At 36.4% G+C, this 86,567-nt stretch carries 78 protein-coding genes, 1 tRNA gene, 1 pseudogene and 1 riboswitch; of the genes and pseudogenes, 50 read left to right on the top strand and 30 right to left on the bottom strand.

Annotated features, from left to right (window positions below; all coding sequences use genetic code 11):
- A partial coding sequence (locus DNJ77_RS05470) for a methylated-DNA--[protein]-cysteine S-methyltransferase (protein WP_157966608.1) occupies positions 1-151 on the top strand: 151 nt, incomplete at its 5' end.
- Positions 152-408: 257 nt separating this feature from the next.
- Here DNJ77_RS05470 and DNJ77_RS05465 read toward each other — a convergent pair.
- Together DNJ77_RS05465 and DNJ77_RS05460 are read right to left on the bottom strand one after the other, a co-directional pair.
- Entirely contained in the window at positions 409-1,449 is a 1,041-nt protein-coding gene (locus DNJ77_RS05465) for an MFS transporter (RefSeq protein ID WP_116963987.1), read from the bottom strand.
- Positions 1,446-2,729, bottom strand: a complete 1,284-nt coding sequence (locus tag DNJ77_RS05460; protein WP_116963986.1) for an ATP-grasp domain-containing protein — start codon at positions 2,727-2,729, stop codon at positions 1,446-1,448. Before DNJ77_RS05460 ends, DNJ77_RS05465 begins: the two co-directional genes overlap by 4 nt.
- Before the next feature lie 290 nt (positions 2,730-3,019).
- Here DNJ77_RS05460 and DNJ77_RS09930 point away from each other — a divergent pair, with 290 nt between their 5' ends.
- From DNJ77_RS09930 to DNJ77_RS05440, 5 genes are all read left to right on the top strand, one after another.
- Positions 3,020-3,157, top strand: coding sequence for a hypothetical protein (locus DNJ77_RS09930; RefSeq protein WP_157966607.1), 138 nt, complete (start codon positions 3,020-3,022; stop codon positions 3,155-3,157).
- Between the two features lie 123 nt (positions 3,158-3,280).
- Complete coding sequence (gene putP / locus DNJ77_RS05455; RefSeq protein ID WP_116963985.1) at positions 3,281-4,741, top strand: sodium/proline symporter PutP; 1,461 nt, start codon at positions 3,281-3,283, stop codon at positions 4,739-4,741.
- Positions 4,742-4,815: 74 nt separating this feature from the next.
- A complete protein-coding gene (locus tag DNJ77_RS05450) occupies positions 4,816-7,128 on the top strand; it encodes a multicopper oxidase domain-containing protein (protein WP_116963984.1) in 2,313 nt (770 codons plus the stop codon).
- Between the two features lie 207 nt (positions 7,129-7,335).
- Positions 7,336-8,451 carry a tRNA guanosine(34) transglycosylase Tgt gene (gene tgt, locus DNJ77_RS05445; RefSeq protein WP_116963983.1) on the top strand — a complete coding sequence of 372 codons (1,116 nt, stop codon included), beginning with the start codon at positions 7,336-7,338 and terminating at the stop codon, positions 8,449-8,451.
- Positions 8,452-8,652: 201 nt separating this feature from the next.
- A tRNA-Leu gene (locus DNJ77_RS05440) sits at positions 8,653-8,739 on the top strand.
- A 59-nt stretch (positions 8,740-8,798) separates the two neighbouring features.
- On the opposite strand, the gene fabV is transcribed toward DNJ77_RS05440, so the two are convergent.
- From fabV to DNJ77_RS05425, 3 genes are all read right to left on the bottom strand, one after another.
- The gene (fabV, locus tag DNJ77_RS05435; RefSeq protein ID WP_116963982.1) at positions 8,799-9,992 is read right to left on the bottom strand and encodes an enoyl-ACP reductase FabV; all 1,194 of its coding nucleotides are present in this window, start codon (positions 9,990-9,992) and stop codon (positions 8,799-8,801) included.
- Between the two features lie 100 nt (positions 9,993-10,092).
- Positions 10,093-10,464 carry an Mth938-like domain-containing protein gene (locus DNJ77_RS05430; RefSeq protein ID WP_116963981.1) on the bottom strand — a complete coding sequence of 124 codons (372 nt, stop codon included), beginning with the start codon at positions 10,462-10,464 and terminating at the stop codon, positions 10,093-10,095.
- Positions 10,465-10,488: 24 nt separating this feature from the next.
- Positions 10,489-11,133, bottom strand: a complete 645-nt coding sequence (locus DNJ77_RS05425; RefSeq protein ID WP_116963980.1) for a site-2 protease family protein — start codon at positions 11,131-11,133, stop codon at positions 10,489-10,491.
- A gap of 82 nt (positions 11,134-11,215) precedes the next feature.
- On the opposite strand from DNJ77_RS05425, the gene DNJ77_RS05420 reads away from it, so the two are divergent.
- The 3 genes from DNJ77_RS05420 to DNJ77_RS05410 all read left to right on the top strand — a co-directional run bounded on the left by DNJ77_RS05420 (position 11,216) and on the right by DNJ77_RS05410 (position 15,205).
- Positions 11,216-13,240, top strand: coding sequence for a M3 family metallopeptidase (locus DNJ77_RS05420; protein WP_116963979.1), 2,025 nt, complete (start codon positions 11,216-11,218; stop codon positions 13,238-13,240).
- Positions 13,241-13,579, top strand: coding sequence for a YraN family protein (locus DNJ77_RS05415; protein ID WP_116963978.1), 339 nt, complete (start codon positions 13,241-13,243; stop codon positions 13,577-13,579).
- A gap of 114 nt (positions 13,580-13,693) precedes the next feature.
- The gene (locus tag DNJ77_RS05410) at positions 13,694-15,205 is read left to right on the top strand and encodes a fumarate hydratase (RefSeq protein ID WP_116963977.1); all 1,512 of its coding nucleotides are present in this window, start codon (positions 13,694-13,696) and stop codon (positions 15,203-15,205) included.
- 11 nt (positions 15,206-15,216) lie between these two features.
- On the opposite strand, the gene DNJ77_RS05405 is transcribed toward DNJ77_RS05410, so the two are convergent.
- Both DNJ77_RS05405 and DNJ77_RS05400 read right to left on the bottom strand, forming a co-directional pair.
- Positions 15,217-16,461 (bottom strand): dicarboxylate/amino acid:cation symporter, encoded by a 1,245-nt coding sequence (locus DNJ77_RS05405; protein WP_116963976.1) that lies wholly within the window; start codon positions 16,459-16,461, stop codon positions 15,217-15,219.
- Between the two features lie 70 nt (positions 16,462-16,531).
- Positions 16,532-17,926 (bottom strand): APC family permease, encoded by a 1,395-nt coding sequence (locus DNJ77_RS05400; RefSeq protein WP_116963975.1) that lies wholly within the window; start codon positions 17,924-17,926, stop codon positions 16,532-16,534.
- Positions 17,927-18,069: 143 nt separating this feature from the next.
- On the opposite strand from DNJ77_RS05400, the gene DNJ77_RS05395 reads away from it, so the two are divergent.
- The gene (locus tag DNJ77_RS05395) at positions 18,070-19,035 is read left to right on the top strand and encodes a biotin--[acetyl-CoA-carboxylase] ligase (RefSeq protein WP_116963974.1); all 966 of its coding nucleotides are present in this window, start codon (positions 18,070-18,072) and stop codon (positions 19,033-19,035) included.
- Between the two features lie 9 nt (positions 19,036-19,044).
- Here the strand turns inward: DNJ77_RS05395 and ylqF are convergent, their stop codons facing one another.
- On the bottom strand, positions 19,045-19,875 hold the full coding sequence (ylqF, locus tag DNJ77_RS05390; RefSeq protein WP_116963973.1) for a ribosome biogenesis GTPase YlqF: 831 nt from the start codon (positions 19,873-19,875) through the stop codon (positions 19,045-19,047).
- 199 nt (positions 19,876-20,074) lie between these two features.
- Here ylqF and rpsU point away from each other — a divergent pair, with 199 nt between their 5' ends.
- The 8 genes from rpsU to DNJ77_RS05350 all read left to right on the top strand — a co-directional run bounded on the left by rpsU (position 20,075) and on the right by DNJ77_RS05350 (position 28,023).
- The gene (gene rpsU, locus DNJ77_RS05385) at positions 20,075-20,287 is read left to right on the top strand and encodes a 30S ribosomal protein S21 (protein ID WP_116963972.1); all 213 of its coding nucleotides are present in this window, start codon (positions 20,075-20,077) and stop codon (positions 20,285-20,287) included.
- A gap of 211 nt (positions 20,288-20,498) precedes the next feature.
- Positions 20,499-20,945, top strand: coding sequence for a GatB/YqeY domain-containing protein (locus DNJ77_RS05380; protein ID WP_116963971.1), 447 nt, complete (start codon positions 20,499-20,501; stop codon positions 20,943-20,945).
- Between the two features lie 9 nt (positions 20,946-20,954).
- A complete protein-coding gene (gene dnaG / locus DNJ77_RS05375) occupies positions 20,955-22,736 on the top strand; it encodes a DNA primase (protein WP_116963970.1) in 1,782 nt (593 codons plus the stop codon).
- A gap of 39 nt (positions 22,737-22,775) precedes the next feature.
- Positions 22,776-24,707 (top strand): RNA polymerase sigma factor RpoD, encoded by a 1,932-nt coding sequence (rpoD, locus tag DNJ77_RS05370; protein ID WP_275667769.1) that lies wholly within the window; start codon positions 22,776-22,778, stop codon positions 24,705-24,707.
- A 30-nt stretch (positions 24,708-24,737) separates the two neighbouring features.
- Positions 24,738-25,127 (top strand): YcfL family putative periplasmic lipoprotein, encoded by a 390-nt coding sequence (locus DNJ77_RS05365; protein WP_157966606.1) that lies wholly within the window; start codon positions 24,738-24,740, stop codon positions 25,125-25,127.
- Between the two features lie 320 nt (positions 25,128-25,447).
- Entirely contained in the window at positions 25,448-26,434 is a 987-nt protein-coding gene (locus DNJ77_RS05360; RefSeq protein WP_116963968.1) for an aminoglycoside phosphotransferase family protein, read from the top strand.
- 109 nt (positions 26,435-26,543) lie between these two features.
- On the top strand, positions 26,544-27,578 hold the full coding sequence (gene recA / locus DNJ77_RS05355; protein ID WP_116963967.1) for a recombinase RecA: 1,035 nt from the start codon (positions 26,544-26,546) through the stop codon (positions 27,576-27,578).
- Positions 27,559-28,023: a regulatory protein RecX gene (locus tag DNJ77_RS05350; protein WP_116963966.1), complete on the top strand. Its 465-nt coding sequence runs from the start codon at positions 27,559-27,561 to the stop codon at positions 28,021-28,023. The genes recA and DNJ77_RS05350 overlap by 20 nt, the downstream gene beginning before the upstream one ends.
- A 3-nt stretch (positions 28,024-28,026) precedes the next feature.
- Here DNJ77_RS05350 and grxB read toward each other — a convergent pair whose 3' ends face one another.
- The 5 genes from grxB to lepB all read right to left on the bottom strand — a co-directional run bounded on the left by grxB (position 28,027) and on the right by lepB (position 33,619).
- Positions 28,027-28,683, bottom strand: a complete 657-nt coding sequence (grxB, locus tag DNJ77_RS05345) for a glutaredoxin 2 (RefSeq protein WP_116963965.1) — start codon at positions 28,681-28,683, stop codon at positions 28,027-28,029.
- 76 nt (positions 28,684-28,759) lie between these two features.
- On the bottom strand, positions 28,760-31,189 hold the full coding sequence (gene rnr / locus DNJ77_RS05340) for a ribonuclease R (protein WP_192877939.1): 2,430 nt from the start codon (positions 31,187-31,189) through the stop codon (positions 28,760-28,762).
- Positions 31,167-32,099 (bottom strand): tRNA pseudouridine(55) synthase TruB, encoded by a 933-nt coding sequence (gene truB / locus DNJ77_RS05335; protein ID WP_116963963.1) that lies wholly within the window; start codon positions 32,097-32,099, stop codon positions 31,167-31,169. The genes rnr and truB overlap by 23 nt, the downstream gene beginning before the upstream one ends.
- Position 32,100: 1 nt before the next feature.
- A complete protein-coding gene (gene rnc / locus DNJ77_RS05330; RefSeq protein WP_116963962.1) occupies positions 32,101-32,784 on the bottom strand; it encodes a ribonuclease III in 684 nt (227 codons plus the stop codon).
- Position 32,785: 1 nt separating this feature from the next.
- On the bottom strand, positions 32,786-33,619 hold the full coding sequence (gene lepB, locus DNJ77_RS05325) for a signal peptidase I (RefSeq protein WP_116963961.1): 834 nt from the start codon (positions 33,617-33,619) through the stop codon (positions 32,786-32,788).
- Positions 33,620-33,971: 352 nt separating this feature from the next.
- Here lepB and cphA point away from each other — a divergent pair, with 352 nt between their 5' ends.
- Genes cphA through DNJ77_RS05305 form a run of 4 tightly spaced genes read left to right on the top strand, consistent with a single transcriptional unit; the run spans position 33,972 to position 40,199 of the window.
- Positions 33,972-36,785, top strand: coding sequence for a cyanophycin synthetase (gene cphA / locus DNJ77_RS05320; protein WP_116963960.1), 2,814 nt, complete (start codon positions 33,972-33,974; stop codon positions 36,783-36,785).
- 14 nt (positions 36,786-36,799) lie between these two features.
- Positions 36,800-38,500: a Mur ligase family protein gene (locus tag DNJ77_RS05315; RefSeq protein WP_116963959.1), complete on the top strand. Its 1,701-nt coding sequence runs from the start codon at positions 36,800-36,802 to the stop codon at positions 38,498-38,500.
- A gap of 29 nt (positions 38,501-38,529) precedes the next feature.
- Complete coding sequence (locus DNJ77_RS05310; RefSeq protein ID WP_116963958.1) at positions 38,530-39,348, top strand: cyanophycinase; 819 nt, start codon at positions 38,530-38,532, stop codon at positions 39,346-39,348.
- Positions 39,348-40,199 (top strand): isoaspartyl peptidase/L-asparaginase, encoded by an 852-nt coding sequence (locus DNJ77_RS05305; protein ID WP_116963957.1) that lies wholly within the window; start codon positions 39,348-39,350, stop codon positions 40,197-40,199. Before DNJ77_RS05310 ends, DNJ77_RS05305 begins: the two co-directional genes overlap by 1 nt.
- An 18-nt stretch (positions 40,200-40,217) precedes the next feature.
- Here DNJ77_RS05305 and rsmB read toward each other — a convergent pair whose 3' ends face one another.
- The gene (rsmB, locus tag DNJ77_RS05300) at positions 40,218-41,501 is read right to left on the bottom strand and encodes a 16S rRNA (cytosine(967)-C(5))-methyltransferase RsmB (protein ID WP_116963956.1); all 1,284 of its coding nucleotides are present in this window, start codon (positions 41,499-41,501) and stop codon (positions 40,218-40,220) included.
- A 14-nt stretch (positions 41,502-41,515) separates the two neighbouring features.
- Complete coding sequence (locus DNJ77_RS05295) at positions 41,516-42,355, bottom strand: inositol monophosphatase family protein (protein WP_116963955.1); 840 nt, start codon at positions 42,353-42,355, stop codon at positions 41,516-41,518.
- Positions 42,356-42,406: 51 nt separating this feature from the next.
- Between DNJ77_RS05295 and DNJ77_RS05290 the strand changes: the two genes are divergently transcribed.
- The 4 genes from DNJ77_RS05290 to DNJ77_RS05275 all read left to right on the top strand — a co-directional run bounded on the left by DNJ77_RS05290 (position 42,407) and on the right by DNJ77_RS05275 (position 46,965).
- Positions 42,407-43,147, top strand: a complete 741-nt coding sequence (locus DNJ77_RS05290) for an RNA methyltransferase (protein ID WP_204723368.1) — start codon at positions 42,407-42,409, stop codon at positions 43,145-43,147.
- On the top strand, positions 43,144-43,716 hold the full coding sequence (rnhB, locus tag DNJ77_RS05285; RefSeq protein ID WP_116963953.1) for a ribonuclease HII: 573 nt from the start codon (positions 43,144-43,146) through the stop codon (positions 43,714-43,716). Before DNJ77_RS05290 ends, rnhB begins: the two co-directional genes overlap by 4 nt.
- A gap of 239 nt (positions 43,717-43,955) precedes the next feature.
- The gene (gene gshB, locus DNJ77_RS05280; RefSeq protein WP_116963952.1) at positions 43,956-44,999 is read left to right on the top strand and encodes a glutathione synthase; all 1,044 of its coding nucleotides are present in this window, start codon (positions 43,956-43,958) and stop codon (positions 44,997-44,999) included.
- The gene (locus DNJ77_RS05275; protein WP_116963951.1) at positions 44,977-46,965 is read left to right on the top strand and encodes a flavohemoglobin expression-modulating QEGLA motif protein; all 1,989 of its coding nucleotides are present in this window, start codon (positions 44,977-44,979) and stop codon (positions 46,963-46,965) included. Before gshB ends, DNJ77_RS05275 begins: the two co-directional genes overlap by 23 nt.
- 98 nt (positions 46,966-47,063) lie before the next feature.
- Here the strand turns inward: DNJ77_RS05275 and DNJ77_RS05270 are convergent, their stop codons facing one another.
- Genes DNJ77_RS05270 through mutM form a run of 3 tightly spaced genes read right to left on the bottom strand, consistent with a single transcriptional unit; the run spans position 47,064 to position 48,895 of the window.
- Positions 47,064-47,834: an HAD-IIB family hydrolase gene (locus DNJ77_RS05270; RefSeq protein WP_116963950.1), complete on the bottom strand. Its 771-nt coding sequence runs from the start codon at positions 47,832-47,834 to the stop codon at positions 47,064-47,066.
- A gap of 4 nt (positions 47,835-47,838) precedes the next feature.
- The gene (locus DNJ77_RS05265; protein ID WP_116963949.1) at positions 47,839-48,054 is read right to left on the bottom strand and encodes a hypothetical protein; all 216 of its coding nucleotides are present in this window, start codon (positions 48,052-48,054) and stop codon (positions 47,839-47,841) included.
- A 22-nt stretch (positions 48,055-48,076) separates the two neighbouring features.
- A complete protein-coding gene (mutM, locus tag DNJ77_RS05260) occupies positions 48,077-48,895 on the bottom strand; it encodes a bifunctional DNA-formamidopyrimidine glycosylase/DNA-(apurinic or apyrimidinic site) lyase (protein ID WP_116963988.1) in 819 nt (272 codons plus the stop codon).
- 145 nt (positions 48,896-49,040) lie between these two features.
- Between mutM and DNJ77_RS05255 the strand changes: the two genes are divergently transcribed.
- Positions 49,041-50,213 carry a class I SAM-dependent rRNA methyltransferase gene (locus tag DNJ77_RS05255; RefSeq protein ID WP_116963948.1) on the top strand — a complete coding sequence of 391 codons (1,173 nt, stop codon included), beginning with the start codon at positions 49,041-49,043 and terminating at the stop codon, positions 50,211-50,213.
- Positions 50,214-50,277: 64 nt separating this feature from the next.
- Here DNJ77_RS05255 and bioA read toward each other — a convergent pair whose 3' ends face one another.
- Complete coding sequence (gene bioA, locus DNJ77_RS05250; RefSeq protein ID WP_116963947.1) at positions 50,278-51,567, bottom strand: adenosylmethionine--8-amino-7-oxononanoate transaminase; 1,290 nt, start codon at positions 51,565-51,567, stop codon at positions 50,278-50,280.
- 95 nt (positions 51,568-51,662) lie between these two features.
- Here bioA and bioB point away from each other — a divergent pair, with 95 nt between their 5' ends.
- The 5 genes from bioB to bioD are packed head-to-tail and all read left to right on the top strand — an operon-like array spanning position 51,663 to position 55,865.
- Positions 51,663-52,655, top strand: coding sequence for a biotin synthase BioB (gene bioB, locus DNJ77_RS05245; protein ID WP_420810616.1), 993 nt, complete (start codon positions 51,663-51,665; stop codon positions 52,653-52,655).
- On the top strand, positions 52,639-53,790 hold the full coding sequence (locus tag DNJ77_RS05240; protein WP_116963945.1) for an aminotransferase class I/II-fold pyridoxal phosphate-dependent enzyme: 1,152 nt from the start codon (positions 52,639-52,641) through the stop codon (positions 53,788-53,790). The genes bioB and DNJ77_RS05240 overlap by 17 nt, the downstream gene beginning before the upstream one ends.
- Before the next feature lie 2 nt (positions 53,791-53,792).
- Positions 53,793-54,458 (top strand): hypothetical protein, encoded by a 666-nt coding sequence (locus DNJ77_RS05235; protein WP_116963944.1) that lies wholly within the window; start codon positions 53,793-53,795, stop codon positions 54,456-54,458.
- The gene (locus DNJ77_RS05230) at positions 54,451-55,212 is read left to right on the top strand and encodes a methyltransferase domain-containing protein (RefSeq protein ID WP_157966605.1); all 762 of its coding nucleotides are present in this window, start codon (positions 54,451-54,453) and stop codon (positions 55,210-55,212) included. Before DNJ77_RS05235 ends, DNJ77_RS05230 begins: the two co-directional genes overlap by 8 nt.
- The gene (gene bioD, locus DNJ77_RS05225; protein ID WP_157966604.1) at positions 55,209-55,865 is read left to right on the top strand and encodes a dethiobiotin synthase; all 657 of its coding nucleotides are present in this window, start codon (positions 55,209-55,211) and stop codon (positions 55,863-55,865) included. Before DNJ77_RS05230 ends, bioD begins: the two co-directional genes overlap by 4 nt.
- Positions 55,866-55,923: 58 nt before the next feature.
- On the opposite strand, the gene glnE is transcribed toward bioD, so the two are convergent.
- Together glnE and DNJ77_RS05215 are read right to left on the bottom strand one after the other, a co-directional pair.
- Positions 55,924-58,653: a bifunctional [glutamate--ammonia ligase]-adenylyl-L-tyrosine phosphorylase/[glutamate--ammonia-ligase] adenylyltransferase gene (glnE, locus tag DNJ77_RS05220; protein ID WP_116963941.1), complete on the bottom strand. Its 2,730-nt coding sequence runs from the start codon at positions 58,651-58,653 to the stop codon at positions 55,924-55,926.
- 178 nt (positions 58,654-58,831) lie between these two features.
- Positions 58,832-59,476 (bottom strand): outer membrane beta-barrel protein, encoded by a 645-nt coding sequence (locus tag DNJ77_RS05215; protein WP_116963940.1) that lies wholly within the window; start codon positions 59,474-59,476, stop codon positions 58,832-58,834.
- Positions 59,477-59,794: 318 nt separating this feature from the next.
- Between DNJ77_RS05215 and purF the strand changes: the two genes are divergently transcribed.
- The 4 genes from purF to prfC all read left to right on the top strand — a co-directional run bounded on the left by purF (position 59,795) and on the right by prfC (position 63,981).
- On the top strand, positions 59,795-61,306 hold the full coding sequence (gene purF / locus DNJ77_RS05210) for an amidophosphoribosyltransferase (protein ID WP_116963939.1): 1,512 nt from the start codon (positions 59,795-59,797) through the stop codon (positions 61,304-61,306).
- Positions 61,307-61,309: 3 nt separating this feature from the next.
- The gene (locus DNJ77_RS05205; RefSeq protein ID WP_116963938.1) at positions 61,310-61,915 is read left to right on the top strand and encodes a MiaE family protein; all 606 of its coding nucleotides are present in this window, start codon (positions 61,310-61,312) and stop codon (positions 61,913-61,915) included.
- A 78-nt stretch (positions 61,916-61,993) separates the two neighbouring features.
- Positions 61,994-62,197 (top strand): hypothetical protein, encoded by a 204-nt coding sequence (locus tag DNJ77_RS05200; protein ID WP_116963937.1) that lies wholly within the window; start codon positions 61,994-61,996, stop codon positions 62,195-62,197.
- Positions 62,198-62,400: 203 nt separating this feature from the next.
- Positions 62,401-63,981, top strand: coding sequence for a peptide chain release factor 3 (gene prfC, locus DNJ77_RS05195; protein ID WP_116963936.1), 1,581 nt, complete (start codon positions 62,401-62,403; stop codon positions 63,979-63,981).
- Between the two features lies 1 nt (position 63,982).
- Here the strand turns inward: prfC and DNJ77_RS05190 are convergent, their stop codons facing one another.
- Positions 63,983-65,068, bottom strand: coding sequence for a carbohydrate kinase family protein (locus tag DNJ77_RS05190; protein ID WP_116963935.1), 1,086 nt, complete (start codon positions 65,066-65,068; stop codon positions 63,983-63,985).
- A gap of 13 nt (positions 65,069-65,081) precedes the next feature.
- Positions 65,082-67,226 carry an anthranilate synthase component I gene (locus tag DNJ77_RS05185; RefSeq protein ID WP_116963934.1) on the bottom strand — a complete coding sequence of 715 codons (2,145 nt, stop codon included), beginning with the start codon at positions 67,224-67,226 and terminating at the stop codon, positions 65,082-65,084.
- 205 nt (positions 67,227-67,431) lie between these two features.
- On the opposite strand from DNJ77_RS05185, the gene DNJ77_RS05180 reads away from it, so the two are divergent.
- Positions 67,432-68,160, top strand: coding sequence for a glutathione peroxidase (locus DNJ77_RS05180; RefSeq protein WP_116963933.1), 729 nt, complete (start codon positions 67,432-67,434; stop codon positions 68,158-68,160).
- 60 nt (positions 68,161-68,220) lie between these two features.
- Here DNJ77_RS05180 and DNJ77_RS05175 read toward each other — a convergent pair whose 3' ends face one another.
- The gene (locus tag DNJ77_RS05175; RefSeq protein ID WP_116963932.1) at positions 68,221-68,997 is read right to left on the bottom strand and encodes a sulfite exporter TauE/SafE family protein; all 777 of its coding nucleotides are present in this window, start codon (positions 68,995-68,997) and stop codon (positions 68,221-68,223) included.
- Between the two features lie 196 nt (positions 68,998-69,193).
- Positions 69,194-70,315, bottom strand: a complete 1,122-nt coding sequence (locus DNJ77_RS05170) for an NlpC/P60 family protein (RefSeq protein ID WP_116963931.1) — start codon at positions 70,313-70,315, stop codon at positions 69,194-69,196.
- 342 nt (positions 70,316-70,657) lie between these two features.
- Here DNJ77_RS05170 and glsA point away from each other — a divergent pair, with 342 nt between their 5' ends.
- Genes glsA through rimI form a run of 4 tightly spaced genes read left to right on the top strand, consistent with a single transcriptional unit; the run spans position 70,658 to position 73,153 of the window.
- The gene (gene glsA / locus DNJ77_RS05165) at positions 70,658-71,893 is read left to right on the top strand and encodes a glutaminase A (RefSeq protein ID WP_116963930.1); all 1,236 of its coding nucleotides are present in this window, start codon (positions 70,658-70,660) and stop codon (positions 71,891-71,893) included.
- Between the two features lie 48 nt (positions 71,894-71,941).
- Positions 71,942-72,262 (top strand): DUF4404 family protein, encoded by a 321-nt coding sequence (locus DNJ77_RS05160; protein WP_116963929.1) that lies wholly within the window; start codon positions 71,942-71,944, stop codon positions 72,260-72,262.
- Positions 72,263-72,270: 8 nt separating this feature from the next.
- Complete coding sequence (locus DNJ77_RS05155; RefSeq protein ID WP_116963928.1) at positions 72,271-72,702, top strand: hypothetical protein; 432 nt, start codon at positions 72,271-72,273, stop codon at positions 72,700-72,702.
- Positions 72,668-73,153 carry a ribosomal protein S18-alanine N-acetyltransferase gene (gene rimI, locus DNJ77_RS05150; protein ID WP_116963927.1) on the top strand — a complete coding sequence of 162 codons (486 nt, stop codon included), beginning with the start codon at positions 72,668-72,670 and terminating at the stop codon, positions 73,151-73,153. The genes DNJ77_RS05155 and rimI overlap by 35 nt, the downstream gene beginning before the upstream one ends.
- A gap of 20 nt (positions 73,154-73,173) precedes the next feature.
- Here rimI and DNJ77_RS05145 read toward each other — a convergent pair whose 3' ends face one another.
- Together DNJ77_RS05145 and DNJ77_RS05140 are read right to left on the bottom strand one after the other, a co-directional pair.
- On the bottom strand, positions 73,174-73,929 hold the full coding sequence (locus tag DNJ77_RS05145; RefSeq protein ID WP_116963926.1) for an HAD family hydrolase: 756 nt from the start codon (positions 73,927-73,929) through the stop codon (positions 73,174-73,176).
- The gene (locus DNJ77_RS05140) at positions 73,868-74,323 is read right to left on the bottom strand and encodes a hypothetical protein (protein ID WP_116963925.1); all 456 of its coding nucleotides are present in this window, start codon (positions 74,321-74,323) and stop codon (positions 73,868-73,870) included. The genes DNJ77_RS05145 and DNJ77_RS05140 overlap by 62 nt, the downstream gene beginning before the upstream one ends.
- 88 nt (positions 74,324-74,411) lie before the next feature.
- Here DNJ77_RS05140 and secA point away from each other — a divergent pair, with 88 nt between their 5' ends.
- The gene (gene secA / locus DNJ77_RS05135; protein ID WP_116963924.1) at positions 74,412-77,126 is read left to right on the top strand and encodes a preprotein translocase subunit SecA; all 2,715 of its coding nucleotides are present in this window, start codon (positions 74,412-74,414) and stop codon (positions 77,124-77,126) included.
- A gap of 169 nt (positions 77,127-77,295) precedes the next feature.
- Here the strand turns inward: secA and dctA are convergent, their stop codons facing one another.
- Positions 77,296-78,552 carry a C4-dicarboxylate transporter DctA gene (gene dctA, locus DNJ77_RS05130; RefSeq protein WP_116963923.1) on the bottom strand — a complete coding sequence of 419 codons (1,257 nt, stop codon included), beginning with the start codon at positions 78,550-78,552 and terminating at the stop codon, positions 77,296-77,298.
- Positions 78,553-78,821: 269 nt separating this feature from the next.
- Between dctA and queF the strand changes: the two genes are divergently transcribed.
- On the top strand, positions 78,822-79,646 hold the full coding sequence (gene queF / locus DNJ77_RS05125; RefSeq protein WP_116963922.1) for an NADPH-dependent 7-cyano-7-deazaguanine reductase QueF: 825 nt from the start codon (positions 78,822-78,824) through the stop codon (positions 79,644-79,646).
- A 1-nt stretch (position 79,647) separates the two neighbouring features.
- On the opposite strand, the gene DNJ77_RS05120 is transcribed toward queF, so the two are convergent.
- Complete coding sequence (locus DNJ77_RS05120; RefSeq protein WP_116963921.1) at positions 79,648-80,646, bottom strand: hypothetical protein; 999 nt, start codon at positions 80,644-80,646, stop codon at positions 79,648-79,650.
- A gap of 180 nt (positions 80,647-80,826) precedes the next feature.
- A riboswitch (cobalamin riboswitch) is annotated at positions 80,827-81,012 on the top strand.
- A gap of 27 nt (positions 81,013-81,039) precedes the next feature.
- Between DNJ77_RS05120 and DNJ77_RS05115 the strand changes: the two genes are divergently transcribed.
- On the top strand, positions 81,040-83,007 hold the full coding sequence (locus DNJ77_RS05115; protein WP_116963920.1) for a TonB-dependent receptor: 1,968 nt from the start codon (positions 81,040-81,042) through the stop codon (positions 83,005-83,007).
- A 6-nt stretch (positions 83,008-83,013) separates the two neighbouring features.
- A complete protein-coding gene (locus DNJ77_RS05110; RefSeq protein WP_116963919.1) occupies positions 83,014-83,655 on the top strand; it encodes a hypothetical protein in 642 nt (213 codons plus the stop codon).
- Position 83,656: 1 nt separating this feature from the next.
- On the opposite strand, the gene DNJ77_RS05105 is transcribed toward DNJ77_RS05110, so the two are convergent.
- Positions 83,657-84,517, bottom strand: coding sequence for a class I SAM-dependent methyltransferase (locus DNJ77_RS05105; protein WP_157966602.1), 861 nt, complete (start codon positions 84,515-84,517; stop codon positions 83,657-83,659).
- 182 nt (positions 84,518-84,699) lie between these two features.
- On the opposite strand from DNJ77_RS05105, the gene DNJ77_RS05100 reads away from it, so the two are divergent.
- From DNJ77_RS05100 to DNJ77_RS05090, 5 genes and pseudogenes are all read left to right on the top strand, one after another.
- Positions 84,700-85,134, top strand: coding sequence for a DNA polymerase III subunit chi (locus DNJ77_RS05100; RefSeq protein WP_157966601.1), 435 nt, complete (start codon positions 84,700-84,702; stop codon positions 85,132-85,134).
- Positions 85,135-85,233: 99 nt separating this feature from the next.
- Entirely contained in the window at positions 85,234-85,515 is a 282-nt protein-coding gene (locus DNJ77_RS05095; RefSeq protein ID WP_204723366.1) for a type II toxin-antitoxin system RelE/ParE family toxin, read from the top strand.
- Positions 85,516-85,554: 39 nt separating this feature from the next.
- Positions 85,555-85,734 (top strand): hypothetical protein, encoded by a 180-nt coding sequence (locus tag DNJ77_RS09925; protein ID WP_157966600.1) that lies wholly within the window; start codon positions 85,555-85,557, stop codon positions 85,732-85,734.
- Positions 85,670-85,870, top strand: coding sequence for a helix-turn-helix domain-containing transcriptional regulator (locus DNJ77_RS10210; RefSeq protein ID WP_420810615.1), 201 nt, complete (start codon positions 85,670-85,672; stop codon positions 85,868-85,870). The genes DNJ77_RS09925 and DNJ77_RS10210 overlap by 65 nt, the downstream gene beginning before the upstream one ends.
- Before the next feature lie 194 nt (positions 85,871-86,064).
- Positions 86,065-86,319: pseudogene (locus DNJ77_RS05090) on the top strand (type II toxin-antitoxin system PemK/MazF family toxin); the annotation flags it as partial.
- Between the last annotated feature and the right edge of the window lie 248 nt (positions 86,320-86,567).

Raw genomic sequence — 86,567 nt, 5'->3', positions numbered from 1 at the left:
AAAAGCTGTCCGTGCAGTAGGAACTGCAAATGCTAAAAACCCGATATGTATTATCGTGCCGTGTCACCGAGTGATTAAAGCAGACGGAAAAATTGGTGGTTATGCTGGCGGTATTGCTTGTAAGCAGAAACTACTGAGTTTGGAAAGGTAAAGTTGGCAGCGTTAGCATCGATTAAGTTGCTTTAGAATACCCCGAGAAACCAAAATAATTGGGTAGTGTTTTCTTTTGTCATGTATTTGGATTATTAACCAACTCGTGTCGTTGGAATAGCTGTGGCAAAGATAGGATAAACGTGACAATTGTGAGAATGCAAAACACTATAATAATGGCAAACGGTGAGAGTAGAGTTGCTAAGATTGACATAAGAAGCCCAGCTAATGGCACGCTTAATTGATTTAAAAATACGATCATCCCAATTGTTTTTCCAAGAACATCTTTAGGGATAAATTTAGCTCTTTCTGTACGAATGTAGACGTTAAAAACGCCATCAAAGACCATGATAAAAAGATAACCGATAAAGAAAAAGTGTAGGTTTGTCCTGCCCCGATAAGTAGTCCGCCTGTAATCATGCCGATGGTGGCAGAAAAACCTAAGATGGCAACACTACAGCGTTTGAGCACTATTGGGATAAGCATAAATATAGCAATGTTCACGATTCCTGTTACCGTTTGCACAAGACCAAAATAGCTGGCAGTTAATTGGAATGTTCCAGTAACTAAAGGGGCTCCCATTGATAGCATAAGTCCCCAAATAAGATTAATAAAGATTGTGAGGGTAACCATCCACCTTAATTTGTTACTATACCAGATGACGCCCAGTGCTACTTGTAAGTCTTTTACAATATTGGATTGGATAACGTTCTGTTTGTTTGTAGCTATAAAATAGCTTTTTGGCAGGCGCAAGATAAATAGGGATGACAGCACAAACATAACGGCAATAATGATGAGCTCAGATAGAATATTGAAATACACTGACAAAGCCACACCAATTGCAGGTCCCATGATTTGGCTTATTTGTTCAATATTCATAAGATAAGTCTGGACTTTGGCAAGTTTTTTGCCGCTGTAAACATGTGAGGTGTAATACTGTACAGTGACGAATGAGCGTGCATAGTAAAAGCCATTAATAACCATCATAAGGCAAAGCACAAGAAAAAGGGAAACTGAGGTAAGGCTTAGTGCCAAGAAAGCACATAAAATAACGACACCTCTTACAAAGTTGGCGTGGACAAACATATTCTGGCTGTCACATTTATCGAGTTTTCTGCCAGAAATGGGTAAAGAAATAACTCTTGGTAGCCACTCCATAAAAAAGGCGATTCCCGATAAAGAAAAACTATTTGTTAATTTAAATACAATAATCGGAATCGCGAAAAGGAGAATTTGATCAGCAAGCTTAGAAAGCAGTATAGAGAAAATTGCTAATAGGTGATATTTAGTATTAGTCATTGTAAAATCTCGGTTTCTTCTTTTGGGAGAGTGGGGACTATAACTAGTTTACTTTGTATTTGACAAGTTAATTCAATAAGTCCTTTCTCTAGCATGTCATAGTTCTCTGAGGTCAGAATAATATGACCAATAAAGGAAGCATTATCAGAGATTATATTATCTACATAGTCTCCAATTTTTTTATGCATCACAATCGATTCTATTTTGCAGTTATCAGGAGTAATAAATTCGGCTAAATCAGAGATGTTATTTAATATCCCGCGTAGAGGAGAAGCAATTTGTCGTATGCCAGCATAACGACGAAATTGGAGATGATGTTTCTTGGTCTTGCCACTTATACAAAAATCCAGCCAGTTTTCCCATGGGTTAAAATCAGCAAAAGCTAGCATAGCAAGATCCCATATGTGCATACCTGCAGGTCGCATATTTACTTCTACGGCAAAAGATTGATTGTTGATATGATTCAGGAAAATTTCATTGTGATAAGCGCCATGATTATTGCTGATCAATGACATCATGTGTTTACCTGTTTGGTTGATAATAGTTTCCTGATCTGTGCTCAGCCTAGCGGGGACGATTTGTTGAATTTCTGCTTTTACGGGTTGATCATGGGTAATTTTTTTATCGGTAATCCATGATGTTCCTGCTACATAATCCCAGCTGTATTCTTGAACATTTTCGATTAACGTTTCTATCAGAATACCCTGATTATGGTAGCATACTAATTCAGTCCATGTTTTATGTGCATCGGCCGTGGACTCAACTGCATAGCATCCACGGCTATTGCCTTCTGAACTTGGTTTGACAAATACATTAGACTTAAAACTCTTAATCACATTCATATAGTCGTTGTAATTGAAGACTTTTTTGGAAAAAATTGGCTGATAGTTTTGAGGATGTTGAGTAGTTTGCTGGTCTAGCTTGCGAAAAATTTCTTTATCTAAGGATGCTCTAGGATATTGGCATTTTATAGGCAAAGCTTTTAATTTGCTTTCTAAACGAAGAGCTAGTTCTACACCACGATCTGAAAAAGGTAATACCCCTAATATTTCGAATTTTTCCTGGGCAATGGTGCTGCATATTGCCATTAAACTATTTTCAATATCATTTACTAGGGGATAACGCCAGATAAAATCAGCAAATTCTTGATCTCCAGCAGCAGGATTTTCATGAATTAGGATGACTCCAGAATCATACTTCCTTTGTGCTATTTTACGAATTTTTGCAACGTCGTAAATCCTTGTGTTGTTATAACCAACGATGATAACGTATTTACTCATATTATTTCCTCAACCTTTACTTCTTTGACTGAAGTTTAGAATTCCGACGCTTTTTTTAGTGTTAGGTAGTTGTTTTTAAATCGACTTATGGCATGGTGATTGGCAGGCTATAAGTGCAAACAAAACAACCGAACCAATCACAAGGAAGATTATACCGATAAACCAACAAAATCTGTAAGCGAGTTTATTAGTTTTTTAACAAAAGCACTACCAGTTAGATCAACTCCAGCCATTGATGATCACCATGAGCTCTAACTCTCATCTTGTGTTTTAGGCTTAAGTAGGACACAATGCTGTTGCTAGGAGAACTAGCATGGTTTGGTTGTCAACAAGATATAGGGGAAAATTATGGGAACTCTAAGCTCATGGTCAATAGTATTTATTCCGCTGGTCGTAATCGTTGGTTTATCCTTGGTAAATTACCTTAAGAATCGATCGTAATTAAGCTTATTGTCTTCAACTTAAGTAATGGTTAATGTGTGTTTAGATTTTAAGTATTGCATGAATCTAAATGTATAAATCTACTGTAGAGAAATCGAAAGGTAAGGAAGATGTCAGCACTTGTTATCGTCTTTGTATTATATATTGTTATTATTTTTGGTTTAGCGGTGTGTTCATACTTTTACACCAAAAATTTACATGACTATATGCTTGGTGGTCGATCATTAAGTGGCCCAATTGCTGCGTTAGGTGCAGGTGCTTCGGATATGAGTTCCTGGCTGTTATTAGCATTACCAGGTACGGTGATGTTAAATGGATTAAACCAAATTTGGCTGCCGATTGGGTTAGCATTAGGTGCTTATTTAAATTGGCAGTTTGTTGCGAGGCGTTTACGTGTTTATACCGAAATGGCCAATGATTCGATTACGATTCCATCTTATTTTGAGAATCGCTTTGGTGATAAAACAGGACTTTTGCGCTTACTAAGTGCAATCGTTATTTTGATTTTTTTCACTTTTTACACAGCTTCAGGTTTTGTGGCAGGTGGGCTTTTATTTGGTTCTACATTTCAGATCGACTATTCAACTGGTTTATATATTACTGCGTTTATTATTTTAGTATATACCTGTATAGGTGGTTTTTTAGCGATTTCATGGGTCGATTTTTTCCAAGGGTCGTTAATGTTCATTGCACTTATCATAGTGCCAATTGCGGTATGGATGCATATTGGGAGTTTGAGTGATGCGTTAACAATGGTCTCTCAGCAATCATCTGTATATTTAAATGTATTTAAAGATACGACTTTAGTCGGTGTGATTTCTCTTTTTGCTTGGGGTTTAGGGTATTTTGGTCAACCACATATTTTGGTGCGATTCATGGCTACAAAAACCGCAAAGTCTGTTCCTCAGGCACAGTTTATTTGCATGACGTGGATGTGTATCGCACTTTTGGGTGCGGTATTTACAGGTTTATTAGGTATTGCTTATTTTGCCCCAAATATGCTTCAAAATCCTGAAACGGTATTTGTTTTACTTTCACAAATGTTGTTTGATCCGTGGGTGGCGGGTGCTTTATTGGCTGCCGTGCTATCTGCTACAATGAGTACAGCCTCAGCACAATTATTGGCATCATCAAGTGCGGTGGTAGAGGATTTTTACCATAAATTTATTCGTCCGTATGCTACGGTCAATGAGATGCTTATTGTTAGTCGTATAGTTGTGCTTATGATTGCTATTATTGCAATGCTATTTGCGCTTAATCCCAAAAACTCAATCCTAAATTTAGTTGGCTATGCCTGGGCAGGGTTAGGTGCGTCATTTGGTCCTATTATTATTTTATCGCTTTATTGGCGCAGGATGAATTTAGTTGGTGCGTTTGCAGGAATAGTTGTGGGTGCGCTAACTGTGATTATATGGCCTTACTTAAAATTCTTGGGTGGTTTTTTCGAGTTATATGAACTTTTACCTGGTTTTATTTTTGCTTGTGTTGCAATTGTTGTTGCAAGTTTAATGAGCAAAATACCAAATCAGTTAATCCTTGAGCAATATAGTCAAACAAAGGAAAGGCTGTAACTTGTTGGCGATTAAAGGTATGATGGAGTCGAAAATTCAAAAGTGTCCCAAATTCGTGAGGGAGGTCAAACACCATGAATACAGGATTAGTCAGTACTCTTTTAAGCAGTTTCGTCTTCAGTATAGTTACACTACCTACCGCATGGGCGGCGAACCGTATTGTGGATTTGACGATAGATTACAAAACTGTGAATTTTACCGGAAAGAACGTTCAAGCCTTGACCATTAACGGTCAGATACCAGGACCGACGTTACATTTCATCGAAGGCGATACGGTCACCATTAACGTATATAACCACTTGAATAAACCCACTTCCATTCATTGGCACGGTTTGATTTTACCCTGGCAAATGGATGGCGTCCCTCTTATTAGTCAACAGTCAATTCCACCTAGTGGTGTTTTTCAGTATCGTTTTACCTTAAAGCAATCAGGCACGTATTGGTATCATGCGCATGAGGGGCTACAAGAACAGCAAGGTTTATATGGAGCACTGATTATTCACCCTAAGCAAGAAACTATCAAGGTCACGAAAGACTACCCTATCGTACTTTCCGATTGGAGCAATACCCCGCCTGAACAAATTTATGCAAATCTGAAAAAAGAAGGTGATTATTACTCACCACGATTTCCTATGCAACCATCTTTACAGGATTTTATAAAGAGATACCGCAACGGTACAGCTAAAGGACGCCAAGAACTGGTTGACAATTATAAGATGATGCAGTCTATGCGCATGAGTCCGTATGATTTTAGTGATGTTGCCTATGATGCATTCTTACTAAACGGTCATACTACGCAAAACCCCTGGAAGGCTTTAGTCAACGTGGGTGATACAATCCGTTTACGTTTAATTAATGCTGGGGCCAATAGCCTTTTTCGGGTTAAAATACCTGGCAGCAAGCTGCATGTGGTGCATGTGCAGGGTAGTAACGTGCAACCCTATGATATAGATAGTCTTACCTTAGCTCCAGGTGAAACCTATGATGTGTTAGTCAACATCACCCAAAAGAGACCCTATATTATCTATGTGGAATCCACTGATAAAGTTGGTAAAGTTTATGGCGCACTGGTTACAGATTTACAGCAATCTCTAGATGTGAGTGGTATTTCACCCTTTCCTGAACCCAAACTCAAAATGAGTGATCACAATATGGCAGGTCATAATATGGCGGGAATGACATCACATACAGCCCATCCTGTTGATCTGAATGTACCGATGATCCATGAAGGTATGGATATGCCTGCTTCTCATACCAAGACGCAGCATGAGAGACCAGTTGTGTTTGAGCATAAATACCAGACACTCAAAGCAACTCATAAGACCAATGATCCTAATAAATCTGTCATTCCTATCAAAATGGAACTCTCAGGCTATATGGAGAGATACATGTGGTTTATTAACGGTGTTTCTGAGTATCATGCTAAGCCCATTCTCTTAGAAAAAGGCAAGCGTTACCGGATTATTTTTACCAATAACAGCATGATGCACCATCCCATGCACATTCATGGACACTGGTTTATTCTACGCAACGGTTATGGCGCCTATGATCCTTTACTTCATACGATTGATGTGCCGCCTGGCACAACTATTACCGCTGACTTTGAAGCTGATGCCAGTGGTCAATGGATTTTACATTGTCATAACCTCTATCACATGCAAGCGGGGATGAGTCGCATCTTGCGCTATGAGGATGCTCAAGAAAAAGCGCATAGAGGAAATAATGAAATAGCACAATTACTTCTTAGCAACAATATGGCGCACAAATCTACTTGGTATCACGATAGTCACTTAGATGTAGCCACTGATTTGAAAGGGAGTTACGAAACCACATTAAAAACTCGGATTGGTGGTGATTATCATAAACTTGAAATTTATGCAGAAGATATGGAAGTAAATAAGGATAAAATGGAACAAGCCAATGTTGATGTCTTTTATTGGCATCTTGTGAGCGAGTTTTGGGTCATTAAAGGCGGTGTGAACTATGTATATCGCCCTGCTAAAACACCGTATGTACAACCAGGTATTGGTATTGAAGGCTTAATGCCTTATTTTATTGATACGGACATCCGTGCATATGTCCATAAAGGCAGCACGAAGCTCGATATACAGCTTACTCGGGATAATCAGTTGACTGATAATTTATTTATCCGTACCGGCATCCATAGTATTGCGGCCACCAAAACCATCGCCGAAGATTACATTGGCAGCGGTCTAAATATCCTCAAGTGGACCATTCGTCCCTATTATCGCTTAAAGCCAGGGTTAAGTCTTTACATCGATTTTAGCCATACGGATTATTATGGAGCTTTAAAGAGCTTACGAAACAGTGCGGGAGAAGTTATACGGGATGACAGTGTGGCGGTTGGTATTTCTTGGTTATTTTAGTTGATGGCGTAAGACGTTTTAGCTTTTAAAACTCTGTTAGTTTGAGAGCTACTTGTACTTGGTTTTTCAGTCAGTGTTTTCCTAGGTTAAGCTTGGGTCAGTCTTAAAAATTTAATTAAGATAGACTGGTGTTAGATAAGCTTAAAATTGCTTTTTGAGAATGAATTGTCTACTATGAGCCATCTTTTTTAGAACCAGTAATAAAACATGAAATTCAAACTATTAAAAACGAGCGCTAAAGCACGTCGTGGTGAATTACACTTTGCACGTGGTGTGGTTGAAACGCCAGCTTTTATGCCAGTAGGAACTTATGGGGCAGTAAAGTCATTATCGCCTTGTGATGTAAAAGCAACAGGGACTCAGATTTTGTTAGGTAATACCTTTCACTTATGGTTAAGACCAGGAACAAGAATTATCAAAATGCACGGTGATTTGCATGACTTCATGCGATGGCAAGGTCCTATTTTAACAGATTCAGGGGGATTTCAAGTTTTTAGTTTAGGCGCACTTAGGAAACTTACAGAACAAGGGGTGACTTTTCGCTCGCCTTTAGATGGTGCCAAAGTATTTCTTGACCCTGAGATTTCGATGAAAATTCAACGTGATTTAGGGTCTGATATCGTGATGTGTTTTGATGAATGTACACCTTATCCTGCAACTGAGCTAGAAGCACAAAAATCTATGGAGTTATCAATGCGTTGGGCATTAAGAAGTAAGATTGCGCATAGTGATAACCCTTCAGCTTTATTTGGTATTATTCAAGGTGGCATGTATGAGCACTTACGAGATCAATCACTTGAAGCTTTAACAGATATAGGTTTTGATGGCTATGCTATTGGTGGGCTATCCGTTGGTGAGTCAAAAGCGGAAATGATTCGTGTTTTGGATCATATTGTACAGCAAATGCCACAAGATAAACCACGTTATTTAATGGGCGTTGGCAAACCTCAGGACTTAGTTGAGAGTGTGCGCAGAGGTGTAGATATGTTTGATTGCGTGATGCCATCGCGAAATGCAAGGAATGGACATTTATTCGTAAAAAATGGTGTAATTCGTATTCGCAATACTCAATATAAAACTGATATATCTGCCTTAGATGATCATTGTGATTGTTATACTTGTAAAAACTTCAGTCGCAGTTATTTACATCATTTAGATAAAACAAAGGAAAGTCTAGGCGCGCGTTTAAATACCATTCATAATATTACTTACTATCAAAGGTTAATGAAGAATATTCGTAAAGCACTAGATGAAGATCAATTTGATGTGTTTGTTGAAGCATTCTATCGTGATTTAGGGCAGAATGTTCCTCCACTTAAATAGTAAAATGCATGTATTTTAAGTTTTGTTGAATATGCTAAGGGCTTTTAGTTGAAATCTAGAAAATAATGTTTGACTTCACTTATGTTTTAGCTAGAATAAACCCTGTTTTAACCTGGTTGGAAAAGATTAGGATTAACAAACATGGTAGTTTCAAATTTTCTTGCTTAGGTCTTATGAATATGAAATTCAGCACAGATTTGTGCCAGAGTGGCGAAATTGGTAGACGCAGTGGACTCAAAATCCACCGGTGGCAACACTGTGCCGGTTCGAGTCCGGCCTCTGGCACCAAATAATCATTTCATAATATCTCATCAGCGGAATACAGAGGGTTACTTCTAAGGCATGAGTTAAGGTTGTTTAGTTTTTAATGCTTCGCTATCTATAGCGAGATTGTAATCAACTCCTTCTATATTAAAGCCATTCAGTTCTAAAAAGTCTTGGTAAAATCCATCGAAGTCACTGATTTTTTTAAAGTTTTCAGCAGTCATTTTTGCCATAATTTCGTTGGTAAGGCGTTGAGTGTTAACATCCATTTCCAAATTGTCAGAGCGCACACGCTGGGTCTCATCAATAATACGTTTATTACCATACATCATGTCACGCATGAAGCGATCTATTTGTTCAATAGTGTTTTCATGAGTGCCTTGTTGTTTCATGACTTTAAAGAGAGCACAACCATACAGTGGGAAAAGTGGAATAAAAGCGCTGGCCTTAGTTACAAGTGCTTTTAAAACAGTCACAAATGCCTCTCCATGAATACCCTGTAGCATGTAGTTTAACTCAAGTGCGGTTTTCTCTAAATGGCGTTTGGCAGCACCAATAGTCCCTTTTTTGTAGATGGCATCTGTTGCATCGGCACCATCATATGAATAAGCAGTCGTTTTGAAGTTTTGAGCCAATACATTCGCATCTTTTAATGCTTCAATCCATAATTGCCAATCTTCCCCGCCCATGACCTTAATTGTTTCATCAATGTCATGTTTTGTAGCTTCTAGCATTTTGCCTGACACAATCGTTTGTTTGTTTAAATCTAACGTTGGTGCTGAAATTTCACCAATAGTACTTTTGAGTACAGAGTTATGAGTGATTCCAGTTTTGGGATCTGTACGCCTAGGTGAGGCAAGGCTGTAAATAACAACATCTATTTTCCCATCAAATGTTTTCTTGATAAGGCTAATGGTTTGTTGTTTGACTTCATCTGAAAAAGCATCACCAATGATATTCTTAGCGATTAATCCATCTTTTTCGGCTTGCTCTTTAAACCAAATATTATTCCACCAACCAGCAGTCCCAATACGTTTGTCAGAAATGCCGGATTCAAAAGAAATACAAATTGTATCGGCATAAGCACCATAAGCCAGTGCAATGCGAGAGGCAAGTCCATAACCAGATGAGCCACCAATAATCAGAGCTCGTTTTTTATCGCTAAAGCAAGATTTTTTCTTCATATAGTTAATCTGTTTTTCAACGACAGCTTTGCAGCCTATTGGATGTGGGTTTTTAACAAGTCCACCACGCATGACTTCTGGTTTTATAATCATAATCTATCGATTGCTCATGTTCTAAAAGTAATGTGATAATACGTTTTGTCTAAGTGATAAGTCAAGCCTGCTCCAAGGTAAAGCAGGATCCTTGCTCACATTATGCAATAATGGCAGCAGCTACATTACGTGCTTCATTTGCAAGAATGTTAAAGGTGCGGCAAGCCGCCCCAGAGTCCATAAAATCAAGCGGTTTGCCTAAGCGGGCAAATGCGCCTAGGATTTCAGGGGCTGGAATAAGCGCATTTATTCCTGTTCCTAGAAGATAGATATCTACATTAAGTTCAAAAAGCAATTCGAGTGATTCAATAGTTAACATAGAAGCATGTGTAATTGACCAGCACTCACTGATTACGTTGGAGGGAGTAATAATAATGCTATTGGTATAAGTTTGATGTGGTAATATTATTTTTCCATTTTGGTAGTGTTTGACATAAACGTTAGTATCTGGTTTTTCAAGTTCAAGTTGCACAAGTAAACCTTTATGTTTAAGTAATTAGAAAATAAATTGTATCAGAAGAAGTAGCTTATTAATAACTGGAATTAAAATGCTCGCCAATAAGTTGCTATTGCCAAATGGAATGAATAGCAATAGTAAAACAATTAAGAAGCCCCAACGCTCAAGTCGATTATATTGTAAAGTTGCTTTGTATGGCAAAAGAGCACTGATAACGCGGCTACCATCTAAGGGTGGAATGGGTAATAGGTTGAAAACCATTAACATTAAGTTCAGTGCTACGCCATATTGTGCCATTTGATTAAAGCCAAAGTTTGGCACAAACTTCCATAAAATAAACCAAATAATTGCCATCGCAAAATTAGCAAAAGGACCTGCAATGGCAACAAGTATCATATCCTGTCTTGGTTTTTTTAGATTGTTGAAATTAATAGGAACAGGTTTTGCCCAGCCAAATAAAAAACCAGTTTGTAATAAAAACATTACAACAGGTAAGATGATAGTGCCTAATGGGTCAATATGTTTGATAGGGTTAAAAGTTACACGTCCCATCAAGTAAGCAGTCTGATCACCACAAAGTTTAGCAATGTAAGCATGTGCTGCTTCATGAAGTGTAATTGCAAAAAGCATAGGGATAATAAACATCACAAAGTGGGTTAAAATATTTGTTAAATTGCCAGACATCTGCTGTTGGTACTTTTCTTATGGTGGAGTAAGTGTATTATAAAGCGCTAATAGAATGAAGAAATTATGCAAAGGATTTAAAATGGAGAACGTTTTATTAACTGATTCAGCAATGCCTGAATTTTCTAAAGTTGATATTAGTAAAGCAAAAGAAGCGGTTGATTTTAGGTTAAAAAAATGTCTTGATTTAAAAGAAGTTTTATTACAGGAAAACCAATTTACGTGGGCTCAATTTATTTATCCATTAGAAGAGGCTGATGATCGTTTATCAAAAACATTTGGACTTATTGCGCATTTAAATGCTGTACAAAATACACAAGAACTTCGAGATATTTATCAGTATTGTGTTGAAAAAGTTTCGGAATATTCAACTCAAACGGCACAAGATGAGCGGTTGCTTAAGGCTTATCAGTATATTCTTAAAAATGATACTTCACTTGACAGAGCACAAATTAAAGCGATTCATGATGTTATTCGTGATTTTAAATTATCAGGAGTGGAGTTAGAAGGTCAAAAGCGTAAGGAATTTGAAGTAATTGCGACGAAGCTCTCTATACTACAAAGTCAGTTTGAAAATAATGTCTTAGATGCTACGATGGCGTGGCATTATGTAACTGCTGATCAAAATGAACTTCTGGGCTTGTCAGAGGATATGTTAGAACAGGCTTGGCTTCGTGCAGAATCGGTAGGTGAAAAAGGGTATTTTTTAGGGTTGGATGCACCAACCTATCTTGCAGTCATGCAGCAAGCAGATAACCGTGCGTTAAGACAAAAAATGTATCACGCATATGTTACGCGTGCTTCAAGCTTAGCGGAAAACCCAATATATGATAACGCTAAAATTATGCAAGAAATTATAGAATTACGTTATAAAGAGGCGAAGTTACTAGGGTTTAATAATTATGCAGAGTTATCATTAAAGAGCAAAATGGCGAGTTCAGTTGATAAAGTTATGGCATTTTTAGAAGACTTATTGCAAAGGGCTAAACATCAGGCGCAAAAAGAACTTCAAGCACTTCAAAGTTTTGCAAATAAGCATGGGTTAAGTGGCAAGTTACAAGTGTGGGATGTGCCTTATTACAGTGAAAAAATGAAAAAAACGCTTTATGATTTTACTGCAGAAGAATTAAGACCTTATTTCCCATTACCTTATGTTATACAAGGTTTATTTAAAATAATTGAGTCTCTTTATGGTGTGCATGCACAAGAAGTCAAAGAATGGGATCGTTACCATTTACAAACGGCATTATATGTTTTTTATGATCAAAAGAAAGACATAAGAGGAAAGATCCTAGTTGATTTATTTGCAAGAGATAATAAGCGAGATGGAGCATGGATGGATGATTGTCGTACGCGTTATAAAAGGCAGGATCAGAGTGTGCAAGTTCCTGTTGCCTACGTAACGTGTAATTTCATGCCACCCAAAAATAATGAGGATGCGCTTTTAACACATAATGATGTTTTGACTTTGTTTCATGAATTTGGGCATGCGCTTCATCATATCTTGACTAAAGTAGATTATCTGCCTGTATCAGGTATAAATGGCGTTGAATGGGATGCTGTTGAGCTACCTAGTCAATTCATGGAGAATTTTTGTTGGAGTAGGGAAGGCTTGTCATTAATTGCTAAACATGTCAAAACGGGTGAGTCACTACCAACAGCATTATTCAAGAAACTGGAGGCATCTCGGCAATATCAATCTGCTTTGGCAATGTTGCGTCAATTAGAATTTGCATTGTTTGATATGAAACTCCATCAAGTTCAGCCAGATGGGCTTGATATTCATGGTACTTTATTGAGTATCAGAAAGGAGACTTCATTATTTGAAGTGCCTGAATATAATCGTTTTGAAAATAGTTTTTCACATATTTTTGCAGGTGGTTATGCAGCAGGCTACTATAGTTACAAATGGGCAGAAGTATTATCAAGCGATGCATTTTCAGTCTTTGAATCATCTGCCGAAATCATTAATCCCAAGATTGGTCAGTCGTTTCTGCAAAATATTTTGGAAATGGGCGGCTCAAGACCAGCAGCAGAGTTATTTGAGGCTTTTCGAGGTCAACAACCCACTGTTGACGCACTATTAAAATATAATGGTATTTTGTGAATGAGTCGTGAAATTGGTGGTAGGGCAGAAGGTACAGCGTTGAAATACTTGGAGCAGCAAGGGTTTACATTGATTATTCAGAATTTTTTTACTCCGTTAGGTGAAATTGATCTTATTGGGTTAATGGATGAAACTTTGCTATTCATAGAAGTTAAAATCAGAAAGGGTGCTGGCTTTGGAGGTGCGCTTGAAATGGTTACGTATACAAAGCAAAACAAGATTCGTAAAACAGCAGAAGTTTTCTTGCAGCGTTATCAACAATATCAAAGCTATGAGTGTCGGTTTGATGTTATTGGTATTACAGCAGGGCAACTTGAGTGGATAAAAGGTGCTTTTTGATTATACCTCCAAATACCATTAAAATTACCTCGCCATTAAATTGTTAGATTCTCGCACTGAGTAGTAATAACTGTTAGAATATTTAACGAAGTTAAACAAGCAAGAGTCAAAGATATGGCAGTTATTAAAGTAGAGGATTTCATCCAAAGTGTTGCAGACGCGCTGCAATTTATCTCATATTATCATCCAAAGGATTTTGTGCAGGCAATGTATTGTGCTTATCAACATGAAGAATCAAAGCCAGCAAAAGATGCAATTGCACAAATCTTAATAAATTCACGTATGGCAGCTTATGGGCATAGACCAATTTGCCAGGATACAGGGATGGTATGTGCGTTCGTTAAAGTTGGTATGGATGCAAAGTTTGATTGTACGGATAGAACGATAACAGAACTTATCAATGAAGGTGTGCGTCGAGCATATTTAAACGAGGATAATCCGCTTCGCGCATCAATGGTAAGCCCACCACATGGTGCGCGCAAAAATACAAAAGATAATACTCCTGCAATTGTCCATATTGATATTGTGCATGGCTGTAAGGTTGAAATTGAGCTTGCTGCTAAAGGCGGTGGGTCTGAATTTAAGTCAAAATTTAAAGTATTAAATCCAAGTGATAGTATTGTTGATTGGGTCTTAGAAATGCTCCCAACTATGGGGGCTGGCTGGTGTCCACCTGGGATTATTGGAATTGGTATTGGTGGTACCGCAGAAAAAGCGATGTTATTGGCAAAAGAAGCGCTTGGTGAAGAGATCAATATGCTTGATATTCTTGCGCGTGGTCCACAAACAGAAATAGAAAAATTACGCGCTGAGTTATATCATCGAATTAATGAGCTAGGTATTGGTGCGCAAGGCTTAGGTGGTTTAACAACTGTTTTAGATGTAAAAATTCATGAATACCCAACGCATGCTGCGTGTAAACCTGTGGCGCTTATCCCTAACTGTGCAGCAACAAGACATGTACATTTTACTTTAGATGGTTCAGGGGTTGTAAAGCTCCCGGTGCCAAACTTAGATGATTGGCCTGAAATTACAGAAACGGATAACTCACAAGTAAAAAGAGTGAATTTAAATACGATAACGCAAGCCGAAATTGAAAATTTTCAACCAGGCGAAACTTTATTACTTAATGGTAAGTTATTAACAGGGCGTGATGCAGCGCATAAAAGAATTGTTGATATGGTAACAAGTGGTCAGACTCTGCCTGTAGATTTAAAAGGAAAATTTATTTATTATGTAGGACCTGTTGATCCAGTTGGTAATGAGGTAGTGGGACCTGCTGGACCCACAACTGCAACTCGAATGGATAAGTTTACGGATTTTATGCTAAGTAGACTTGGCATTGCTGGTATGGTTGGTAAGGCTGAGCGTGGTCAAGCAACGATTGACTCAATTAAAAAGCACAAAGCAGTCTATCTTATGGCAGTGGGGGGGGCTGCATATTTGATTTCTAAATCAATACGCAAAGCAAAAGTGGTTGGATTTGAAGATTTGGGAATGGAAGCAATTTATGAGTTTGAAGTTGAAGATATGCCCGTTATGGTGGCAGTGGATAGCAAAGGTACTTCCGTTCACGAAACAGGACCAAAAGAGTGGAAAATGAAGATTGTGGAAAGGATTCAATAACAGTGAAATATTTAACTGTTATATATAGATTCATCCAATTGTTTTTCGGTTTTAGCAACAACGGTAGTGACAGATACATCCCCTGTTACGTTTACCGCTGTTCTAACCATATCTAAAATACGATCAATTCCGATAATAAGTGCAATACCCTCTATAGGTAGACCAACCTGAGTGAGGACCAGAGTCAAAGTAATTAAACCAATTCCAGGCACACCTGCTGTACCAATTGAACTTAATGTTGCGGTGATAATTACAATAAGATAGGAAAAAAGGCTTAGCTCAATATTGTAAACATGGGCTATAAAAACGGTTGCAACGCCTTGCATTATAGCAGTTCCATCCATGTTAATGGTGGCTCCTAATGGAATAGTGAAACCTGCCACCTTATTATCAATACCAATGCTTTTTTCGGCTGTTTTAAGTGTAACAGGTAAAGTTGCATTACTGCTTGCAGTTGAAAATGCAAATAATTGTACAGGTAACATTTTTTTAAAAAAGGTGGCAGGATTTAACCGTGCAAAAACAGCTATAAGTATGCCATTTGTGATAAATAAATGAATAACTAAAACTAGTAAAACGGTAAGAAAATACCCTAGTACATATACAAATTTATTTAACTCCGTAGTGATAACAAGCTTTGCAATAAGTGCAAACACACCATATGGTGTAAGCATGATAATAATGCTCACCAAAGACAAGATCACATCGTTTAAATCATCAAACCAGTTTTTAATGCGTTGCCCTGACTCTCCCGCAAAATTAATTGCTATTCCCAATAGTAGTGCAAACACAATAATTTGCAGCATATGACCTTGAGCAAGCGAATCTACTGGGTTAGCAGTAAATAAACTTAAAATCGTTTGCATAAAGCTTTGAGGTGCAGCAACAGTGAAGCTTAAGTTTTCGGTTGAAATGTTAGCTCCTGAACCGATTTTGAATAAAAGCGAGATTGATATAGCTAATGTAACTGCAATCGCTGTAGTGATAATATAAATTATAATGGTCTTGCCACCAATTCTCCCTAAGCTTTTAGGTTCAGAAACATTGCTTGCACCACAGACAATAGAAACCAGTACTAAAGGCACAACAAGCATCTTCATCAAAGTGATAAAAATTGAACCAATAAGCTGTAATATTCCATTGGTCATATAAGTATCTAGCCAGTCCGTATTTGAAAATGGATGTAGAATTAAGCCAAAAATAGCACCTAAAAACATACCAATTAAAATGTTACGAGTTAATTTTTTACTAGTCATTCTCTCTCCTTTTTACAATATTTTGTATAAACAAAAAAACAATATATTAAAAGAAAAATAAAATGCAAGGTTAGAATTGTAATTGTGCTTTGCGAAAGTAGATCCAAATAAAGGGAATGAGAATAATCACAATATCAGCAAAAACAATAACCCCAGCATAAGCAAAAAGGTTTTCTATACGAGAGAAAGCAGGTGGAAAGATACCTAAGAATATGCCACAACAGCAAGCAACTATTCCTGATAGACAAACAACAATAAGTATTAAGTTATTGTTTTGTCTTCCAATCCGGAACATGCGTTGCGTGTTAGGTTCTTTGTAACGTAAGCGAATTGCAGCAGCAAAAATTAAAATCCACATAAAAGCCGTAAACTGTGAAGTCAAAGCAACAAGCATTGCAAAAGCAGCCTGGATAGTTGGCATAAATAAAAATACAAAAGAAAGTAGGCTGCTTATAACTCCTTGAGTTAGGAGCACATTGACCGGCATGTGATTGCTATTGAGTTTAGAGAATGCTGGTGGAAGTAAATTTTGTTGTGCTACCTCTTGCATAGCACGCGCAGGACCGAGCATCCAAGTGCTTAGAGCAGAGATCATCCCAACAACAATTAAAAATGCGATCAGCCCCCTAAATCTATCAAGTCCAACTAGATTTAGTACGTTTGTAATTCCTTGAATTAAACCATTCATCGGATTAATACTGTTATTTGGAATAGTAATAACAAGTGCTATAGTGGATATAGATGACAATAAAACAATAATAACGATAGAAAAAATCATTGCTTTAGGAATATTTTTTTTAGGGTTGACTACATTTCGAATATGAAAACAAGTAGCTTGAATACCAGAATAGCTTGCCAATGTTTTAACAAAAAGAGCAAAAGTTAAAAATGACATGCTAGGCAACCAATTTTCAAAATGAGTCAAATTAACCTGGTGCTCTCCAATTACGAGCATGTAAATTGCACCAGCTAAAAGTAGTATCCCAGGCAAAATCATACCAAAAAGTGCACCGACTACATTTAAAATGACAATCCTTTTTATGGGTAAAAAATTGAAAAAGGTAACAAGCCAGAAAATAGCAAGCATAGTGACAAAAAGTGTTAATTTATTGGTTTGCAGGCTATCAAACCCCATATAAGCAATAGTAGCTACAATTGCAGAAAGAGTTGCAGGGAAGCTGATCACATTGTTAAACCATCCCATCCAAATTGCAATGAGTCCTATTTTTGCTCCAAAAGCGCGCTTCACCCATGTGTATACTCCACCGTTGTCTTTGGTTAGCATCCCGCCTAACTCAGCAGAAACTAAAGCAGTTGGTACGAGAAAAAATATAGCTGCAATTGCATAAAAAAAGATGGAAGGTAAGCCAATAGTTGCCATGAAAGCAATTGAGCTTAAACTAATAATTGCAGTAATATTCATTAAGGTAAGTTTTGGCACGTTGAGTGCTTTGTTTTGTTGCATGATTTTTAATTTAGAAGGTCAGTTGAGCTTAAATTTGTTATCTTGAGCATAAAAAAATAAATAGCAAGTATAATCTGCAACAAAGGCTGTGTGGTCTGTAGTATACTAAAAAAATTATTTACTATAACCAGTAAAGCAGGATTGTGAATATCACTTTGTTAAATATTTTAAAGCAACTTAACTGTGAAAATTATACCGATGGAACAACCATCGGTAATAAGCTTAATATTACACGCGCAGCCGTGTGGAAAAATATTCAGAAATTACAAGATGAGTACCATATTGCAATTGAGTCAAACAAGGCGCATGGCTATAAGTTAATACAACCACTTATATTGCTAGATCAAAAACGTATTTTAGAACACATTCAACATAGTAATGTGCAATTAGACTGTTTGGTAAGCGTTGATTCAACGAATGATTATTTACAAAACAATGAATCAATATGTCCATATCACATTTGTCTGGCTGAGTATCAAAAAAAAGGTAAAGGTCGATTTAATCGAACGTGGATTTCACCTTTTGCAGAGAATTTATATTTTTCGTTAAAGACTACGCTTGCTAAAGAAATCGGAGAACTATCGGGACTTTCTTTAGCACTTGCGGTATGTGTAGCAAAAGTGTTAAGTTCACTTTTTACTGAGCTTGATATCAAAATCAAATGGCCGAATGATATATATCTGAATGAGAAGAAACTTTCTGGCATTTTAGTTGAAGTTAAAGCGGAATCAAACGCCCAAAGTCAGATCATTATTGGGATTGGCATTAATGTGAATATGTCTTTCAACCTAAACATTAGCCAGCCTTGGGTTTCTTTACAAGAAGTCTTGGGTCAATATGTTGATCGCAACATTTTAGCGATTAATCTTGCTAATGATGTCATTATCACACTCAAAAAATTTGAAGCATCAGGATTTATATCTTTCATAGAGAATTATCATCACTTTGATTATTTAACAGATAAGGAGATAACATTGAGCCTTCCCAATAACATGTTTGTTACCGGGATAGCACAAGGAGTAAATGAGCTGGGTCAATTACAGCTTTGCTGTGATCAAAAGCAAATAAAAACATTTGCATCAGGTGAAGCTTCGATTGTTAAGAAGTAGATTTTTGCTTCATTGTACTTCACTTCTATATTTTAAATAGTTTTCTGGGGTCTCTAATGAGATGCGTCCAATGCGTCCTTGACGAAAGTCTTGAATAATTTTCTCTGCAATATGGTGGTGGTTATTTTGTTGACCAATGAGCTTACCAATCTCTAATAAAAGCATCTCGCTATCTGCGTGAATCGTTTCAAGTTTGAATCTATCTGCAAGAAGCTTGGGATAATCTTCTTTTAAAAGCTCAAGTAAGAAATAAGCAGTTAACGGATAATCCATTGCAGTGTCACGAATAGAGCCAATGGCAGCAAGCTTATAACCACAACCTTCATCTTTAGGACTGGGAAACATAATGCCTGGAGTATCGTTTAAATAAAAATATTTTTCAATTTCAATTTTTTGCTGCTGTTTGGTTACTGCAGGTTCATTACCTGTTTTAGCAATTTTACGCTTAGCCAATGTGTTAATTAAAGTTGATTTACCAACGTTAGGGATTCCAAGGATAACTGCACGTATAGGTTTCAAAACTGTTCCACGATGAGGCAGCTCATGTTTACAGATTTCAATGATTCTTTGCGCGCTATTTTTATTATGAGCAATATCCAAGCTCAATGCCTTACCATTGTAAAATTTAAGCCATTGATTTGTAATAATCGGGTCAGCTAGGTCTTGCTTAGATAAAACTTTAACAATAGGTTTGCCTTTAGCAACTTCATGTAAAGCAGGATTAGCGCTTGCCTCTGGTGCGCGCGCATCGATAACTTCAATTGCGATGTCAATTTGCGGCATAAGCTTTTTAAGCTCTTTTGTGGCTTTGTGCATGTGCCCTGGAAACCAGTGGATCATAAAACTGGGGGATATTAATTTAAATTAGTAGCAACATTAGCGTATTTGGCTTTGGAAGTAAACGTTAGGAGGCATTATTTCCTTGCATCTTAAGAATGAGTATTGTAGAATTGTGCCGCTATAAATTCGTCTGATTTTATGATAAATAAAGAATTTTGGTCACATGAGTAATACATGGCATTTAAGTGAGGTGAGAAGTATGCCAGCAGTACGTGTTAGAGAAACTGAACCGTTTGATGTAGCATTACGCCGTTTTAAGCGTAGTTGTGAAAAAGCAGGAGTTGTTTCTGAACTCCGCCGTAGAGAGTTCTATGAAAAGCCAACATGGGAGCGCAAGCGCAAAAAAGCCGCTGCTGTTAAGCGCTCTATGAAGCAATCAATGCGTTCAAATCCAGCTGCACACCGTCGCTAGATAGTACGCAAAGAATACACAGCCATCTATGCTTTTGAGTATAGGTGGCTGATCCATTTATAGAGACTTTAATTTACTAAGAAAATGGGTAAATTTTAGTAAGTTTGTGCTGTGTGGTTGCAATGTGCAGGAATATAGTTGACAATACAAGCATAAAAATCAAAAGTTATTTTTTAACAAAATTTTCAAGCATAACCTTAGGATTTATTAAATGTCTGAGATACGAGCACGCTTAATTGAAGATATGAAAAGCTCCATGAAGAATAAAGATAAGAATCGCCTGGCAACAATTCGTATGGCACTAGCTGCATTTAAACAAAAAGAAATTGATGAGCGTGTGGAAATAATAGAAAGTGATATCATTAGTATTTTGAGTAAAATGATTAAGCAGCGCAAAGAATCTGCTGAGCAATTTAAAAGAGCGGGGCGTGATGAGCTTGCACAAAAGGAACTAGAAGAGATAGAAATCTTGCAAGACTATTTACCTAAAGCTTTGTCTGAGAATGAGATAATTGAGATTATTCAGCGTGCTATTTTAGAAGTAGGGGCATCATCTATCAAAGATATGGGTAAAATTATGAGTGCAATTAAGGCTGAGCTTAATGGTCGAGCAGATATGGGTAAAGTTGGCTCAATGATCAAATCACAATTATCCTAGTGAGTGCTAATGAAAGGGAACATTCCCGCTGATTTTGTACACCAAGTAGTAGCGGCAAATAATATTGTTGAACTCATTGCAAAATATACAACGCTAAAGAAAACAGGCAAAAGCTACATGGGCTGTTGTCCATTTCATCATGAAAAAACTCCCTCTTTTTCGGTCAGTCCTGATAAGCAAATTTACCATTGCTTTGGTTGTCATGCCTCAGGTGATGTGATCGATTTTTTATCTAACTATAATGGTTTGAGTTTTGTAGAAGCGATTGAGGAGCTTGCAGCTTTACAGAATTTGGAGGTGCCTTATGAAGCAACAAATAGACACGGACAAAAAACTGATGTAACCAACAAAATTTATGAAGCTTTGGTAGCGGCAAGTAAATATTATCGTTGGTGTTTGCGTTACGATAGAAATAAAACAGAAGTTATTGATTATATTAAATCTCGCGGGATTAATGCAAAAACAGCGCAACATTTTCAGATAGGCTATGCACCAGATAAGTGGCAAAGTCTTTATGATCTCCTAGTCAAACAGTATTCATTAGATGTGCTTTATCAAGCAGGGCTTATCGTAAGTAGGGAAAAAGGGGGGGCATATGATCGCTTTCGTGATCGAGTTATTTTTCCAATTCGTAATCGCAAAGGTCAAATAATTGGTTTTGGTGGACGCGTGTTACCCAATAAAGATGCAAAGCCCAAATACTTGAATTCACCAGAAACGCCAGTCTTTTTTAAAAACCAAGAGCTTTATGGTCTATATGAGTTGAAACTTCAATATAAAAATCCAGATCAAGTTGTAGTAGTTGAGGGTTATATGGACGTGGTAGGATTGTATCAGCATGGTTATCCATTTGCCGTAGCAACCTTAGGAACTGCACTTTCTCAGACCCACGTTAAGCTTTTGTTTCGTACCACAGAACAAATTATACTGTGTTTTGATGGTGATGCTGCTGGGCAAAATGCAGCACTACGTGCATTTGAGATGGTGTTACCATTTTTAAGTCAAAACAAAAAAGCGCGTTTTCTAACTTTGCCTCAAGAGCATGATCCTGATTCATATATTCAAGCCGTTGGACTAGAATTATTTAAACAAGAAGTGCTTGAAGCAACTCCAGCAGCAGATTTTTTTATTCAATACTTGCTTGCTAAATACACTTTGTCGAGTGCAGATAGTTTGGCAGAGTTGATCGAAGAGCTAAAGCAGATATTAAAAAATGTACCCGAAAGTGCGTACACTGAGATAATCATTCAACAGTTAGCAAAGGCGGTGGATACTTCAGTTCTTCAGCTTAAACGGATGATTGCACAAAAAAACAGTGATAAAAAAATGCTAAATAATGAGCGTATGAAGCGTTGGGTGCTCAATACTAACAAGCTAAGCTTGATCGAAAAAGCTTTAAGTTTCGTCATCAATATGCCAAGTGAAGTGCATATAGCATTTCAAGGCAAAGAAGAAATAGAGTTTGAATGTGTTACGGAGCAGCATTTTATTTTACTTGATGCTTTGAAAATAATCAGGCAAAATAACGGGCTGTCTTCTGCGCTGCTGGTACAAATGTTATCTGAAAAATATGAGCAATTTCGAGCTTATTTTTATCAGTTGCTGCAATTGCCGATTGAGCTTCAGGCACCACAGTTGATTGATGAGTTAGTGGCGATGTTAGATAAAATTATTAAGCAGGCATGTCAAAATGAATTAGAACACCTGATATTAAAAGCAAAGACTTCTATCTTAACAGCGACAGAAAAACAAAGAATGCAAAATATTTTGCACAAAATACGAAAAACATAGCTACCTTTAGATCGTGTTGTCATGACATGGTTAACTAAGATGGTGTATAAAATAGGTGAGATTTTAATGTCAGATCAAACAAAAGAACAGCAATTATCTCGAATAAAAGAATTATTGGCGCTTGGTCGTGAGCAAGGTTATTTGACTTATGCTGATGTGAACGACTATTTGCCGGATGAAATTACTGATCCTGAGCGCATTGAAGAAGTCATTCAGATGATTAATGATGTCGGTGTTAAGGTATTTGAATCAACACCGAATGCAGAGGATTTATTATTGCTTGAAGCGGAAGCTGAAAGCACATCTGATGAGGATGCCGTACAAGCACTGTCTTCTGATGGTGATTTTGGACGTACCACCGATCCAGTTAGGATGTATATGCGTGAGATGGGTTCGGTCGATCTTTTAACTCGCTCAGGGGAAATTGAAATTGCAAAACGCATCGAGCAAGGCACAAAAGAAGTGCTTAATGCACTTTCTGAGTATCCTTTTGTGATCAAGTCCTTATTGGGGCGTTATCAAGACTTAATGGATGTAGCGCGCGAAGAATACAATGCACTTGAAGATGAAGAAAAAAAAGAAACTCTACTTTATAAATTTGTCAAATTTTCTGATTTAATTTCAGGGTTTAACGAGGGTGAAGAGATTGATGCAACAGGGACAGATGTTGGCTCTATGCTTGATAATCCTGAAGAGACTTTGGAAGATGCGGCAACTGAGGAAGTTGCTGAAGATGAGGATGATTCAGGGAGCGCATCAGTTGCAGATACTTCGGAAGATACAGGTCCAGATCCTGATCTTGCTGCACAAAAATTTGCTGAGTTAGAAGCTAAGTTTAACTATCTGCTAGATCAGGATGCAGGCAGTCAGGTTTACAAAGATGCACTCAATCAAGTTTCAAGCTTATTTTTAAGTTTACGTTATACTAGTGCGCAATTAAACCGATTGATCAATGCGATCCGTGCTTTGGTGACTGAAGTTCGTGCGTATGATCGTAAGCTTATGCGTTTATGTGTTGAAAGAGGAAAAATGCCAAAGCAATATTTTGTTAATCAATTTCAAGGACATGAAACGGATATCGATTGGTTAGATAAAGCTGTTGCAAAATACCCTGATTTGGTCAACGTATTGGAAGAAGCAAAGTCAATTCAAATTAAGCTTGGTTTAATTGAAGATCGTGCTGATATGTCGATCTATGAATTAAGAGAAGCCAGTAAACGTATTTCAGTTGGTGAAGCTAAAGCCAGACGTGCTAAGAAAGAAATGATTGAAGCAAATTTACGTTTGGTGATTTCAATTGCTAAAAAATATACTAATCGCGGGTTACAGTTCTTGGACTTGATTCAAGAAGGTAACATTGGTTTGATGAAGGCAGTAGATAAATTTGAGTATCGGCGTGGTTATAAGTTTTCAACTTATGCAACTTGGTGGATTCGTCAAGCCATTACACGTTCAATTGCAGATCAGGCGCGTACAATTCGAATTCCAGTGCATATGATAGAGACAATTAATAAACTTAATCGCATCTCACGTCAAATTTTGCAAGAGACGGGTAAAGAAGCAACACCAGAGGAGTTAAGCCAGCACATCGATATGTCGGAAGATAAAATTCGTAGGATCATGAAAATTGCTAAAGAACCAATTTCAATGGAAACACCGATTGGTGACGATGAAGATTCAAATTTAGGTGATTTTATTGAGGATTCGATCTCTGATTCTCCCGTTGATAGTGCAACAGGTGAAAGTTTGCGTGAAGTTACCAAAGAAATTTTAAGCACATTGACAGAACGAGAGGCAAAGGTGCTTCGTATGCGCTTTGGAATTGATATGAATACCGATCACACTTTAGAGGAAGTAGGTAAGCAGTTTGACGTGACACGCGAGCGTATTCGTCAGATTGAAGCTAAGGCGTTACGTAAACTTAGACATCCATCACGTTCAGAAACGCTAAAGAGTTTCTTGTCTGAGTAGTAAAAGATGTCAATAAAACAGGAGACTAGCATGAATGTCAGAAGTTTGAAGAATGTGGGTTTTGTGGGAGTGATGGTAATGGTATTAACAGGATGTGCAAGTCGCTGTATTACCATGCCTGCAAATGCCAATACATCACAGAGCTTTGGCTCAGGTTTTGGTCAGTTAAAGGCTATTCAGTTAAGTACAAGAACTTCTGCTGGTGATACGCTGCAAGGGCAAGTGATCGTAGAGAATAAAAAATCGTCCAACCAGCAATTTCAATACCAGGTGCAATGGCTAGATAAAAATGGATTTAATGTGGGGCAGTTACAACCATGGACGCCAGTTGAACTGTATGGAGACTTGCAAAAAACCATAACATTTAGTGCTCCAACACCACAGGCAACAAGCTACAATATTTCTTTTTGTCGCGTTTAACTTTAGTTTGTATGAAGCTAATAGCTAGCTGAATGTAAATGGCTATAGATTAGTTGCAACCTCAATCATTTTAATTTATTTTGGCAGTAAATGAGACAAATATCTATTGATTTGTAGAGAAAAGGTAACAAGTGATAAGATTTTTGTATTTGTTAAATTATGAGTGATTTATTTGATAATTTCTAAAAGACAATATTACCCGTTTATCCTGACCAATAAATTACATGACTTCAAAACAGTTGGAAAATATGATGGAGTTGAAAATTCAAAAGTGTCTCAAATGCGCGGGGTAGGTTAGTGTTTAAAACGGAGTCTGTAATATGTTTAAAGCTAATTGGGAAAAAACAAGCATTACACATGAATTATCAGAAGGTGTTATAGAAAAAATGGTACGGCTTGCCTATCCCGACCAAAAGCTCAATTCTTTTCAGTTCACCGCTGGTGGTTGTGCTAACCTTAACATCAAGTTTCTACTTGAAGATAAAAAACAACCTTTAATTTTGCGTCTTTATTTGCGCGATAGGGACGCGGTTTACCGTGAGCAAAAATTAGCAACATTATTAAAACAAAATATACCAGTACCACTGACGTATTATACAGGCATACTTGAAAAGTATAGTTTTGCAATTACTGAGTTTATGCCAGGAATTTCTCTTCGAGATCTTTTGTTAAGGAGGGATGCTTCACATGAGATCAGCCTAATCATCTATAAGGTAGGCATAATTCTTTCAAAAATTGCATCTTATGAATTTCCACAAGCAGGATTCTTGGATAAAAAATTAAGAGTTATTCCTCATGAATCATCTAATGATTATTTGAGTTTTGCTCAAGATTGCTTAAAGCATGAAACCATTTTATCTGTGCTTACGCCAGCAATGATTTCAGTAATTAACGAAATTTTTAGTCAATACAGCTATATGTTCCCTAGGGAAAGCGAAAAAAATCTTGTTCATGGCGATTTCGATCCAGCAAATATTTTGGTAGACAAAATTAATGGTGTTTGGAAAGTGGTTGGTATTTTAGATTGGGAATTCGCTTTTTCAGGATCAGTTCTATGGGATGTTGCTAACATGCTTAGATACGCTCATAAAATGCCATCAGAGTTTCAAACTACTTTTCTAAATGGATTGAGGGATGGTGGGATTAAATTACTTGGGAATTGGCGTAGAACTTTAAACCTATTGAATTTATTATCTCTGCTTGATTGTCTTAAGAGATCAGACTTCAATAATCACCCTAATCGATGCGCTGACATTTTTGATTTAATCAACGATATTTTAATCGATTTTAATACTGTAAAGCTATGACATATAAAATCACACTGATTTCTTCTATATCTCTTTTGTTCGCCACGCATAATATGGTACATTAAGTCGATATTTTTATCTCGTCAGTTTCATTACATTAAGGGTAGTCATGAGCAATAAAGAACAGGCATTAAATTCCGCATTGACACAGATTGAAAGGCAATTTGGGAAAGGCTCCATTATGCGCATGGGGGACACAGATTTAGTCAAAGACATTGAAGTGATTTCAACTGGTTCGATTGGATTAGACGTTGCTCTTGGTGTTGGCGGTTTACCAAAAGGGCGCGTTGTTGAAATATATGGTTCGGAGTCTTCAGGTAAAACAACTTTAACTTTACAAGCGATTGCACAATGTCAAAAAAATGGTGGTACGGCCGCGTTTGTCGATGCGGAACATGCACTTGATCCTGTTTATGCCGAAGCATTAGGAGTTGATCTTAAAAATCTCATAGTTTCGCAACCAGATACAGGAGAGCAGGCGTTAGAGATTGTTGATATGTTGGTGCGTTCAGGTGCAGTTGATATCGTGGTAATTGATTCTGTTGCTGCGTTGACACCAAAAGCAGAAATCGAGGGCGAAATGGGTGATTCACACATGGGATTACAGGCACGTTTAATGTCACAAGCCTTACGTAAGCTTACGGCCAATATCAAGCGTTCTAATACACTGGTAGTGTTTATTAACCAAATTCGAATGAAAATTGGTGTAATGTTTGGTAATCCTGAAACAACGACAGGGGGTAATGCACTTAAGTTTTATGCTTCTGTTCGTTTAGAAATAAAACGTGGTAGTCCCATTAAAAAAGGGGAGGAAATTTTAGGTAATGAGACTAAGGTGAAAGTCGTTAAAAATAAGGTTTCTCCACCATTTAAGCAAGCGGATTTTGATATTTTGTATGGTGAAGGAACTTCGCTTGAAGGCGAGCTTATTGATTTAGGTGTTAAGTATAATATTATAGATAAAGCAGGTGCTTGGTATAGCTATAATGGAGAGCGTATTGGTCAAGGCAAGGATAATGTGCGGGCATATTTAAAAGAAAATCTGACAATAAAAGAGAGCTTACATAAAACCATCTTGGAACAACTATTGCCAAACGTAACTAAAAACCAATCTGTCGTTAACGATGCAAAAGACCAACTCTGAGCGAGTTTATCTTCTTTATCTTTTAGCAAAGCAAGATTATTCGTATGCACAACTTAAGCAAAAGCTTAAGCTTCGAGGAAATTTATCATTAGAGCAAATAGAGTCTTTACTAGATGAGTTTATTCAAAACGGTTGGCAGTCTGATTTGCGCTATGCTCATATGGTTGTATCAAGCTGTCTTAATAAGCATTATGGATTGCTACGGATTCAACAAAAACTTATATATGAAAAAGGTGTGGATCCTGCGACGTTAGGCAAGGTATTATCTTTACTTGAAATCGATTGGGTTAAAGAAGCTAGACTATGTTATCGGGAAAAATATCATGATCAACCCATCACTGATTTAAAAGATAAACAAAAGCGTATTCAATATTTATTGCGTCAAGGTTATGGATTGGACCTTGCAGTGCAGACTTGCAACAACTTACGACAGGATATTGGATAGCTTTCATTGATAGGGTTGAATACCCGTTAATTGGCAAATGTTCTTGATGTAATGCTTGACTTTACTAGGTATGGTAATTAAATCCTGAATAATGGTTAAGTTGCGTAAGACTGGAAAGAGCATAATATCATCCCAAGACAGTTGATCACCGCTGGCAAATGGATGAGTAAGGAATGTGTTGAGTACATCTAGCAATGGAGTTGTTTTATCGATAGACGCTTGTGGAAAGCGCAAATTTGCTTTGAAACAACCAATATATTTTTCTTTTTTATGTTCAAAATAGTCTTTGGCACTTTGCGTTGGAAAATCTTGGTGATTTTGTGGATGGTTAATAAAGCGTGGATAAACAACTGACTTACTGGCATTGTTTATATCGCTGATAAGTTTGATAAGTGTGTCTGTAGTGACTATTTCTTGGCTCAATATTGGCTTTCTATCAAAGTTATTCAGATATTGGCAAATATCCAGACTTTCGATTAAAAAATTACCATTTTCTTTTTGCAAAAAGGGAACTTGTTTTTTCCCAATTAAATCCAGATGTGCTTTCTCATCATCATTAGCAAGAAAAATAAGCTCAAGTGGAATTTTTTTAAAGCCTGCTACAATACGTGGGCGAATACAAAAGGGACAGTGTTGATAAAGATAGAGTTTCATCGTCATATTTTTATTCTCTATGATTAATAGACTCTCATTGTGTGTTATTTTAAAGCGCGTGTAAATATACAAAAAACCTTAATTAATCAATTATTGTTGGTTTTGAATTGGGCTTTTTACGGATGTTCTTGCCAATGTTAGTCTTTTTCTTTTTAGTTTTTTGAGAATTGGATGATTTTAAATCAATTAATTTTATAGGTTCAACCTTTCTATTGGTTGCTAGTTTTTTACGTGCGCACTTAGCTGCGGCTTTAATTTCACTCGATTTGATGCGTGCCTTACGTTTTAGGTGTGGATTGTGATTTTGTTCATGAATGTTGCTTCGACCTTTGCCATTTAATGTGAGTTCAAAATCAATTTGCATTTCATCTAAGTTAACACGAACGAGTTGCACTTGTACTTTTTGTCCTATGCTATAGCTAACTTTAGTACGTTGACCAATAAGACGATGTTGTGCTTCGTCAAAGATATAATAATCACTATGCATAGTAGAGATATGCACAAGCCCTTCGATGTAGTTGTCTATCAATTCAACATACATTCCGAATCCAGTGACATGAACAATTTTGCCAGCAAACAGTTCACCAATACGGTTGTGAAGAAAGTGACATTTTAGCCATTTTTCAACATCCGTGGATGCAGAATCTGCATTGCGTTCTTGGTTTGAAGCATGAGAGCAAAGCTCATTTAATTGAGTATGGGTATAACTTTTAGCACCAAATTTTTTCTCACTAATAATCGATTTAATAGTGCGATGAGTCAATAAGTCAGGATAGCGACGAATAGGTGATGTGAAATGAGTATAAGCAGGGTAGGCTAAACCAAAATGCCCTTGATTGTCAGGTGTGTAAATTGCCTGATTCATGCTTTTTAAGGTCATCAATTGGATATTGGCAAAGTCTTCTCGATCTTTAGCTTGTTCGAGCATGTGGCTATAGTCAGCAGAAGTAACTCCTTTCTTGTTAGGTTTAAAACTAATCCCTAAGGAGTGTAAATAGGCTCTCAGATCCTCAATTTTGCCACTCGGAGGTGCGCCATGTACACGAAATGGTGCATGTGCTTTGTGTTTTTCAATAAATTTGGCTGTTGCGACGTTAGCCATCAACATACATTCTTCAATTACTTTATGAGCTTGATTGCGTTGACGTGGAACAATAGCCTCGATATGGTTATGTTCATTAAGAATAATTTGAGTTTCAACCTTATCAAAATCAATCGCACCTCTTATTTTTCGTGCCTTGGCAAGTATTTGATATAAGTCATATAAGTCAAAAAGGTTTGGGACAAGTTCAGGTTGTTGGTAGTAAATATGTGACTCTTTATGATTTAAAAGTTTGCTAACTTCAGTATAAGTTAGGCGTGCCTTAGAGTTAATCACTCCAGAATAAAATTTATAACGTGACAGGCGAGCACTTTGACTGATGTTCATTTCACAGATCAATGCTAAACGATCAACGTTAGGCTTTAAAGAACAAAGTTCGTTAGAAATCTTTTCTGGCAACATCGGAATAACATAGCCAGGAAAATATACAGAAGTTGACCGACTTTGAGCATCTTTATCTAAGGTAGAATCAGCTCGAACATAGTAAGAGACATCTGCAATCGCAACGTATAATTTCCAACCATCAGTTGAGCTTTTATGTGCATAAACCGCGTCATCAAAGTCTTTTGCATCTTCACCGTCTATTGTGACAAACGGCAAGTGGCGTAAATCAACACGCTCAATGATTTCATCAGGCAGCACCTGTTGTGGTAGCGTAGTAACAAATTTTTCGGTTTTTTTAGACCATGCTTCAATTAGATTGTGCTTTCTACTTGCAATCGAAATAGCAGTGAGAATAGGGGATTGTTCTTCAAGCAATTCAGTAAATTCAGCTACTGCTGGAGATATGGGTGAAGGGTAAATAATCACTTTAGCCTTAATCAGGGCATCAGGTTCTAGCGCTTTTTTGGGAGGTAGTAATAAAATATGGCGTGACATAGTTTTGCTAACGGGCTGGATTAAATGGCTGTCTAGCTGCTGGCTGTAACGACCAATGATTTCCGTTGTATTGCGTTGAATAATACTGTCAATTCTGGCTTCTAATTTGTGTTTGCGATTTAAACCAAGGATAACAGCACAGACCTTATCACCATTGAACACCAGTTTTGCTTGGTGTTGTGGTAAGAAAGCACTGTACATTTTATCTTCTGTGGTAACAATGGCATTACCATCATTTTCAACGCGTACTATACCCGTAACAATATGTTGCTTTTGTTTAAACAATCTAAAATATTGTCCATCTTGTTCAAGTTGTTCATCTCGAGTCATTGCCCCTAAGCGATTAGCAAGCGCATCAAGTTGTCGATTGCGTTTAAGTGACAACGCTTCGGCAATGTTTTCAAAAACTGTAGGTTGATTTAAATCTTTAAGATAAGCCAAAATCACATCACGACTTGGAATTGGATCATCATATTTCTGTGCTTCATTTTCCCTGTTGGGATCATTTTTAATTGTGTATTTCGTGCCCATTATTGATGATGCCTTGTAAAAAGAGTTGTTTTTTAATCAAGTTACCTTGTTCAAAATAGCCGATTGCAACAAAGTGCCCTTGATCATAAATTCTTGCAATTCCACTAAAGTTCCTTTCTAATTGTAGTTTTCCTTTTGAGTAAAATAAACTATGTGCGTCGCAAGGTATAGTAAAAATTGGGGTATCTGTAAATACACATTCTGTATTAAGTACCCTACTATGGCGTTGGGTAATAGTTAGTTGCTCTAAATTATCAATTTCAAGCATGATTTGACTGCTAAGCAGACCACATTGTGTACGTGTAAGCTTAGTTAAATGACCATCAGTGCCAAGTGCTTGAGCGATATCCATGCCAAGTGTGCGAATATAGGTGCCTTTAGAGCAGTGAACATCAATATTTATCGTATGCTTATATGCGTCGTAGTCAATAAGTTTAAGTGCGAAAATAGTTATTACTCTTGGTTTTCGCTCTATTTCAATACCTTTACGCGCAAACTCATATAATGGCACACCTTGATGTTTAAGGGCTGAATACATAGGTGGTACTTGTTTAATTTGACCAATAAAGCGCTGAAGTGTGGTGTTGATTGTCTCTTCATCCAGCACTGGAATATCACTTGTACGAATTACTTGACCTTCTATATCACCACTGTCAGTGCTAATACCTAATTGGATGGTGGCTTCATAGCTTTTATTTGCATCTAATAAATATTGCGAAATGCGTGTGGCTTGCCCAAAGCAAATTGGGAGTACGCCTGTTGCCAATGGATCAAGGCTTCCTGTATGCCCTGCTTTTTGAGCATTAAACGCCTTTTTAATGCGCTGAAGAGCTTGATTAGAAGAAAGACCATAAGGCTTATTAATAATGATAATACCATTTAAAGCGATCCCCTTTCTTTTGCGTGCCATTTTAGTCTTCTTTTATATTGATTGCATTTAATGCGATTTTGGCTGCGGCATGTTCAGCCTGTTTGCGTGACTTCCCTTTAGCACAGTAAGTCTTCTCAAGGCTACCTAAAGATACTTCAACAGTAAAGGTTTGGTCATGATCCAAGCCTTCAGTAGCAATAACAGTATAAATAGGATGAGTTTGGATCTTAGCCTGTAAATATTCTTGTAGACGTGATTTTGGATCTTTAGTGTGTTCTTCTATATTGAGTGTTCTAAGTGCATCGTCATACCAGCTTAAGATTTGTTCTTTAACAGTGTTCATATCACTATCAAGATAAATTGCACCTATAATTGCCTCAAAAGCATCTTCTAATAAACGAGCACGCTTATATCCGCCAGATTTGAGTTCTCCAACACCAAAGGACATGTATTCACCTAGATCGAAACGCTTGGCTATATCAGTTAGCATTTTGCCTCGGACTAAATACATGCGCAGAAGAGACAAATTGCCTTCATCTTCGTGAGGAAACCTTTGGTAAAGTGCTTCAGCCATTACAAACCCAAGAATGGAGTCGCCCAAGAACTCTAAACGCTCATTATGTTCTTTTTGCTTGCTTCGATGTGTAAGCGCTTGTTGAACCAATGCTTCATTTTTAAAATGATAGCCAATACGACGATATAAAGAAGAATAATCAACTCTCATACTACAATACTCGCGCTATTTGGTTCCAGCGAATAGAGTTGTTTAAACTGTTCCAACTAAACCAGACAAAGCGTGCTTTACCAACCAAGTCTTTCTCTGATACGAATCCCCAATAGCGGCTATCCTCACTGTTGTCTCGGTTATCCCCCATTACAAAATACATCCCTTGTGGTACAACAAGATTGGTAAAATCTGCTGAAGGGGTATTTGCAATCATATCAATCTCGTGTGGTGTATTACCAAGGTGCTCCATACAAATCGTGTTTGCACCATTGCCATTGTAGCTATTAATTTGATCGTATTTACAATTGCTGTATTCAATAGACTTGCCATTAATTGTGAGCTTTTTATTTTGGTAAGAAATGACATCTCCTGGTACGCCAACAACACGCTTAATAAAATCGACATTAGGATTAACCGGAAAATGAAACACAACGATATCGCCACGTTGAGGGTCACCTGTTTTAATCCAGATAGCGTTGGTGATTGGATTTCGAATGCCATAAGCTGTTTTGTTGACAAGGATAAAGTTACCAACAGGAAGCGTTGGTGTCATTGATGCAGAGGGAATGAGAAAGTTCCCAATTAAAAAACCGCGTAGAATGAATACAATCAAAAACACACTAAAAAGCGAGCGCGCATAATCGGCTAAAAAAGGTGCTTTTAACGCTTTGTTTTTTTGGATAAACTTATGGCGTTCTTTTTTGCTCATGCCTTTTAGTTGGTCGATAACAGGCGCTAAACGCTTAGGTTCAAACTTAAATTTATCAATTATGGCGATAATCCCAGAGGCTATGGTTAACACCAACAACCAAAAGCTAAAATCTATATTCATAATAATATTTACTATCCTTAACTATTCTACGTTCGTTATTATACGTTGTAAGCAAAAAATCGCCATGCTTTTTTCCTACTTCAAAGCAATTAAAGAAGGCAAATGAAGTTAAACCTCCATGAGGATATATTTCCTTTAGCGTGCTGCGATCAGCGGGAGGTTGCAGTGAGCCCCGACTTACTTGTGGCGGAGATAGGAAGTTGAGCTCAAAGTTTATTAGAGAGCGATTATTGATCAACTTATGTTTTTATCTACCTTCAATGTAAAAAGCATTAAAGTTTGCTATACAATAGCATTTGGTTTGATTATTCTAAATAGACTATTTTTGGGAAAAAATACAAGGGAGCGCTTTATGCAAATTATTTCAAGTAATGTCTATATTGGTCCTAATTTATATGCCAATTTCCCAGTGATCCGACACGTAATTGATTTGGGTATTTTAGAGCATTGGCCATCTGCAAAATTAGGTGATGAGTTTATTGATAAGTTGGTGGAAGCCTTATCAGGGTTAAAAGAGCATGGTTGTTCATACCGAGAGCCAGGTGGTTTTATTCGTCGTATGAAAGAAGGTAAAGGGACTTGGATGGGACATATTTGGGAACATGTGGCCATTGAACTTCAAGATATTGCAGGTAGCCAAGTAAGTTTTGGTAAAACAAGAAGTACGGGACTGCCTGGGCAATATAATATGGTGTTTGAATACAAGCAAAAAGATGTTGGTTTACAGGCAAGCTATCTTGGGCGTGATTTACTATTATCCTTATTACCTAAACACTTACAACAAGAGCTCAATGTCAATTTGGAGACTTTTGATTTTGAAGAGCAAAAAGTGGGCTTCATTAAGTTTGCGCAAAGTAAGGAGTTTGGTCCAAGTACAGGGTCGTTAGTGGAAGCTGCAACAAAGCGTGATATTCCTTACATACGCCTAAATGAACACTCATTGGTGCAGTTTGGGCATGGTAAGTACCAAAAACGTATTCAAGCAACAATTACAAGCGAAACTAAGCATATTGCGGTTGAGATTTCATGTGATAAAGCGCAAACCAATACTATCTTAAATGGTTTGGGGTTACCCGTGCCCAAGCAAAGAACTATACGTTATGAAAGCGATACCATTTCAGTGGCAAAACATTTAGGTTACCCACTTGTGGTTAAGCCATTGGATGGTAATCATGGGAGAGGAATTACAATTAATATTCAGGATGAAGAAACTTTGAAAAAAGCTTACGCCGTTGCTAAAGAGCATGGTCGTTGGGTAATTGTGGAGCAGTATGTTGAGGGTTTTGACCATAGGATGTTAGTTGTTAATGGTAAGCTTGTAGCCGTGGCAAAACGTGTACCAGGACATATTGTTGGTGATGGTAAGCATAGCATTACTGAGCTTGTGGATATTGTAAATGAAGACCCAAGACGTGGTGTGGGACATGAAAAAGTATTAACACGTTTAGAACTTGATCATCAAGCATTGATGCTACTTGAAAAAGCAGGCTTAAATGTAGAGAGTGTTTTAGCAGAAGGGGAGACTTTCTATTTACGTAAAACGGCAAATCTATCAACAGGTGGTACAGCAATTGATATGACGGATGTTGTGCATCCAGACAACCGTGAAATGGCTGAGCGTGCAGTTACTGCTATTGGTTTGGATGTTGGTGGCGTTGACTTTTTATCACCTGATATTACTCAATCTTATCAAGAAGTAGGTGGAGCAATTTGTGAAGTTAATGCTGCTCCTGGTTTTAGAATGCATGTTTCTCCAAGTGAAGGTCAATCTAGAGATGTTGCTGGTGCTGTGATGGATATGCTGTTTCCTAATACAGAATGTGCACGAATTCCAATTGCTGCAATTACAGGTACCAATGGTAAAACAACAACAACGCGTATGGTAGCACACATGTGGAAAATTGCAGGCAAATCTGTTGGCTTTACAACAACAGATGGAGTTTACGTTAATGGCAAGCAAACAGTTGCAGGTGATATGACAGGGCCTAGATCAGCACAAATGATATTAAGGGATCCTGCCGTAGAGGTTGCAGTGTTTGAAACCGCGCGTGGTGGCTTATTAAGAAGTGGCTTAGGATATGATTATTGTAACGTTGGTGCTTGTATCAATATTTCTGAAGATCATATGGGGTTAAAGGGCGTTAATACACTAGAGGAGCTTGCTGATGTCAAGCGAATCGTTACCGATGCTGCTCATGATGTAGCTGTATTTAATGCAGATGACCCACATTGTTTACGATTATCTGCTTATACAAATGCACAGCACATCATGTATGTAACGATGAATCCAGAGCATGGTTTAGTGAAAGAACATATTCGCACAGGTGGGAAAGCGGTTGTCATAGAGAAAGGTGTCAATGGTGATATGATTACAATTTTTGATAATCACATTCATATGCCTGTATTATGGACACATTTGATTCCAGCAACAATGGAAGGTCGTGCTATTCATAACGTACAAAACGCGATGTTTGCAGTAGCAATTGCTTATAGCATGAATATGGGCTTAGATGACATTAAAAATGGCTTACGCACATTCACTACTTCATTTTACCAAGCACCAGGCAGAATGAATTGGTTTGATGAGCATCCATTTAAAGTATTGTTGGATTATGCACACAATCCTGTAGCAGTTGAAGCAATAGGTAAATTAGTTGAGAAAATTGAGGTAAAAGGTTTTAAAACTTGTGTAATTGCGGCACCTGGAGATAGGCGAGACCAGGATGTGTTGAATCTGGCAAAAGCAGCAGCAACTTATTTTGATCGTTTTATTTGTAAGCAAGATAATGGATTAAGAGGGCGAGAGTATGGTGAAATTCCGTGTTTATTAAAGCAAGGATTGTTAGAAGCAGGTGTAGCAAGTCAAAATATAGAAATTATTGAAGAAGAAGCTCAAGCAGTTGATACGGCACTTAATCATGCCAAAGCAGATGATCTAGTTGTGATTTTTGCCGATGACATTAAAAAAACCTGGAAACAGATCATTCACTTTAATAAGCTAGAGTCAGCATTAGGGGAGATCCCACAACAAGTAAACAAGCATGCCATTACGTTATCTCAAAGTCATGGGTTGGCAAAAGAGATCGTTGAAATGATGCAAGCAGGGATTATTGCCGATGAGCGCGGTGTGCGAATTGCTGTGCATGCTGATGAAGATGCAGACTAAAAAGGGTAAATGTTATGATTGATCTACCAGAAGGGTATTCTCGTCGCTTAGTGGGACCAAACCTTTTTTTCAGCGAAACAGGGACGGTGTTAGATATTCCATTAAAGTCACATCAGCAAGAGTTGGTTAACATCTGGCAGAATGTGTGTAAGCGTGTTTTAACTGAACTTAATTGGGGAGAGTATAAGCTTGCTTATAAAATCTATAATGGTGGTTTACGCCTAGCATTTACCGCACCTGTCGATATTCTTTTAGCTGCCTGCGATGTGATTGATTATACCTGGAAAGAAGCTTGTTATAGATTTTTGCATAAACAGGAATTCGTTGTTTGCAAAGAGGCTAAGGATGTTTTGCAAAAAATGATCAAAGCAGAACAAAATCCAGCCTATCGCGTACTTTATGCCAAAGCTAAAACACATGGAGTGAATGTTTTTCGAGATGGTGATGAAGCTTATGTTGGCTCTGGCGTCGGTAGATATAAAGTATCTTTATTAACGGATGATTATTTATCTATTCCTTGGCAAGATGTATATGATGTGCCAGCAGTGATTGTCACTGGAACAAATGGCAAAACAACAACGGTGAGGTTAACCTATTACATTTGCCAACAAGCAGGAAAGTTAACAGGTTATGCTTCAACAGATTGGGTAGTGATTAATGATCAGATCATAGGTAAAGGTGATTATTCAGGACCAACAGGACATCAATTTGTTTTAACCAATCCTCAAGTGGAGATAGCCGTGTTAGAATCAGCACGAGGTGGTCTATTAAAGCGTGGACTTATTGAAACTCAAGTTAAAGCTGCTACGATTACGAATGTATCACCTGATCATATGGGTGAAGATGGTGTTGAAACACTTCAGGACCTTATTGAAGCAAAATGTATCGTTTATCGAGGATTAGCAGGTGAAAACGCATATGCTGTGATCAATCTGGATGACGTTCATTTAGCAAGTTTAGTCAATGTGATTAAAAAACCTAATAAAATTCTGATTAGTAAAAACCCAATTGAAGTATCCCAATTAGGTACTTTATCGGATAAGGATAAAGCTTGTTACGTTAAAAATAACGTATTTATTTGGTGGGAAAACTATAAAGAGCATATACTTGTTAAGCTAACAGATGTTCCACTGACCATTAATGGTGCGGCTAAACACAACATTGAGAATACATTGCATGCGATTGCTTTAGCTTATGCACTGGGTATATCTTTAGATGATATTGGACATGCGCTTACAACTTATAAGAACGATATAAATCAAAATCAAGGCAGAGCAAATATCTATGAGCTTCAATCTGGAGCAACGGTTATTGTTGATTTTGCTCATAACCCAGCAGGTTTAGATGCAATTTTATCTCTTGCACGTCACTACTGTAACAAAGACTCAAGGCTTTCATTAATGCTTGGTACAACAGGAGATAGGATTAACTTAATTGATGATTGTTCAAGGGTAGTTGTGCAATATCAACCAAGCCAGATTTTTATTAAAGAGCTCAAAAAATATTTACGTGGTGCAAAGTTAGGAGAAATTCCTCAAAAAGTAGCAGTATCCTTAGCTCATTTTGGCATAAAACAAGATACAATCTTTTTTGTTGAAGATGAGCTATCTGGTGCAAAACAAGCATTACAAAATTTACAATCAGATGATGTATGTGTGCTTTGCTGTCATGATCAGATCACACCAGTAACAGATTTGGTAAAAACATTTTGCTAATAAACCCTAAGCAAATAGGAGGTATAAAGGTGCCAGCACCGACAGTTTCAGGTATTCATAGAGGTTATATTATTCCAATTGGTGGTCGAGAAGATAAATTTACTTCTTCTAAAGTGCTGACAAGGTTTATTGAGTTAAGTGGTGGTGAAGATGCGTATATTGTGATTATCCCAACAGCATCTAAGTTACTAGATACTGGGAGTGAATACGTTAAAATTTTTAATAACCTTGGGGTTAAAAATGCAATCAGTTTAGAAATTCAAAATCGTGCAGATACTTATAAAGAAGCGTATTTGGCTCATTTTGAAAAAGCAACAGGCATTTTTATGACAGGTGGTAATCAGCTCTTGTTATCTACGATTTTGGGTGGGACTAAAGTGGCGCAATTGATTCGTCGATGTAATGCCAAAGGAGTTCATGTTGCAGGCACCTCAGCAGGAGCGGCGTTTATTTCTGAGCATATGATTGTAGGAGGGGCAAATGGATTTATGCCACGTTATAATATGGTTAATATGGCACCAGGGCTAGGATTGACCAATAAGATTTTAGTAGATCAACACTTCTCACAACGTGATCGGTTAGGGCGTTTATTAACAGCGCTTTCCTATAATCCATTTGTGACCGGTGTTGGCATCGATGAGGATACAGGTGCGTTTTTGGCACATGATGGTGTGATTGAAGTTGTTGGTAGTGGGGCATTGACCATTATTGATATGTCCCATATTGAACACTCTTCTATGCCAGATGCACGTGATAATGATCCAATTAGTTTAGTTGGCATCCGCATGCACTTACTATTAGAAGGCAGTAAGTATGATGCCAACGTACATGAAGTAAGGGTGATATGATGCAAAGAATCATTATTCATGGAGGCTGTGGCGCAAGAGAAGATTACAACACAAGGTTTCAAGATTACCACAATCATTTATTAACAATTATCAAACAAGCCTATTCATTTTTACAAAAAAGTGATGATGCATTAAAAACTGCGGTATTTACAGCAAAGTGTTTAGAAGATGTTCCCATTTTCAATGCAGGAACTGGTTCAAGGTTACAGCAAGATGGTCAAGTGCGCATGTCAGCTTCGATTATGGATAGCTGCTTAGGCAAATTTGCAGCAGTCATCAATATTCAAGATATTCAATATCCAAGTGAAGTAGCAGCATCACTTTTGACTCATCAGCATAGTATTCTAGCAGCAAATGAAGCAACATATTATGCACGCCATCGTTTAAAAATGCCCAAGTATAATCCAATTACTGAGCATCGTTACCAAGAATATCTTGAGCTTAAAAAAGGATTAACTGGCACGATTGGTGTGGTGGTGCTTGATCATTCGAATAATATTGTTGCCTTAACTTCCACAGGAGGGGCTGGTTTTGAAGTTCCAGGGCGTGTTGGTGATAGCCCAACGATAGCAGGTAATTATGCTTCAAAAATAATGGGCATATCTTGTACAGGGATTGGTGAGCAAATCATCAATGAAGCGGTTGCTGCTAAAGTACATACCCGTGTAAGAGATGGGATGAGCTTGCAACAGGCAGTCGATAAAAGCATTAAGGAAAGTGATGCACTTGATGATTATGTTGGATTAATTGCACTGGATAATAAAGGGAATTTTGCAACAGGCTCAACTTCAGTTGCACAAACGCTGTACGCCTATCATGATAGTAGGTGTGCTTGTACTTTTTATCAATAGGGGACAAGACGTTAGCTTTCACTTTTTTTGTATTAAACAATAATAAAATCCATCTCCCGCTCGTGTTTTTGGGAAGAGTTGATAACCATGTTGTTGCTTTGCCTTAAAATTTAAAATTGGAATATCTAATATATAGGCATCTAAATGATTTTGTAAAAAGCTATTGATTTGTTTATCATTTTCTTCAGGTAAAATAGAGCAGGTTGCATAAAGCATAAGCCCATTGGGTTTTAAGTATTGCCATAGGTTATTTAAAATCGCTTTTTGTGTTTCAACGATGCTTTTGACTTCTTCTGGTGTACGTAAAACCTTAATATCAGGATGGCGACGAATAACACCTGTGGCACTGCATGGTGCGTCAATAAGTATCTTATCAAATTGCGAGTTTTGAGGGAGGGCTTGTGTTGCATTATGTAGTAGAAAGGTGATATTTAACTTCAGCTGTTGCAAGCGTTTAATATTTTCTTTTATACGTGGAAAGCGCTTTTGATTATTATCCATAATGGTCAGTTGGATATCTGGACAATATTCAAGTAGATGAGTGCTTTTCCCGCCAGGAGCTGCACAAGCATCCAATACTTTTTCATTTGGTTTGGGTTGTAGGATATGTGCGGCATATTGTGCTGATAAATCTTGAACGGTATAAAACCCTTCATCAAATAACGGTAATTCGTCTATATTACAGGCTTGTTGTAGATAAATACAATAAGGTAGATCGGTGATATGATATTCAATGCCTTGTTGTTTCAATGTGGTTAATAATTCTGTTTGGTTTTTTTGTTGATTTAGACGTAAAAACATAGGTGCTTGCTTATTACTCTCGTCAATAAGACATTTTATATCATAAGGGTAGTGTTTTTTAAGTTTCCCATATAACCAATCAGGGATCTCAGGAAAACCTATCATAGGTGGTAGAACTGTTGAATCAAGTGCAACCTTACGTAAAAGAGCATTGATAAAGCCTTTAGCGTTTTCAAGATTTAATTCTTGGCAAGCCTCAACCGTCTCATGAATAAGTGCATGTTTGGCTTTATTCATAAACAAAAGTTGATATAAGCCGACCATGCTAATTAAGCGTATTTTAGCTTTTGTTTTACTTTTTGCTAATCGATCAACACAAGCATCTAGGTAAAAGAAATGACGAAAAACGCCATAGCATAAAACATAAACTAAGCGTGTATTTTGTCGGTCTAGATTGTAAGCTTTAAGCAGTTGATCAAGATGAATAAGTGATTCTTTATGTTGTACGATTTGGTGAATAATATGACAGGCAATAGCACGCGGATTGTTAAGGGCTAACATATGAGTGAATGTCTTTAGGCTTCGCTATTAGCAGGCATTAAATGTGGCGCTAAGAATTTTGTCAATTTGGAGACAATTCGTGGATTTCCTGCAATTAAGCGACCATCATCTAAGAAGTTTACCCCACCATCTAAACCACAAAGCATTCCACCTGCTTCTTTGATAATTAAAGCTGCACCTGCTGTATCCCAGATCTTGGCATCACGTGAAGTCCAAACGGCATCTAAGTAGCCAGCTGCAACATAGCACATGTCAAGGGCAAGAGAGCCAGAATAACGAAGTCCTGAAATTTCTTTATGTAAATCTAATACTGCCTCAGGATAGCTAGGTGCGAACACTTTTTTACTAAACTTCAATGCACCTGAGAACAAGCAACCAGTGAAGTCTTTACGATTAGCAACTCGGATACGCTGACCGTTTAATTGTGCGCCAGAGCCTTTTGTTGCAGTAAACAGTTGATCCAAATAAGGATTGTAAACAACTGCAAGCTCAGTTTTGCCACGAAACTGCATGGCGATTGATACGCAATGGTGTGGGATCCGATGTATAAAGTTGTTGGTGCCATCAATTGGGTCAATAATCCACGTGTGATCGCTGTTTTTTTTCCCAAATTCTCCTGATTCTTCAGTAATGTAATATTGATCAGGAAAAGCTCTTTGCAAAATATCAACAATGGCTTTTTCTACTTCAACGTCGACATTAGTAACATAGTTGTTATGTGATTTAGTTTGTATTTGAACATTTTGCATATTTTCACTGGCATTTAGAATCATGCGACCTGCTTTGCGCGCAGCTTTTACTGCAACATTCATCATTGGATGCATTGGCAATACCTTTTGGTTTTTTGCTCTCATAAAAAATTAGTTGTGTATAATAGCTTATTTATGAATAAGGTGATAGGTTCAATTTTAAAGATGTTGAATAAAATACGGATTGTATTAATTGAGACCTCACATACTGGCAATATTGGTAGTAGTGCGCGAGCAATGTTGAATATGCAAATTAATGAACTTTATTTAGTTAAGCCAAAATATTTGCCAGATGAACAGGCATTGGCAAGTGCAGCACACGCAATGGATGTGGTTAACAATGCCAAAATTGTATCAACACTTATCGAAGCATTAGATGGAGTGGATTTAGTAATTGGTACCAGTGCCAGGACAAGACGTATGGATCTGCCAATGTTAAGCGCACAAGATGCCAGCAAAGAAGCACTCAGCTATGCCAAAAAAGGATTAAATGTAGCAATTTTATTTGGGCGAGAACGCACAGGACTTTTTAATAATGAATTATTGATGTGTCATTTGCATGCCTATATTCCCAGTAATGAACACTATACTTCGCTTAACCTGGCTCAAGCAGTACAAATTATTTGTTATGAATTGCATAAACAGTTTAAAGAACAGGATGAGGCACAACTTTTACCAAAGCAAAGTCACATTCAAGATAAAGCTTCCATAAAAGACGTACAAGCATTTTATACCCAGTTGGAGCAAAAGCTGATTGAAGTGGGATTTTTAAATCCAGACAAACCAGGACAAGTTGTTGATAGGTTAAAGCGCTTATTTCAACGTGCGCAGTTAGAGTCACAAGAAATCAAAATATTACGTGGGTTCTTGAGTCAAATTAAAGGGGGAAAAAAATGATCATCGTTGGTGTGGATGAAGCAGGTCGAGGTCCATTAGTTGGTTCGGTGGTGGCAGCTGCTGTAATATTAGATGAAAAAAGACCTATTCTTGGTTTGACAGATTCTAAGCAATTAACAGAAAAAAAGCGTAAAGCTTTATATGAAGAAATCATGACAAATGCAAAAGCCTATGCTATTGCTGAGTGTACCGCCAGCGAGATAGATAAGCTTAATATCTTACAAGCAAGTTTATTGGCGATGCATCGTGCGGTAGCAAAAATCGAAACAGATTTTCATAGAGTACTAGTGGATGGCAATCATTTACCCATTTGGTCGTTTGAGTCAGAGGCGATTGTCAAAGGAGATAGTAAAATTCAAGCAATCAGTGCTGCATCAATTTTGGCTAAGGTTTATCGTGACCAACAAATGATTGCGCTTGATCAACATTATCCTATGTATCAATTTGCTAAGCATAAGGGATATCCAACCAAGTTACATATGGAAATGCTCCAAAAGTATGGTGTGCTTTCTGAACATCGTAAAAGCTTCTCTCCTGTAGCAAAGCTAATGATAGGTCAAAGTAATTGATCTATGATATGCATTACAGTTTACAGATATATGCATTACAGTTTACAGATATAAGTTAGGTGACCAGAGAATAGAGTATTAATCTACCTGCCAAAATGGAAATCGAAGTTTAATCAATTGATGCTTACGCTTTACCAACTTAATGATAAAGGACTAATGACAGATTTTATGTTTGATTGTTTAGATCAGTGGTTAATAGAAATCATGAGCGAAAAAGAATAAAAATCAGGACACTAAAAATGAGAATATGTTTTATTATGTACCCTTGGGAGCGTGTTGAGGCTCAAATGGATTCAACTTTACGCTTGATTCATGAGTGTGTCAAAAGAGGGCACATGGTTGCATTGACAACTCCAAATAACCTTACAATTCGTAATAGCGTTGCTCAAGCCTACGTTGACGTTTTTACTAAAGAAACAAAGGTAACTAATAATTTTGTTTCCTTTTATAAAAACGCCAAATTTAAGCGCTGCCAATTGCCATTGTCAGGGTTTGATATGATTTTTATGCGCGATAATCCACCGCTGGACACTTTGGCTTTAAACTTCTTAGATTCGGTAGACTCACATACTTTTATCATGAATAGCCTAAATGGCTTAAGGATTGCTAATAACAAGCTTTATACATCATCCTTCAACGATCACGAAAACCGTTTTATTCCAGTGACACACGCTTCAAAAAACCGTGAGTATTTACAGCGTGTTTTAGCAGAGTCTCCTGGAGATAGAATGATTTTAAAACCTCTAAATGGTTTTGGTGGTGAAGGTGTGATCATCGTTGAGAAAAAAGCAGCATCTAACTTTAGATCATTGTTAGATTTTTATATAGGGAATAAAAATTCAAAAGGCAATTACGTTATTTTGCAAGAGTATGTAGAAGGAGCAGATCAAGGTGATGTGCGTATTTTGATGTTAAATGGTGAACCAATTGGTGCGATGCGGCGTATTCCCGCAAAAGGTGATATTCGCTCTAATGTCCATGCAGGTGGCTATGTTAAAAAGCATGTGCTAAGCAAAGACGAAAAAACGTTATGCAAATTTATTGGTCCTAAGCTTGTGGAAGATGGCTTATATTTTGTTGGTATTGATGTCATCAATGGTAAGCTTATTGAAGTTAATGTTCAAAGCCCAGGTGGAATTTCAAGGATTAATACGTTAAACAAAGTAAAACTACAAGAAAAAGTGATCGATTTTATAGAAAATATTGTTATTACACGTAGAAACTTAATTGAGCATAAGAAATTATTAACTAAGGTAATCGATGATGCAAACTCTATCAACTAAAGAGATTGTGGCTAAAATCAAAGCGCATGAATGTTTTAAAGCAAAAGTTGATCATGGTGGGTTTAGTATTGCAATTTGCAATTATGTGCCATTCGTTGCCACCGCCATTCATGCAGGAGAGCATTTAGATAAAACTTTAGAACAGAATTGTGCATTATCTAAAGTCGAGCGCTACTACGAGGAAGACCCTTTTACAGATTATTTTATTAGCGATTTACCCATTACATTGATTGGTCATGATTCTCGCTATGCTTATGATTTAAATCGTATCCCAGGGTCATGTATTTATGAGCGTGCTTGGGAAAAAGCTGTGTGGAAAAGACCATTAACAAACAAAGTGATCACTAAACTTCAAACACAACATCAAAGCTATTATCAAGTTTTAAATGCGCTTGTCGAAACCTTAGAACAGCAGTATAAAAAATGCTGTGTGTTTGATGTGCATAGCTACAATTATCAACGGATTTGTGACACGCTTTCGCCTGTATTTAATATTGGTACGCATTTTATTAATAAGGGTAAATGGCAAAAATGTTTAACTCAGTTTAATCAGCTGCTTATTTCAGAAATGAATATTCATAATATCGATGTTAATGTTGAGTGCGATTTAGTGTTTTATGGGCGTGGTTATCAAGCACAGTTTATTCGTGAACATTTTAGTGACACTTTACTGATTCCATTAGAGATTAAAAAAGTTTATATGGATGAGCTTACAGGTGAACCTTCCCCACTTATGATTGAGGCAATTGCTCAAGGTTTGCAAAGCGTTATTTATAGGTTTATAAGTACATTTAAGCAGGTAAAACTTAAAGCTAAAAGACAGCAAAGCATCGTCGATAAAACATTATTAGAGTTTGATCGCTGCTTGTTTCAGTTATCGCGTAAAATTGATATATTAAATTATGTCAATCCCATTAATTTTCATGCTGAAGAGAAGAAGTTTTTTCAAAAGCGTGGCAACTATGAACCTAAATTTCGTTATCGTCAACTTAAAATTAATCCGTTTGAATTTAGGGAAAAGCTTTATCATTTACCAATTAATCGAGTCAGCTCGCCTACATTAAGGCAGCTTTACACTGAAGTAATTGATGCGCTTGCGCTAGATATGGATCTATTAACGAGTATCAGTAAGGATGAGTTTTTTTATAACAGCCTGCGTATTTATGGCGAACCCAGCAATCGTGATATTGCCAATGCAACCTTCTTATTACATGCCCCTGATATAGAAGACAAAACGAAACAGCCAACGCTTGCAGGTGATTCCATCATTCAATTGTTTCAAGAAGTCATACATCAATATGGTATTGATTTTACGGTTAAATTAAGTGATCAAATGATTGCTAAGGCAATGGTGGATAATAATAAGCGTGAAGTGGTGATTAATAAAAATGCAAATTTTACTGACAAAGAGTTGCAAGCACTTATTCACCACGAAGTAGGAGTCCATGCCTTAACTACTATTAATTCTGAAGCTCAACCTTTATCATTGTTGCGCTTGGGTCTACCAAATAATACTCACACTCAGGAAGGCTTGGCAATATTCAGCGAGTACCTTTCTGGAAATTTAACCATTAAGCGTCTACATGAATTAGCATTACGGGTGATTGCTGTAGAACATATGATTAAGCATATGGAGTTTGCCAAGACTTATCATTACATGCGCTCTATCTGTGCTTTGGAAGCACATGCTTGTTTTTGCCTAGTAGCGCGAGTCTATCGAGGAGGGGGCTTTAGCAAAGACTTTTTGTATTTAAGTGGGTTACGCGAGGTCATTCAAGCTTATCATACAGTGGATATCAGTCTTTTATTTACGGGTAAAACTTCACTTAAGCATTTAGATAGCTTAAAGAAAATTCAACAAGAAGGTTATTTGATGAAGCCTAAGTTGATTCCACTTAGCTTTCAATCACCAATGATCAAAGAAGATGATGCTATTATTCGTTACTTAATGCAGTCGATTAAATAGTTGTCCCTGAAAAACAACACAAACAGTTTAATATTCCAACATAGATATTTTGTTTGAAGAAATGACATAATTACCAAAAACTTTCCTAAGCACCCTGCTTATATTTGTGACAAGCATTTTGTTCTTAGAGCGTTTGACGATAAGTCTTTTATTACATTATGAACATGGTGAAAATCGGTATAAATTGAAGCTTTGTTGTAAGAACTTTTAGTGCCCACAAATACAGATATAAATGCGTTGTCTAACATTTCAAAATCATTCATATCATTACCGAAACATACAGAACGAGAAACGTCAATATTGCACTCTTCTAAAGCGACCAGCTTGTTATTTTTAGTTGGGGTGATATCAAAAAAACTCTCTTGAGTGTGATGATTTAAACTATACAATATATTCTGTTTATTTAGATATTTTATTAATTTGTTTTTAAACTTATTCTCTAAAATTAATAGCTTTGTTACCCCCTTACTTATCAATTTTTTCTCACTAAGTTCGTAATTACTTAATGACCTTATATAATCATGAAACATATGTTTTTTTTCTGATAAAGAAAAGAACCAATCACTATCAAGGACATAGGGCATATCATTGTTCTTAATAAACTCTATTACCCTTATTATCTGTTCTTTCTTAAAATAACGAGTTTTACCAAAACTACCATCTTTATAATGAATTCCGCCATTGCAGCCGATCAGCAAACTTTTATGTAATGAGCTATCAATTAAAGGCAACATATCCCGAATCGGTCTGGCAGATGCAAAAATGACATTTCTTGTTTTTGATAATTCCAATATCGCTTTTTCGATATTAGGATCAATATATCTTCCGTTGTTACATATTGTGCCATCAATATCAAACACAAAATTCATATCTTTATCCTATCATAAATTTTTTAATTTTCTGATAACCAATATTTTCTTCAAATTCTATATCCAACATAGACTTTCCCGTCAAAGCCTTATTATTTTTTATAAAGTCAATAAAATTTTCACCCAACTTATTTGTTATTTTTGAGCCTGGGCAAAAATAATTATCAACTCCAAATGAGAAGTGTTTTACTTTTAAATTATCTGTATTGGCAAAGTTCACGTTAATGAAGCAAGATGTTTACTTATCTTTGGCAGTTTGGACAATAAAAAGTTGTACGTTGAGCCAGTGTTATTGCTTTAATTGCAGTGTGGCAAATTACACAAGGTTTGTCTTTTTGACCATAGACTTTTAGTTTTTGTGCAAAATAGCCAGGTTTGCCTGTTGCATTTTTATAATCCTTTAAGGTTGTACCACCTTGAGTGATCGCATCCGCCAAGGTGGTTTTTATTGCATTAATCAATTGATGGTGCTCTTTTATTGTCAGTATATTACTGGCTTTTTGAGGATGAAGCTGTGCTAAGAATAAGCTTTCACAGGCGTAAATATTACCAATACCAACCACGATTTTATTATCCATAATTGAAGATTTTATCGGTTGTTTGCGCGATTTTAATGCGTTGACAAGATACTTTGGAGTAAATACATCACTCAGTGGTTCTAAGCCATAATGATTAAAACATCTATGCTGAAGTGGATCATCGCTTGTGATATGCCAATAACCAAATCTCCTAGGGTCGTGATAAAAAAGGGTAGTATTATCGTTAAGTTTCAGCACGATATGGTTATGTTTTTGAAGCTTATAGCAATCTGTATCAACAATTTGCAATGAGCCAGACATCCCCAGATGAATAATAAGCGTATAATTAGCTAACTTGACAATTAAATGCTTACCACGGCGCTCAAAGTTAAGAATCACTTGACCTTTTAGCTTTTGACAGAGTGTAGGATCAAGTGGATAACGCAACTTTTGACAATAGATACCAGCCTCAACAATGGTTTTATTGATGCAGTATTGGTTTAAGCCATTTTTGATGGTTTCAACTTCGGGTAGCTCTGGCATAATGAAATATTTAAAGTAAATAAAAATAAATGCTAATGGCTTTTTCGCTAAATGGAAAGGAGGATCAAAGTCAAAAAAGCTGTAAAGTGGTTTGTGATGAGTATACAATAAGCACGCAATTTTTTGTAAAAAGATAAAAATCAATATGCAGTTAACTGAAATTACCTTAGTAAAGAAGATCAAAAACTATCATGTACGTAGCATTTTTTACAGCAATGAGATTGAGCATTTAGATCAATCAAAATTAAATGCCCAAGGCTGTAGTTTAGTGCAATGTAAACAAAGACTTGCCTTATACAGTAAGCATCAATTGATGGCAGTGAGAGTGTCAGCGTTAAGTATAGAAGAGATTGTAATACACGGATTAGAAAAAGTTATTATTGAATTTCTCGAGCATCTATATCAAGAGAAAGAAGTGTTTAAATTTGTCCAATGCCAAGAAGCTTTTCGCTTATGTCACGGCGATCATGATGGTTTACCTGGTATTACGATTGACTGCTATGGTGCAGTCAACGTTGTGCAGTCTAGCGCTGCAAGTGCAGATTTATTAATGCCTTTTGTTATTAAAGCACTTAGTCAGTTAATGCCAGCAGTTGCTGTTTTTGAGCGCAGCACTGGTCAAGTACGTGAGCAAGAAGGTTTGCAAAGTATTGTACAATGGCAGTATTTACAAGCTGAATCAATACAAACAACTAAACTTGCTGGTAATAACTTGAGCTTTGATTTAGTGCATGGACAGAAAACGGGTCTATTTATCGACCAAAGATGTAACTTAATTGCTTTTCAAGACTATCTCACCGAGCAGCTGTCATCAATGCTAGATGTTTGTTGCTATATGGGTGCATGGAGTGTTACAGCTTCACAACAGTTAAAAGTTTTTACCTTGATTGATCAAAGCGAAAAAGCACTTAATATGGCAAAACACAACATTGAGCAAGCAGCAAGTGGTAAAGTCATTACTTTATTGCATGGTGATATGTTTGAAGCACTTAAATCATTGACTACCATGAATAGGTACTATGATGTTGTGGTTGCTGACCCGCCTGCTTTTGCTAAATCTAAAAAGCATTTAGCAGAGGCGATACGTGCATATCAGCGACTGTATCGGTTGAGCTTAGCATGTCTCAATAAAGGGGGGTTGTTTATCGCGTGTAGTTGTAGTCGCCACTTAACAGAAGAGCTGTTTTTTGAAATCATTCAGTCGTTAGGTGTTAATATGATTTTACTCCATAAGGGCTACTCATCCCCTTGTCATACTCAGTCAGTGCAAGTCGACTACCATGATTATTTAAAGTGTTATATTTTTAAATTGCGATAGAAGTTCAATTGAGTGCGGCTTAGGCATGTCAAGCGCTGATCAAAAGGATAATTGTTAATAACGCTTAATCTAGCGTTAACAAGGCTTGTATTGTGATGTCTTTGAGCTGATTGAGCGTTTTAAGATCCGTATTTAAAGGCGGTAACCAATAAATCGTATTGCCCAATGGTCGAAGAAATGCTCCTAATTGCACAGCCTTTTGGTAGACTTGATAACCTTGGCGTGGATGAGATGGGTTTTTAATATCAGCAGCAACCACTGCACCTAAATGGTGAATGTTGTGCAAAGCTTGAGTTTTATCGGCCACTTCATATAAGTTACGAGCAAGTGTAGGTGCAAGTGTATGATTAACGTAATCTAAAATCTGTTCATTCTCAAATGTTTCTAAGGTTGCTAAGGCAACTGCACAAGCAAGCGTATTTCCACTATGGGTATGTGAGTGCATAAAAGCTTTTTGAGTTTTATAATCATCATAAAATAATGCATAAATAAAATCATGAGTTAGACAAACACTTAATGGTAGCATGCCAGAAGTGAGTCCTTTGGATAAGCAAATAAAATCAGCTGTTATGTTGGCATATTGACATGCTAACATTTTGCCTGTGCGACCGATGCCAGTCATGATTTCATCAGCAATAAGATAAACGTCATTTTCTTTGCACCACTGTGAGAGGTAAGATAAATAATCTTTGCTATAGATGAGCATTCCACCTGCGCCTTGAATTAAAGGTTCAATAATGATGGCATTAAGCTTATCTTTAATCATTTCTAGTTGTGTCTGTGTTTGAAACCAGTGTTCTTTAGCATCATGCCAAAGTATGTCTTTTTTACCACTAACGTAGGGTATAGCAGTTAAAAAAGTGCAATCAAATAATAAACTTTGGTATGGTTTTTTATATAAACCTGAGTCACTGACGCTTAACGTTGCACAAGTTTCACCGTGATAACTATTCCGCAACGCAGCAAATTGAGTCTTCTTTGTTTGACCACGTATTATTCTGGCATGAATACTCATTTTAAGAGCTATTTCCACTGCACAAGAACCATCACTGGCAAACAAGACTTTATCAGTTCGAGTAAGTGTGCAAAGCTTTTTTGTAAATTTTTCAATAGTTGGATTGGTGGTATTAGCTAGAATGGTATGCTCAAGTAAGTTCAATTGAGTGATTAAAGCTGCCTGGAGTTGTGGATGATTGTGTCCTAAAGACTTACACCACCAGCTGGAAATAGCATCGATAATTGGTTTATTATTGTGATAAACAAAGTTTCCTTTTGCTTGGGTAATATTAAGTGGGTTAAAGCTTTCATAGTCCTTCATTTGGGAGCAAGGGTGCCATAGATGAGTTGAGTACATTTGTAAACTTCTTTAAAAATAAAAGTTGACTGAGTTGAAAAGTATACGTAGATTGTTGGCGCATAGGAAGCAGTATTAGGAAAGCCATGCAAAATATAACGCTAGAATATGCCAAAACCTTGTATAGTAAGCCATTTAATGCACTTTTGTTTGAAGCTCAAACCGTGCACAGAATGCATTTTAGAGATGAAATGGAATTATGCACATTACTGAGTATTAAAACAGGTAGTTGCCCTGAAGATTGTAGATATTGCCCACAAAGCGCACATTATAACGTTGACATCAAAAAAGAAAAACTTATGGATGTTGAGCTTATTATCCCTCAAGTAGTAAAAGCAAAAGCATTGGGTGCCAAGCGTTTTTGTATGGGAGCAGCATGGCGTAACCCTCCACTAAAAGCGATGCCAAAACTCATAGAAATCATTCAAGCTGTTAAGGAGCAAGGCCTAGAAACCTGTATGACCTTAGGGATGTTGAGTAAAGAACAAGCTCAGATGTTAGCAGAGGCTGGCCTTGATTATTATAACCATAATTTGGATACATCAGAAAACTATTATAAATACATTATCACGACCAGAGATTATCAATCACGCTTGGATACATTGCAAAAGGTTGCAGAGGCAGGTATGAAAGTTTGCTGTGGTGGGATCCTTGGTATGGGTGAAAGCATAGAAGATCGATTGCAAATGTTAGTGACTTTGGCAAATCTTAAAACACCTCCTGCCAGTGTCCCTATTAATCAACTTATTCCTGTGCCTGGTACGCCACTTGGTGATAAACTGAATAAAATACAAGTCAAAACGTTTGACTTTGTACGTACAATTGCAGTGGCGAGAATTTTGCTCCCAACTTCAAAAATTCGTTTATCGGCTGGACGTTCACAGATGAGTGATGAAATGCAATCGTTAGCATTTTTAGCAGGAGCAAATTCGATTTTTTATGGTGATAAGTTATTAACTGCAACTAATCCAAGTGAAGAGCATGATCTGGCTTTATTAACAGAGTTGGGCTTTGAAATTGAGCAAACTACTGATAAACATTATGAATATATCAATGAAACAAGAGCAATAAATGAAGCTTGCCATTGATGTTATAGAAGAAATTAAGCTAAATGGGCTTTATCGCCAACGATTATTTTTAGAGCGAAAGGGAAAAGTTATTTTGCTTGAAGATAAAGGCTTAATTGATTTTAGTAGCAATGATTATTTAGGCTTGTCACAGCATCCATTAGTTAAAAAAGCTGCACAAAAAGCAATAGATGATTATGGCGTGGGTAGTACTTCTTCTGCAATTGTCTCAGGAACAACTCAATTAACGAAATCATTAGAAGAGGCTTTTGCTGAGTTTGTTGGTTATCCTTGTGCTTTACTGTTTAACTCAGGATATCATGCAAACCTTGCAGTTATGAATCTACTGGCAAAGCAAAAAAAAACAATCGTTACCGACAAACTTATTCATGCTTCTATCTTAGATGGTATTTTATTAAGTCAGACTAGATTTAAGCGTTATCCACATCAAGATATCGAAGCGTTACAGAGAATCTTAACTCAAGATAAAAGCATTCAATTTTGTGTAACAGAAGGTGTTTTTAGTATGGATGGTAATATTTCACCTTTATCTGCGATTAGAAAAAAAGCTTTACCAGTTGATAAAACACTTATCGTTGATGATGCGCACGGCTTTGGTGTATTGGGACAAAATGGTAGAGGATCGATTAATCATGCAGGTTTAACACATGAAGATATAGCACTAACAATTTTTCCTTGTGGTAAGTCGATGGGTGCAATGGGAGCAATTGTTTGTGCGGATTTAGATACGATAACGTTATTAATTCAAACAGCACGCAGTTATATCTTTAGTACAGCGTTAGCCGTTCCTATTGTAGGTGCACTCAATGCGGCGTTGTATGTACTTAAAAAAGCAGATGGTTTACGTAATAAATTATTTGAAAATATTGAATATTTTAACCATTATGCACAGTATTTGGATTTGAATGTTTACTCAACCGATGCGACACCTATTCGTAGCATTATTATTGGTGATAATGAACAAACTCAGCAGTTACAAGGGGCACTTAAAGAGCGTGGATTTTTAGTGTCTTGTATTCGTCCACCAACTGTGCCGCAAAAAACGGCAAGGTTACGCATATCATTAACGGCACTACATGATAAAAGCGATATTAAAGGGCTATTAGATGCTTTGCGTTTGTGTAGGAGTAAGTAATTTTGGATAAACAAAAATATATGAACGATAAAAAACACGTTTTCTTACCTGGTTGGGGCTTTAGCGCAAGCATATGGCAATACTTTTATCCAACATTAGTTCAGTCACAGTGTATTAACATGCCTGATTTTGATGTGGGAGATGAAAAAGAGGTGTTAGCAAAATTAGAAGAGAGTTTAGCAGGTGCTCATGTAATACATGCGTGGTCGCATAGTGGTTTGTGGCTATTAAAATTGTTAATGAAGAAAAGAATTCAACCACAAAAAATTTATTTTTATGGCTTACCCTTGGTTTGGCAGTTTCATGAGGATGCAAAAAAAGCAGCGTTTATACGTCAGTATCAGTTAAATCAAACTGCATTAGCAAATAAGTTTATTAAACTTATTTGTTTTCCAAATTTATTACAACAGATCGACTTTCCTTTAGATTTCACTCAGGATAATTATAAAAGTAACCTTAATTATCTAAGATGGATGTTTCGTTTTGATTTCGCTATCGAGCAAATACGGCTGATAGTAGCACAATACCAACACAAGATTTTATTAGCTGAGAAAGACGCTATTATCGACTCTAAAACCTTAGCGATGCAATTAGATGTTGTAATGATTAAAGGTGCAAGTCACCTTGATCTTTTACATTATGTGTGTGGAGATCGTTACATTGTATAAAGAAATAAGTCATTGTTTTAATCTTGCAAAATCAAGCTATCCACAACATGATAACGTGCAAAGACAAGTTACACTTACACTACAGCAACTGATGTACAATTATATGAAATATGCGCATTCTGTGCTTGAGCTTGGTTGTGGTAATGGCATAGATAGTTTTAAGCTTTTCAAAATACTAAATAGTAAACGTTACGATGCTATTGATTGTGCAGTTGAACTAATTACAGAGGCAAAGTGTATCAGTAAGTTGGATGCTCGTAATTTTGATAGATTAAACTTCTATTGCACAAATTTTGATTTAGATGAGATGTGGATGAAACTAGCAGGCAAGAAATATCATTTAATTTATAGTAATATGGCATTGCAATGGTCATGTGCGTTCTCGTTGCTGCTGTATCGCATCCAACAAACGTTGGAAGACAATGGTTATTTTTGCTTTTCTATTCCGTTAAAAGGGACATTTAACGAGCTTGAACAGGTGGTACGCATTAATCATTTTTATAACCATATACAAGTACTTAAAATGTTACAAAAAAATGGTTTGGTTGTAATAACAGCAAAATGTGAAAAATTCGTTGTTGCTTTTGATGATCGTATTTCTCAACTAAGGCATTTGAAGTATACAGGTGTGAATTGTTATTTAGGAGACTCTAAAGTGGAAACACTTAAGTTACGATGTTATTTACAGCAAGATGAATGTGCACAGCTAACTTATCTAACGGGATTATATATATTGAAAAAGAGAACAATATGAGTTTAGAGCTTTTGCTAACCTATAACAAAATTGGTGTTATTGGTACAGATACAGAGGTGGGGAAGACCTATGTTAGTATACATTTAATGACACAAATAAAGCAGATGGGGAAAAATGTTGCTGGATTAAAACCTATCGCATCTGGTGCTTTCTTGCAGGATGGAAAATGGGTTAATGGGGATGCGCTTTTGTTACAACAGACAGCATCCAAATCTTATGACTATGAATTAGTTAATCCAAATTTGTATAAGCCGCCAATTGCTCCACATATTGCAGCCAAGGATGTGAGCGATGAACTTAGTGTTGAGAAATTGATGATGCAGAGTTACGACGCATTTGGACAAATTGATGCTGACCTATTATTGATTGAAGGGGTGGGCGGTTTATTGACACCGTTGAACTTAAATCAAACCTGGGCAGATTATTTAAAAGCTTTAAATATTCCTGTAATACTAGTCGTAGGAATGAAGCTTGGATGTATAAATCATGCTTTATTAACTGACTATTATTTACGCCAAAATGAAATTCATTGCATTGGCTGGGTTGCTAATTGTATTCAAGCGGATATGCCAAGGTTACAAGAGAACATTGCCACTTTAACCTATATGCTAAGTGTGCCCAAAATTCTTACGGTTGATTTTCACATAAAATAAGGAGCTGTCGTAACAGCTTAAAAATTGATCTTTTGATCAAAGCAAATTGATTTCTTTATTAAAGTGCTTCTGTTATAAATAGTTCATCCCAGATGGCGTGTATTTGCTTTGCCTGTATTTGACAAGACTTAATTGTAACAATTGGATCGGTTTTATTGAGATAGCACTTAAATCCTAAATCGCGATAATAACAATAGTGATTAATTAAAGTCTGTGCAGTTGTCCATGAAATCATGTGTGCACTTTCCATAGTTTGAATAATGCGGATGCTATCACTGTAATAACAAATAGGAGGTATTTTGTGACTGTAAGCAAGTGCATAGAATTGTGCAATAAATTCAATATCGATCATACCACCAGTGCTTTGTTTTAAGTCAAATTGATTATCAGAAACTTTCAACAAGTGTTTACGCATTTTATGGCGCATATTGATAATATCTTGTTTGAGTTTTTGAATGTTGCGTTTTTGACAGATAGTTTGTGTGCGTATTATGTCAAATTTTTTTTGGATGACGATGTCACCACAAATAAAACGAGCACGTGTCAAAGCTTGATGCTCCCAAGTCCAGGCAGAGTTTTTGAGATATTGTTCATAACTTTGAATGCTAGTTGCAACAAAGCCATTTTCACCATCAGGACGCAAACGTAGGTCCACTTCATAAAGTGCTCCGTGATAGGTTTTAACTTGCATGAAATGAATAAATTTTTGGATGACGCGAACAAAAATTCGGGATGAGAGACTAGCATCTATTTTGTCATGAATAAATACAAGATCTAGATCAGAAGCAACGCTAAGCTCAAGTCCTCCAAGTTTACCATAGGCGATAATAGCTAATGAATGCTTGTAATGTGGCTGTAGATTAAAGGGTATGTCACTATGCATAAATACTTCGCGCCAAGCGCCATCAAGTGCAGCTTCGATAATAACCGTGGCAAGATAGCTAAATAAATCGCTAGACTCCATCAGTGAGATATGTCCACGTGATTCGCTAACGATAATATTGAAAATCTGTTCTACTTTAAATCGGCGCAAGCATTCTAAAAATGCTTCAATATCTTTTAAATGAATGTTCTGTAATTGGATATTGAGTTTATTGCGTAAGCTTTCTATATCCAAATAAACTTCATCATGGTGCTTGTGTGTTAGTGTGCGCTCTAATAAGAATGGATGTTCAATCAGCATGTCGATAATGCCTTGACCATAGCTTAATAACGCTAAAAAATCGCGGTATTGTTTTTGGCGCTCAGCAAGTAGAAATAAATAAGTTTGGCGTTTTGCTAAGTTACGTAAAAGCAAAAAAAGGTAAGCTAACAGATTTGGATATTCGTTTAGGGTTAATAAAAGTAAGTTTTTTATTGCAGGTTTAACTTTAATATTAAAATCATGCTGATCCAAAAAAACGTTAATTTCTTTGAGTGATTGAGTGTTTCCAGGATTTAACATATCTATAGTGAGGTTTAAGGCAGGAGAATTAAATTCAGAAGATTTAGTAGAATAGGGAGTTTGGGGTTTATTAAAGTTGGTTAAGTCGTCAAATAGCTGACTGACTTCTGCACGCACGTGCTCTATTTTGTTAGACAGTGGTTGCCAATCGGTATAACCGCTTAATGAAGCAATAGCTTGCTGAGCTTGAAGTAAAGTTGGCAAGGTATGAACTTGTTGATCGTCGAGCATCTGTAGACCGTTTTCAGTATTGCGTAAGAAAACATAGTGTCGATAGAGCGTATCTTGAACTTGAGGCGTTATAATATTGGCTTTTCCAAGATTTATAAGTGCCTGGTAAAGAGATTTTGTTTGTAAGGTTTTATTTTGACCACCATAAATGAGCTGAAAACATTGACAGATAAATTCAATTTCACGAATTCCTCCTCGACCAAGCTTGATGTTGTTAGAGAGTGTACTTTGTTTCATTTCGGTTAAAATTTTATGTTTCATTTCTCTAATTGAGTCAAGCATCCGATAGTCGTGATAATGGCGATAGACAAATTGAGTAATTTCATAAGTAAGCCTTGATTTAAATGGCTCTTTAGGGTAGATGATATCTGATTTGATATAAGCATAACGCTCCCAATCACGTGCGTGATGAATAAGATATTGCTTGAAACTATCAAAATCAGATGCTAAAGGTGAACCGTCTCCAAATGGACGTAAGCGCATATCTACGCGATAGACAAAACCATCAACACTAACTTCATTAATAAGTGTAATAAGCTTTTGGCTAAGCTCGGTATAAAAGCGCAGGGGGCTATATTCGCTATCAGATTCACGTATCAAACTTATATTATTAGGATAAACAAATACTAAATCGATGTCAGATGAAAAATTCAGCTCATTGCCTCCTAATTTCCCCATAGCAATAATAGCAAGGTCAGGAGGTGTTGTTTTAAGTTTGTGTTTAATCGCTAAGGTTTGTAACAAATATTGCTGTGCATACAACAAAATAACTTTAGCGGTAAAAGAAATGATTTCGGCAATATATTCAAAATGAGCAAGCTTGTGTTGATGTTGAAAAATTATTTTAGCGTGTAGCTTCTGTCTAAAAATGCGAAGCGCTTTGCCAAGTTCGTATAAATCACTTTGATAGGTGCTAAATAATACTTTAACTTGTTGATTAATGTCAGTAATCTGTTCTTTAGCATACCAATTGATATTTTTTAAAAGCTCAGGATGTTGGTTCACTATCCGTGCCAAGAAAGTACTCGTTTCAAAGCTCACAAAAAGTTGTTTGATTAAAGTCTTATCAAGTGAGTTTAGGTGAAAAAATTCGCAAAATTCAGTCAGTTGCATTTAGATTTGATTTATATTTTTTATAGTGAAATAGTACCCTTTAGCTATGCTGATAGGCAATATTTTTAGTTGTACATGTATTGGTAAGACCAAGATAGAAAAACACTAAAGCGGATTAATAAACAAATCAGGCGCACAAGGCGCCTGACAAAAAATAAGAAACTAGTATGTAAAAAAATTACATAGGAAGAGTGTACGATAATCCTAGAGAAATAGTGCTGAGACCACCTTTTAATTTTGGTGTGGCGGAATCTTGTTGGTATTTTAGCCAGTTGTATTGGTATTGAGCAAAGATATTAGCTTGACCAATTTTATAACCAACACCAGCAGCAACCACTGGATCAAAACGATTGTCATTTATAGTTGTTTTAACGCCTGCGGCTTCTACTTTTACGCCAAGCTGATTATAAGCATAGCCAGCTTTACCAAATACATTTAGTCCATCTACTCCTGGAATATAGAATTTACCAACTAAGAATAACGGAATACTTAATAAATTAGCTTTTCCGCTTACATTAGCTAGTGAGTATTTAGCAAATTGATTAGCATATTGCACACCAACTTCAGCACCAAGGCTAAACATTGGGCTAATAGCATAATCAAAGCCAGCAAATAAACCACCAGCAATATTACCGTTTTTATTATTAGCGCCAGAGTTTGGACCAAAATAATTTTGATTATTACCTATATTTTTAAAATCACCAGATGGCATTGTGTAACCAAGGTTACCACCCATAACCATACCTGTTTGAGCATTGGCTGCAAATGCAGAACCACTGATAAGTGCCGCAGCTACGATGCTTGTTGCGATTATTTTCTTCATATATACTCTCCTGTTTTTGTTTGAAAAAGCTTCAAAAGTAACTTAAACGCAATTACCAGCCAAAGCCTAATGAAATCGGGGTAGAAAAGCAAGTTTGATCATTGTTTTTTTTGAAAAAAAACACAAAAAAGTTAATTTTTTGCCTTTTTGTAACTTCTGCGTGCAAATTAGACAGTAATAGTGGTTTTAATTTTTGCTAAAGCGTTTATTGGAAGTAAATCAATAATGTTATGAAACTGATACATAAAAACCACCAAATGAATAATTTTTTTGTTAAAATAATCATGCTTTCAAATAGCTAATTGGAATAAAATTTTTATGTGTGGTGTGGTGGGTATCCTTGGTAAAGAAGCCGTAAACCAAAAAATCTTTGACGCGTTAACTATGTTGCAGCATCGTGGTCAAGATGCGGCTGGTATTTTGACTTGTGATGGTTATCACATGTCCTTACGTAAGGACAAAGGTTTGGTGGTTGAGGCAATTCGTACAAGACATATGGAGCGCTTACAGGGTAACTTAGGTATTGGGCATGTGCGTTATCCAACAGCAGGCTCAGATAGTGAGTTTGAGGCACAACCTTTTTATGTGAATTCACCTTATGGGATTGCACTTGCGCATAATGGTAATCTAATTAATACGGATGAGATTCGTAAAAACTTATTAGAACATGATTTTCGTCATATTAATACCAGTTCTGATTCAGAACTTTTGTTAAATGTGCTTGCAGCAGAATTGCATAAAGCGGAAGTTTCCTTGACTAATTTTTCTACGGAAATTTTCTTTAATGCCATGCGTCGAGTTTATCAGCGCTGTATTGGTGGTTATGCAGTGGTGGGGGTGATCGCTGGAGCTGGGTTATTTGCCTTTCGTGATCCTCATGGTATTCGACCGCTAGTGTTAGGCAAAAAAGAAATCAATGGTGTAATTGAGTATATGGTGGCCTCTGAAACCGTTGCGCTTGACTGTGATGGTTATGAGGTGATGGGCGACTTAAAAGCAGGAGAAGCAATTTTTATCAATCTTGATGGTCAACTTGAGCGTAAAGTGTGTGCTATGAATGCTCGTTTGTCACCTTGTATATTTGAATATGTTTATTTGGCAAGGCCTGATTCAGTCATTGATGGTGCTTCGGTTTATAGTGCACGTTTGGAAATGGGAAGAATTGCTGGAACAAATATTTTAAGGGAGTTATCTAAACATGATATTGACGTGGTAATTCCCGTACCTGATTCAGGACGCCATGCGGCACTGCCATTATCATGTGTATTAGATGTGCCATATCGTGAAGGCTTTGTCAAAAATCGCTATGTAGGACGGACATTTATTATGCCCAATCAAATTGCGCGGCAAAAATCGATTCGCAAAAAACTCAATACGATTGATCATGAATTTAAAGGTAAACATGTGCTTTTGGTCGATGACTCAATTGTGCGTGGTAATACTTCAAAGTTAATTGTAGAAATGGCAAGAAAAGCAGGCGCAAGAAAAGTTTCGATTGTGTCAACGGCTCCTGTTGTGAGATACCCGAACGTGTATGGTATTGACATGCCAACACACGAGGAGCTTGTTGGACATAATCGTAGTATTGATCAAATTGCAAAATGGATTGGTGTTGATCATTTATTTTACTTAAGTATTGATGATTTAATTCAAGCTGTTAATAAAAATGCGCCACAATTAACGCACTTTGATACATCAGTTTTTGATGGCAATTACGTTACAGGAGGTATTAATGAAGCTTATTTTGCCTGCTTATTGAATAAACGAAAAAATCAGGATACAAGCACAGTAAGGCGATTGGGATCTGTTGATATCCATAATCAAGAGTAAGCTATGGGATATTACGATCAAAGTACAATAAATACATTTTTACCGTGTAAAACGCCTCAGACTTGGATTAATAAGGCGCTTGAGCATCAGGATATTATGCTTTTAGATCATGCGCATTGTGAAAAGAAAGCTGCATCGGCTGCGATAAGCTTTATGTATCGAAAATCTACAGAGCATCCTGATTTATTGCTAAGGATGTCAAAGATTGCGCGTGAAGAACTTGTGCATTTTGAGCAAGTACTGAATATTTTGAAAAAACGTAAGATCGAATATAGATTACTAAGTGAATCACGTTATGTCAGAACGCTAAAAACACAAGTACGGACATCCGAAGAAGGACGCTTAGTTGACACACTCATTGTAGGGGCATTTATTGAAGCTAGGTCTTGTGAGCGCTTTGGTGCAATCGCCCCTTTTTTAGATAATGAGTTACAAAAATTCTATCTGGGTTTACTTGCTTCAGAGCAGCGCCACTTTACAATTTATTTGAATTTTGCACATGGTTATGCCAGCGATGATATTAATAAGCACATTAAGCGTTTTGCACAAATAGAAAAAGAGTTGATTGAAGCGCCTGACGATAATTTTCGCTTTCACAGTGGAGCATAATATTGACCATTTTGATTATTGTGTTTTGTGATTTTCCTTTCTATTATTAACTCTACAAAATTGGAGAGGTAGGCAATCATGCAAATAACAGAAAAAACAAAACGATGGTTGTTTAGTATGTATAATAAGCAAAGCATTGTGACGGTTAAATCTCACAATGTCTCTTATGTTGGTGTGCTTAAACATATCTCTTTTGAATACGTGATGCTAGAAATGCCATTTGGCGTGAAAAAAATTAGTTTTGCTGATGTTGATAAAATCATTGAGCATTCACCACAATGAGGTTAGCTGGAATAGGACGTAGGTTGTAATCTATTTTCATTTAAGTTTTTACATTTTTAGTTAAAATGAGTACGCTTTGCACCTGCATAAACTAGTACGCGTGCTATATCCATTGAAAATACAACGCAAACAAAGCTGTAAAATGGTTTGTAATGGGTATAAGTAAAGCAAGGGTTAATTTATTTAATATATAGGAACTGACTATGTCTGAGTTTTTACAGGCGCTTAATAAGCGTCGCACATTTGCGATTATCTCGCATCCAGATGCGGGTAAAACAACTTTAACAGAAAAAATGTTATTATTTGGAAACTTAATTCAGTTAGCAGGAACAGTGAAAGGTAAAAAATCAGGGCGTCATGCAACGTCCGATTGGATGGAGTTAGAAAAGCAACGAGGTATTTCTGTTACCACATCTGTAATGCAGTTTCCTTATAATCATTGTATTGTTAATCTTTTAGATACACCAGGCCATGAAGATTTCTCAGAAGATACTTATCGCACGCTTACTGCAGTTGATTCTGCTTTAATGGTAATTGATGGTGTTAAAGGGGTAGAAGAGCGTACGATTAAACTTATGGAAGTTTGTCGCTTACGCACAACCCCTATTTTAACGTTTATCAATAAGTTTGATCGTGATACGCGTGATCCTATGGAGCTTATGGATGAGGTAGAAGATGTGCTTAAGATCCAATGTGCTCCTATGACTTGGCCTATTGCTTCAGGCAAGGCATTTAAAGGCGTGTATCACCTATATAAAGATGAAGTGATCTTATTTGAGGCAGGGCATGGTCACCATATCTATAACTATAGGATCATAAAAGGGTTAGAAAACCCAGAGTTGGATGAAACAATAGGCTATTTTGCTGAAGAGTTAAGAGAAGAGGTTGCGCTTGTTAAGGGGGCCAGTCATGAATTCGATTTAGAAAAATATCGAAAAGGTGAATTAACCCCAGTTTTTTTTGGGACAGCGTTGGCTAATTTTGGTGTGAAAGAAATGTTAGATATGTTTACTAAGTTCGCGCCTTCGCCGACCCCTCGAATGACGGATATACGTGAAGTTCATGCTAACGAAGAACCTCTAACTGGTTTTGTATTTAAAATTCAAGCCAATATGGATCCACAACACCGTGATCGAATTGCTTTTTTTAGAATTTGCTCAGGAATGTATAAAAAAGGCATGAAGTTACAACATGTGCGTTTAAATAAACAAGTACAAATTTCAAATGCCCTGACTTTTGTTGCAGGAGAGCGTGAGACCTTAGATGAAGCTTATCCTGGCGATATCATTGGTCTACATAATCATGGCACAATTCAAATAGGAGATACCTTCACCCAAGGTGAAATGATGAAATACACAGGTATTCCAAACTTTGCGCCTGAACTTTTTCGCCGAGTACGTTTAAATGACCCACTGAAAATGAAAGCCTTATTAAAAGGATTGATTCAGTTATCAGAAGAGGGAGCCACACAAGTGTTTAGACCACTTAACAATAATGATCTTATTTTGGGTGCAATAGGAGTATTGCAGTTTGATGTAGTTGCACATAGGCTTGAACATGAATATGGTGTGAAGTGTAGTTATGAACAGGTCAATGTTATTGCTTCACGTTGGATTGAATGCAGTGATAAGAAAAAGCTTGAACAGTTTAAAAATAAATATACTGATAATCTAGCACTAGATGGTGGTAATCATTTAACTTATTTGGCTACGACACGTGTTAACTTACAAATGGCACAAGAGCGTAATTCTGATATTCGATTCTTAGCTACGAGAGAGCACTGATTTACCATTCAACAATACCCAGTTGATTGGGAATATTTATAATTCGTTTAGTGATTTCAGCTTTATCAAGCAACCCGGTTTTGGCATCGTGATATTGAATAACAGAAGCGCTGTTGACAAGTCCATAACAGATCGCTGTATGAATGCTTTCTCCAGCATAAATTGCACCACAGAAGCTTGAACCAAAGGCATCTCCAGCACCTAATGTATTGATGATATTGTCTACTTTAAGTGCTGGATGAAAGTACATTTTCTTTTCAGTTGCAACGTAAACACCCTCACAACCATTAGTAACTACTACAATTTTTGGACCAAGGCTTAATGCTTTTTGGAAGAAGCTTTTGAGTGAGAAAAAACTATCTTGGTAAATTGGTTGGGTTTCAAGTAAGTTTTGATGGTGATCAAGGCTTTCTTCAGATTGTGGAGCTTCTTCACAGCTTAAAAGAGAACTCATAAGTTTTTGTGCTTCTTGGTAGTTCATGATGAGGATGTCAATGCCACTTATTGCTTCTAAAATAAAGCTACTACCAACTTCTAGTTGGCTATAGCCTGGGTTAATGGCAACCTTGGTATCATAACGTTGTGCAAGCTTGACGATCTGGGGTAACTGGGATGCTGACGATTTGCTTAAAGAGGTCACATAAACAAAGTCAGCTTGTTTAATAGCATCAACTGGTAAGTCTTCAGTAAGTAAATCGCGATTAGCACCACGATAAGCAAAAATGGTTCTATCTCCCTTTAAAGAGGGAATAACATATGAAGTAGCAGTCCCATAGTGGCTAGAAAAGCGTACTATTGAGATATCTACACCTTGATTTTGTAATTCTTGCAGCAGTGACTGACCAATATTGTCTTTACCTACTTTACCAAAAAAGCGTACATTAAAACCAAGCTTTTGTAAGGAAACTGCTGCATTGGTTGCGCCTCCACCACTAAAACATTTCTGATTAGTGACTTCAATTTTAGCGCCCTCTTCTAAAAGCAAATATGATTGTTTAGTATGTGGTTTTTGAATTTCCATCGTTTCCATTTGTTCATATTCGATAATCGTATCTAGTGTGGCGCCACCTATTGTTAATACCTTCATATCGATAAACCTTTTATTGACACAAGCTTAGCAAAGCATTGTGCACTAATTTCAAGCCAGTGTCATCGTGTAATGTTAAAATGGACTCAGGGTGAAATTGCACAGCAATAGCAGGTTTTTCGTTATGTTCTATGGACATGATATCACCATGTTCATTCGTGGAAGTAACTTTTAAGGTTTTGGGTAAGGAAGTAGGATCAGCGATAATCGAATGATAGGCGGCAACAACACAACCTTGGTCAATGTTATCAAACAGCTTTCCTTTATGCTTAAGCTTCCAAGTTTTGCCGTGCATGGGATTACTCAGCAGCTTAAGTTTGCCACCAAATGCTTCAAACATACCTTGTAAACCTAAGCATACTCCAAATTGTGGAATACTTGCTTTGGTAATTTCTTGAATCATTTGTGGCAAAGCAAAGTCAGAAGGAGTGCCAGGACCTGGGGAGTAAATGATAAGGTCAGGTTTTTTATCGATAATTGCTTGAGTGCTAATTGTGCCTGTACGGAAGGTTTCAAGTTTAACCCCTAATTTTCTAAAATAGCTAGCTAGAGTATGGACGAATGAATCTTCGTGGTCGATCATAATTGCATTAACATGATCAAAGCATTGTGGTATCCAAGCTTTAGCTTTTGTTGTAGGATTAAATTGCCCCAATCCCTTATAAAAAGTAGTGGCTTTGATAATTGTCTCAAGTGCTTCTTCTTGTGGTTTGGAATCCCATACAAGTGTTGCACCTGATTGATAATAGGCGTGGTTATTTTTTAAATGTACCGTTCGGATGGTGATGGTTGAGTTCATATCACCATTAAAGCCTAAGCAACCAATTGCACCACCGTACCAATTTCGTGTTTGGACTTCATTTTTTTCAATCAGTTCAACCGCACGCTTTTTAGGGGAGCCTGTTAAAGTGACTGCCCACATGTGGCTTAAAAAAGCATCTAAACCATTATATCCATCTCTAAGCTTACCTTTTACATGATCAACAGTATGAAAGAGTCCAACATAGCGTTCAATAGTCCGCCTAGAAATAAGCTTGATACTATCAGCTTCACAAATACGCGCTTTGTCATTTCTATCAACATCGGTACACATGGTAAGTTCGACTTCATCTTTGTATGAATTAAGTAGTTCACGAATTTTAAGCTCATCTTCCATAGCATTGTTGCCACGGCGAATGGTGCCTGAAATTGGGCAAGATTCAATTTCTTTGCCTTCACAACGTACAAACATTTCAGGGGAAGTCCCAATAATTTGTTCATCACCTAATTGGCAATAAAATTCATAAGGGCTTGGATTCATCGTTTTTAAAGTCTGATATAAATTCGCTGCAGAACCAGACACTTTAGCACTAAATAATCGGCTATAAACGATTTCAAATATATTTCCTTTTCTCATTTCTTCTTTAGCCAATTTGACAAGGTTGACATATTCATCATCCGTTAAAGAAGTTTCAATGGTAGAAAGGGATTTAAATTTTCCTTTGTCACTTGTCAGTGTATTAAAAGATGTAGTGGATTGACTTTGCGTATTAAGCTCATTATTTGATAATTCAAGCTTAAGCTCAAAACTAAGCTCTTTTTGTTTATCGATAACATAAACATGATCTGCAAAAAACAGGTGATAAAGCTTATTGTTTTGATCACGCATATGGTTAAGTTTGGATGACTCAAATGCGAAAATAAGATCATAAGCAAATGCGCCAAAAAGACCAAGCATATTATCTTTTAACTGTCGAAATTCTTCATTTATAATGCTCAAAGGAGTGGCAACCGAAGGTTGTTGGCTTCTTTGCTCTTCACTGAAAATTTTTTTGCTAAAATGAATGTGTAAATGAAATTCAGAATGACTGAGAGTTGTAATAGAGAGTTCTGTATGAGCGTCGAAAATAGGTAAAAGAATTTTAAGAATGATTTCCCCTCGTGGATTAAGTGCCTTAAACTTAACCTCGTCTTGGTAAGCAATAATTTCAACAGGTGGATTGATAAATCCTAGTTCCCAACGATTATAACGCCCTGGATACTCGATACCAGATGACAGCATCATCCCTTTGTGGTTATCAAGTGCAGAGGTGATATGGTCTAAGTTATCGAAATTAAGCATTTTTTTGTTATAGTGAACGCTTATACCATGAATGGTTGTAAAATGTTGATGATTCATTCTTTATTCCTTAGTTGTTTCTATATTCTTGTAGTAGTGCAAGAATACAGCGCTATCTTTATCCTGTCGAGTAAGTTATAGCGTTCTATTTATAAGAAAAGTTTATTAAAAATAAATGAATGATATATTTAAAGTTGTAGCAATCAAGTGATATAGTAACCCAAGTCAAAAGACTCACAATCAACAAAACGCAAGGAGAAATATGATGTTTAAAAATTTAGAATCACAGCCTGTGCCAAACGTTACCTTTAAAACAATTCAAGATGGCAAGTGGCAGGATGTAACAACAGATGATCTTTTCAGAGGTAAAAACGTTATTGTGTTTTCATTGCCAGGTGCTTTTACACCTACTTGCTCATCTTCGCATGTGCCGCGTTACAACGAGTTATTCCCACTTTTTAAAAAACATGGTGTAGATGCAATTGTGTGTCTGTCTGTTAATGACACCTTTGTTATGAATGCGTGGAAAAAAGATCAAAAAGCAGAAAATATCCGCTTTATTCCAGATGGAAATGGGGAGTTCACTGAAAAGATGGGTTTGTTGGTAGATAAGCATGATTTGGGCTTTGGTAAACGCTCATGGAGATATTCTATGCTAGTAAAAAATGGGGTAATCAATAAGATGTTTATTGAACCAAGTAAGCCAGGCGATCCATTTGAAGTTTCGGATGCTGATACAATGTTAAAATACATTTCACCTAATGAAAGCTTGCCAAAAGAAGTAACTATTTTTACAAAACCTGGCTGCCCACACTGTGCTAGAGCAAAAAAATTATTGACTGAAAAAGGTATGTTGTTTGAAGAAATCGTTCTTGGTGAGAGTGCGTCTGTTCGCTCATTAAGAGCAGTCACAGGCAAGCAGACGGTGCCTCAAATTTATATTGATGGTCAGCATATTGGTGGAGCAGATCAATTAGAAGCATATTTTAAATAAAATCATAGCCCATTGAGATTAGTTTATGCCGATCACAAAATGGTTTGTGATGGATATGTTTTATAACAGCATTAAAATAGAGACAATAAACATCATTACAATAAAAATCCTTTTCAAAAAATGACTTGGTAAAACATGTACCAATTTAGCACCTACTAAGCCACCTAAGATACAAGGAATGAATGCCGAGAAAAAAATCGGTAAGTTGGCGTAACCAAGGTTATGCCAATTGATACCCATAACAGGTATTCCTAAGCATATCATCCACATTCCTGCAATAGTAGTATAGGTAAAAACAATTGCAGTTGATGTGCCAATTGCTTTTTTGATTTCAATGCCGCAGAGAATAAAAAAAGGAACACTGAAAACTGATACTCCTGTGAGCGTTGAAATTCCACCTACTATACTCGATAAGCTTTTAAATAACGGTTTGGAAATAGTTTTTTTTCTGGGTTTAGATGCTTTGAATATTAATAGCCAAATTGCGGTAAGTAACACGATGATACCAAAAATGTATTTTAGAGAGTGACTATCAATAATAGTTGCAAGATAAGCACCAATAAGTGCACCAATCGTCATAACGATGATAATGCTTTTGTATAGTTTTAAATCAAAATTTTTATATCTAATTTGCTTGTAAGTTGCAATTACACCCAATGGGATAGCACATAACGTGCCAGTTGCAATTGTCATTTGCATGACATGTGGTGTCTCTGGGGAAAAATGATTTATCATCCAAAAAATAGCAGGGACGGATAATAATCCAAACCCACCACCAAAAATACTAGATAAACAGCTTGCCAAAAAGCCCATAATAATTGCGCAGATGATTAACATTTTGCCCTATACTCAGGTGATAAAAGAGGGTGCAATTATATAAAATATAAATATAAAATGATACTTAACTACACGATTCTAAAGTTTGTTTTTTTAAAAAATTTTTACTTAACGTCAACTCAGTTTAAATGTTTATAATACAATCAATTCATTGTTTCTCTTATTAACCTCATTAATCTATGGTTTAACTCTCCTATCATAATTCTGTCTTGGTGGAGTTAGAGTTAATTATACTAGCATTTGTATTGATGCGTGGACGCAATATCCACACGTTATCATTGCCGTGTGACCAGCTCCACTCAGCAATGTTAATACCATTTTGGCTGTCGTCTTCTTTGCGCGTACAATGAATAATTGACAGTGTATTGTTGGCACTAACAGGATAATCCATAGCAATCATGACATGCCCAGGAATGGCAATCAAATCACCTAACTTAATCTCGGAGGCAAATGTGTTTTCAGTGATATTTTTCGCTTCAAGCTCCTGATCTAAAATATCTACATTTGACCAGCTTTGTAGTTGAGTGTATTGTATTTTTTCATCAACGTTTAGACCGTAAACTTGTTTTTTCCATGATAGTTCGAGCATTTTTGTTATCATGCGATTAACTTGGCTTTGTGTACTATATTGAACAAAACCAGAACAATCTGTTCCTTTGAAATTATTTTCATCCTTGAAATTACCTCCCCAGACATAGCCACTATTAAGAAGGTTAAATTGGTGTTTTTTGTGATCGTAAAGTGCAACTGGATGTAATAATTTTTTTAAAGCATTAGATTTAATCGTAATAGGGTAGGACAAGTTTAAGGATTGAAAGATATCTGAGATATTTTCAGACAATTCAAAGACCATATAAATCATGGTGACTTTGCTTACCAGAAAAACTTTAGGTGACGTTTTCAGCAAGTTGGTGCTGTAAACGCTGTCGTTGGTGCAAGTAGAGTTCAAAAGATCAATTGCATCATCAAAAATACCTTTGTAATTATCATAACCAATATATTTTCTAATATCTTTCAACGATATATTTTCATAAGGGAAATCAACATGTTGATACACTTGTTTTAACCAGTAGTTATCCGCTTTAATTTTTTCAATGGTTTTTAGTACTACAGTGTAATTATGGCAATCATAATCTTTTGAAAGATCCTTAAGGAAATTAAAATCATGCAGGTTTTCGGTATCTGCAATTTCCTTTAATCGAAGTGCATTTGATAGTACTGGGTGATCTGTATAATCAGACAAGGGTGAGTTTTGCACACTATTTACACATATCAAGATTGATAGGGCTAATGTGGCAAATAGATATCTATATCTCATTTTATATTCATACCCAGCTCTACTCCATTACCTAGCGTGGAATATAACGCAGAATGCAGTATATTTTGTATTAACATTCTATAACTAATTGTATCTAATTATGGTATCTATCTTGTCATAGCGGTTAAGGCCTCATAATAGATTCTGTATATGGGTGTACAAAATCAAATCAGTTATTCTTCAACAATATAAATTTTGTTCAAGCTGTCTGCCTCGTCAGCATATCGTTACAAATTTGCTTGGCTCTTTTTTAGTAAACGCAGAAAATAATGACTTTGGCTTTCAAGCCGCAATCCTTTACTCTACAATAAAGTACATTTCTACGTAGTAAATGTAAGCCATATGACTATATGCTGTGACCTTTACCAATTAGTTTTAAACTCTTGTAATAACGTTGCTACTGGCAAAGCAATTATTGATTATCTGAAGTCGCAAGGCTTTAGTCGTGAAAATAACAAGACAAAAACCTTAATAACAAAGCTTGAAAACTTACATGAGTCGCAATTAACATCACTTCAATTTGAAGAACTCATGCAATATGAAGATAGAGATTTTTATACTAAGTTATTCTCAAAAATGCTTGTTATACCTGATTTTTCAACTTTTTGTGAAAGACTACAAGAAATTTATAATACGATTATAACCAACAAAAAAGGCAAAGTAGCAAGTTATATTCCAGAACTTAAAAAAGTTAATCCTGAACAGTTTTCTATTTCAGTGTGTACAGTAGATGGTCAGCAATTTAGCATAGGAGACTATAAGACCCGCTTTTGTATGCAATCGATGGTTAAACCGGTATTGTATGCACTCAATTTAGAAGAAAATGGGCTTCAATCTGTGCATAAGCATGTTGGTAGAGAACCCAGTGGTAAAAATTTCAATGAATTGACTTTGAATGATAAAGGATTGCCTCATAATCCGATGATTAATGCTGGAGCGATTATGTCATGTGCTATGATTAAGCGTAAGTTGTCACCTGCTGGGCGTTTTAATCATATTATGCAGGCACTTTATGTATTAAGTGACAGCAACAAGATTACTTTTAACAATGCGGTTTATAATTCGGAAAAAGACACAGCGGATCGTAACTATGCCTTAGGTTATTTCATGCGCGAACATCATGCCTTTCCTAAAAATACGGACTTACATCAAACGCTTAACCTATACTTTCAAGCTTGCTCAATTGAGCTTAATAGCGAACTGTTAGCTATCATTGCGGCAAGTTTTGCCAATGCTGGCACCAACCCTTTAACGCAAAAAGAAGTCTTTAGACCAGAAACGATTAAGCATTGCTTATCGCTTATGTATTCTTGTGGAATGTATGATTATTCAGGTGAGTGGGCATTTTCTATTGGACTTCCTGCTAAAAGTGGTGTTTCAGGTGGGATTTATGTTGTGGTACCAGATGTGATGGGAATTGCAATATATTCACCACGTTTAGATAATCATGGCAACTCAGTGCGTGCAATTGCTGTTTGTGAACAATTAGTTGAACATTATAGTATTCATAATTATGACAGCATTTTGTTTTGTCCAAACAAAATCAATTTATTACAACCAATCCAATTGTCAAAGTAAGGGTTTGTTCCTAGAATAAGTGTCTCAAGATATTCAAGGAGAATAACTATGCTTAAAGATACTATCGCTCAGATCAAACAACTGTTACAAAATACAGGTAAGTTAAATTTTGTCGATACAGAAGCGCTATCTGAGCTTTTGGACCAATTACAAAGCGAACTTGCAACTTTTCCAAAAGATCAACAAGCACAAGCGATTGAAATTGCAAAGCTAACAAAACAGAAAATTGAAATGAGTAAGTTGCAAGATCCAAAAGAGGCTGATTTTAGTGATCTTGAACAAGTAGTTATGGAATACGAAATTACTCACCCACGACTTACAGATACCATACGTTCGATCTGTAACTTGTTATCAAGTATTGGGATTTAAAATAGTTCATGATGATTGATAGTAGGCAAAAAGTAATTTTACAGTATTTAGATATCGATTTATGGTGTTATAAGCATAAGCAACAAACAATTATTGAGTGTATAGATAATAATAAGAATTTTGATTCGATCGTTATAGATACACATTTAGTAGATGTTATTCTATCAACACTTCAGCATAAAAAAGTACTGGCATGTTTTCTAAGTGCTATGTTTAAGCACAAAAAGATTCAGTACCACGAATATTCAACGCTTGATATAAAAAAAATAATGGCATCTAATGGAATTATTATTTATGATGAACGTTTGATGATAGAGGAGTTGGGTGGAACATATGATTACAGAAGTTTTAAAATCCCAATCGATAAACTCACAAGCGCTAATATAAAAAAACAGGCTATGATCCATGTCTACGCAGTATCAGATTTTACCACTAAGTGAAAATTACCTGCCTCAGATGATGGATATTGAGCGTGAAGTATTTGATCATCCATGGTCGGCTTCACTAATGAAAGACAGTATCTTATCCGCACATACTGAAACCTGGGGATTGTTGGACCCTAATGATCGCTTAATTGCCTTTGTGGTTGTCTCGGCTATTTTTGATGAAGCTGAGATTTTAAATTTCTCAGTAGCCAAAATCTATCAACACCAAGGTTTTGGACAAAAATTGTTGGCATATTTAATGAATCATTTGGCGTATAAGAAGATTGAAAAATTATTTTTAGAGGTGGGGGTCAGTAATATTCCTGCAATTAGTATTTATAAAAAATATGGTTTTGAGCAAATCTCGGTACGTAAAAACTATTACCAAGTTGGTGACAAACAAGAAGATGCACTTGTTTTACAAGCTACTTTACAGCCAAAAGAATCATCTCACTATTTTAGGTAAGTGAAGGATGGCATATCACACTATTTTGAATTGTAGTTTAAGGAGTTCGAGCATTGTTTGGCATATTGCTTTAATTCTACGAATTGTTCGATGACGTTTAAAGCACCTAACTTATGTAAATTTACACCATTGGCATAGCCATGACTGATTAAAATACAGCTCATACCAAGCACTTTGGCACATAAATAATCATTTAACGAATCACCAATCATAAGACTCTGTTCAATTGTAGCGTGAAGTTTGTTGCACGCATAGGCTAAAGGTGCAGGATGAGGTTTGTAAAACGCTGTCGTGTCTCCTCCAGCGATGCAATCAAAATAGGGCATTAAATTTAAATACGACAAAATTTTGATAGCGTGTGCTTGTTCTTTGTTGGTAACAACTGCCATAGGGATATTTTGTGATTTAAATATATCTAAGGTTTCAATAACGCCAGGGTAGATATAAGTGTGTTCTCCCATTGTAAGTTCATAGTATTTTAGTGTTAAATCAAGCGCTTCTTTAGCATAACGTTTAACTTTATCTTCGGGCAGATCAAGTGCAAGCACTTTTTGGGTTGTCGTGGGAAAACCTTTGCCAATGATACTTGCCGTTGTTGTATCAGTAATGGCCGTTAAGTTGAAATGAGCGCGCATTTTGTTTAAAGCATAGGTGATGTCTTTAACGCTATTGATCAACGTGCCATCAAGGTCAAAAAAAAGATAGGAAAACTGTTTAGTTGTTTTGATCATAGTGTTTTTTAAGAAAGGTGTGAATGGAGTGCTTGATTTGATCATTATTTATTTGGTCTGCTAAGTGTTTAAAAGCCGTTTGTGCACTTTGTGGTGCAGGCTTGGCATGATGATCTTTTTGGTTACCTAAGAAATTGAATTCAAGAATGAGCTCCAGTTTTTCAAGGCGATTAAAGTAGTCACTTGTCTTTAACAATGTAATGAGCTCTTTTTTAAGTTCTCGAAATTTAGAAAGCAATTCTGGAATATCCGTTTTTAACACAAGTTTAGTACCATTGTAAAAGCACACTTTGGTGTGGTTGAAATAGGGAATATTAAAATTGAGCAACGTTTGTTGAGTCGTTTGAGCGATATCGTGCTGTTTTTTTATTGAGTGCAGAAGAGTTGACTTTTTGACAGTAAAAAGCTCATCAACTGAGTAGTTTGTCTTACGGATCATTTTGACGCACTTAGCTTTTGTTATGGAATAAGTTGCAGTATAATCCAAAACCAGTTAAGTGGAAACCAACCCATCGTTTGGAAGATAGATGATTATAAAAAAACTATTTGGTAGCCGTAATGACCGTTTAATTAAAAAAATGCGAAAAACGGTTGATAAAATCAATGCCTTAGAATCTGAAATTGAAAAGTTTACCGATGCTGAATTACAAGCAAAAACGAATGAATTTAAAGAGCGTTTAAAAAACGGCAATACTTTAGAACAGCTGTTACCAGAGGCATTTGCGGTTGTTAGAGAAGCAGCAAAACGCGTTAAAGGTATGCGCCATTATGACGTACAACTTATTGGTGGGATGGTGTTACACTCTGGTAAGATCGCCGAAATGCGTACTGGTGAAGGTAAGACGCTTGTTGCGACGTTGCCAGCTTATTTAAACGCATTAACAGGTAATGGCGTGCATGTGATCACTGTTAATGATTACTTAGCTTCGCGCGATGCTGAGCTTATGGGGCAAATATACAGTTTTTTAGGTTTAACGACAGGTATCATCATTGCTAATTTATCACCAGATCAACGCAGAGCAGCTTATGCTTGTGATATCACCTATGGTACTAACAACGAGTTTGGCTTTGATTATTTGCGTGACAACATGGCTTTTAGCAAACAAGATCAAGTACAAAGAAGTCGCAATTTTGTCATTATTGATGAAGTCGATTCGATCTTAATTGATGAAGCCAGAACGCCTTTGATTATTTCTGGAGCATCAGAAGATAGCTCAGATATGTATTTATTATTTAATCGCTTAGTACCAACTTTGACCAAGCAAACAAACTCGGAAGCAAATGATGGGGATTTTTATCTAGATGAAAAATCTAAACAAGCTTATTTGACAGATCAAGGTCATACAAAAATTGAAGAAGCATTGATGCGTGAAGGCATTTTAAATGAGAGTGATAACTTATATTCACCTCAGCATGTCACCAAAATGCACTATTTAAATGCGTGTTTACGTGCGCATAACTTGTATCAGAAGAATGTTGATTATATTATTCGTGATCAGGAAGTGATTATTATTGATGAGAATACTGGACGAGCCATGGAAGGTCGTCGCTGGTCAGATGGTTTACACCAAGCAATTGAAGCCAAAGAAGCTGTCAAGGTACAAGGTGAAAACCAAACCTTAGCTTCCATTACTTTTCAAAATTTCTTCAAATTATATAATAAACTGTCTGGTATGACGGGAACGGCAGATACTGAGGCCTTTGAATTTCACGAGATCTATGGTTTAGAAGTTGTAGTGATTCCAACAAACCGTCCACCTAAGCGTGAAGATCATCATGATCGTATTTTTGGTGACCAAAAAGATAAATTTAAAGCAATTGTTGAAGATATCAAAACGCGTGTTGAAAAAGGTCAACCGGTTCTTGTTGGTACAGCATCGATTGACACATCTGAAATTTTATCAACGTTACTGCGTAAAAAGAAAATAAAGCATGAAGTATTAAATGCCAAGCAGCATGCAAGGGAAGCGGCAATCATCGCTCAAGCAGGTTATCCAGGGAACGTTACAATTGCAACTAACATGGCAGGTCGAGGTACTGATATTATTTTAGGTGGGAACTGGGAAGCAGAAATTGCGGCACTAGAAGCGCCTACGGTCGAGCAAATTGCTAAGATTAAAGAAGATTGGAAAAAACGTAACCTGCAAGTCATTGAGGCAGGTGGGTTGTGTATTTTAGGTTCTGAGAGACATGATTCACGTAGGGTGGATAATCAATTAAGAGGGCGGTCAGGTCGCCAAGGTGATCCAGGTGAGAGTCGTTTTTATTTATCTATGGATGATAATTTACTACGCATTTTTGCCTCTGAATCTTTAGCTAATAGAATGAAAAAAGCATTGGCAGGGGGAGAGTCGATTCAATTTGGAATGATGACGCGTTTTATTGCTAAAGCGCAATCAAAGGTTGAGCAATACCATTTTGACATTCGTAAGAACCTGCTTGAATATGACAATGTTGCTAATGAACAAAGAATGGTGATTTATAAACAGCGTGAAGAGCTTCTAAGTAGAGAAGATGTTTCTGCCATTATTAACAGTATGCGCTATGATGTAGCAGAAAAGTTATTTCATGACCACGTGCCAGCAAGATCGATAGAAGATCAGTGGGATTTGGAAGGTTTGGAAACAGTATTATTAAATGATTTTGCTATTTCAATTAACTTGCGTAGGATATTAGCAGAGGATGATCATTTAACTGATGAGCACTTAAAGGAAATTGTCGTTAAAGCAATCGTTGATGAATATCAGCATAAAACACAAAATAAAACACAAAACTTAGACTTAACCGCAATTCGTCACTTTGAGAAAGTCAGTTTGATGCAGGCACTTGATAGCCATTGGCGTGAGCATTTAAATGCGATGGATCATTTACGCAACAGTATTAATCTGCGTGGTTATGCACAAAAAGATCCTAAAAATGAATACAAAAAAGAGTCATTTGAGCTTTTTTCGAGCATGCTTGATAACTTTAAATATGAAGTTATTTCTAACTTAGCGAAGATTCGAATCCAAGCGCCAGAAGAAGCGCAAAAAATGGAACAAGAATGGAAGAGTTCGATTAAAAATATCGAAGCACAACATGAAGATGTATTGGCAGGTGGTAGCTCATCAAGACACGATGAAGAGACAGCACATCGTGCACATCAACCATTTGTGCGCGAAACACCTAAAGTCAAACGTAATGATCCATGCCCATGTGGTTCAGGTAAAAAATATAAACAATGTCATGGTGCGTTAGCTTAGATCCTTAGATCTTAGTAGGACTATATTTTTTGCAGCAAGCTACGAGGATTGCTAAATTTGACTCAATGTAGGGGTTAATACTTTGTCAGGCCATAATTTTAAGGAATATGGCAAAGCATTTTTCTTGATTTGAAGGCACGAATGGGTGACGATATGAAAATTTGAACACTCATTTTTTAAATTGTAATGTTGTATAGAGTTTTTGAAGATCTAATTGTTTATTCCATTTGGCAATGATAATAGTGGCAATTGTGTTGCCAATCATATTGGTAATGGATCGACCTTCTGACATAAAACGATCTATCCCAAGTATGATTACAATTCCTGCAACAGGAACCGTTCCAAGTGCGGCAAGCGTGCTAGCAAGAATAACGAAACCACTACCGGTCACCCCGGCAGCACCTTTAGAACTAATTAACATGACCACTAACATAAATAATTGCTGCTCAAAACTTAAATGTACATTTAAGGCTTGTGCGATAAAAATTGCCGCAAGTGATAAATAAATTGCTGTACCATCAAGGTTAAATGAATATCCTGTTGGAATAACAAGACCAACGATGCTTTTATCACAACCAAGCTTGGTTAACTTTTCAATTAGGTTGGGTAAGACCGTTTCTGAGGATGAAGTTCCTAAAACGATTAGAATTTCAGTTTTAATGTAACGAATGACTTTAAAAATATTAACCTTGCAATAAAAGTGCAAAATCAAACCAAGCACTACAAAGAGAAAAATAAGGCAGGTAAGATAAAAGCACATGAGTAAACCTAGTAAACCAACTAATGTATGTAAGCCATATTTACCAATGGTGTAAGCCATAGCAGCACAGGCAGCTAAAGGGGCATAGTACATGATGCTATGGATGATTTTGAAAAATACTTTGGATAAATGTTGAACACCTTCTAAAATGGGTTGTCCTTTTTCACCATACATGAGTAAACCAGTGGAAAAAAGAATAGCAATAAATAGTACTTGTAAAATTTCTCCGTCACTAAAAGCACTGAAAAAAGTATGTGGGATGATATTTAAAAGAAAACCAGAAATACTATCCATTTGCTTTGCTTGTCCAATATATGCTTGAGCTGAATGCATGTCTAGATTATTTGGATCAATGTTCATGTTTGATCCTATAGGAAAAAGGTTGGCAACAATCAGACCAATTGCAAGAGCAGCTGTCGTTGTGATGATAAAGTATACCAATGCTGCACCACCAATTTTTCCAACTGCTTTTAAGCTTTTCATTGCAGTAATACCAGAAACAATAGTTAAAAAAATAATTGGTGCGATAAGCACTTTAATAAGTTTAATAAAAACATCTGCAAATGGCTTTAATGCAATTGCAAAGGCTGGCTCAATCGCCCCGAGTATTACTCCGATACCGATACCTATAATAACTTGAATATAAAGATGTTTAAAAATACGCATGTGTTCCCCATTGTTTTTATTTTATGTGTAAATATGTATCAAAATTGCAATTGAGTCAATTGTTTGCAATTTAAAGCATCAAAATCATTAAATTTTTTTGCCATTATTACTTTGAATATGTAGATTGATGAATATAATTTTAACGTGTTTAGTAAGATGACAACAAGTTTCGGAAAAAGAGGGTGAACGTTGGTTAAGTGTGTGCTTAGTATTATATTATTTGTTATGGTAGAGTGTTTAAACCTGATTAGTTGTAAGAGGATGATGAAATGAATTTAGTATTATCTGAACTTGGTAAAAAATCAGAATATAAAACAGAATATGATCCAACCTTACTCTTTCCTATTCCTCGTACAATTAAGCGTCAAGAGCTGGGGATAACAGCTAAGCCAACCTTTAGTGGGGTGGATATCTGGACAGCGTTTGAGGTTTCATGGCTTAATCTTAAAGGTAAACCACAAGTCCGTATTGCGATATTTGAAATTGATGCCTTATCGCAATGTTTGATTGAGTCAAAGAGCTTTAAATTGTATTTAAATTCATTTAACAATAGCCGTTTTGCCGATGATGAAATTGTAATCAAAACAATGCAAGAGGATTTAGAAAAAGCTGCAAATGGTACAGTAAAAGTGACATTGTATTGCTTGACAGACTACCCTATCCAAGTGACTCCAATGTTTGAGGCAGAATCATTGGATGAGCTAGATGTTGAAATTACAGAATATATTACTAATCCTAATTTTTTGTCAGTTAATCCAAAAGTGATTGTTCACGAATGTCTGAGTAGTGATTTATTAAAGTCAAATTGTCTTGTAACGTTTCAACCAGATTGGGGTAGTGTGTTAATTGAGTATCAAGGAGCAAAAATTGATAAGGTTGGCTTGTTAAAATACATAATCTCATTTCGTAACCATAATGAGTTTCACGAGCAATGTGTAGAGCGAATTTACAATGACATTATGCAAAACTGTAAACCTGAAAAGCTTATGGTTTATGCACGCTATAGTCGTCGAGGTGGATTGGACATTAATCCGCTTCGTAGTAACTTTACTCTTGCTGAGAAATTGAAAACATTGCGTTTAGCAAGACAGTAAGTCAAAGATCAGATCTTTGATATTCTCTTAATTTAGGCTGACAAGGAACGTTTGAGTATTCTTCAATCTGGTAAGCGATTTTACATGACTCATGTTCGCATAATTGATATGAATTATCAGATAAACCTTCAGGATATACTTTTTTACCTGATTGACAAATATCATTTATTGCCTTTGCAAACTTGATCTTTTCTCCCATCTCATTGCCTTTTAAACCTAAATACGCACCATCTGTTTTTAAGGCGCTATAGGCTTTATCTTCACTTAATGTTTTATCATTAAAACTGTCAATCTGACATAAATATCCTGACTCACATGACCATTCAAATGTTGTATATGGTCCATGTAATGACTGATAGTTATATAAGTTGGTTGCGTAGATTGCAACCATTCCCAAATAGGAAGTCAAAGTACGCATAGCAGATTTAACAGCACTGCGCGCGCTAATAGCTTGTTGAATTAATTCTTGTGGTAATATTTCACCTTGATAATGGATCGCTTTATAGCTATCTTGAAACTCACGCGTAAAAATTTGCGTAATCAATTCATTATAAGCCTTTCTTACAAGCCCGTCTGATGGTTGAATCAAAAGGTTCATTTGAAGCTGTGTGTCTAAATAGGAGAAACGTGCTAAGGAAAGTGATTTGCAAAATGCCATTGGATATTTGCTATATAAAGTTTGTGAAATCCATTGAGATAGGGCTTTATCAGTCTTAGCTAACTTTTGTATTTCTTGCAGTTGATGTTCAATATATTGTCTTGCAAAATGATCACCTGTTATTGCTTTATCTAAATTTTCAGAAAAATCTTTTTTGAATGCCATGATAGCATCAATATTTTCATTAAACATATCTTCAAAGAGAATGTCATCGAAAAAATATCCTACATAGTGAGGATCGTTAACGTTGGCGTTACTTTTAATTTCGGTAGAAGCAAAACTGACTGAAGATAACAGTGTAGTAATAGTGAAGGTAGAGATTATTAGTTTTTTTATCATCATAATTTTATTTCCTTTTGTTTTTTAACATCGTATTTTAGCCTATGTGACATTTCAATGCTCTTGTCTTAGATTCAACGTTTAGATGATGTTTTGTAATGACTCAGCTGATTGAAAAGGCTTGCAGATAAGTTTTGCTAATTTTTAGCATTGGTATATTCCCATTTGCCATAAATCCCTCTAGTATCACCAACTGACTTAGGTGCGCAGTGCGTTAAAAGGGAAATTGGTGAAAGACCAATACTGTACCCGCAACGGTAAACCAGTGTATTTAAAAGATACTAGAAGATCTTGCATCACTTACTAATAAGTTAAAGAGTGAAACAGTTATGGTTAAGTCCGAAAATCTGCCTATGTCTAAATGTTTACGGGGATATAAACGAAAAAGAGGATAAAATGAAAAAACAGATTTACATCGTAATCAGCTTGAGCTTCGCGATGACACATTTTGCTTGTGCAGATAATTCACAAGAAAGTGCTCACTATACACTACCAACTATCGTTATTCACTATAACAAACAAGGGACTCAAGCACACACGAGTGATCTCAAAGCAACCAATCCAATTGCCGTTGAGTTATTTCCAAGCTATGGCAATCAAAGTATCGACAATATGCTTAAACAAAACGCATGGGTAGAAACTAGAATAAGCAGTGGCGCTAATCCTACATATTATCTTAAAGGGCAACGTGCAACGGTGTTGTTAAACGGGATGTCATTGAATCAATTTAATAGTCAAGCGCAAAATACCTCGCTTGTTCCAGCCAATAGCATAGAAACCATCGACATCAATCCAACTGCAAGCAGTGTATTATATGGCTCAATGGGATTAGGTGGTACAATCGCGATCAAACAAAAATTTATTGATTACAATCAATATTTGATTGGCATGAGTACAAGTTATCCACTAGGAGGTGGAGTCAATCTTTTTGTAAATCAACTATTAGATCAGCAAAAAACCTGGGCTTTTCAATTGATCACCAATACAGAAAGTTTGGATAACTATCGCGATTATTCACGCAATAACAACAATAATATTGATTTTACATTACTACATCAAACAAACACTCAACAATTACGCTTTAATTTTAGTGATAGTTATCAATATCTGCATTTCCCAGGTGGTCTATCTCAATTAGAAAGCGATCAAGATCCTTGGCAAGCAAGTTCTTCTGGCAGACAAAAATATATCAATCACACTATTAATAGCCAGCTAGGCTTAACTCAAAAAATTAATCAAGAATTCATCTTTAACTTACAATCACAATATCAACAACAATGGGCAAATGTGATTTTTGCCAATCCAGGCTATGGTTCATCGAAACAAAACAGTAGTCTTTTTTATCTGCGTCCTAGCATTACTTATCAAAACAATTGGTTAAAAAATATTACAGGTTCTGAGTTCAACTATCAAACGTTTAAGCAAAGCTCGACTATTTCAGACTCTAGACAAACAAATGTCGCTATTTTTAACCAAGCAGATCTAAAACTAAATCTAAAGTGGCAAACAGGTGTGGGTGGTCGTTATGAACATAGCTATACACAAGGAGACCTTATCTTATCTGCCAGTCACGGCTCACAGATTATTAATATCGGTGCGGGAGAGTTGTATTTGCAATACAACTGGGCAACAAGCTTTAATACGCGTGCATCTATATCTTATGCTTATCAGTTACCTTTTATCGATCAGTCTAACCTTACACCTGGTTTAACTTCAAATTTTGGATTGGATCCACAAACTGCTTGGATTTATCAAATAGATAATCAATATAAAAACAACAAACTTGAACTCAAGAATAGTACTTATTGGATGCTGATTAACAATCAAATTGCTTATAATGGCAATGATCCAAGTTCATCTTTTGGTGCCAATATTAATTTTCCACCTACTCAAACGATTGGTAATTTATTTTCGCTTGACTATAGATGGTCACAAATGCTGAGTAGCGGCGGTAGTTTTGTGCTTAATTTAAATACATTTAGATTTGGTACATTTAGTCATGCTAACAATATAAAAACTGATATCAGTAATAATACCGTTCCAGGTCAATCTCCTTTTAGTGCTGAGATTCACGGCAATTGGCATCTCATGCCTGATTTGACGTTATGGTTGCAACAGCAGTATTTCAGTGCTCAATATGCTGATGGTGATTATTCCAATACGCTTGCCAAACAAAGTGGATACTTTCTTACCAACCTTGGCGCTAAGTATCAAATCAATCAATGGCAATTTAACTTAAGTATTTATAACTTATTTAATAAGTTTTATTACAGCTATGTTGCCACTGCTGATTTTAAGCGTCTAAGCTATTATCCTGCAAATGGCATAACAGCAATGCTTAACATCCAGTACACTTTTTCGTAACCTTTTATGAAAAAAGCATTAGTTTTTTCGTTTTTAATACACGTTGTCGTTATTGCTACACTTACTTTGATTAATTTCTATATATTTGTCCCGATACATAAAGAGCTTATATTTTCAAATCACCTACAAAGTATACCTGCACATATTGTTTATTTTACCCAACCACACATTACCAATATTGAAAACACACCAAACTCTACTCAAAATAAATTTAACTTTATAAAACGACATTCAACAGTAGAGCAATCACCCATCCTTGTGATAACTAGTAATAAACCAAAGTTTGTCACTCCTTTAGAAACAAAAGGGAATCAACAGAAAAACAATATTGACCTTACCGATACGCCTAAATTTACTCAACAAGTAACAAGCTATAGCACTTCCAGAGAAGTACAACAAGCCTTGTCACACTTGCAAAGTGCATTGACTGAGCTTTTAAATCAGCATAACCCAGACTACAGTACCAAGTTTGATATTTACATCACACTAGAGAAATCAGGTACGATAAAGTCGATTGTGTTTAGCCCCTCACCCCCTAATCAGCTTAAGGAATATATTCTCTATTTTTTACATCAACAAAGCTATACAAAAAAACTAAGTTTTAAGGATGATGTTAATATAAATATTCCAATTCAGTTGGTGTTTTAAATCATACTTTTTGTGTAGTTATAAACCGATGTGGCACCGCTTTTTTATCTTCTATTATTTTGAAGCCTGCTTTTGTAAACATTTTTTCTAAATCCATCGTATGAAATGCGTTAACAAAGGGTTCGTTGAACTTTTGTGATAACAATCTAAAATACATTCCTTTAAAGCCATGTGTTCTGAATAAAGACCAATAACTTTGATGATATTGGACAGGCGATGGCTCAACAATAACGAAAAGCCCACCCTTCTTCAATACCCTATTGGCTTCTTGCAACAACTTTTCAATATATTTTGGTGGGATTTCATGTAAAACGTAACATGCACTTAACCCTTCAAAGCGTCGAGTGCAAAAAGGAAGCGCTTCTGCGATTGCTTGAACAAAGTATATGTCCTTATAAGTCTTAGCTGCACATTGCAGCAAATAAGGACTAGGATCGATTGCCCAGACATCAGTCACGCCTTGCGCCTTTATGGCAGCGGCTGTTTTAGCACCAGCACAACCTATATCTAATACCGACCAACAGCACCCTAATTTTTCAGCAATATATTGTCTTGCTTGTGGCATACTATTTAACATTACAATATCAAAACCTTTTATATAGCCTTTGGTTAAAGTGTTTGAATAATTTCCGCCAGGAAGGTTATGAAATTCTTGTAATACGTATTTAGGAATAGATGATTTTCCAGGTAAATCATCTACAATTTTAATTGCATTTCGCTTGGATGAAAAAGTTGCTTTCAAGAGCAAAAACCATGTATAAGGATGCTTAAAATTAAGCTCATCTACCCATGAATTTGGCAATTTGACATTCTGCCAATCCACTGGAGTGGGGTCATTTGCATCTGCTTCTTCGTTTTTCAATTGATTTACACTTAAACTTTTAAAAAAAATTTCTGACAGACTATACACACTTATTATTTTTTTTCTACAACCATTACCGCACGGGATAATTTGTAAAAATTTAAAATAGCAAAAACGAGTTTGCCATAAAAACCTGCTGCTATTATGATGTATTGTACGCGTGCTTAGTAAAGCTTATGGTTGTGAATATTGAATTCTTTATTTTAAAAAGTGCAGATTCAAAGAGCTATCTTCAATTTGTTGCTGATCAGGTTAAAGCATATTATCAGGGTAATAAACCTATTGTTATTTATGCTGAACCTAGTATTTGTCAAGCGCTAGATAAGCTATTGTGGTTTGATCAGGAAGATAGCTTTATTCCACATTTTTATGTGACTAAAGATAGTGAGTTGGAATATATCAACTTACCAGTACTTTTGGTAAGTGATGCTGGTTTTTTGGATAAGTGTATAAAAGATACTCTAATTGACCTATCCTTGCAAACAGAGGTTAACTATAGTCAGTTCTCAAGTTTAATAAAAATAGTCGATCAGGAGCCTTATCGCCTTAAGGCATCGAGAGTGCAGTATAAGCAATTACAACAACAAGGCTATCAAATACAAGTTCACAACTTTTAAAGAAAAAATGGAGCAAATAGCTTCAATATTTAGTAATTTTAATTTTTATCGGAATAATTATTATTTTATATTCTGTCGCTTGTAAGCTACAATCAAACCATGAGACAGATACGCATATACAAAACACCAGATGGTAAAGAGCCTTTTAAAACATGGCTAGATAGCATCAAAGATAAAATAATTAAAGCCAGAATACGTAGGCGAATTGATCGTCTATATTTGGGTAATGAAGGCGATCATAAGCATGTTGGCAACGGAGCATTTGAACTGAGACTAGCATTTGGTTCTGGATACCGTGTTTACTATGCCAAAGAAGCTGATATCACCTATATTTTATTGCTTGGCGGAGATAAAAAACACAGTCTAATGATATTAATCTAGCTCAAAAATATTGGCTTGAACTAAAATCAGGAGATCATTGTGAATAACTATATTACACAAAACACAACTGATTATCATGCAAACCTAATCCAAAGCTTACATGATAAAGATGAAGCCACTGCTTATTTAGAAGTAGCACTTGAAGAATACGAAGATGATGGTGATAGTCAGGCTTTTATGCTTGCCCTTAAAATGTTGTCGAAGCACAGGGTGGAATAGGTTATTTATCAAAAAAACGGGATTAGATCGAGCACACTTATATAGGGTATTATCTAGCAAAGGAAATCCAAGATTTTTAACACTAGGTAATATATTAAAAGCCCTAGGTTTTAAGCTATCAGTAAATGCTATATAGAAGAGCTAGTAAGACCCCATGTAATTGATAAAACACTAGAAGACGGATAAGGCTATGGCTTTAGATAAAGAGAGAGAAAAAGAAGCAATGCAATGGTGTAATGGAATATCTGGAGACATGGCGAGTGAAACGCGGTGAAGTTTGGTGGGTTGAATTTGATCCCGCTGTAGGGAGTGAAATAAAAAACAAGATCAGCGGTAATTTTAAGCAATGACCTCGCGAATAAACACTTGTCACGTGTTGTATTAATTCCGCTCACAAGCAATACAGAGAAACTTTACCCTGGTGAAGCTTACGTGACTTTGAATGGAAACAAGAGTAAAGCGATGGATGATCAGCTCATGGCAGCAGATAAAGCAAGACTTAAGAGTCAAATTGGATCTATAACACAACATGATCTGCTTACGATAGAAGATGCAATTAAACTTCACTTGAGTTTTCAGAATTAGCAATAGGTGTTTCAAACAATTCCCTTATAAATAAGAGATGGTGCTATATTAATTACTTCTTTAAAGTCGGTATAGATCACCATGTCAAAACTCTCACAAAAAAAGCGAAAAAGCTTGCCGCTAAATTATAGATTGTCTTAATTCTTAAATTTAGTGATGGACTATCCTTAATGCAGACTTAAAAAGAAAAGAAAAAGGATAACCTATCATGATTAAGCAATTATATAAAGTCGTACAGAGCCAATTAC

It is taken from the genome of Fastidiosibacter lacustris (assembly GCF_003428155.1).
Lineage (GTDB): Bacteria > Pseudomonadota > Gammaproteobacteria > Francisellales > Francisellaceae > Caedibacter > Caedibacter lacustris.
Note: the sequence above shows the minus strand (reverse complement) of the source record. Positions and strands in the feature narration are given on the sequence as shown.

Excerpts from the sequence above, each read along its gene's own strand:
- DNJ77_RS05465 (WP_116963987.1), bottom strand. The coding sequence starts at position 1,449 with ATGACTAATACTAAATATCACCTATTAGCAATTTTCTCTATACTGCTT.
- DNJ77_RS05460 (WP_116963986.1), bottom strand. The coding sequence starts at position 2,729 with ATGAGTAAATACGTTATCATCGTTGGTTATAACAACACAAGGATTTAC.
- DNJ77_RS09930 (WP_157966607.1), top strand. The coding sequence starts at position 3,020 with ATGCTGTTGCTAGGAGAACTAGCATGGTTTGGTTGTCAACAAGATATA.
- putP (WP_116963985.1), top strand. The coding sequence starts at position 3,281 with ATGTCAGCACTTGTTATCGTCTTTGTATTATATATTGTTATTATTTTT.
- DNJ77_RS05450 (WP_116963984.1), top strand. The coding sequence starts at position 4,816 with ATGAATACAGGATTAGTCAGTACTCTTTTAAGCAGTTTCGTCTTCAGT.
- tgt (WP_116963983.1), top strand. The coding sequence starts at position 7,336 with ATGAAATTCAAACTATTAAAAACGAGCGCTAAAGCACGTCGTGGTGAA.
- fabV (WP_116963982.1), bottom strand. The coding sequence starts at position 9,992 with ATGATTATAAAACCAGAAGTCATGCGTGGTGGACTTGTTAAAAACCCA.
- DNJ77_RS05425 (WP_116963980.1), bottom strand. The coding sequence starts at position 11,133 with ATGTCTGGCAATTTAACAAATATTTTAACCCACTTTGTGATGTTTATT.
- DNJ77_RS05420 (WP_116963979.1), top strand. The coding sequence starts at position 11,216 with ATGGAGAACGTTTTATTAACTGATTCAGCAATGCCTGAATTTTCTAAA.
- DNJ77_RS05415 (WP_116963978.1), top strand. The coding sequence starts at position 13,241 with ATGAGTCGTGAAATTGGTGGTAGGGCAGAAGGTACAGCGTTGAAATAC.
- DNJ77_RS05410 (WP_116963977.1), top strand. The coding sequence starts at position 13,694 with ATGGCAGTTATTAAAGTAGAGGATTTCATCCAAAGTGTTGCAGACGCG.
- DNJ77_RS05405 (WP_116963976.1), bottom strand. The coding sequence starts at position 16,461 with ATGACTAGTAAAAAATTAACTCGTAACATTTTAATTGGTATGTTTTTA.
- DNJ77_RS05400 (WP_116963975.1), bottom strand. The coding sequence starts at position 17,926 with ATGCAACAAAACAAAGCACTCAACGTGCCAAAACTTACCTTAATGAAT.
- ylqF (WP_116963973.1), bottom strand. The coding sequence starts at position 19,875 with ATGATCCACTGGTTTCCAGGGCACATGCACAAAGCCACAAAAGAGCTT.
- rpsU (WP_116963972.1), top strand. The coding sequence starts at position 20,075 with ATGCCAGCAGTACGTGTTAGAGAAACTGAACCGTTTGATGTAGCATTA.
- DNJ77_RS05380 (WP_116963971.1), top strand. The coding sequence starts at position 20,499 with ATGTCTGAGATACGAGCACGCTTAATTGAAGATATGAAAAGCTCCATG.
- dnaG (WP_116963970.1), top strand. The coding sequence starts at position 20,955 with ATGAAAGGGAACATTCCCGCTGATTTTGTACACCAAGTAGTAGCGGCA.
- rpoD (WP_275667769.1), top strand. The coding sequence starts at position 22,776 with ATGGTGTATAAAATAGGTGAGATTTTAATGTCAGATCAAACAAAAGAA.
- DNJ77_RS05365 (WP_157966606.1), top strand. The coding sequence starts at position 24,738 with ATGAATGTCAGAAGTTTGAAGAATGTGGGTTTTGTGGGAGTGATGGTA.
- DNJ77_RS05360 (WP_116963968.1), top strand. The coding sequence starts at position 25,448 with ATGTTTAAAGCTAATTGGGAAAAAACAAGCATTACACATGAATTATCA.
- recA (WP_116963967.1), top strand. The coding sequence starts at position 26,544 with ATGAGCAATAAAGAACAGGCATTAAATTCCGCATTGACACAGATTGAA.
- DNJ77_RS05350 (WP_116963966.1), top strand. The coding sequence starts at position 27,559 with ATGCAAAAGACCAACTCTGAGCGAGTTTATCTTCTTTATCTTTTAGCA.
- grxB (WP_116963965.1), bottom strand. The coding sequence starts at position 28,683 with ATGACGATGAAACTCTATCTTTATCAACACTGTCCCTTTTGTATTCGC.
- rnr (WP_192877939.1), bottom strand. The coding sequence starts at position 31,189 with ATGGGCACGAAATACACAATTAAAAATGATCCCAACAGGGAAAATGAA.
- truB (WP_116963963.1), bottom strand. The coding sequence starts at position 32,099 with ATGGCACGCAAAAGAAAGGGGATCGCTTTAAATGGTATTATCATTATT.
- rnc (WP_116963962.1), bottom strand. The coding sequence starts at position 32,784 with ATGAGAGTTGATTATTCTTCTTTATATCGTCGTATTGGCTATCATTTT.
- lepB (WP_116963961.1), bottom strand. The coding sequence starts at position 33,619 with ATGAATATAGATTTTAGCTTTTGGTTGTTGGTGTTAACCATAGCCTCT.
- cphA (WP_116963960.1), top strand. The coding sequence starts at position 33,972 with ATGCAAATTATTTCAAGTAATGTCTATATTGGTCCTAATTTATATGCC.
- DNJ77_RS05315 (WP_116963959.1), top strand. The coding sequence starts at position 36,800 with ATGATTGATCTACCAGAAGGGTATTCTCGTCGCTTAGTGGGACCAAAC.
- DNJ77_RS05305 (WP_116963957.1), top strand. The coding sequence starts at position 39,348 with ATGCAAAGAATCATTATTCATGGAGGCTGTGGCGCAAGAGAAGATTAC.
- rsmB (WP_116963956.1), bottom strand. The coding sequence starts at position 41,501 with ATGTTAGCCCTTAACAATCCGCGTGCTATTGCCTGTCATATTATTCAC.
- DNJ77_RS05295 (WP_116963955.1), bottom strand. The coding sequence starts at position 42,355 with ATGAGAGCAAAAAACCAAAAGGTATTGCCAATGCATCCAATGATGAAT.
- rnhB (WP_116963953.1), top strand. The coding sequence starts at position 43,144 with ATGATCATCGTTGGTGTGGATGAAGCAGGTCGAGGTCCATTAGTTGGT.
- gshB (WP_116963952.1), top strand. The coding sequence starts at position 43,956 with ATGAGAATATGTTTTATTATGTACCCTTGGGAGCGTGTTGAGGCTCAA.
- DNJ77_RS05275 (WP_116963951.1), top strand. The coding sequence starts at position 44,977 with ATGATGCAAACTCTATCAACTAAAGAGATTGTGGCTAAAATCAAAGCG.
- DNJ77_RS05270 (WP_116963950.1), bottom strand. The coding sequence starts at position 47,834 with ATGAATTTTGTGTTTGATATTGATGGCACAATATGTAACAACGGAAGA.
- mutM (WP_116963988.1), bottom strand. The coding sequence starts at position 48,895 with ATGCCAGAGCTACCCGAAGTTGAAACCATCAAAAATGGCTTAAACCAA.
- DNJ77_RS05255 (WP_116963948.1), top strand. The coding sequence starts at position 49,041 with ATGCAGTTAACTGAAATTACCTTAGTAAAGAAGATCAAAAACTATCAT.
- bioA (WP_116963947.1), bottom strand. The coding sequence starts at position 51,567 with ATGTACTCAACTCATCTATGGCACCCTTGCTCCCAAATGAAGGACTAT.
- DNJ77_RS05240 (WP_116963945.1), top strand. The coding sequence starts at position 52,639 with ATGAAGCTTGCCATTGATGTTATAGAAGAAATTAAGCTAAATGGGCTT.
- bioD (WP_157966604.1), top strand. The coding sequence starts at position 55,209 with ATGAGTTTAGAGCTTTTGCTAACCTATAACAAAATTGGTGTTATTGGT.
- glnE (WP_116963941.1), bottom strand. The coding sequence starts at position 58,653 with ATGCAACTGACTGAATTTTGCGAATTTTTTCACCTAAACTCACTTGAT.
- DNJ77_RS05215 (WP_116963940.1), bottom strand. The coding sequence starts at position 59,476 with ATGAAGAAAATAATCGCAACAAGCATCGTAGCTGCGGCACTTATCAGT.
- purF (WP_116963939.1), top strand. The coding sequence starts at position 59,795 with ATGTGTGGTGTGGTGGGTATCCTTGGTAAAGAAGCCGTAAACCAAAAA.
- DNJ77_RS05205 (WP_116963938.1), top strand. The coding sequence starts at position 61,310 with ATGGGATATTACGATCAAAGTACAATAAATACATTTTTACCGTGTAAA.
- DNJ77_RS05200 (WP_116963937.1), top strand. The coding sequence starts at position 61,994 with ATGCAAATAACAGAAAAAACAAAACGATGGTTGTTTAGTATGTATAAT.
- prfC (WP_116963936.1), top strand. The coding sequence starts at position 62,401 with ATGTCTGAGTTTTTACAGGCGCTTAATAAGCGTCGCACATTTGCGATT.
- DNJ77_RS05190 (WP_116963935.1), bottom strand. The coding sequence starts at position 65,068 with ATGAAGGTATTAACAATAGGTGGCGCCACACTAGATACGATTATCGAA.
- DNJ77_RS05185 (WP_116963934.1), bottom strand. The coding sequence starts at position 67,226 with ATGAATCATCAACATTTTACAACCATTCATGGTATAAGCGTTCACTAT.
- DNJ77_RS05180 (WP_116963933.1), top strand. The coding sequence starts at position 67,432 with ATGTTTAAAAATTTAGAATCACAGCCTGTGCCAAACGTTACCTTTAAA.
- DNJ77_RS05175 (WP_116963932.1), bottom strand. The coding sequence starts at position 68,997 with ATGTTAATCATCTGCGCAATTATTATGGGCTTTTTGGCAAGCTGTTTA.
- DNJ77_RS05170 (WP_116963931.1), bottom strand. The coding sequence starts at position 70,315 with ATGAGATATAGATATCTATTTGCCACATTAGCCCTATCAATCTTGATA.
- glsA (WP_116963930.1), top strand. The coding sequence starts at position 70,658 with ATGACTATATGCTGTGACCTTTACCAATTAGTTTTAAACTCTTGTAAT.
- DNJ77_RS05160 (WP_116963929.1), top strand. The coding sequence starts at position 71,942 with ATGCTTAAAGATACTATCGCTCAGATCAAACAACTGTTACAAAATACA.
- DNJ77_RS05155 (WP_116963928.1), top strand. The coding sequence starts at position 72,271 with ATGATGATTGATAGTAGGCAAAAAGTAATTTTACAGTATTTAGATATC.
- rimI (WP_116963927.1), top strand. The coding sequence starts at position 72,668 with ATGTCTACGCAGTATCAGATTTTACCACTAAGTGAAAATTACCTGCCT.
- DNJ77_RS05145 (WP_116963926.1), bottom strand. The coding sequence starts at position 73,929 with ATGATCAAATCAAGCACTCCATTCACACCTTTCTTAAAAAACACTATG.
- DNJ77_RS05140 (WP_116963925.1), bottom strand. The coding sequence starts at position 74,323 with ATGATCCGTAAGACAAACTACTCAGTTGATGAGCTTTTTACTGTCAAA.
- secA (WP_116963924.1), top strand. The coding sequence starts at position 74,412 with ATGATTATAAAAAAACTATTTGGTAGCCGTAATGACCGTTTAATTAAA.
- dctA (WP_116963923.1), bottom strand. The coding sequence starts at position 78,552 with ATGCGTATTTTTAAACATCTTTATATTCAAGTTATTATAGGTATCGGT.
- queF (WP_116963922.1), top strand. The coding sequence starts at position 78,822 with ATGAATTTAGTATTATCTGAACTTGGTAAAAAATCAGAATATAAAACA.
- DNJ77_RS05120 (WP_116963921.1), bottom strand. The coding sequence starts at position 80,646 with ATGATGATAAAAAAACTAATAATCTCTACCTTCACTATTACTACACTG.
- DNJ77_RS05115 (WP_116963920.1), top strand. The coding sequence starts at position 81,040 with ATGAAAAAACAGATTTACATCGTAATCAGCTTGAGCTTCGCGATGACA.
- DNJ77_RS05110 (WP_116963919.1), top strand. The coding sequence starts at position 83,014 with ATGAAAAAAGCATTAGTTTTTTCGTTTTTAATACACGTTGTCGTTATT.
- DNJ77_RS05095 (WP_204723366.1), top strand. The coding sequence starts at position 85,234 with ATGAGACAGATACGCATATACAAAACACCAGATGGTAAAGAGCCTTTT.
- DNJ77_RS10210 (WP_420810615.1), top strand. The coding sequence starts at position 85,670 with ATGATGGTGATAGTCAGGCTTTTATGCTTGCCCTTAAAATGTTGTCGA.